General features: G+C 50.3%; 100 protein-coding genes, 1 tRNA gene and 1 other RNA gene (2 of these 102 cut by a window edge). 30 read left to right on the forward strand and 72 right to left on the reverse strand.

What is annotated here, in order from left to right:
- The 4 genes from KQJ23_RS01735 to KQJ23_RS01750 form a co-directional block, all read right to left on the reverse strand.
- Positions 1–568, reverse strand: partial view of a sensor domain-containing protein gene (locus KQJ23_RS01735; protein WP_249529418.1) — the 5' portion only. Its footprint begins 215 nt before the window's first position; the window shows 568 of its 783 coding nt (coding positions 1–568); its start codon is at positions 566–568; its stop codon lies beyond the left edge, outside the window.
- A gap of 179 nt (positions 569–747) precedes the next feature.
- Positions 748–2,196, reverse strand: a complete 1,449-nt coding sequence (locus KQJ23_RS01740; RefSeq protein WP_216477052.1) for an FAD-dependent oxidoreductase — start codon at positions 2,194–2,196, stop codon at positions 748–750.
- Between the two features lie 157 nt (positions 2,197–2,353).
- Positions 2,354–2,620: a DUF6809 family protein gene (locus KQJ23_RS01745; RefSeq protein ID WP_216476946.1), complete on the reverse strand. Its 267-nt coding sequence runs from the start codon at positions 2,618–2,620 to the stop codon at positions 2,354–2,356.
- Positions 2,621–2,905: 285 nt separating this feature from the next.
- Positions 2,906–3,379: a hypothetical protein gene (locus tag KQJ23_RS01750; RefSeq protein ID WP_216476947.1), complete on the reverse strand. Its 474-nt coding sequence runs from the start codon at positions 3,377–3,379 to the stop codon at positions 2,906–2,908.
- 102 nt (positions 3,380–3,481) lie between these two features.
- On the opposite strand from KQJ23_RS01750, the gene KQJ23_RS01755 reads away from it, so the two are divergent.
- Positions 3,482–4,348: a hypothetical protein gene (locus tag KQJ23_RS01755; RefSeq protein WP_249529419.1), complete on the forward strand. Its 867-nt coding sequence runs from the start codon at positions 3,482–3,484 to the stop codon at positions 4,346–4,348.
- A 212-nt stretch (positions 4,349–4,560) separates the two neighbouring features.
- On the opposite strand, the gene KQJ23_RS01760 is transcribed toward KQJ23_RS01755, so the two are convergent.
- From KQJ23_RS01760 to KQJ23_RS01780, 5 genes are all read right to left on the reverse strand, one after another.
- Positions 4,561–6,942: a restriction endonuclease-like protein gene (locus tag KQJ23_RS01760; protein WP_216476948.1), complete on the reverse strand. Its 2,382-nt coding sequence runs from the start codon at positions 6,940–6,942 to the stop codon at positions 4,561–4,563.
- Positions 6,914–9,055 carry an McrB family protein gene (locus KQJ23_RS01765; protein WP_216476949.1) on the reverse strand — a complete coding sequence of 714 codons (2,142 nt, stop codon included), beginning with the start codon at positions 9,053–9,055 and terminating at the stop codon, positions 6,914–6,916. Before KQJ23_RS01765 ends, KQJ23_RS01760 begins: the two co-directional genes overlap by 29 nt.
- A gap of 495 nt (positions 9,056–9,550) precedes the next feature.
- Positions 9,551–11,632 (reverse strand): pectate lyase family protein, encoded by a 2,082-nt coding sequence (locus tag KQJ23_RS01770; protein WP_216476950.1) that lies wholly within the window; start codon positions 11,630–11,632, stop codon positions 9,551–9,553.
- 387 nt (positions 11,633–12,019) lie between these two features.
- Positions 12,020–12,703 (reverse strand): hypothetical protein, encoded by a 684-nt coding sequence (locus tag KQJ23_RS01775; RefSeq protein WP_216476951.1) that lies wholly within the window; start codon positions 12,701–12,703, stop codon positions 12,020–12,022.
- A gap of 56 nt (positions 12,704–12,759) precedes the next feature.
- A complete protein-coding gene (locus tag KQJ23_RS01780) occupies positions 12,760–13,368 on the reverse strand; it encodes a GNAT family N-acetyltransferase (RefSeq protein ID WP_216476952.1) in 609 nt (202 codons plus the stop codon).
- A gap of 818 nt (positions 13,369–14,186) precedes the next feature.
- Between KQJ23_RS01780 and KQJ23_RS01785 the strand changes: the two genes are divergently transcribed.
- Positions 14,187–14,447: a hypothetical protein gene (locus KQJ23_RS01785; protein ID WP_216476953.1), complete on the forward strand. Its 261-nt coding sequence runs from the start codon at positions 14,187–14,189 to the stop codon at positions 14,445–14,447.
- Positions 14,448–14,450: 3 nt separating this feature from the next.
- Here the strand turns inward: KQJ23_RS01785 and KQJ23_RS01790 are convergent, their stop codons facing one another.
- Entirely contained in the window at positions 14,451–15,245 is a 795-nt protein-coding gene (locus tag KQJ23_RS01790; protein WP_216476954.1) for an SDR family NAD(P)-dependent oxidoreductase, read from the reverse strand.
- Positions 15,246–15,382: 137 nt separating this feature from the next.
- Positions 15,383–16,393, reverse strand: coding sequence for an AraC family transcriptional regulator (locus tag KQJ23_RS01795; RefSeq protein WP_216476955.1), 1,011 nt, complete (start codon positions 16,391–16,393; stop codon positions 15,383–15,385).
- 137 nt (positions 16,394–16,530) lie between these two features.
- On the opposite strand from KQJ23_RS01795, the gene KQJ23_RS01800 reads away from it, so the two are divergent.
- On the forward strand, positions 16,531–16,755 hold the full coding sequence (locus tag KQJ23_RS01800) for a hypothetical protein (RefSeq protein WP_216476956.1): 225 nt from the start codon (positions 16,531–16,533) through the stop codon (positions 16,753–16,755).
- Positions 16,756–16,915: 160 nt separating this feature from the next.
- Here the strand turns inward: KQJ23_RS01800 and ssrA are convergent.
- Positions 16,916–17,280, reverse strand: a transfer-messenger RNA (tmRNA) gene (gene ssrA, locus KQJ23_RS01805).
- A gap of 299 nt (positions 17,281–17,579) precedes the next feature.
- On the opposite strand from ssrA, the gene KQJ23_RS01810 reads away from it, so the two are divergent.
- Positions 17,580–18,623 carry a DUF2167 domain-containing protein gene (locus tag KQJ23_RS01810; RefSeq protein WP_216476957.1) on the forward strand — a complete coding sequence of 348 codons (1,044 nt, stop codon included), beginning with the start codon at positions 17,580–17,582 and terminating at the stop codon, positions 18,621–18,623.
- Between the two features lie 107 nt (positions 18,624–18,730).
- On the opposite strand, the gene smpB is transcribed toward KQJ23_RS01810, so the two are convergent.
- Both smpB and KQJ23_RS01820 read right to left on the reverse strand, forming a co-directional pair.
- Positions 18,731–19,216, reverse strand: coding sequence for an SsrA-binding protein SmpB (gene smpB / locus KQJ23_RS01815; protein ID WP_216476958.1), 486 nt, complete (start codon positions 19,214–19,216; stop codon positions 18,731–18,733).
- Between the two features lie 132 nt (positions 19,217–19,348).
- On the reverse strand, positions 19,349–20,206 hold the full coding sequence (locus KQJ23_RS01820; protein WP_249529420.1) for a MurR/RpiR family transcriptional regulator: 858 nt from the start codon (positions 20,204–20,206) through the stop codon (positions 19,349–19,351).
- Between the two features lie 183 nt (positions 20,207–20,389).
- On the opposite strand from KQJ23_RS01820, the gene KQJ23_RS01825 reads away from it, so the two are divergent.
- The 4 genes from KQJ23_RS01825 (at position 20,390) to KQJ23_RS01840 (ending at position 24,843) form a co-directional block, all read left to right on the forward strand.
- Positions 20,390–21,292 (forward strand): DUF8171 family membrane protein, encoded by a 903-nt coding sequence (locus tag KQJ23_RS01825; protein WP_249529421.1) that lies wholly within the window; start codon positions 20,390–20,392, stop codon positions 21,290–21,292.
- A 1-nt stretch (position 21,293) separates the two neighbouring features.
- Entirely contained in the window at positions 21,294–23,177 is a 1,884-nt protein-coding gene (locus KQJ23_RS01830) for an ABC transporter ATP-binding protein (RefSeq protein WP_216477056.1), read from the forward strand.
- Entirely contained in the window at positions 23,152–23,961 is an 810-nt protein-coding gene (locus KQJ23_RS01835; protein WP_216476959.1) for an energy-coupling factor transporter transmembrane component T family protein, read from the forward strand. The genes KQJ23_RS01830 and KQJ23_RS01835 overlap by 26 nt, the downstream gene beginning before the upstream one ends.
- Before the next feature lie 111 nt (positions 23,962–24,072).
- Complete coding sequence (locus KQJ23_RS01840; RefSeq protein WP_216477057.1) at positions 24,073–24,843, forward strand: PHP-associated domain-containing protein; 771 nt, start codon at positions 24,073–24,075, stop codon at positions 24,841–24,843.
- Positions 24,844–25,412: 569 nt separating this feature from the next.
- Here KQJ23_RS01840 and rnr read toward each other — a convergent pair.
- The 6 genes from rnr to KQJ23_RS01870 form a co-directional block, all read right to left on the reverse strand.
- Positions 25,413–28,064: a ribonuclease R gene (gene rnr, locus KQJ23_RS01845; RefSeq protein WP_216476960.1), complete on the reverse strand. Its 2,652-nt coding sequence runs from the start codon at positions 28,062–28,064 to the stop codon at positions 25,413–25,415.
- Between the two features lie 190 nt (positions 28,065–28,254).
- Positions 28,255–28,491 carry a preprotein translocase subunit SecG gene (gene secG / locus KQJ23_RS01850; protein WP_044480648.1) on the reverse strand — a complete coding sequence of 79 codons (237 nt, stop codon included), beginning with the start codon at positions 28,489–28,491 and terminating at the stop codon, positions 28,255–28,257.
- An 83-nt stretch (positions 28,492–28,574) separates the two neighbouring features.
- Positions 28,575–29,330 carry an amino acid ABC transporter ATP-binding protein gene (locus KQJ23_RS01855; protein WP_249529423.1) on the reverse strand — a complete coding sequence of 252 codons (756 nt, stop codon included), beginning with the start codon at positions 29,328–29,330 and terminating at the stop codon, positions 28,575–28,577.
- A gap of 30 nt (positions 29,331–29,360) precedes the next feature.
- Entirely contained in the window at positions 29,361–30,020 is a 660-nt protein-coding gene (locus KQJ23_RS01860; RefSeq protein ID WP_216476961.1) for an amino acid ABC transporter permease, read from the reverse strand.
- A 36-nt stretch (positions 30,021–30,056) separates the two neighbouring features.
- Positions 30,057–30,830 (reverse strand): amino acid ABC transporter substrate-binding protein, encoded by a 774-nt coding sequence (locus KQJ23_RS01865; RefSeq protein ID WP_216476962.1) that lies wholly within the window; start codon positions 30,828–30,830, stop codon positions 30,057–30,059.
- A 224-nt stretch (positions 30,831–31,054) separates the two neighbouring features.
- Positions 31,055–32,317, reverse strand: coding sequence for an MFS transporter (locus KQJ23_RS01870; protein WP_216476963.1), 1,263 nt, complete (start codon positions 32,315–32,317; stop codon positions 31,055–31,057).
- 282 nt (positions 32,318–32,599) lie between these two features.
- Here KQJ23_RS01870 and KQJ23_RS01875 point away from each other — a divergent pair, with 282 nt between their 5' ends.
- Positions 32,600–33,493 (forward strand): LysR family transcriptional regulator, encoded by an 894-nt coding sequence (locus KQJ23_RS01875; RefSeq protein ID WP_216476964.1) that lies wholly within the window; start codon positions 32,600–32,602, stop codon positions 33,491–33,493.
- A 515-nt stretch (positions 33,494–34,008) separates the two neighbouring features.
- On the opposite strand, the gene eno is transcribed toward KQJ23_RS01875, so the two are convergent.
- From eno to KQJ23_RS01930, 11 genes are all read right to left on the reverse strand, one after another.
- Positions 34,009–35,295 carry a phosphopyruvate hydratase gene (gene eno, locus KQJ23_RS01880; protein ID WP_216476965.1) on the reverse strand — a complete coding sequence of 429 codons (1,287 nt, stop codon included), beginning with the start codon at positions 35,293–35,295 and terminating at the stop codon, positions 34,009–34,011.
- 26 nt (positions 35,296–35,321) lie between these two features.
- Positions 35,322–36,869: a 2,3-bisphosphoglycerate-independent phosphoglycerate mutase gene (gene gpmI / locus KQJ23_RS01885; protein ID WP_216476966.1), complete on the reverse strand. Its 1,548-nt coding sequence runs from the start codon at positions 36,867–36,869 to the stop codon at positions 35,322–35,324.
- 1 nt (position 36,870) lies between these two features.
- The gene (tpiA, locus tag KQJ23_RS01890) at positions 36,871–37,623 is read right to left on the reverse strand and encodes a triose-phosphate isomerase (protein ID WP_216476967.1); all 753 of its coding nucleotides are present in this window, start codon (positions 37,621–37,623) and stop codon (positions 36,871–36,873) included.
- 46 nt (positions 37,624–37,669) lie between these two features.
- Complete coding sequence (locus tag KQJ23_RS01895; RefSeq protein WP_216476968.1) at positions 37,670–38,851, reverse strand: phosphoglycerate kinase; 1,182 nt, start codon at positions 38,849–38,851, stop codon at positions 37,670–37,672.
- 250 nt (positions 38,852–39,101) lie between these two features.
- Positions 39,102–40,112, reverse strand: coding sequence for a type I glyceraldehyde-3-phosphate dehydrogenase (gene gap / locus KQJ23_RS01900; protein WP_216476969.1), 1,011 nt, complete (start codon positions 40,110–40,112; stop codon positions 39,102–39,104).
- A gap of 99 nt (positions 40,113–40,211) precedes the next feature.
- Positions 40,212–41,243 carry a sugar-binding transcriptional regulator gene (locus KQJ23_RS01905; RefSeq protein ID WP_216476970.1) on the reverse strand — a complete coding sequence of 344 codons (1,032 nt, stop codon included), beginning with the start codon at positions 41,241–41,243 and terminating at the stop codon, positions 40,212–40,214.
- A 287-nt stretch (positions 41,244–41,530) separates the two neighbouring features.
- Positions 41,531–42,871: a glycoside hydrolase family 30 protein gene (locus tag KQJ23_RS01910; RefSeq protein WP_216476971.1), complete on the reverse strand. Its 1,341-nt coding sequence runs from the start codon at positions 42,869–42,871 to the stop codon at positions 41,531–41,533.
- Positions 42,872–43,189: 318 nt separating this feature from the next.
- The gene (locus KQJ23_RS01915; RefSeq protein WP_216476972.1) at positions 43,190–44,833 is read right to left on the reverse strand and encodes a type 2 periplasmic-binding domain-containing protein; all 1,644 of its coding nucleotides are present in this window, start codon (positions 44,831–44,833) and stop codon (positions 43,190–43,192) included.
- 80 nt (positions 44,834–44,913) lie between these two features.
- On the reverse strand, positions 44,914–45,801 hold the full coding sequence (locus KQJ23_RS01920) for a carbohydrate ABC transporter permease (RefSeq protein WP_216476973.1): 888 nt from the start codon (positions 45,799–45,801) through the stop codon (positions 44,914–44,916).
- Between the two features lie 17 nt (positions 45,802–45,818).
- Positions 45,819–46,772, reverse strand: a complete 954-nt coding sequence (locus KQJ23_RS01925; protein ID WP_216476974.1) for an ABC transporter permease — start codon at positions 46,770–46,772, stop codon at positions 45,819–45,821.
- A gap of 103 nt (positions 46,773–46,875) precedes the next feature.
- On the reverse strand, positions 46,876–47,886 hold the full coding sequence (locus KQJ23_RS01930; RefSeq protein WP_216476975.1) for a LacI family DNA-binding transcriptional regulator: 1,011 nt from the start codon (positions 47,884–47,886) through the stop codon (positions 46,876–46,878).
- A 605-nt stretch (positions 47,887–48,491) separates the two neighbouring features.
- On the opposite strand from KQJ23_RS01930, the gene KQJ23_RS01935 reads away from it, so the two are divergent.
- From KQJ23_RS01935 to ade, 3 genes are all read left to right on the forward strand, one after another.
- Positions 48,492–48,566, forward strand: a tRNA-Arg gene (locus KQJ23_RS01935).
- Positions 48,567–48,961: 395 nt separating this feature from the next.
- Complete coding sequence (gene clpP / locus KQJ23_RS01940) at positions 48,962–49,561, forward strand: ATP-dependent Clp endopeptidase proteolytic subunit ClpP (protein ID WP_346779326.1); 600 nt, start codon at positions 48,962–48,964, stop codon at positions 49,559–49,561.
- Between the two features lie 160 nt (positions 49,562–49,721).
- On the forward strand, positions 49,722–51,527 hold the full coding sequence (gene ade / locus KQJ23_RS01945) for an adenine deaminase (RefSeq protein WP_216476976.1): 1,806 nt from the start codon (positions 49,722–49,724) through the stop codon (positions 51,525–51,527).
- 147 nt (positions 51,528–51,674) lie between these two features.
- Here ade and KQJ23_RS23600 read toward each other — a convergent pair whose 3' ends face one another.
- The 12 genes from KQJ23_RS23600 to KQJ23_RS02005 form a co-directional block, all read right to left on the reverse strand.
- Positions 51,675–52,820: a PdaC/SigV domain-containing protein gene (locus KQJ23_RS23600; protein WP_249529424.1), complete on the reverse strand. Its 1,146-nt coding sequence runs from the start codon at positions 52,818–52,820 to the stop codon at positions 51,675–51,677.
- 147 nt (positions 52,821–52,967) lie between these two features.
- Entirely contained in the window at positions 52,968–54,014 is a 1,047-nt protein-coding gene (locus KQJ23_RS01955; protein WP_283571140.1) for an ABC transporter substrate-binding protein, read from the reverse strand.
- A 47-nt stretch (positions 54,015–54,061) separates the two neighbouring features.
- Positions 54,062–54,874, reverse strand: a complete 813-nt coding sequence (locus tag KQJ23_RS01960; protein WP_216476977.1) for an ABC transporter permease — start codon at positions 54,872–54,874, stop codon at positions 54,062–54,064.
- Positions 54,874–55,728 carry an ABC transporter permease gene (locus tag KQJ23_RS01965; protein ID WP_216476978.1) on the reverse strand — a complete coding sequence of 285 codons (855 nt, stop codon included), beginning with the start codon at positions 55,726–55,728 and terminating at the stop codon, positions 54,874–54,876. The genes KQJ23_RS01960 and KQJ23_RS01965 overlap by 1 nt, the downstream gene beginning before the upstream one ends.
- Positions 55,725–56,693, reverse strand: coding sequence for an ABC transporter ATP-binding protein (locus tag KQJ23_RS01970; protein WP_216476979.1), 969 nt, complete (start codon positions 56,691–56,693; stop codon positions 55,725–55,727). Before KQJ23_RS01970 ends, KQJ23_RS01965 begins: the two co-directional genes overlap by 4 nt.
- A gap of 245 nt (positions 56,694–56,938) precedes the next feature.
- Positions 56,939–57,700 carry an SIMPL domain-containing protein gene (locus tag KQJ23_RS01975; protein ID WP_216476980.1) on the reverse strand — a complete coding sequence of 254 codons (762 nt, stop codon included), beginning with the start codon at positions 57,698–57,700 and terminating at the stop codon, positions 56,939–56,941.
- 162 nt (positions 57,701–57,862) lie between these two features.
- Positions 57,863–58,132, reverse strand: coding sequence for an HPr family phosphocarrier protein (locus KQJ23_RS01980; protein WP_044480680.1), 270 nt, complete (start codon positions 58,130–58,132; stop codon positions 57,863–57,865).
- A 115-nt stretch (positions 58,133–58,247) separates the two neighbouring features.
- Complete coding sequence (whiA, locus tag KQJ23_RS01985) at positions 58,248–59,177, reverse strand: DNA-binding protein WhiA (RefSeq protein WP_044480681.1); 930 nt, start codon at positions 59,175–59,177, stop codon at positions 58,248–58,250.
- A gap of 5 nt (positions 59,178–59,182) precedes the next feature.
- Positions 59,183–60,127, reverse strand: a complete 945-nt coding sequence (locus KQJ23_RS01990; protein ID WP_216477062.1) for a gluconeogenesis factor YvcK family protein — start codon at positions 60,125–60,127, stop codon at positions 59,183–59,185.
- A gap of 76 nt (positions 60,128–60,203) precedes the next feature.
- Entirely contained in the window at positions 60,204–61,097 is an 894-nt protein-coding gene (gene rapZ, locus KQJ23_RS01995; RefSeq protein ID WP_212940417.1) for an RNase adapter RapZ, read from the reverse strand.
- Positions 61,098–61,238: 141 nt separating this feature from the next.
- Entirely contained in the window at positions 61,239–62,183 is a 945-nt protein-coding gene (locus KQJ23_RS02000) for an ROK family glucokinase (protein ID WP_216476981.1), read from the reverse strand.
- Positions 62,184–62,453: 270 nt separating this feature from the next.
- Positions 62,454–63,725, reverse strand: coding sequence for a DUF438 domain-containing protein (locus KQJ23_RS02005; RefSeq protein WP_216476982.1), 1,272 nt, complete (start codon positions 63,723–63,725; stop codon positions 62,454–62,456).
- Between the two features lie 243 nt (positions 63,726–63,968).
- Here KQJ23_RS02005 and KQJ23_RS02010 point away from each other — a divergent pair, with 243 nt between their 5' ends.
- On the forward strand, positions 63,969–64,649 hold the full coding sequence (locus KQJ23_RS02010; protein WP_216476983.1) for a response regulator transcription factor: 681 nt from the start codon (positions 63,969–63,971) through the stop codon (positions 64,647–64,649).
- Complete coding sequence (locus KQJ23_RS02015) at positions 64,646–66,091, forward strand: HAMP domain-containing sensor histidine kinase (protein WP_249529425.1); 1,446 nt, start codon at positions 64,646–64,648, stop codon at positions 66,089–66,091. The genes KQJ23_RS02010 and KQJ23_RS02015 overlap by 4 nt, the downstream gene beginning before the upstream one ends.
- A 173-nt stretch (positions 66,092–66,264) precedes the next feature.
- Here the strand turns inward: KQJ23_RS02015 and KQJ23_RS02020 are convergent, their stop codons facing one another.
- Positions 66,265–67,695, reverse strand: a complete 1,431-nt coding sequence (locus KQJ23_RS02020) for a helix-turn-helix domain-containing protein (RefSeq protein WP_216476984.1) — start codon at positions 67,693–67,695, stop codon at positions 66,265–66,267.
- A 167-nt stretch (positions 67,696–67,862) separates the two neighbouring features.
- Here KQJ23_RS02020 and KQJ23_RS02025 point away from each other — a divergent pair, with 167 nt between their 5' ends.
- Positions 67,863–68,207: a helix-turn-helix domain-containing protein gene (locus KQJ23_RS02025; RefSeq protein ID WP_216476985.1), complete on the forward strand. Its 345-nt coding sequence runs from the start codon at positions 67,863–67,865 to the stop codon at positions 68,205–68,207.
- Positions 68,208–68,246: 39 nt separating this feature from the next.
- On the opposite strand, the gene KQJ23_RS02030 is transcribed toward KQJ23_RS02025, so the two are convergent.
- Positions 68,247–68,579, reverse strand: a complete 333-nt coding sequence (locus KQJ23_RS02030) for a nucleotide pyrophosphohydrolase (protein WP_216476986.1) — start codon at positions 68,577–68,579, stop codon at positions 68,247–68,249.
- 32 nt (positions 68,580–68,611) lie between these two features.
- The gene (locus KQJ23_RS02035) at positions 68,612–68,980 is read right to left on the reverse strand and encodes a winged helix-turn-helix transcriptional regulator (protein WP_216476987.1); all 369 of its coding nucleotides are present in this window, start codon (positions 68,978–68,980) and stop codon (positions 68,612–68,614) included.
- 105 nt (positions 68,981–69,085) lie between these two features.
- Between KQJ23_RS02035 and KQJ23_RS02040 the strand changes: the two genes are divergently transcribed.
- Entirely contained in the window at positions 69,086–69,514 is a 429-nt protein-coding gene (locus KQJ23_RS02040; RefSeq protein ID WP_216476988.1) for a RidA family protein, read from the forward strand.
- A gap of 124 nt (positions 69,515–69,638) precedes the next feature.
- On the opposite strand, the gene KQJ23_RS02045 is transcribed toward KQJ23_RS02040, so the two are convergent.
- Positions 69,639–72,608 (reverse strand): Ig-like domain-containing protein, encoded by a 2,970-nt coding sequence (locus KQJ23_RS02045; RefSeq protein WP_249529451.1) that lies wholly within the window; start codon positions 72,606–72,608, stop codon positions 69,639–69,641.
- 366 nt (positions 72,609–72,974) lie between these two features.
- Between KQJ23_RS02045 and KQJ23_RS02050 the strand changes: the two genes are divergently transcribed.
- The 3 genes from KQJ23_RS02050 to KQJ23_RS02060 are packed head-to-tail and all read left to right on the forward strand — an operon-like array spanning position 72,975 to position 75,341.
- Complete coding sequence (locus tag KQJ23_RS02050; RefSeq protein ID WP_216476990.1) at positions 72,975–73,895, forward strand: ABC transporter ATP-binding protein; 921 nt, start codon at positions 72,975–72,977, stop codon at positions 73,893–73,895.
- The gene (locus tag KQJ23_RS02055; RefSeq protein WP_216476991.1) at positions 73,892–74,605 is read left to right on the forward strand and encodes an ABC transporter permease; all 714 of its coding nucleotides are present in this window, start codon (positions 73,892–73,894) and stop codon (positions 74,603–74,605) included. The genes KQJ23_RS02050 and KQJ23_RS02055 overlap by 4 nt, the downstream gene beginning before the upstream one ends.
- A 1-nt stretch (position 74,606) precedes the next feature.
- Positions 74,607–75,341, forward strand: coding sequence for an ABC transporter permease (locus KQJ23_RS02060; protein ID WP_216476992.1), 735 nt, complete (start codon positions 74,607–74,609; stop codon positions 75,339–75,341).
- Between the two features lie 248 nt (positions 75,342–75,589).
- On the opposite strand, the gene trxB is transcribed toward KQJ23_RS02060, so the two are convergent.
- Positions 75,590–76,543 carry a thioredoxin-disulfide reductase gene (trxB, locus tag KQJ23_RS02065; RefSeq protein ID WP_216477064.1) on the reverse strand — a complete coding sequence of 318 codons (954 nt, stop codon included), beginning with the start codon at positions 76,541–76,543 and terminating at the stop codon, positions 75,590–75,592.
- A 289-nt stretch (positions 76,544–76,832) separates the two neighbouring features.
- Here trxB and KQJ23_RS02070 point away from each other — a divergent pair, with 289 nt between their 5' ends.
- Genes KQJ23_RS02070 through KQJ23_RS02085 form a run of 4 tightly spaced genes read left to right on the forward strand, consistent with a single transcriptional unit; the run spans position 76,833 to position 80,283 of the window.
- A complete protein-coding gene (locus tag KQJ23_RS02070; protein ID WP_216476993.1) occupies positions 76,833–77,741 on the forward strand; it encodes an ABC transporter ATP-binding protein in 909 nt (302 codons plus the stop codon).
- A 1-nt stretch (position 77,742) separates the two neighbouring features.
- Positions 77,743–78,483 (forward strand): ABC transporter permease, encoded by a 741-nt coding sequence (locus KQJ23_RS02075; RefSeq protein ID WP_216476994.1) that lies wholly within the window; start codon positions 77,743–77,745, stop codon positions 78,481–78,483.
- A 7-nt stretch (positions 78,484–78,490) separates the two neighbouring features.
- The gene (locus KQJ23_RS02080) at positions 78,491–79,684 is read left to right on the forward strand and encodes a sensor histidine kinase (protein WP_216476995.1); all 1,194 of its coding nucleotides are present in this window, start codon (positions 78,491–78,493) and stop codon (positions 79,682–79,684) included.
- Entirely contained in the window at positions 79,681–80,283 is a 603-nt protein-coding gene (locus tag KQJ23_RS02085; protein WP_216476996.1) for a response regulator transcription factor, read from the forward strand. The genes KQJ23_RS02080 and KQJ23_RS02085 overlap by 4 nt, the downstream gene beginning before the upstream one ends.
- A 19-nt stretch (positions 80,284–80,302) precedes the next feature.
- Here KQJ23_RS02085 and KQJ23_RS02090 read toward each other — a convergent pair whose 3' ends face one another.
- On the reverse strand, positions 80,303–82,012 hold the full coding sequence (locus KQJ23_RS02090; RefSeq protein WP_216477065.1) for a tetratricopeptide repeat protein: 1,710 nt from the start codon (positions 82,010–82,012) through the stop codon (positions 80,303–80,305).
- A 490-nt stretch (positions 82,013–82,502) separates the two neighbouring features.
- The gene (locus KQJ23_RS02095) at positions 82,503–84,308 is read right to left on the reverse strand and encodes a flavocytochrome c (protein ID WP_216476997.1); all 1,806 of its coding nucleotides are present in this window, start codon (positions 84,306–84,308) and stop codon (positions 82,503–82,505) included.
- 216 nt (positions 84,309–84,524) lie between these two features.
- On the opposite strand from KQJ23_RS02095, the gene KQJ23_RS24055 reads away from it, so the two are divergent.
- Together KQJ23_RS24055 and KQJ23_RS02105 are read left to right on the forward strand one after the other, a co-directional pair.
- Positions 84,525–86,144, forward strand: coding sequence for a histidine kinase (locus KQJ23_RS24055; protein WP_216476998.1), 1,620 nt, complete (start codon positions 84,525–84,527; stop codon positions 86,142–86,144).
- Positions 86,122–86,931: a response regulator transcription factor gene (locus tag KQJ23_RS02105; RefSeq protein WP_216476999.1), complete on the forward strand. Its 810-nt coding sequence runs from the start codon at positions 86,122–86,124 to the stop codon at positions 86,929–86,931. The genes KQJ23_RS24055 and KQJ23_RS02105 overlap by 23 nt, the downstream gene beginning before the upstream one ends.
- Positions 86,932–87,055: 124 nt before the next feature.
- Here KQJ23_RS02105 and KQJ23_RS02110 read toward each other — a convergent pair whose 3' ends face one another.
- On the reverse strand, positions 87,056–89,395 hold the full coding sequence (locus KQJ23_RS02110) for a fibronectin type III domain-containing protein (protein ID WP_249529427.1): 2,340 nt from the start codon (positions 89,393–89,395) through the stop codon (positions 87,056–87,058).
- Positions 89,396–89,779: 384 nt separating this feature from the next.
- On the opposite strand from KQJ23_RS02110, the gene KQJ23_RS02115 reads away from it, so the two are divergent.
- Positions 89,780–90,214 (forward strand): MarR family winged helix-turn-helix transcriptional regulator, encoded by a 435-nt coding sequence (locus tag KQJ23_RS02115; RefSeq protein ID WP_216477000.1) that lies wholly within the window; start codon positions 89,780–89,782, stop codon positions 90,212–90,214.
- 19 nt (positions 90,215–90,233) lie between these two features.
- The gene (locus tag KQJ23_RS02120) at positions 90,234–90,626 is read left to right on the forward strand and encodes a zinc-ribbon domain-containing protein (RefSeq protein ID WP_216477001.1); all 393 of its coding nucleotides are present in this window, start codon (positions 90,234–90,236) and stop codon (positions 90,624–90,626) included.
- A gap of 189 nt (positions 90,627–90,815) precedes the next feature.
- On the opposite strand, the gene hisJ is transcribed toward KQJ23_RS02120, so the two are convergent.
- From hisJ to KQJ23_RS02170, 10 genes are all read right to left on the reverse strand, one after another.
- Positions 90,816–91,643 carry a histidinol-phosphatase HisJ gene (gene hisJ, locus KQJ23_RS02125; protein WP_216477067.1) on the reverse strand — a complete coding sequence of 276 codons (828 nt, stop codon included), beginning with the start codon at positions 91,641–91,643 and terminating at the stop codon, positions 90,816–90,818.
- Positions 91,644–91,656: 13 nt separating this feature from the next.
- Positions 91,657–92,352: a bifunctional phosphoribosyl-AMP cyclohydrolase/phosphoribosyl-ATP diphosphatase HisIE gene (gene hisIE, locus KQJ23_RS02130; protein ID WP_216477002.1), complete on the reverse strand. Its 696-nt coding sequence runs from the start codon at positions 92,350–92,352 to the stop codon at positions 91,657–91,659.
- Entirely contained in the window at positions 92,349–93,107 is a 759-nt protein-coding gene (gene hisF, locus KQJ23_RS02135) for an imidazole glycerol phosphate synthase subunit HisF (RefSeq protein ID WP_216477003.1), read from the reverse strand. The genes hisIE and hisF overlap by 4 nt, the downstream gene beginning before the upstream one ends.
- Positions 93,108–93,190: 83 nt before the next feature.
- On the reverse strand, positions 93,191–93,940 hold the full coding sequence (gene hisA, locus KQJ23_RS02140; protein ID WP_216477004.1) for a 1-(5-phosphoribosyl)-5-[(5-phosphoribosylamino)methylideneamino]imidazole-4-carboxamide isomerase: 750 nt from the start codon (positions 93,938–93,940) through the stop codon (positions 93,191–93,193).
- A gap of 388 nt (positions 93,941–94,328) precedes the next feature.
- Positions 94,329–94,949: an imidazole glycerol phosphate synthase subunit HisH gene (hisH, locus tag KQJ23_RS02145; RefSeq protein ID WP_216477005.1), complete on the reverse strand. Its 621-nt coding sequence runs from the start codon at positions 94,947–94,949 to the stop codon at positions 94,329–94,331.
- Between the two features lie 3 nt (positions 94,950–94,952).
- On the reverse strand, positions 94,953–95,573 hold the full coding sequence (gene hisB, locus KQJ23_RS02150; protein ID WP_216477006.1) for an imidazoleglycerol-phosphate dehydratase HisB: 621 nt from the start codon (positions 95,571–95,573) through the stop codon (positions 94,953–94,955).
- Positions 95,573–96,874, reverse strand: coding sequence for a histidinol dehydrogenase (gene hisD / locus KQJ23_RS02155; RefSeq protein WP_216477007.1), 1,302 nt, complete (start codon positions 96,872–96,874; stop codon positions 95,573–95,575). Before hisD ends, hisB begins: the two co-directional genes overlap by 1 nt.
- Positions 96,875–96,901: 27 nt before the next feature.
- The gene (gene hisG / locus KQJ23_RS02160; RefSeq protein WP_216477008.1) at positions 96,902–97,540 is read right to left on the reverse strand and encodes an ATP phosphoribosyltransferase; all 639 of its coding nucleotides are present in this window, start codon (positions 97,538–97,540) and stop codon (positions 96,902–96,904) included.
- The gene (locus KQJ23_RS02165) at positions 97,537–98,787 is read right to left on the reverse strand and encodes an ATP phosphoribosyltransferase regulatory subunit (protein ID WP_216477009.1); all 1,251 of its coding nucleotides are present in this window, start codon (positions 98,785–98,787) and stop codon (positions 97,537–97,539) included. The genes hisG and KQJ23_RS02165 overlap by 4 nt, the downstream gene beginning before the upstream one ends.
- A 119-nt stretch (positions 98,788–98,906) precedes the next feature.
- Entirely contained in the window at positions 98,907–100,112 is a 1,206-nt protein-coding gene (locus tag KQJ23_RS02170; protein WP_346779327.1) for an acyltransferase, read from the reverse strand.
- A 209-nt stretch (positions 100,113–100,321) separates the two neighbouring features.
- On the opposite strand from KQJ23_RS02170, the gene KQJ23_RS02175 reads away from it, so the two are divergent.
- The 3 genes from KQJ23_RS02175 to KQJ23_RS02185 are packed head-to-tail and all read left to right on the forward strand — an operon-like array spanning position 100,322 to position 101,951.
- Positions 100,322–100,849, forward strand: coding sequence for a sigma-70 family RNA polymerase sigma factor (locus KQJ23_RS02175; RefSeq protein WP_216477010.1), 528 nt, complete (start codon positions 100,322–100,324; stop codon positions 100,847–100,849).
- Complete coding sequence (locus tag KQJ23_RS02180; RefSeq protein WP_216477011.1) at positions 100,837–101,124, forward strand: hypothetical protein; 288 nt, start codon at positions 100,837–100,839, stop codon at positions 101,122–101,124. Before KQJ23_RS02175 ends, KQJ23_RS02180 begins: the two co-directional genes overlap by 13 nt.
- Positions 101,125–101,132: 8 nt before the next feature.
- Positions 101,133–101,951 carry a hypothetical protein gene (locus KQJ23_RS02185; RefSeq protein ID WP_216477012.1) on the forward strand — a complete coding sequence of 273 codons (819 nt, stop codon included), beginning with the start codon at positions 101,133–101,135 and terminating at the stop codon, positions 101,949–101,951.
- A gap of 499 nt (positions 101,952–102,450) precedes the next feature.
- On the opposite strand, the gene KQJ23_RS02190 is transcribed toward KQJ23_RS02185, so the two are convergent.
- The 11 genes from KQJ23_RS02190 to KQJ23_RS02240 form a co-directional block, all read right to left on the reverse strand.
- Complete coding sequence (locus KQJ23_RS02190) at positions 102,451–102,759, reverse strand: carboxymuconolactone decarboxylase family protein (RefSeq protein WP_216477069.1); 309 nt, start codon at positions 102,757–102,759, stop codon at positions 102,451–102,453.
- A 58-nt stretch (positions 102,760–102,817) separates the two neighbouring features.
- Complete coding sequence (locus KQJ23_RS02195) at positions 102,818–103,321, reverse strand: acyltransferase (protein ID WP_216477013.1); 504 nt, start codon at positions 103,319–103,321, stop codon at positions 102,818–102,820.
- On the reverse strand, positions 103,318–103,974 hold the full coding sequence (gene ppaX, locus KQJ23_RS02200; protein ID WP_216477014.1) for a pyrophosphatase PpaX: 657 nt from the start codon (positions 103,972–103,974) through the stop codon (positions 103,318–103,320). The genes KQJ23_RS02195 and ppaX overlap by 4 nt, the downstream gene beginning before the upstream one ends.
- Before the next feature lie 16 nt (positions 103,975–103,990).
- A complete protein-coding gene (gene lgt, locus KQJ23_RS02205) occupies positions 103,991–105,037 on the reverse strand; it encodes a prolipoprotein diacylglyceryl transferase (protein WP_216477015.1) in 1,047 nt (348 codons plus the stop codon).
- Positions 105,038–105,048: 11 nt separating this feature from the next.
- Positions 105,049–105,990, reverse strand: a complete 942-nt coding sequence (hprK, locus tag KQJ23_RS02210; protein ID WP_044480773.1) for an HPr(Ser) kinase/phosphatase — start codon at positions 105,988–105,990, stop codon at positions 105,049–105,051.
- A gap of 80 nt (positions 105,991–106,070) precedes the next feature.
- Positions 106,071–109,217, reverse strand: a complete 3,147-nt coding sequence (locus tag KQJ23_RS02215) for a GAP1-N2 domain-containing protein (protein WP_216477016.1) — start codon at positions 109,215–109,217, stop codon at positions 106,071–106,073.
- A complete protein-coding gene (locus KQJ23_RS02220; protein WP_216477017.1) occupies positions 109,214–110,476 on the reverse strand; it encodes a TRAFAC clade GTPase domain-containing protein in 1,263 nt (420 codons plus the stop codon). The genes KQJ23_RS02215 and KQJ23_RS02220 overlap by 4 nt, the downstream gene beginning before the upstream one ends.
- Before the next feature lie 26 nt (positions 110,477–110,502).
- Entirely contained in the window at positions 110,503–111,141 is a 639-nt protein-coding gene (locus KQJ23_RS02225) for a beta-mannanase (protein WP_216477018.1), read from the reverse strand.
- 22 nt (positions 111,142–111,163) lie between these two features.
- Entirely contained in the window at positions 111,164–112,447 is a 1,284-nt protein-coding gene (locus KQJ23_RS02230; protein ID WP_216477019.1) for a vWA domain-containing protein, read from the reverse strand.
- Between the two features lie 36 nt (positions 112,448–112,483).
- Entirely contained in the window at positions 112,484–114,862 is a 2,379-nt protein-coding gene (locus KQJ23_RS02235; protein ID WP_216477020.1) for a transcription initiation factor TFIID, read from the reverse strand.
- 3 nt (positions 114,863–114,865) lie between these two features.
- On the reverse strand, positions 114,866–115,343 hold the 3' portion of the coding sequence (locus tag KQJ23_RS02240; RefSeq protein WP_216477021.1) for a tubulin-like doman-containing protein. It continues 2,912 nt past the right edge of the window; the window shows 478 of its 3,390 coding nt (coding positions 2,913–3,390); its start codon lies beyond the right edge, outside the window; it ends in the stop codon at positions 114,866–114,868.

A 115,343-nucleotide genomic window follows, 5' to 3' on the forward strand; every position in this document is an offset into this window, starting at 1 on the left:
GATATTGCTGATTATAGGACCAATCGATGTGGAAATACTGAAACAGGTTATTTTCTAATATATCCACCTGTATTTCATTCATCAGGATGATATGCACTACAGGCAGAGCAATAAATCCGAGTCCCAGTGAAATGGCCGTGACCATTACAGCAAAGAAGACAATCCCCGTTACAAACCGGAGAAAGACGAGCATAAGATTTCTAAAGAATAGCTCACCGTCAAATCCCTTCACCATGCGCTGCAGCCAATTCTGCCCGGCTTCTGTCTGCGGCTGGCTTGGAGCCGAAGCAGGAGGCGTCGGCAACCCTAATATATGACGAATCAGGCTTTGCTCAAACTTCACAATCCCATTCAACATCTTAGCTACTCCAAAAAACAGCGGAATCCCGATAAATACCGGAGTCAAACCGATCGATAGGGCAAGCCCTGTGATCGCTATTGTCAAATATACAATCCCTAACGGAAGAGATAGCAATAAGTAGAGGATCGTCGCATATGTCTTAGGATTAAACAGCGCCCAATTCACCTTTCCCGCCCGTGCCATCGTATTCGTTTCTTCTGCCTTCAATTGCAAACACCCCTTTGGTCTTCATAAATCACGCACTAGGTTTTATAAACCTATTATATCTGCCTTTCTGGCGTGACATAACCGTCTTAAGGGGTGTCTGAGCCTAGACTTTAGGCTAGGGTTGCAGCCTTATCCATAGAGAAAACCATCCCGGAAAGGATGGTTTTCTTGGGCGTGCCCTACTTATTCACGACAATCTTGTAATCCTTCTCCAAATACTGATGAATCCGCTTGAAGTCGGCTTGGGTCAGCTCGTCCAGGCGTTTGCCCTGTTTCAGCTCCCGGCCCAGAATGATGCCGATCGTCTGGCCGGCCAGAGCCGTCGTCGGTACAATCCGGGCACTGCCATAGGCCTTGATAGATGCTCCGACATTCTTGCCTGCGACAAGGACATTGTCATACGACTTCAGCATGAAAGAACGCAGCGGAATTCCATAGCGGTCCGGCTTGCCGTAGCCGATGCCCTTCGTGACAGCCCGGGTGGCCTGCAGATCAACAGCATATCCGCCAATCGTAACGTTATCCCAGAACATCCGGCTAGACATCAGGTCTTGGTAATCCAGTACATACTTCGTCTCATAACGGTTGTAATCACGAATGTACAAGTATTCTGGAAGTTCTCCCAACTTCGCCTTTTCAAAGCCAGGAATGTTCTTCTGTAAAAATGCGAGGATATACGGCGCTTCCTTCTTCGCCTTGCTTACCGCATTCTCCACCGACTTCGGATCGGAAGGATCGACATCGTACACGAGCAGTGCGTTGATCACGACATCGCCGTCCTTTTGATATGTTGCATTGAGTCCCCGCAGCATAAACAGCTTATCCTGCGGCTTATAATTGTATGTAATGTTGCTGAACCCTGCGGCAAAGTTCCAGTCCACATAGGTGTTGGCACCGTACTTCTTACGGACATTGGTCAGCGGGTAATCCTCCAGCACCGCCTGATGCAGCTTGTTCCAATTGACATTTTTAAAATTCAACATATATGTAGCGGCCATATAATCGGGCTTCTGCCCGTCATATATACTCTCCATCCCGGGAATACGGCTCTCTCCAAGCTTGCCAGTCAGCGCATTAAAGTCTGTATTCTCCACCCAGTACTCCGCCTCAACCGTAAACCGGTTTCCGAGCCGGTTCTTGTATGTCAGAGATTTCAACGTCTTATCGCTGCCTTCTCCCTGAGTCTTCACAGACTCAATGACAATGCCGCTTTTCAGCGGAATGCCCTGGACCAGATTCTGATAAAATTTTTCAAATGAAGCCAGCTTGCGAACATTTCCTGCTTTATAATCGGCATACAGCGGCTTCAGCGTTCCTTGAACCAGGCTGTGTCCCTTATTGTCATTGGGCTCGTCCAGCACGATCATCTGACCCTGAATCAGCTCACCGCCCGGCTTGCTGCGAGGGTCAAGAATAAGAACATTCAGCCCCTGATCGCGGGCGGACTTGGCCAGAAGCACACCCTGAAGCTCACTGCCGATGACGACCACATCATAATGCAGGACCTCATCGCCGGAGGTTTTGGCCGAAGCCGCCTCCTTTGCCGCCAGAGAAATGCCAGGCACCTGCACAAACAGCGCCACAACCAGCAGCAATACCATGCACATTGAAATCTTTTTCATTCCCATCACTTTATGTCCCACTCCCTACGGATAATTGGTTCAACTATATTATCGGTGGAAAAGGGGGAATTTAGCAGGGAGGATTTGTATAAAAAAAGGTGATCACCCATGTATAGGGCAATCCCCGTGAATACCATTCGTGAATAGGTGGATGATTATTCCATCACTCAACGTACACTTCAACTACCATCCGTACCCCCAGCCGAAATCCCTGCGAAAAAGATGCCGCCAGTTCCATGCTCTGAAGCTTTTGATAAAGCTCAAACAGTTCCTCCAGTTCGCGAAACTCATCGACGGAGAGTTTTCCTTTCCACGAATCCATGGACTCGGACACTTGTCTGCTTAACTGGCGGTATTGCGGATCACGGGGGACATTGGCTTCATTAGGAATGAGTTCGCCGTAGTATAAAGATTCGAGGAAATTGGGCATGGGGAGACCTCCACACTTTTTCTTAAAAGTGTACCAAAAATAGAATTGCCATGTGGTACGTGAATGCGTGTAGCTTGTAGGTGAAGATAAAAAAGGCACCTGGTAGGTGCCTTGAAAATTGATTTTTATTCAATATCACCTGAATCCCCGACGCTGACTCTGCCAAATATGATTCTATGAAGGCTAAAATTCAGGAAAAGCCCAGGTTAGGACACTATATAAGAGATACATCTTCTCAATCTGGTTACCCCGTGGCTTGCGTGAATAATTATTAACGAGTAAGACTTACTGCAATAATAGTTCTAAAGCTGCGACTTTGTTCCATCCTTCAGGACCGACCTTACTCATTATTTCTTCTTTTGTCTGAGAACCCTCATAAGAATCATAGGAACTATTGTATTCAAATTGCTTTATATAGTTGTTCCCATCATCATCTGTTACGTACATATAATACTCTGATCTTAGGTTTTCTCCTCCGTAAAAATATTGGAGGACATAAATATGATCAATCTTATAAGTAGAAGGCATAGCAGTGGGCTCACTATCCTTTTTCCAGTCGAGAGCTTGTTTCATGGTTTGCGGATCACTTTCTACCTTTATTAGTTCCGGTTGTACTTTTGTAGAGCCATCTCTGTAAAGGAAGACATTAATACTAGTGAGATTTAAATTATAGGTCTCCTTTTCAACAGTAGATTTGTTGCAGGCCAATATAATTACACCTAGTAGCAAATAGATAACAATCGATTTCCATATTCTCATAAAATCCCTCCTATTTATTTTTTTAATAAAAAAGGATATTTTTGTATTTAATAGAATGTAAATAGAAATGAAATCCAATACTTATATGATTCTAACGGCACTATGATTGAATCTATCGACTCCTACAATGGTAAACAGGTATATGAGCGAGATGCTTCAAAAAGGCTAACTGCAATCAAGACATTTAACAATAATCATTTGGTTGAGGAAAAGAAAGTCGGGGTTACTGAATTTGAGAATCTGATGACATCTACTACTGATTCAAATCTTATTATTTCCCCTATGTCTACAACTGTTTATGAGGACACTATTATAAAAGGTATAGATATGAATCAACTTATTTCGGATTCTCAATTTACAAATACATCGACTATGACTTCAGATTCGATCCAGACATTCCTTGAATCTAAGGACTCGATACTGAAGGATACCGTACTTATCTACTATTTGGATACCTCTGGGAAACCTTATTTTAAAGGAGATACAATTAATGCAGCTTCCTCAATCGCAAGTAATGCAAAGTCCAATGGAGTAAATCCTAAAGTTGTGCTGGCTACCCTACAAAAGGAATCTTCTTTGGTTACAGCAAAACCAGGTACAGTAGCTTACTCTTCTCGCCGTTTCTACTTCGCGATGGGGTATGGCGCAACAGATAGCGGTGACGACTATACTAAAGGGGGATTTAACTTACAAATATCTGGTGGGACCGCTACATTAAAAAAGAGATACGATGAAGCTCCAGCTACTGGATATCCTAAAGTTTTTACAAATATCAATTTTGGGAAAACGGTAACTTCAAATGGAGTAACTTATAATAATTATGTATGGGTAAAAAATAAAGCGACATATTCATTATATAAGTATACTCCGCACACAATTGACACTTCTTTGCTACCTACAGTAGGAGGGGGTAATTATCTGTTTGTGAGTATTGCAAAAGGCTGGTGGGGCACAAACCTTTGGGATTAAAGGTCTGAATAGTACATTAAAAAGCAACTTTAGTTATTCATAATACTGAATATGAAATAATTAATAAAAAAACCAAGGAGTTAAGCTAATTATCCTAGCTCCTTGGTTTTCTAGGATATTTTTCTATACTCTATACAGCTTGTTACACAATACAGGCTAATCTCAGATAGAAGAATGATAATCCTGGAAATTTATATTGGCAATTTCGTCACTTAGTCCTCCACCTCAATCCCCAATACCGATTCTGCCAAATCCACATGTTCATGATCTAACTGCACTTTGACCTTACCGACTCTTCGAGCCTCACGCCATAATCTTAAGTCTTCTTCATTTTCCAGCTTCAGCTCCGCAATTTCACTGGCCCGATCAAACATATATTTGCTCGTATACAAGCAAGTGTAAATTCCTTGTCCTCCTAGAGCTATAGGCTTGTCTCGCTGCTCCCAACATTCAATCGCAAACTTAACATATAGCTCTTCTTCCGTCCCGGGGCGAGCGGGTCGTTCCGTGATCTCACTTCTCCGAACGACCTTCCAGTCCAGGACCCGTCCGTACCACTCAATACCTGTATTCCCTTGCCCCTTGAACTTCTTACGCGACTGACACATTGCGATGTATTCAATTTGGGTGAGAAGCTTATGATCAGCAATGTTTTTGAGTGGCATATGGTAGAAACGATGCGTTAATGCTAGATTCAATTGGGCTGGCTCTCTCAATGATCCGACAAGGACATTCTTACCCACAAACTTGTTGAAGTAATATTCCTTCGTCCCGCGTGGACGAGTGGAACGTTCGTAGGCCTTTTCTGGACTATCTTGAATCATTTCGTCAAGAATTTGTGCCATAAGATTTGTTGCGTTCGGTAGAAACGGAATTGCCCCAATGTTGACTAACTGAATGCTCTTATATAAAGGATGCTCCTTAAACTTCTCCTCATCAGAATATGGAAAAAGCACATAAGCCCCGAACATACTCCGTTCATACTCACCGTTACGTCTATCCTTGTACACAATCGCATCCCGATAACGGTGCATCGTGTTAATATCGTCTTCCTCCGGACCGGGTTGATTGTACTTCTTCCCATAAGGGGTCCCTTCATAGGCTGGATTCAGACGATATTTTGCATCAAAGACATATTTATACTCAATAGCAGCATCATTCTTTTTTAATGCTAGTACATTATCAGGCCTTTGTTTTAAAGTAGAATCACCATCCCCGGTAGGTAGGGAGTTGTAATACAGGGTAAATATCTCGCCATTACGCGGATTACGATAGACGATTTTTGCCTTTTTGCTTTGATTTAGCGTAACAAAAAGACCATTTCGATTCAGTTTGATAAAGTCTTGACTAATTAACTCATATTTTCGCTGCAATAATTCATGGATTTTCAAGAAACACCAATACTCGTATAGCTGTGCCATGTCCTTCATAGATAAGCGGAATAAGTCCCCTTGGATCGAAAGACCCTTCATGAGTAAGAGATAGATCCGGTATACTTCTCGATATCCCGGAGCCATTTGCAGTACGAGCGTCAAAGAAACCCGTTTCATATCCCCAACATCTAAAAAGTCTTGCTTCAATAGTCGTTGTAACTGCGTGTTCATCAGGTCAATTTTTTTGAGCAATAGGGGATCTGGATTTTTCTTTTTCACAACATACTTTCTGAGTTCATTTAACTTTGAAGAAATTCGTACTAATGCCCAGCGAACGAAGCGGTTCTCCGCTGTATCAAAGTCCATATATCGCTTAGCTTCAAGCACATGAGTAGGTAGCTGTTGTCCCTGAGCAAAAAGCTCCGGTCTTTTTCGCAAAAAAGCAATGTTCTCCTTCCCTACCCGCTTCGCTCTAGAGGCCTCTACCAGATGAGATTCACGGCGCATTTTGTAATGCGGCGCATTTTTGATGCGATCGATCCCCTGGGTAAGCTGCCCAAAAGCCTGCTGTAATATCGTAAAAAACTCCGTCAGACTCTGGTGCCGCGTTTCCCTTAACCCTGTGAGATGAAACGTCTTGCGAAGAAAGTCAAAAGACAGATTGTATATCTGATCATTAACCTCCCGCAAAATCACTTCGTAATCACGCTTGTAATCCATTTTGGAAGGGAATACTTCGAGCTGCAGCCTGAAGATGACCTCGCCATGCAGGCGAAATTCTAGCTCCGACAGACCGACATCATTTCCAAAGTTAAGCACACCCGACAAGATTCTCCCCTTCTTACCCAAGGCTTTTATTGCCTGCCGTAGGTGTGCATTTTCATGAAAAAAGACAATGGGGAGTTCTGACTCTTTTTCCACAACAAGTTCATAAGGCTGCGTTTCGAAAAACAAAGGCCCTGCCGGATCGCCAGGCTTCCAAGCTTGGAGGCCTGATGTCTGATGAGAAAACACTTGTATTGATTGTATCTCCAATTTCGAAAAGGGAGCTTCCACATGAAAATGGGCATCAGACCATACGCCCCCCTCCTGACGATGAAGCTGTAAAGTCTCAACGGTGGGATGAAACGGTTTCCCTTTGATATAGAGATCAAACAGATTAGTCTCTATTCGTAGCAGCTCAATCGGGGCATTATGATAACCAGTAAGAGGTGAACCCATCTTCCTCAAGCCTCCGTAACATAGAAGCGATTTTTCTTGCACTTAGCGGATACTTAGCCTCACTTATCATTCGATTGAGCTTAGTTCCCTCGAATAAAGAGCCTAAATCCTCCAAATAGTCATTTTCAGCAAATGTTGCAACCACGCACTCCTTCAACAATTTTAAAAGAACTTTTTTGATTGATACACTGCTACCTTGGATTCGCGGCAGTATTTTTTGGAGTAATTGACGATCAAACGCTTCTTCCTCAGAACACAAGCTAAATCTCTGATTATAGAGCATATAAAAACATACCGCATCCCGAATTCGGAACCCTACATGAGCATGAATCTCCTCTAGAATATTATTAATTTGTACTAGGGAATGGGTTGTCTTCGTGATTAGGGCTTTGGTATCCGCATTGAATGCATCCACAAGCTGAAGATAGTCACTTCTAAGGAACTGATTCGGAGTAGGTGCTGAGCTAAGCTCCATTCCTGGCTCCTCATCGGGAAACTGAGCTAAATAGATATCATTGAACTCTATCGTATTTGCACGGTCGAGCACCTTTTTACTAAACGGATGAGTCGTCTCATCCATATTGACCGTTCCGATCAAATATACATTCTCAGGAATTGACAGATTGCCATATGTCCGTTGATCTTCACCCTGCATAAGGGAATCTTCTTGAATGACCGGGTCAGTTACAATACTCTCGTCTTCCCACTTCTGGGTCTCGAGAATGCTGAGGATATCGCTGAAATAATGCTCCACTCTAGCTAAATTCATCTCATCAAGGCAGATGAAATAAGGTCTACTCCGGTTTCTTGATGCCTTCAATAGCACTTTAGTCACCTGGCCCGGGCGGAATTTCCCTGACAAATCACTGTAGCCTATTAGATCCGATGGATCGCTCCAATCCGGTCGGACAGGAATTAGCGTAAATTGACCATTATCCGTAGTAGCACCCACAGCCTCAGCAAAGAGTTTGATCAGCTTTGTTTTCCCCGTTCCCGAAACGCCTGCTAGGATAACAAAGGGTCTGGTTTTTAGGGAGAGGTAGAAGTTTTCGATAAGGTGCGGTGGATAATAAAAACCCATGTTATTAATATAGGCTTTGATCCCATTTATAACTTCCACTACCTCTTCATCATCAATCAAGGACAGCACGTTTTCTACCTCTTCCATATCATAATCTCCCTTAAACTCCGTAAATTCTGGCCAATCTACTTGAGGAGATTGACTTTGAATTATTTTCAATCCTTGAATGGAGAACCGAAATAAATAACCCTGCTTAACCCCACCAGCAGAATGAATAGGTCCTTGATGAATGTTTAACTTTAAAATTTCCTGAGAAAAGCTACTCAAGGGAATGATAGGTTCAATCGCAAAGTACTCAGTACGAATAAGCCTACCTTGTTCCTCCCAACTCGAACTTACCATCGAGCTAGGCTTTGGAGCATTGACAGGGTCCTCGATTGCTTTGCTTACAAAACGCAATGATCCATTAGCATAATGTAAAATGATATCTCCTTTTTTCACTTCATCCATTGTATCCCAATGGTATTGAGAGCGCCCACCTTTTCCAGACAAAGGTGCCCATAGTATTCCGTCTTCTTTTTCTACATTAATGGTCGAACCTTGATTGACCCACCAGATGTTAGGGGCTTTAGAACCCACGAAGGGAATCAGTTTCATTTCATATTTATATGGTTCACCTGTTGAGTAAAATTCAATATATTCGGCCCACTCATCCGGAATGCTTACTTGCTTTTTATTCCCTGGATCTGTTGGTTTCCGTTCCATTATGTATTTATAACTAGAATCAAATACAGATACTAATAACTCCTTTAATTCATTTGAATGATATCTTAGCTGTAATGTCTCCCGGCCAGCACTTAACTGATCAACATTTCTTAATGAAGCGGTATATTCCTTACCTTCATACAAAAGTGTGATTTGCTTGCCACTACCTTTAGTGATTTCCTCCCCACCGTTTGCTCGAAAAAAATACTCCTTAAAATCATTTGGTATTGTCGATCCATATTCAAAAATAGAATAATCCACTTTTTTTCTGCCGATTATATTTGGAATCGAATCATCATGTGTCCAGCTTCTTACTTGAGTAATCATGTTGACCCTCGTTTCTTCTGATTTGATATTATTTTATTTCAACAAATCATCTTTGAATCCTCTTAAAATCTGATATGTGTTGCACTTCTATGAACTACACCTTATATTCACCACGTGACAAAAGTCTTTGTAACAAGTTCAAAATACAAGGAAGCCTCGATAAGCTTTTTGCTGTATTGCTGCAGTAGATATAGCTTGTCAAAAAATAAACTCACTTTGGCGAGAAAATTATGATATACGGGCAATAAGAGGAATAGCGCAAGTTCACTTTTTGATACTTCATAAGGAAGCAAGGGGACTCGGCCCCCTCTTCGGAGTCACCCACACAAAATAACCCCTCTCACATAAAAATGGGTATGATGACAGCTTAATCATCATACCCACCGCATTTCAATATCTGTATATTATATCTAGTACAAGCTCGAACTTTTTCTATCAATAATTCGTTTTACCCCCAGCCCATTCAGTTCAACACTCCATTCCCCCTCTTCCAACCTACTCCAACACCATATAATAAAGATTAGTAACATCGGCCTTCATAATACTATGCGCTCCGGCAGCAAGCGGTACGCTCACGATCCCGCCAGTCATAGCATAATTCGTTCCATCAATCTTAATTTTTGTTCCGTCGGGCGAGTTAAATACCATGGTTAACGTCGCAGCTTTCGTGGTGGTAAAGTTTATGCTGGTTGAGCTCTCGATTTTCAAGCATTGGGTGAGCGTCAATCCGTTGTATGTGACGGTTCCCTTGGTTGTTGACAGGTTCCCCGCGATCGTGAAGAAGTTGCTGTTCAAGCCGGAGGCGGTAAAATTATGAACTTGCTCACCAGGCGTTGGATTAGTTCCTGGATCTGTTCCTGGGTCCGTACCAGGGTCTGTACCCGGATCAGAAGTTGAATTCCCCCCAACGGATACAAGCTGTGTTTTGTAGCTAGTTATTTGAGCCATTAGTGCCGTATTGAGCGCATAGGATGTGTCGTCAACGGAATCATTGAATGTCCATGTAAAGTCTCCGTTGTTCAGGCGTCCGGCCTCAGCGGTAACGATTTGTTCCACACTGCTTACGTTATCAATGTCGGAGCTGCTCACTCCGGTATCAACCCTTGTATCGAAGTTATTATAAGCCGTTCCGCCCTTCAATGCTTTGTAGGAGTTTGGCACGGTTTCACTTCTCGAGGAAGCCAGGTACGCATCGAAGGAGGTTGCATTAGCCGAAGCGGTTCCAGCATTGGAGTTGGCATAGATCAGACTGTCCGCATTCACAATAGTGTTGTTATAAGCCTTGATTACGCCCCCGTTTTCGCCCGAGAATGTTCCTGCTCCTAAAGCATCCGTACCTTGCAAGGAGCTGAGCATCGGATATCTGGCATGTCTAAAATAATTGGATTCCACAAAGGCCGAAGCTCCAGTGGTAACCCCGACACCGTACTTAGAGACTCCGTCATAGAAGTTATTATATATATGAACGGATGCCACTCTGATGCGCGGATGACGGGAATCCGAATGATCAAACCAGTTATGATGGAAGGTAACGAAGAATTCCTCTGTTTCACTCAAACCGACCAGGGATGCTTTTCCCGAATCCCAGTAGTGATTATATGAGATTGTAATGTAGGTCGAGCCCTTTTTCAGGTCCGTAGAGCCATCTCCCTTGGCTTGGTCCGCATCTCCGCCTGCGGCTCCATAGAACAGATCATTGTTATGAACCCACACATTGACGTTGCCCGTATCCATCGAGATCCCATCGTCAGGGAACAGCATGAAGCCCAGGTTTCTCACTTCTACATTCCCAACATAGCGGAGAAGGAGTCCCCACCCGTAAGCGTAGGCGTCGTCTCCGATCCCTTCCAGCGTGATATTCATTTCTGAATAATTATTTTTGCCTTTGACTTGAAGGTAGCCGCTGCTGTTCAGTTGTCCGCTCATGTCGTCACCCGTAACTTTTCCAATAAACCGGATAGCAAGCGGGGTTGTATCATACCCTTTTTGTCTCAGGTTCAAAATCTCCCCGATACCAACGCCCGTCTGCACACGGCCAGAGCTATTGGTCTTCACATCAAGGGTTACGGTTCGTGCGGTCTTGGAGGTTACATAAATCACTTGAGCACCATTCTTAAGTGTCCCGTTATCGTTGTAAGCCCCTGAGCCTGTCCCGTATGGCGAGTCCGAGGAGAAGGCAAAGCCCGACCGATCATATGCCTTTACAGATAGATTGCCGGAAACGGCATTTACCGATGAACCGTTCGCCAGTCTGGCCTCCACCTTCATCACATAATTTCCGGCCACAAGGCCTACGGCATCCGCTCTCCAATAGGAAGGGTATTGCCGGATCAACTCATTATCTAGTTGCTGATAACTGGAGTCGGATGCGCCTGCGGGCTTAACATATACATTGTATCCTTCCGCATTGCTTACAGGGGACCATTTTACATATGCCGTTTCATTCCAGCCTCCTCCGTCGATGATTGACACCCCGGCAGCGCGGGCGGTTGTATTCCCCCATCCTCCTGCCAGTAAAGATAGGATCAGAGAAAACATCAAGACCATGCCGGTTACCCTAGCAATACTGTTCTTCATTTGATTTCCTCCTCTTATAATGGTAACTAGCCAAATTGTAAACGCTTGCAATAAATTCGAGCTCTCTACCTCCTCCTCTCACGGATGGATTTCGTGGTTCAACTGTCCGGACAGCTAAACCGGAATTTAAAGTACCTCTCCCGTCGGGCCCTTAATGAACAGAAACTCCTCTTAAAGCAGGAGATTGGATTGACATGATTAAAAACTACATTTTTTGGAATTTTTTCACCCCAAGCATATCAGCCTTGAGGCAGTTCCGAAATAATCATTTTTCCATATCTGGTTTATTCTGAGTTAATGATTATTTATCAGGGAGATGATACACGCAGGCTTGCCCGGACGCAAACAAAAAAGCGAACCAGTTAAGGCCGCTTTTCTGCTGCTATATTATGAGGATGAGAGGTCGTATTCTTCAAGCTTCTTCATTACACTATCAACCCAGACTTGATCATTCCATAACTCCGGATGTTCCAGTTTTCTTACAGCAGGGTGGCCTGTTACCGTCGTATCAACGCCATCTTTATTTCCAAAATACAAATCACTGATCTTCAATGACTTTTGGTCAGCCTGAACTAATAGTTGGCAGCTCATTCCGGAGCCCTGGTTTGAAAAAGCTAAATTTAGACGATAAAGGTTGTTGCCCAGCTTTTCGATCTCCGCTTGCTGAAACTCATTATTCAAGCCAAAAATCACGCCAATGCCACCCTTTAACTCCTGCCGTTGCTCTAATTCCAGCATCTTATTCGTGAAGTGGAGCAGATTCTCATTAGCGATGTAGTTGTCAAAGGATACCGTCTCCTGTTCGGCTACAGCTCCGGTATACAGATCTACGAAGGCTTTTCCAAAGCTCTCTATGGATTCGTAATCAGCTTCACTAATCTGTTCTCCCTGAATGGAAAACTGTTGATTAGCCAAGCCCTCTAAGGAATTCGTGTCTGTTGCAGGCTCCGGCGTTTCAACGGATATTTCTTTATTGGATGGAGTTTCTTGGGTTGAAGGATTACTCTCCTGGGTGCATCCCAAAAGGAATACAAGCATTAATACCGCCATACTTATTGCAAACCTTCTCATCAGCCATCCTCCTTAAATGAATTCCACGTGACCTTCTCAGATACAAGTTGATGCTTCTATAGCCTTTTTCCCAAAAAACTGATTGCTGGTTTGCCATCTTTATACGTAGTATGAAGCAGATCAAGAGCATGCTTTTTGTAAAATGAGATCCCCTGTGTATTACCAGCTGCAGTACCTAAATGATATCCCTGCACACGGCGCTTTCGAAGATTTTCCTCATAGGCTGACAAAAGCATCCCCCCATAGCCTGACCGCTGATACGCTGGAAGGATATTAATATGCAAATGCGCCGGGTAGCTGGCCAGATCAATCCCCGTGTCCTGGACTCCCGTAAAGGATAAAAGCCTCCGGTTCTCCTCAAGGTATTCAAAGCCTTGTACTTCGAGCTCATTGAACCTATCCATTATCTGTGGAAAATAAGTCATTTCAAATTCGTGCTCGTAGACCATAGTATCTGTTACACAAACAATGTATCCCACTACCTTGCCCGTGTCAGGGTGCTCAAGAACATAACCGTTTTGCGGCTCCGTAACAAGAAATTGTCGTATCCATCGCAGTGCAAGCAATTCATGATCCGCGACAGGCGACTCCCAGTGGCAAGCCATAATTACCTCTGCAATATCGTGCTCATCCGTTTGTCTGCTCTCTCTTAATATCATCTGCATAATATAATCTCAGTTCTCCTTTATGTATCCCATCATATTCACAGCCTCAATTGGGCCCTTTCGGTGTAGGTACAATTTCATTCTAGTACAACTTCCATAATAAGTTAACCCCACACTAGACTCTACAGATGTAATGAGAAGGATGATTTCCACCCCAGCAGTACCCATTCAAACCATCGTTATAATTTATACGTTTACTAGGATACTCTCGAATGTCGGTAAAAACCCTGTCAGTTAAGTACGAAAGAAGTTAGTAACCAAAAAGGCCTGCCAATTATACGGAGGCGCTTTTTTGCTATATGAATAAAGGAAACAAAGAGTCCAGAACGAATATTAAGACATCACCCGAAAGGAGAGATTACCATTTATCTATACACAAGAAACCGAATTTATGATAACTATCCCCTATTTGCTATATTTTTATTTACCTTTGGTATTTGCGTCGCTATTGATAGACTCATAAAAGAATTTCGAAAGTCTGAAGAAATTCGTGTTCACTATATAATTGGGTACACTTTTTTTACTATAGGCGGTGTATATTACGTCTTACAAAAGATCAACGATTATTGGGTGCAGTAACATGCACACGTACATAGATGCGGAAAGAAGCTCTAGAGTACTAATTGCAACGGGCTGTTAATTAATTCCTGGGCGAGTCGCTTATTCGATCTATTCTAGAAAGCAAGAAGAACTTCTCCCCTCCGCCGGTAAGGAAGATTAGCCATGGATTTGATGTCACCCAGACAACAGCCTTCAAACCATGGTTGAAGGCTGCAGACCCATTTATAATGATACTATCGAATGAATGGAGGGATCCCATGCGAAAACTTTCTCTTCAAGATGTTGAAGACAAGAGAAGCAAACGTAATTCTGATGTGAGTCTCGCTGTTGCAAAATTTCGAGAGAAGACGATTGAGGAGGGATGGTCCTTATCTCGTAATCGCCCAAGATCTGTAGACGAAATAAAGGCTTTAAATTATATAGCCAGGATTACTATTCTAAAAGGCATCCAGTTAGGCGCCATCGCTTACGATAAAGAAAAGAGGGTGCTTCGGATTGAGAAATATGCGAAAGGCTAAACCTCAAAAAATGGTTGGCACCATTCCCCCGTCCATGCGGATTGGAGAACCTTTGAGTGCGGAGGCATAAGGGCTGCATACAAAAGTAGCAAGCCTGCCTATTTCACTTGGCCGGATGAACCGCTGAATTTCGGATTGAGGCAGGTTTGCGGCCATAAATGCTTTCTCTTTTTGCGCAAAAGTCATCTGCTCATCAGCATACACGCCCTCAATGATCTGTTGAACATTTTCGGAGAGCGTGGGTCCCGGCATGATCGTGTTCACGGTGACTTCCGTTCCTTTGGTTAAATGGGACAAGCTTCTTGATAATGATAAGAGCATGGATTTGGTCATGGCGTACTGAGGCATTTGTCCTGAAGGCATAACGGCTTCTTCACTCGCAATAAAGAGAATACGGCCGAAGTCATGCTTCAACATGCCGGGCAAATAAAATTTGGTTAAGGTGTTTGCGGCAAGAACATTGGTTTGAAAGTATTTATTCCATACTTCATCATCAACGTCCTCATAGGACATGATTTCATAGATGCCCATATTGTTGATCAGAATATCAATACTTGGGTATTTCTCGAATAGAGCTTCCCTTTGGCCCATGTCCACGAGATCAGCTGCAGCATTCAGAAGGGTGGTATCCGGAAAAGCGGATTTTATTTCATTTATAACTCGTTCTACCTCTTCGTTATTTCGTCCGTTGATTAGTACATTGACCCCTTCTTTGGCAAGTTCAATAGCAATGGCTTTCCCTATGCCTTTCGTTGATCCTGTAACTAACGCTGTTTTGCCGTTCAATCCCATATCCATCCTGCATTTCTCCTATACAAGTCATTTTCAAAGCAGTCAAATGCTTCGGATAGGGATTATAATACCTTGCCTGCATCTATAGGTAACTAGCACAATACGCCAAAGTTCTTGTTGAACACGCCAAAATAGAATCGCTGTCATTTTAATCCTAAATGTTCCGTACGCCATTGCGTAGGCGTATCTCCCTCCCACTGGCGAAAAGCGCGGTAGAATGAGTTCTGGTCTTCATATCCTATAAGAAAAGCTACCTCTTGAATATCAAGCGACGGGTCTGCCAAATACGCTCGTGCCTGCTCATGTCTGACTTCCGATAACAGATGCTTGAAGCTCGTGTTCTCGTCTGTAAGCCTGCGCTGCAAGGTGCGGTCGCTCATTCCGAGCTCCTTGGCAATGTTCTGAATATCAGGTCGACCTCCCATAAGGCTGCACTTCATGATCCATTTTACCTTCTCAGTGGTTGAGCGGGTGTGCTGCTGTTCATGAAGAGATTGGTCCAGGGACGGGGTCAGGAGCTCCAGCAACTCTTCATTGTACGAGACAAAGGAGCGGTCGAGATCGCTTCGATACAGCGTCAATCGGTTACAACCGGCCCCTATCTTGATCGGGCCGCCGAAGTAAGCTTCCAGTGCCTGTACATCACCCATGGAATCCGAGAATTCAACGAGCTTCGCCTTCAAATGTTGACCCGTGCCCCGCCGTCCCAGCTCCAGCAAGAAGGCTAACGTGATCCCCATCAGCAAAGGCGGACCGGATTGCCCGGAATTCATCCACTCCAGTTCGATGGTACAATCCTCGCCATCCTCGATAATGCGTAGGCTTTCCGGGGGACACAGTTGTTTGTAACGGGCCATTCGCTTTAGAGCATCGCGGTAGTCGCGAGCATGATAAGTCGCTAAGACGGGAGGCGGGTACTTTGCCGTCTTAAAGGCAGTCGCAAGCTTAATAATTCCCTTGGCGGTGTCGCCAATCAGTTCGGAATAAGCCTGCCAGATTGCACAATATTGAGCGTCAGTGACAATGGGCTCCGTAATGATCGTCAGCGGCAATTGTGCTGTGCGGGCCACGTCTTGGGCTGCGATCCCAATTTGGCGCAATCCATCCCAAATTCCCAGCGGCATTTTCACGCGGTCAGAGGGTTGAGACTTCATACATACGGGCCTCCTTTATAAAATACAAATTGAGTTTATTATGAGGCAAATAATTAACAACGACAACACAAGCTTCTACGGGGTGCTAAATCACTTTATCCATTCACGGTTACTACCTAATTGAAGGAGATTTCCACATGCAAGAACCATTAAATATCATACCTGAACAATGGAAAAAAATGAGGATTCTTACGCTCGGCGGTCTACTTATAGGAGCAAGATTGGCCGATTGTGTGATTGCCATGAAAACATTTGATTTAAATCAAATCGCTAGTGGGTCAACGATATTTAGTGCCGGTCTGACCATCCTAATCGTTATGGATAACTCGAAAATGAAACACAACTTAAATTGGAAAGAATAGAAACTAAGCTGTACGCTATTCATCAATCTTAACAAATCACGAACTCACAGTATCCTTGAAATCAAAGAGCTGATGCAGCAACCCCATTCGGAGAACTAATATCTCATACTTTGTTTTAGGTATAAAGCAAAACCCGCTCAGTGAGCGGGTTTTCGTACAAGTATGGAGGCGAGGGGAGTCGAACCCCTGTCCGAAGGCAACGCCACATAGGCTTCTACGGGTGTAGTGACAGATTTGATGTCACCCTAGAGACTCCCTGTCACAAGATTCTCTTTGGGTCAGCCTGATTGTCTTCTTCCGACGACCCCAGGCGGAGACCAATCGGCGTATCCCACTATAGGTTAGCCCCTACATCCGGCACATGGGCGATGCAGGAGAGGAGCACGCTCACAGGTTATTAAGCTGCGAAAGCGTAGTTTGTTTGTTGTTTGCCATTTAATAGGCTTTAGCGTTGATAAAGCGGCCGCGTCCCCACTACCCGCTACCCATGCTCGATCTACCCCCGTCGAATCCAAAAACGCCCCCGTAATAAAAGGTGGTTCCCGGTTAACGGTTAAGCCAAGCATGAATGCTGTGTTCTTTCCTTAACCTTCATTAGTATACCACATATGACGCGGAATTTGCCTGGTGAATCACTGGCAGCCGTGCCAAGCGGTAGAAATAATTGTAGCAAGGCGCGAGCTGAAAAGCAAATTCACCCCTATAAAAAGCCGAGTAAATCTTAAAAATTGTATAAATATTCCTTCATTCTGCTGTTTATTCATGGTAAGATCATAGCATTCCATTTTCCTATTGGAATAATACGTTAATAATGGGGGTAAATTATGAATTCCAGCACCAAGAAGCATAAGCTGCCGAGGCTTTTGCTATCCTGCGTAATCCTGCTCAGCTTGTTCGCGATGCCTTTCGCCGCGGCGGCTGAAGCTGTAGAACCTGAATTGAACTGGATTGAGGGATCCGGTCAGACGGTTCGGTTATCCAATATTGCCGAGCTGACCCTGCCGGAAAATTATTTTTTCCTTGATGAGGACGATACGATCGCGTTCATCGAAGGCTTTCAGGATCTTCCTTCGTACAGGGAAATCGGATACGTAGAGCCTGCGTATGAGGATACGATGTGGAGCGTGTACTTCGAATATGAGGAGACCGGTCATATCGAAGATGAGGAGAAATCCGACATCGATGCCAAGGCTCTGCTCAAGAGCTATAAAGACGGGCAAGAAGCAGCAAATGAGGAACTGCCGGAATACAATCATCTCTTCGTGGATGGATGGTTCCAGGAGCCGGCCTATGACGACTCGCTTCGCAGCCTGACTTGGGCCCTGCTTTTGCACGATATTGATGGAGAGCCGCTGATCAACTACAATGTGCGTGTCCTTACCCGTGTCGGATACATATCCGCTATTCTTGTCTCTGACCCGGAAAACCTGGCCGCGGACCGCAGCATGTTTGAGAGCGAAATCCTCCCTAATCTAACGGTAACCTCCGGCAATACCTATGCTGATTTTGATCCTTCCAAGGATAAGAAATCTTCCTTAGGTCTGACGGGGCTCATTCTAGGCGGAGCAGGTGCTGCTGTAGCCAAGAAAACAGGGCTCATCGCACTGATCACCCTGATCGTCAAGAAGTTCTGGTTCCTGATTCTTGCGCCCTTCCTCTGGTTCGGGAAGCTGTTCAAGAAGAAGAACAAGGACACAGGGCCGGTACAAGACACCTTGCCTGCCGATAACTCAGGTTCCAGCCTGGATATGGCTCCGAATGTGCAGAACTATCAGCAGCCATCAGCCGGGCAGCCGGATCAGAATCGCTTCCGCTCCAAATTTGAAGCGGAGAACGATCCAAACAACAAGCCGCCTACCTCCATGTAACGGCTGCTGCCTGCAATACTTCATTATTTCAACACACTATAGCTTGATAGCTTGAAAATAATAAAACCGGGGGCCGCTTCATGGACTCCCGGTTTTGTTGTATAGAATTATCTGGCCACCTTCTGCTTCTCCCGCAATACGCGCTGGATATCACGCTGAGCATCGCGCTTTGCGGCGGCATCGCGCTTGTCGTACTGCTTTTTCCCCTTGCCGAGGCCAAGTAGCAGCTTTGCATAGCCGTTACGGATGTAAATCTTGAGCGGCACAATAGAATAGCCGTCCTGCTTGGACAAGCCCAGCAGCTTACTGATCTGTGCTTTATGCATCAGCAGCTTGCGTGTCCGGGTCGGATCGGTCGGATTGTGACGGTTCCCCTGCTCGAACGGACTGATATGCATATTGTGTATGTGAATCTCGCCATTACGAATCGTAGCAAAGGCATCGCCGATATTCACCCGGGCGTTACGGATCGATTTGATCTCCGTCCCCGTCAGCACCATGCCCGCTTCATAGGTATCCTCGATAAAGTAGTCATGGGAAGCCTTCTTATTCTGGGCCAGCACCTTGCCGTTGCCATCATTTTTCTTCGCCATGTCATCCTCCTTCTCCCGAGTGCCCCGAGCCTCGAAACCTTAGTCCTTCCAGACCTTAATTGTATCAACTAGGCTAAGCAAAAGCAAGAATTCGCTCCATCTGCAAGCTCTGCAAGTTATGCCTGCATCCGCTTAAGCCTTCCCCCGCGGCAGCTTATCCGCATACCGCTTGCGCAGCTCACCCAGCGCCTCCAGCCTGGAGATCACTTGCTCCCGGTTCAGCAGCCCGATGCTCAGAATCAGCTGCTCGATCAGCAGGAGCGGCGTAACCATCGAATGGAACTCCCCCATCTCTCCCCGGCTGACATAGAAGGCCGCAGCCACCTTTGCTCCGTACCGGAACTCCTCCCGATCCGTAATCATCACCGCCGCACAGCCTGCCCGCCCGATACAATCCAGTACCACTTCTGTTTCAGGCAGCAGCCGGGTAAAATGAAATAGCACCACGACATCCTCCTCCTGCACCTGGGCAAGCGACTCCAGCACCTCATGCCCGCTGGCTGCCATCATCCGCACCGACAATCCGAAGCGGGACAGCCGATAGGTCAGCAGCTCGCCCAAGGCCACCGCCGGCCCCGGCGCATACACATAGACCCGCCGCGCTCCCGCCATCAGCGAAGCGGCGCGCTGAAGCTCCTCCGGCTCGGTCTGCTCCGCCGTCTCCCTTAAATGCACCATCGCCTGCTCCAGCATCTTCATCGGCAGACTCGCCTTATCAAGCCGGGAGATCGTCGCCTCCATTTTCAGCGCTGGTGTCGTATCCAATGCCGTCCTCAGCTTCTGCCTGAATTCCTTGCCGTTCTCATAGCCCGCAGCCCGCCAGAACCGCGACACCGTCGCAATACTGATGCCCAGCCGGTCGGCAATCTCCTGCTCCGTCATGAACAGCACCTCGTCCGGATGGCGCTCGATGAAACTAACGATTTTCAAATGTCCCGAAGAGAATCCCTTTCGATCCTTAAACATTCCCTTCACCCGCTCCTGCAGCATTTACAGCCCCACTCCCTTCATCCGATCCATTGGCCCCATTCTAGCACCCTACTGTTATGTAAATTATATTACATCATTTTCACCATGTAAAAATTATTACACACCCATGACAAAAACAACCTTTTCTGTTAACACTCCGCCCTTACACTGGAACCAATTCCACCTGAAGGAGGCGTTCCAGTTATGAATTCAGTCATGAACCGCAAGTCGGTCTACACCTTAACCTCATCCCAAAAAATGATGATCTTCGTTCTCTCCATGTCCCTCTACGGACTGTCCAACATGTTCACCGAGCTGATCCCTTCCCTGCAATTGGGACCGATCGAGCTGTCCGTCGAGTACTTCGCCTTCATCCCGCTCACCCTGTGCATGCTGTTCCATCCCTTCTATGCCGCCATCGGCGCCGCACTCGGCGAAGTTATCTTCGGCGAGCTCATGCTCGGACAATTCGGCGGGCTCGGCGAGGTCGAGAAATTCCTGACCTTCTCCTTTGCGATGTACGTCGCGGGCCGGCTGGTCCGCAATCCCCAGAATCGCGCACAGGTCGGCATCGCTGCCATCACCGGCGTTATCATCCACCAGCTGTGCAGCACCCTCGTTGACATCGGCAAGGTCTGGATCGGTGTCGAGGAATTCGAAGCCGTGCCCGGCCTGGCCGAGAGTGTCGTGATCGTCGAAGGCGTGAGCTTCCTGAACGATGTTCTGTTCTCGGGAATCCTGTTTGCCCTGCTTCCTACCCTGTATCTGGTACCCCGTCTCTATGGAAAAATAGAACCCCTGCTCGGCATCAAGCCCCGGAAAAAAGATACCCAGTACGAGGCGGCAGGCATCATCTCCCCCAAGCTGGTCCTGACCGGAATCCTGCTTGCCCTACTTGCCTTCGGCGCCGAATCCTTGTCCGAGACGGACTGGAACATCGCCGAATGGGACAGCGGCTGGGCTGATCAGGCCGGCAACACCGCGATCTGGCTGAGCCTTGGCATTGCCGCCGTCATCGCCGTGATCGTCCTCCTGCTCATGCGTTCCCGCAAGACGCGGCAAGGGAACACCGACACCGGAGCCGGCGGAGGCGTGCCTCATGCCTAATATGCCTGCTCCCTTGCCGCAGGAGCCTGACAACCAAGACCAGCTGCTCATACAGATCTCCGATGTCTTCTTCACCTATCCCGGCTCAGAGCACCCGGTGCTGAACGGAGCCAGCCTAGCCCTGGAGCCCGGCAGCTTCACCGCGATCATCGGCGGCAACGGCAGCGGCAAGTCCACCCTGTGCAAGCTATTCAACGGACTCATCCCGCATTACTATTCGGGCGATTTTGAAGGCGAAGTCCGCATAGCCGGTCTGTCCGCCCAGGACAGCACCGTCGCCGAGCTCTCGCGCAAAGTCGGCTATGTCTACCAGGACTTCGAGAATCAACTCGTCCGGCCAACCGTGCTGGATGAGGCCTGCTTCGCGCCGCTGAACTACGGGCTGCCCGATTACCGGGCACGGGCTACCCGGGCCTTGGAGCTATGCGGCCTCACCCCGCTGGCGACCCGCTTCATCTGGGAGCTGAGCGGCGGGCAAAAGCATCTGCTCGCCCTCGCCGGCGCCCTGTCGCTGGAGCCGGACATTCTCATCGTTGATGAACCCGTATCCCAGCTCGATCCCCAGCATGCCCGCCAGGTCTATGAAGTGCTGCGTCGGCTGCACCGCATCTATGGCAAGACCATTATCGTGATCGAGCACCATGCCGAGTTCATTGCCGATTACTGCCACGATGTCTGCTTGATCGAGCAAGGACGCGTGGTGTGGCAGCTTCCCGTTCACGAGGCCTTGAATCGGCTGGAAGACTTGCACCGTCTGGGCATCCAGCCGCCGGAGGTCACGCAGACCGCCGCCGCGCTTGCCGTTCTGCAACACGCTGCCCTGCATGGAGGCGAACAGAACCAGCAAGATACGGTTGACTCGCTGCAAGGCGGCCAACTCAACCAGCAGGACGCGACGACCTATCCGATTACGACCGAGGAAGCGCAGCTGTACTTTGAGCATATGCTCTCAGCTCCAATTGAACTTTTCGGGCAGCACAAGCAACCGGAGCCACCGCCACAGGCAGCACTTCCAGCCGCTGAATCTCGCACCGTGATCTCGCTCAAGCAGGCGGCGCTAACCTACCGGACGATCCACAAGACCGATCACCCCGTCCTGCGCGGCGTCAGTCTGGATATCGCCGAAGGCGAGCGGATTGCGCTCGTCGGCAATAACGGAGCGGGCAAATCCTCCCTGCTGCGCCTGATCGCCGGCATCGCCAAGCCGACCACTGGGACGGTCAGCATCCTCGGGCAGGATACCCGCAGCGTCTCGCTGGAGCAGCTGTCCCGGGATGTTGCCTTCGTGTTCCAGAATCCCGAGGACATGTTCATCGAGGACAGCGTCTATAAAGAAATTGCCCACTGCCTGAACAAACGCGGCTACCAAGGCGCGGAGTCCACCATCGAACGCATGCTCCGCGCCTTCCGTCTGGATGAGCTGCGCGAGCGCGACGCGCGGCTCCTCAGCGGCGGGCAGCAGCGCCGCGTTTCCTTGGCGATTGGCGCCGCGACTACCCCAGCCGTGATGCTGCTGGACGAACCGACCGCCAATCTTGACCTTGCCACGCGCGAGGAGCTGATCAGCACGCTCCAGGAACTGGAGCAGCATGTGCGCACCGTGCTCATCGCTACCCATGACATGCAGCTGGTGAGCCGCTGGGCTACGCGCGTCATCGTGCTGCATGAGGGCTGTGTTGCCGCCGATGGGACGGCGTCCGAGGTGTTCGCCGACACCGCGCTGATCCAGCGTGCCGGGCTTGCGTTAACGCAGACGATGGAGCTTTCCGCCAGCCTAAACCTGTGGCCCCATTGCTCCGATCCTGCTGAGCTGGCTGCCCGCATTCATCGCATTCTTTTAGCAAAGGAGTCCCTGCCCCATGGAGCTCGTCCGCAACTGGTTTAGCAAATTTTCCTTAGACCGTATTCAGCTTGAGCTGATGAACACCGCCTATGGGAGCGGCCATGCCTCTCTGTCCCGGCTTGATCCCCGCGGGCTGCTGATCTGGTATTTATTTTTCGCTATCGTGCCGTGGTTTGTAAACAGCCTGACTGTTCTCGCCGGCATGTGCCTGTTCATGATCGTGACCACCATACTGTCCCGCGTCACCCCCTTCATCATTCTGGTGCTCTGTCTGGGGTTAATCGGCCAGGTCGGATGGCTGTTTATCATCTCGCTGTTCTTTGGCGGTGACATCTCCTCCGCCCTTCCGCTGCTCAAGCTCACATTGAAGCTGTCTGTCGTATCGCTGGCCAGCATCACCGTCTTCTCCGGCTTAGATCCCGAGAAGATCAGCGACGGCCTGCTTGCACTCGGCATTCCGGCCGCCTTTTCATTCAGCCTGTCTTACGGCTACCGGATCCTGCCCGTACTGTTCGAGGAATTCCGCAATGTCCTGCTGTCCTACCGACTGCGCGGCAAAGCACCTTCACGCCCCGGACTGCTTCACTGGCGAATCGGCGTCTACTATTTGAAGCTGCTGGTCTATGCATTCTTCCCTCTCATGCTTGCGACGGCCAAACGCTCCCGCACCACCGTGGAAGCACTGGAAACGCGCGGCTTCTCCTACGGACTTAACCATCCGGACGCCAAGAAGCTCAAGCTGTCCCATCTGCGCTTTCAAATGCGGGACGTCCTATTTCTGACCGGCTCCGCCGCTTACCTGGCCCTGCTGTTCTGGATCGGATAAATTCTTGGATAAGCGAGCGACACACTGCACGAACCTGCACCATTTGCACGAATCCTGCACTTTTTGCACCTCTGCACCATTTTGCAACCCTACAACGAAGGAGTGTTACCGATGCGAATCGATTTGCATACCCATGCCAAGCTGTCCAAAGCTACTATATTCTCCCGGGATTATTACACCGAGATGCTGGCGGAGGCCGCCGGGAACGGCCTGGATGCCGTGGCGCTCACCGAGCATTTCAACACCTGCCGCTTCCATGAAGTCTATGAGAACCTTGACCGCATGTACCCCTACAACGGTGAATACTACGAGGCCGGCGCTCTAAAAATCTTCCCGGGCATGGAGGTGGATATCCGCGAGAAAGGCCACATCCTGCTGATTGGACGCAAGGCTGATATTCTAGAGCTTCACCAGGCCCTGACCCCTTATATGCAAAAAAATAACTTCATCCCGTTCAAGCAACTGCTCACCCTGTCCGAGGGCTATCCTTTGCTCAAAATCGGTGCGCATCCCTTCCGCGAGTCAACACCGCTGCACCATCTGGACCCGGGGGACCTGCGCCGCCTAGATGCCTTTGACCTGAACGCCAAAGACATGTACGAGTACGGCAACGAGTTCAACCGGACACGCGTGGAGCGCTTTGCCGCTGAGCTCGGCAAGCCAGTCACGGCGGGCAGCGATACCCATCAATGCCTGCAGTACGGCAGCATCTACAATGAACTGGATCAGCCCTGCCACAGCATTGCTGAGCTAAAGCAAGCCATCCTCAGCGGCGCCTACAAAATCGCCGTAGCCGATAGCTTGCCTCTCCAGGTGAAGGCCTCCGTCATGCTAAAGAAGCTGCTCAAACGCCTTCACGTACTGGAAGCCCTGCCGGAGTAACCGAGCAACGAAATGAACAACGAAATGAATAACTAAATAGCGGAGTTAGCCCATCCTTCTCCCACAACAAAAAAAGGCACAGTCTCTACTTCCGGAGCTGTGCCCTTTGTACGTTGTCCCAAAGGCGTGTCAAACTATGATTTTATACGATTTATCGTACAAGAAACTTCGAAAACTGGTAGAACGAGCTAATTTGTACGAAAAAACATACAATCGCCTCGTTAATCCCTCAGATACACCAATCTTTATACGAAAAATCGTACAACTGCCCCGATATTATTACCGAATGCATAATTCTTGTACGAAATTCCGTATAAAACTCCGCCTCACTAGCTTCAATCTAGCCTTAGCTCTCATGAGTTCCGCTTCATTACACCTTATACGCCACGCCCCGTTCCTTACTGCTTATATCTTACTGCTTGTCCCTACTCCTTACCTTGCCACCTGCATGTTACTGCTTATGTGTTACTGCTTAAATTTTACCGTTCATACTTTACTACTTGCACCTTACGCCCTGCGCCTTACAGCTCATATCTTACGTCATACCCTAGGGGCATTAAATCAGGCTCTTACTTTTTCTTCTTGCGGACAAAGGCAGCTGTAGCGTTCCCGCTCCTGCTCTTGCCTTTGCCGCCGCCCTTCTTCTTGCGGGGCTTGTCTCCACTCTCGCTGGATGCGGGCGCACCTCCGATAAAAATCCCGCTCTCCGACGTCTTCTTCTTCCGCCGACGCTCACCCGAGCCTGAACCGGCCCCGTCGCGCTCACCGCCACCGGAGCGGTAGCCTCCGCTATCGCGGCTCAGCGAAGCCGGCCCGGCCGCGTATCCGCCCTTGCCGGAGCCAAACCCGAAGCTCACCGCCGGCGCAGCACCGCCGCTGCCGGACGACTCGCTTCGGCGGGCGCTGCGGCCTGTCCCGCTGGCGCCAGCTCCGCTCTTCCCGCCGCGGCCCTTCTTGCCGCCTTTGCCGCCGCGTTCACGCTCCCGCTCGCGGGTGCGTCCGCCGCCGGCACCGCCTTCGCCGCGCTTCCAGGCCGGCGCGCCGCTTCCGCGCCCGTCGCCGCTGCCCTCGTCGCGGCGCCGCGGCTTCATGTCGACCAACTCGAAATCAATCGTATGGTCGTCCATGTTCACCCGGGCAACGCGGATCTTCACCTCGTCGCCAATCCGGAAGATCCGCGACGACCGCTCGCCGATCAGGGCCATATGCTGCTCATGGAAGTGGTAGTAATCGTCTGTCAGCCCGCTCAGACGAATCAATCCCTCCACCGTGTTCTCCAGCTCAATGAACATCCCGAAGCTTGTCACGCTGCTGATAATGCCCGGGAACTCTGCCCCGACCTTATCCAGCATGTATTCCGCCTTCTTGAGCTGTTCCGTATCGCGCTCCGCCTCCACGGCGACCCGCTCCCGCTCGGAGGACTGCTGGGCGATGTCCTGCATCCGGCTGGCCAGATACTCCAGCCGTCCCTCAGGCAGTCCGTCTCCAGCTTCAATGACCTCGCGGATCACGCGGTGAATGACCAGATCCGGGTAACGCCGGATCGGGGAGGTAAAGTGCGTGTAGAACTCCGCCGCCAGCCCGAAGTGGCCGGTGCTCTCGGCATCGTACTTGGCTTGTCTCATCGAACGGAGCATCATCGTGCTGATTACGGTCTGCTCCTTCGTGCCCTGAATATCCTCCAGCAGCGACTGAAGCGCCCGCGGATGCACCTTGTTGCCTTTGCCCTTCACCGTGTAGCCGAAGTTGGCGACAAAAGCCATAAAGTTCATCAGCTTCTCTTGATCCGGGTCCTCGTGAATTCGGTATATAAACGGCACCTTCAGCCAGTGGAAATGCTCCGCCACCGTCTCATTGGCCGCCAGCATGAACTCCTCGATAATTTGTTCTGCAATCGAACGCTCCCGTTTGATAATATCAATCGGCTTGCCTTCCTCGTCTACGATCACCTTGGACTCCTGGAAGTCAAAGTCCACCGCACCGCGCTTCATCCGCTTGCCGCGCAACCGAAGCGCGACCTCGCGCATTAGCTTAAAGGTATCTACTAACTCACTGTACCGCTCTGTCACTTCGGGATCTTCATCCTCCAGGATTTTGCGGACATTCGTATACGTCATCCGTTCCTTGGTCCGAATCACACTGGTGAAAATATCATGCTTCACCACCTTCATCTGCTCATCAAATTCCATCTCGCAGGACAGGGTGAACCGGTCCACCTTCGGATTAAGCGAGCAAATGCCGTTCGACAGCCGGTGCGGCAGCATCGGGATAACCCGGTCTACCAGATAGACACTGCAGCCCCGATTGTAAGCCTCCTGGTCCAGCCGTGAATTTTCCGTTACATAATAGCCGACATCGGCAATATGGACACCAAGCTGGACATTCCCGTTGGGCAGCAGCTCTACATGCACCGCATCGTCCAGATCCTTCGCATCCTCACCGTCAATGGTCACAATCACCTTGTCCCGCAAATCTCGCCGTCCCGACGAGACAATCTCGGCCTCGTCGATGCGCTCGGGCGCAACCTGCGCCTCAGCCATGACGTCCTCAGGGAACGCCTCCGGCAGTTGATGCTTGCGGATGATCGAGAGAATATCGACCCCCGGATCATCCTTATGGCCGAGGATCTCGATCACTCGACCCTCTGCCGCCGACCGGCCCTCCGGGTAGTTGACGATATGGGCGACGACCTTCTCGCCGTCAACCGCGCCGCCGAACCCTTCCTGCGGCACAAAAATATCCCGGTTAATCCGTTTATCATCCGGAATTACGAAGCCATACGTCTCATGATGCTGGAATACCCCGACGATCTGCGTAACCGCCCGGTTCACGATCCGCACCACTTCGCCCTCCAGCTTGCCGCCGCCGCTGCTTCGCGTGCTGACACGCACCAGCACCGTATCTCCGTTCATGGCGCTTAACAGGTCATTCGCATGAATGTACACATCCGGATGCTCCCGGTCCTCCGGAATCAGGAACGCGAACCCTTTGGCATGCGCCTGCAGCCGGCCTTTGACCAGATCCATCCGCTCAGGCACACCGTACCGGTTCGTGCGGGTCAGAATGATTTTTCCGTCTTGTTCCAATGCATTAAGTAATTTTAGGAAGTCCTTGAATTCTGCCGCCGTCTGGATTTGAAAATGCTCCTCCAGCTCCTGATATGTCATCGGCTTGTACGCCGTCTCCCGCATAAATGCGAGCAATTCCGTCTCTTTAATCATTCCATCACCTCGGCCGGCCTCTCTGCCGGCAATCAAATTATTTCCATGATTTACCCTTCATGTATATACCCTAGTATACACGAAATCAACCCATAGCATCCCTATTCCGGCACAAGCCCATCAAATGCAAAAAAGTCCCGCTCCCCAAGGAACGAGACTTCCATTCGTTATATCAAATGATGAATTGCCATTACAGACCCTGTACAATCGCAACGACGATTGCCAGAATGAAGAATCCGACAGCCAGTCCAACGGTTACCCGTTCCAGGACCAGTTCCATGCCGCGTGCTTTCGACTTGCCGAAAAGATGCTCAGCACCGCCGGAGATGGCACCGGAAAGACCCGCGCTCTTCCCCTTTTGCAGCAGAACCACCGCAATCAGACCGATAGAGAAAATAATGAGCAGTACTTCCAAAAAGATATCCATTCAATCCACCTCCTAAGTGAGAACACTTCACACATTACAAAAACAGCAATTTTATTTTATCACAACGAAAAGTGAATAACAAGCTATTCCTCCAGCTTCTCACGCTGCAAAAACATCCGAGTCCGTTCACGCTGCGGATTTCCGAAGAGCTGCTCCGGCGTCCCGGCCTCAGCGATCTCTCCCTTATCCATAAAGAAGACCCGATCGGCCACCTCGCGGGCAAAGCCCATCTCATGCGTAACGATGATCATGGTCATATTCTCCTGGGCAAGCTGCTTAATCACCCTCAGTACCTCGCCGGTCAGCTCGGGATCGAGCGCTGATGTCGGTTCGTCGAAGAGCAGAATATCCGGCTGCATCATCAGGGCGCGGGCAATCGCCACACGCTGCTTCTGTCCGCCCGACAGATTGGCAGGATACACGTCCGCTTTATCCAGCAGCCCCACCTTATCCAGCAGTTCCATGCTCCGTTTGCGGATTCCTGCGGCGGTGTCCTTTTTCAGCGTCTTCGGTGCCAGCTCCAGGTTCGCCCGTACGGTCAAGTGCGGAAACAGGTTAAAGTGCTGGAACACCATCCCCATCCGGTCGGTAAGCGTGCGAATGTCCTTCCCGGAAGCATAGCGGCCTTCCTCAACCAAGCCCTGTCCCAGAATGCGAATCGTCCCGCCTGTAACTTCCTCCAAATGAATCAGGCTCCGGAGCATCGTACTCTTGCCTGATCCGGAAGGGCCAATCACAGCAACTACCTCGCCCGCCTGAATGTCAAAGGAGACCTCCTTCAACACCTCCAGCGCGTCGAATGATTTTTTCAATTGTTTCACTTCAATAATATGGGTCATGTCCAGACAGTCCTTTTATGAGGGTGGGCTTCACTTGAATGAATAACGCTTTTCCAGCGCCTTGAAAGCAATCGTCAGAACCAGCGTCATCAGCAGATACACAATCGCCGCCAGAAAGAACGGAATAAGCCGCATATCCCGATTCACCGCCGTCTGGGCAAAATAAAGCAGCTCAGGCACAGCGACCGCATACAGCAATGCCGTATCCTTAACCAGAGTGATCGCCTCGTTCGCCGTGGTCGGCAGCACCACCCGGATCATTTGCGGCACAATCACCTTCGTCATCGTCTGCCACTTGCTAAGCCCAAGTACCTGCGCCGCCTCTTGCTGTCCCTTGTCGATCGAGAGCAGCCCGCCCCGGAAAATCTCTGCGAAATAGGCCGCATAGTTCAGCACAAAGGCAATAGCCGCTGATATAAAACGATCAAAGACCAGGTACTCCCCGATAACCGGGAGGAGCGGCAGGCCGAAGCAGAAGAACAGCACTTGCAGCAACAGCGGCGTACCGCGCATCACGTACACATACGTATGGGCCAGCCAGGCCAGCGGCTTCACCCGGCTGCGCATCAGCAGCGTCACGCCGAAGCCGAGCGGCACCGACAGCACGATCACGGCCAGAAACATCAAGACCGTAGTCTGCGCCCCCTTCAGCATCGGCGGCAATACAGTAAAAATATAATCCCAGCTCATGGACAATCCCCTCTATTCTATCGGCCGTGCTCCAAACTATTTCAGCACTTTATCCTCGCCAAACCATTTCGTCGAAATCTCGGCTGCCGTTCCGTCCGCGTTCATCTCGTCCAGCGCCTTTTGCAGCTCGTCCAATAGAGCTTCATTGCCCTTCTTCACGCCTATACCGTATTGCTCAGGAGCAAGCGACTCGTCCAGCAGCTTGAAGGTTCCTTCTTCCTTGGACATATAATAACGCGCAACAACCTCGTCGATGATCACCGCATCCAGCCGCTTCGTTTTCAAATCGGTCAGTGCCAGAACGTTGTCCTTGAATTCGGAGGTGTTCACCTTCTCATGCAGCGGGCTTGCCGCCAGGGCATCCGCCGCAGACGATAGGGCCTGAAGTCCGATCTCCTTGCCCTCCAGCTCTGCCAAGGTTGTAATTGGAGATTCCGCCAAAGTGATGGCCACCTGACTATTCTCCAAATATGGCTTGGTGAACAGAACCTTTTCCTTTCGCTCATCCGTAATCGTATACCCGTTCCAGATCAGATCAATCCGTCCGCTATTCAACTCGGACTCCTTGGAAGACCAGTCGATCGGCTGGAAGGTAACTTGCTTTCCCATTTTTTCCGCAGCTGCCCGGGCATAATCAATGTCAAAGCCTACAATATTGTTCTTCTCGTCACGGAAGCCCATCGGAGCAAATTTATCATCAATACCGATTACAATTGCATCTCCGTTTTTATTCGCTGAACCGGAGCATCCCGCCAGCGCTACCATAACCAAGCCAAGCAACAGCAATCCCAATCCTAGTCTCTTTCTCATCCTAACCCCTCCATCTTCAATTCCAGCAGAAACGCTTTAGTTCGTTACCACGTTATCAGAGTTTATATCATATCACAGACTGGAGGAAGAGTCGATAGATTGCTAGATAAGCCGGGCCGATTTGAGCGTACGTTGTGAGCAACGTGTGAAGTGTTCCTTCAGATAAAAAAACTACGCCGCCAGCGGTTAGTTAATGCCTAACCACAGGGGCGCAGTTCCAGAATTTAACGTGCATGGAAGGAGGTTTTCTTCGAGATGACGGGCCGCGCTTCTCTTGACGCCGCACCTGTCCTGCTCGGTACACGCGCTCGTACATCATGGGCAGAGACAGCGATGCCAGCCGCCGCTATAAGCAGGAAGCCAAGGTAAACGATCAGGCCGTTCCAACCAAAATGACTGAGGAAGAAGCCGCCTGACATCCCGATCAGGCTGGAGCCGCCATAATAGAACAGCAGATAGATGGAAGAAGCTTGTGCCTTGATATTTTTCGAGGCAAGGATCCCCACCCAACCGCTAGCTACCGAATGTCCGGCGAAGAAGCCGAAGGCCACCAGAGCAACGCCGGCAATTTTGACCCATAGTCCACCGACCATCGTCAGAATCATGCCCGTGAGCAGCACTCCCATCGCCAGAGCAATGACGCTTCTCCGGGAATAGCGGTCGGTCAGCTTGCCGAACAGAATCGAGCTGGCGGTTCCGGCCAGGTTGACCACGAATAGGAAGCCAAATATGGTCTGGCTGAGGTTATAAGGAGCTTCCAACAATAGATAGCCGATGTAGTCGAGAATCGAAATATATACGCCCATCAGCAGGAAGCCGGTTAGATAGATACGCAGCAAATCCCGGTTCAGGAACGCTTGCTTCATGCTCGACAGCCACTGTGCGGCAGATTCCCGTTTGCGGGTGAAATTGCCCGACTCCGGAAGATTCCGCCAGAACCATAGGCTGAGCACCAAGTTGACTACTCCCAGCAGAATTAGGGCCGTCTTCCAGTTGGTCAAATCCGTCAGCGCTCCGACTACAACCCGTCCGATCAAACCGCCGAGTGAGGTCCCGGCTACATATACTCCGACCACCTTGCCAATGGATTCCGGCGAGAATTCCTCATTCAGGTAAGCCATCGCAATTGAAGGAAAGCCGGCAATACTGATGCCTTGCAGCAAACGCAATACAAGGAAGATGTAGTAGTTGTCTACAAAGGCCGAAGCGATTGCAAAGCCGGATGACAGCAGCAGCGACAGACTCATCATGCCCTTTCTCCCCCACAGGTTGGACAATCGGGAGACGAACAACAACGCAATTGCCAGCGCCATTGTCGTAATCGATATGGAGGCACTCGCAAGCGCTGGAGATATGCCGTACTCCTCCGTGAACAGGCTGATCAGCGGCTGAGGACTATACATCGTGGCAAAGGTCACGACACTCCCCAATAGCATGCCAATCGCTGCCCGATGATGCTGCTTGCTGCCTATTTGTATGTAACTCATGGTTGAAAGACTCCTTCGTAGGTTTCTCTTCTCGTTCTCCTGCTTGTTCTATGTCTCTGTCTTGTCTTTGTCTTGTCTTTGTCTTGTTACTATCTCTGTCTCTCTAGCTCCCTATCTTTCTATGACTCTTAAATCCTTCTTTCACTTATAGCGTGATGCTCATCGCAACTATTTTCACAAATCCAACATCCTCAAGTTTAAATCGGATATAATAATATCGTCCAATGAATAATTTACATTGTTTTCATAACCTTAATGTAATGAGAGGAAGAAGGGATATCAATGGAGTGGCAGCAGCTTGAATACTTCCAGACTACCGCTCAATTAGAACATATTACTCGGGCCGCAGAAGCCCTCTCCATCTCGCAGCCAGCCCTGAGCCGTTCCATTGCAAGACTGGAGCAGGAGCTGGGCGTGTCTCTATTTGAACGCAACGGACGGGCTATCGTGTTAAACCGCTACGGCAAAATGTTCTTGTTACGAGTGAACCGGATCATGAAGGAATATCAAGAAGGCATGCGGGAGATTGCAGAGCTTACCAGCCCGCAGTACGGAGAAGTGTCGCTGGGGTTTCTGCATACGCTGGGGCCTCAGCTTGTGCCTGAACTGATCCGCCAGTTCCGGGCCGAATATCCGCATATCCAGTTCCAGCTTCATCAGAGTAACACCCAGACCCTGCTGGACCGGATGATGAACGGAGATATCGACCTCTGTCTGACCTCCCTGCGTGAGCGGGATACCCCGCAGCAGATTCGCTGGGCATACCTGCGGAGCGAAGAATTGTTCGTGGCGGTTCCTGTGGGACATCAATTGGCTGAGCGAGGCGCGGTGCGTCTTGACGAGGTTGGTAATGAACCGATCGTTTCCTTTAAAATGGGCTACGGCTTGCGCAAAATCACGGATGAATTGTTCCAGCAAGCCGGGATTCAGCCCAAAGTGACCTTTGAAGGCGAGGAGGTCCATACCATTGCCGGGCTGGTCGCCTCCGGGCTTGGCGTTGCCGTCATCCCTGATTTCCAGGGGATCGACCGCTCGCAAGTATCGCTTCTTCCAGTGGAATGGCCGCTCTGCCGCCGCAACATCGGCATGGCGTGGACAGAGGGGCATTATCTCTCCCCTGCCGCTGAGCAGTTCCGGCAGTTTATCGTCCGGCATTTCGACACGATCAGCCTCTAAGATGAAATGATAGGTTGCTTCACCATTCGAGAAGTGAGTATGGACTTCAGGAATATCGGATCCCTCTTTGGGCGCAACCGATTCTCTCTGATCAGCCCTCTGCTGCTCGCTGGGATATTTTAGACTCGCAAACTACATCTTGGGCTTGCCAGTGGACGTCTTGAACTTGCCAACAAACATCAGGGACTTGCTAACGGACATTTTCGGCGCTTAGGATGCTCAAACAGCTCTGGTTCACTCAATTCTACTCTCTTAGGAGCCAAAATGTCCGTTACAATTCTGGCTCCCTCAAAGGTGAACCGTAAGGAGACGTAATGTCCGTTATCCGCTAGACCAAGTACTTTCTCCCAAAGTAAATGTACCGGATTGGGCTGCTTGCATTGCTCTAGGGTTACGGCTTGTATTGCATTGCTACTCACATTGCTTACCACTCCCATCACGCCCAATTCCATCCAAATAACAAAAAGAGACCTGATCACGGTTACCCGGAGCAGGTCTCTTTATTATCGAATCGATTAACGCTTCAAGTTGTAGAACGACTTCAAGCCGTTGTATTGAGCCAGTTCGCCCAGTTGATCCTCGATGCGGAGCAATTGGTTGTACTTCGCAATACGGTCTGTACGGGAAGGAGCACCGGTCTTGATTTGACCTGCGTTCGTCGCAACTGCGATGTCAGCGATGGTGCTGTCTTCGGATTCGCCGGAACGGTGGGAGATAACCGCAGTGTAGCCTGCACGCTTAGCCATTTCGATGGCGTCGAAGGTTTCAGTCAACGTACCGATTTGGTTAACCTTGATCAGGATCGAGTTACCGATACCGTCGTTGATGCCTTTTTCAAGACGCTCAGTGTTGGTTACGAACAGGTCGTCACCAACCAATTGGATCTTGTTGCCCAGCTTCTCGGTAAGGAGTTTCCAACCTTCCCAGTCGTCTTCGGAGCAGCCGTCTTCGATGGTGATGATTGGGTACTTGTCAACCCAAGAGGACAACAGATCAACGAATTCAGCAGGCGTGAAGGATTTGCCTTCGCCTTCCAGATGGTATTTACCGTCTTTGAAAAATTCGGTGGAAGCTACGTCCATACCCAGGAATACGTCAACGCCTGGCTTGTAGCCTGCTTTTTCAATAGCTTCCATGATGGAAGACAATGCATCTTCGTTGGAAGTGAAGTTAGGAGCAAAGCCGCCTTCGTCGCCTACAGCTGTGTTCAGGCCTTTTGCCTTCAGAACAGACTTCAGGTTGTGGAAGATTTCAGCGCCTACGCGAAGAGCTTCCTTAAATGTAGGAGCACCTACAGGCAGAACCATGAATTCTTGTACGTCAACGTTGTTGTCAGCGTGTGCGCCGCCGTTAACGATGTTCATCATTGGAACTGGAAGTTGTTTTGCGTTGAATCCGCCAAGGTATACATACAATGGCAGGTCAAGAGCGTCAGCAGCAGCACGGGCAACAGCCATCGATACAGCCAGGATCGCGTTAGCGCCGAGCTTGCCTTTGTTATGTGTTCCGTCCAAAGCGATCATCAGCTTATCGATGCCCAGTTGATCCAGAGCGTCCATGCCGATGACTTCCGGAGCGATGATTTCATTTACGTTCTCAACAGCCTTCAGAACGCCTTTGCCCAGGTAACGGGATTTGTCGTCGTCGCGAAGCTCTACAGCTTCGTGTGCGCCAGTGGAAGCGCCCGAAGGTACGATCGCACGGCCAAGTGCGCCGGACTCAAGATAAACTTCAACTTCTACAGTAGGGTTACCGCGGGAGTCAAGGACTTCGCGTGCGTATACGTCAGAAATAATAGTCATTGTATATTCTCCTTTGTTGTTTGAAATTAGGATTTGCGGCTAGCGATCATGGACTGCCCTGTCATCTCGGCAGGCTGCGGCAGACCCATCAGGTCAAGCAGCGTTGGAGCCACGTCAGCCAGAATACCGCTCTCACGCAGAATTACATTCTCGTCAGTTAAGATAAATGGAACCGGGTTGGTGGTATGCGCGGTAAACGGACGGCCTTGCTCATCGAATACCATATCCGCATTTCCGTGGTCGGCGATGATGATAGCAACGCCACCCTTTGCTTTCACGGCATCCACAACCTTGCCTACGCATTCATCTGTTACTTCAACCGCCTTCTTGGTTGGCTCCAGCATGCCGGAGTGCCCTACCATATCCGGGTTCGCAAAGTTCAGGATGATCGCGTCGTGCTTATCAGCCTCGATTTCCTTCACGCAAGCCTCAGCTACTTCATAGGCGCTCATCTCAGGCTTCAGGTCATAGGTTGCAACCTTCGGCGAGTTGATCAGGATACGAGTCTCGCCTGGAAGCTCAACATCGCGTCCGCCGCTGAAGAAGAAGGTAACGTGCGGATATTTCTCGGTCTCGGCAATACGCAGCTGCTTCTTGCCCTGTTGGACAAGCACTTCACCAAAGGTGTTATCCAGGTTCTTCGGCGCATAAGCTACAAATCCATCCACGGTCTCTGCGAACAGCGTCAGGCAGACGAAATGCAGATTTTGCGGGAAGCCCGGTCCACGGTCAAAGCCTTGGAAATCCTTATTGGTGAAGACATTGGACAATTGAATCGCACGGTCAGGACGGAAGTTCAGGAAGATCACGGAATCTTCCGATTCTACCAGACCGATTGGTTGATCATGTCCGTCCACGATAACCGTCGGCATCACGAATTCGTCAAACACCGACTTCTCGTACGACTCGGTTACAGCCGTAATCGGATCGGTATATTTCGGACCTTCGCCATACACCATCGCACGGTAAGACTTCTCTACACGTTCCCACCGCTTGTCGCGGTCCATCGCATAGTAGCGGCCTTGCACGGTGGCGATCTTGCCTACGCCGACCTCTTCAATCTTCTTGATCAGGCGTTCAATGTAGCCCTTTGCACTGTCCGGAGCCACGTCGCGTCCATCCAGGAAAGCATGGATATACACATCATGCATATCCTCCTTCTTGGCCAGATCGAGCATCGCGAACATATGGTCAATATGGCTGTGCACGCCGCCATCGGACAACAGTCCGTACAGGTGCAGCTTCTTGCCCTTCGCTTTGGCGCTGCGCACAGCAGCTACCAATGTCTCGTTCTGGAAGAACTCGCCGTCACGGATCGACTTGGAGATCCGGGTCAAGTCCTGATACACGATACGGCCTGCGCCGATGTTCAGGTGACCAACCTCCGAGTTGCCCATTTGGCCTTCCGGCAAGCCTACAGCTTCGCCGCAAGCAGTCAGTGTCGTATTCGGATACTCTTTCAGGTAACGGTCATAGTTCGGCTTGTTAGCCTGCGCAACCGCGTTGCCTTCCACGGTATTCCGAAGTCCGAAGCCGTCCATGATGATCAATGCTACTGGTTTTGGAGCGCTCATCTTACTTTGCCCCCTCAACCAATTGAATATAGGATGCCGGTTGCAGACTCGCGCCGCCCACAAGAGCGCCGTCGATATCGCTTTGGCCCATATATTCCTTCACATTCTCCGGCTTCACGCTGCCGCCGTATTGGATGCGAATCTTTGCAGCTACGTCCGCGCCGTACAAGCCTTCTACCAGACTGCGGATGTAAGAGATGACCTCGTTAGCATCCTCGGAAGTCGAGGATTTGCCCGTGCCGATCGCCCAGATTGGCTCATAAGCGATAACAACCTCTGCTGCTTGCTCAGCGGACAGGCCCTTCAGAGCCGCTTCGGTTTGAACCTTGACGACTTCCTTCGTTTGTCCGCCTTCACGCTCCTCCAGCTTCTCGCCTACGCAAGGGATTGGAGTCAGGCCATGCTTGAATGCGGCATGAACCTTTTTATTAACAATCTCGTCTGTCTCTGCAAAATAAGCCCGGCGCTCGGAATGCCCGATAATGACATAATCTACGCCCAGCTCCTTCAGCATTCCCCCGCTGATTTCGCCGGTGAATGCACCTTCATCTTCAAAATGCAGGTTCTGCGCGCCGATCTTGATCGACGTGCCTTTGGCAAGCTCTACCAAAGCCGGAAGGTTGGTGAATGGAGCGCAAATCACGCTCTCTACGCCGTCAACCTCCGCTTTACCTTTAATAGCCTCGAAGAAGGTCTTTGCTTCGGAAACGGTCTTGAACATCTTCCAGTTCCCGGCAATGATCGGTGTTCTCATGCAGCTCACTCCTTCTTATTAAGTCCAATACCTAGGTCACCTAGTCTTACTTATCGTTCAGAGCAACAACGCCTGGAAGCGCCTTGCCTTCCATGAATTCCAGGGAAGCGCCGCCGCCAGTGGAGATATGGTCCATTTTCGAAGCCAGATTGAACTTCTCAGCTGCCGCTGCGGAGTCGCCGCCGCCAATGATGGTGTAACCTGATGTCGCAGCGCAAGCTTCAGCAACTTCTTTGGTACCATTTGCGAAAGTGTCGATCTCAAATACGCCCATCGGTCCGTTCCAAACCACAAGCTTGGAATCCTTGATGATCTCGGCATATTTCGCGCGAGTCTTAGGTCCGATGTCGAGACCTTCCCAGTCTGCAGGAATGCTGTCGATTTCAACGGCTTTATGGTTGGCATCTGCGCTGAAATCGTCAGCGACGATGCAGTCTACTGGCAATACGAAGTTCTTGCCGAGCTTCTTCGCCTTCTCAATGAAGCCAAGCGCAACATCCAGCTTGCTGTCATCCAGCAGGGATTTGCCGATTTCATGGCCTTGTGCCTTGAAGAAGGTGTAAGCCAATCCGCCGCCGATCAGCACATTGTCTGCGATGTTAAGCAGGTTGTCGATCACGTCGATCTTGTCTTTTACCTTGGAGCCGCCAATAATCGCTGTGAATGGACGTTCTGGGTTCGACAACGCCTTGCTCAGAACAGACAGTTCCTTCTCCATCAACAGACCGGATACAGCCGGCAAATGATGAGCAATGCCTTCTGTCGAAGCATGCGCACGGTGAGCAGCACCAAAGGCATCGTTCACGAACAGATCTGCGAGTTCAGCAAATTGCTTAGCCAGCTCAGGATCGTTCTTTTCTTCGCCAGGATAGAAGCGAACATTCTCAAGAACAAGGACGTCTCCGTTGTTCATCGCGTTCACTTGCGCTTTAACTGCTTCGCCTACAGCTTCGTCAGCCTTAGCTACTTCTTTGCCGAGCAATTCGCCAAGACGCTTTGCAGGCAGGGTAAGACGCATATCTTCGTTCACTTGTCCCTTTGGACGGCCCAAGTGGCTCGCCAGAATAACCTTCGCGCCGTTTTCGATCAAATATTTAACCGTTGGCAGCGTCTCGCGAATCCGGGTATCGTCCGTGATTTGGCCATCTTGCATCGGCACGTTGAAATCGACGCGGACAAATACGCGTTTACCGTTTACTTCCACGTCACGTACACTTTTCTTGTTCATCTTCACGTTCCTCCTAAGCCATCTAATTTCTCTCGTAAGGATACAGCTTGAAGCTTCTATTTATTATTTATCTATAAAAAAACGGTGTGTGTGAATGCCATTACTAGAGACGATTTGAAAATCGTCTTTTGATCACGAGGTACTCTAAATATTACTGCGTAAAACAGAGATGCTATTTAAAAAACATGAACCAAAGAGGAGTCCTCTACACAGGGTTCTCCTCTTTGGCGTTTATCTTTGGTGCCGGGTCTTACTTAACTTTCTTTGCGAAGTATTCCAAAGTACGAACCAATTGAGCTGTGTAGGACATTTCGTTGTCATACCAAGCTACAGTCTTAACCAGTTGCTTGTCGCCAACAGTCAATACTTTAGTTTGCGTAGCGTCAAACAGGGAACCGAAAGTCATACCCTTGATGTCGGACGATACGATTTCGTCTTCTGTGTAGCCATAAGTTTCTGGATCGGAAGCAGCCTTCATTGCTGCGTTAACTTCTTCAGCAGTTACTTTCTTTTCAAGAACAGTTACCAGCTCAGTCAGGGAACCAGTTGCAACTGGTACGCGTTGAGCCGCGCCGTCCAATTTGCCTTGCAATTCAGGAATAACCAGGCCGATTGCCTTAGCAGCTCCTGTAGTGTTAGGGATGATGTTCTCAGCTGCTGCGCGCGCACGACGGAAGTCGCCTTTTGCGTGAGGAGCGTCAAGGGTGTTTTGGTCGCCTGTGTAAGCGTGGATCGTAGTCATCAAGCCTTCAATGATACCGAACTTGTCTTGAAGCGTCTTAGCCATAGGAGCCAAGCAGTTAGTTGTGCAAGAAGCACCGGAAATAACCGTTTCCGAACCGTCAAGGATTTCATGGTTAACGTTGTAAACAACAGTCTTCATGTCGCCTGTAGCAGGAGCGGAGATAACAACCTTTTTCGCTCCGCCTTTCAAGTGAAGCTCAGCTTTTTCCTTCGTTGTGAAGAAGCCTGTGCACTCCAGAACGATGTCAACGCCAAGCTCGCCCCAAGGAAGCTCTTCAGGGTTGCGGTTCGCAAGAACCTTAACTTCTTTGCCGTTCACCTTGAAGAAGCCGTCATGAACTTCAACTTCACCGTCGAACTTGCCTTGTGTTGTATCATATTTCAACAAATGAGCCAACATTTTAGCATCTGTCAGGTCATTGATTGCTACTACTTCGATGCCTTCCACATTTTGAATGCGGCGGAAAGCCAAACGACCGATACGTCCAAAACCGTTAATACCAACTTTTACACTCATGAATAGATCCTCCCAATGTTCTTTTTTTATTAGTCAAGACAGGCTGTTAACCCGCCATGAATAAACGTTTCTAAATCTAAGATGTTGTCTAAATAGTAATTAATCCAGCAGTTTTACAATTTCTTCGGCGGCGGCCTCATCGATGACGAGAATATCCTCCTGACCGAATTGAAGCACCGCATGGATGGCTCTGGCTTTACTCTTGCCGCCCGCAATCCCGATCACGGTCTCCGTCCGCATAATATCCTCCAGCCGGAGGCCCAGGGTCAGCATCTTGTGAACAACAACGCCCTCACCATTAAAATAATAGCCGAATGATTCCGCAAGCGCACCTTCGTCCTGCAATTCCTTGACCGTGCCTCCATCCAGCTTGCGCCGGCGTGCCATCTCCATCGCGTCTCCGATACCGTGAATGATGATTCTCGCTTCCCGGATCATCTCTACGATATCATGGATGTTCGGGTCATGGACAAGCGATTCATACGCTTCCTTGCCTAGCAAATCAGGCACATGCAGCAATCGATAGCCCGCACCTACTCGCTTCGCCATTCCGGAAGCAATCGTATTCGCCTGAATCTCCAGGCTCTCTCCCAATCCGCCGCGTGCCGGTACGAACCAGCATTGCTTCAATGAGAGATTGGCCGGTGGGCTAAGCTGCTCCGCCACTTCGGCAATCGTAGATCCGCCTGTTACCGCGACGACATCTTGAGGGTTCATGGTTGCAAGCAGTGCCTTGGCGCCGGCTCTGCCGAGCTCCTTCTTGGCTAATAGCGAAGCCTCGCTATCGCCTGGCACTATAATGACCTTGCGAAGGCCAAAGGCATCCCTGATTCTCTCCTCCAGATTGGATAGTCCGAAGATATCCTTCACGATCGGCTCCAGGTCGTCCAGCAGTTTTCTGCCCGAATCACTGATTCTCATGCCCACATTCTCGATTTCAATCAGGCCCTGAGCCTTCAGAAGATCCGTCTCGGCCCTAAGCACACGTTCTGTCATGTTCAATGATACCGCGAGCGTTCTGCGGCCGATCACATCCGATAACAGGATCTGGTGAAGAATGGTATACCTTTTCTTGAGAATCTCCATGAGATCAGGAAGAAGCTGCTTCTGCACTTCCAAAATAGTTCGCATGCTTTCCACTCCTGCAAGCTTCGACTTTCTCTCTCCTTCTCCTTGGTCTTAAAATGTCCCGGGTTAACTTTTTAAGTCCCACTGATATTTTAACCAATTTCTATCTCGGTTGCAAGCCTGTCGACCGTATAATTTACCTTCGTCTGCCCGCTTATGCATGTAGAAGCAGTAACCGCCCTGTCCCAAAAAATAAACAGCGCTCCCTCTGGCTAAAAATCAGACGTCTACCCGTCTATTCTCACCAAAAGGAGCGCATTCATGCTATATAGGCGACAACACTAAATTTTTTAACGAATTAATACAGATAAGGCACTCTTGGATTCCAGGCGGAAGCTGGCTTGCTTCTCCCCTTGCAACTGCAATGTAATATGACTTGCGCCCTCTCCATCATTAAACAGAACCACCCCGATCGAATCATCCGTATTCCGGAATGCCACCGAGCGTACCTCGGGCTGATCCGCTTCTGCGGAGATCCGAACAGCTCGCGGAGCTGCGACCTTGCTGAAATGAGCCAAGGCATAATAATCGAGCGTATATTCCAGACCGCGGGTCTCCTGATTGACGGTCACGATCCCCCGGCAGGTGCTCTTTCCGAATCCGGGCACAGTCGGTCCATTCTTCTCATCAAGCGCCATATTCCAGAGTACCAGGGATTGGCTATGATTACGGAGAATTTCGATGCCCGTCCGCATCACGTTGGAGAAGGCCGGCTCGAAGGCAGGAATCCATTCCCCGCCGGAGCCCTCGGTGAAGTGGACCTCCTTGCCGGGATAAGCCTCCTTCACTTGGCTTTGCGCGGCAGGCGGCCCGCCATACCAATGCCAGGCTACGCCGTCCACAGCATCCCCGGCTTCATCCAGAACAAGCAGCGGGTAATCCGGGCGGTCCCAGTTATGATCATAGGTCAGAATTTTGGTCTGGATCCCGTGCTTCACAAAGGCCGGCTTCAGGTGCTCCCTAATAAATTCAACCTGAACCTCCGGAAGCATCAGCATGCTCGGATAATGTGTCGGCATATATAAAGGCTCGTTCTGCGGTGTGACGGCATAGATCAGCAGACCATGCTCGGCATAGGCCTTGATATACTTGGCGAAATACTCGGCATAAGCCGCGTAGTATTCCGGCTTCAGTTCGCCTGCCAGCATGGAGCCGGTCGTCTTCATCCATCCCGGCGCGCTCCACGGCGAGCCGAACAGCTTAATCTCAGGATTCAGGCGCAGCGCTTCCTGTACCAGCGGAATGACATCGGCTTCATCATGAGCGATGGAGAACTGCTTGAGCTCCGGATCGGTCTCACCTTCCGGAAGATCATTATAGCTGTAAATGAACCGGGCATAGTCAGAGGCCCCCATCGGGTTGCGAAGAACGGACAGGCCGATGCCTTCCTCCCGGTCGAACAGCTTCTTCATGAGATCCATTCGGATCTCCTCAGGAAGCACCTGATGAATCAGGTAGGCTGCCGAATCGGTAAACGAAGCGCCGAAGCCATCCATGGTCTGATAGCTTACGGACTCATCCAGTGTGACAGTAACCATAGGGTCGTTATCGGCAGGCTTGAGCTGCTCTGCGGTCTTTTGGACGAATAGTGAGTCCTCTCCAGAGGAGTAATAGAGTGTGAGATCTCGCATGATGGTCCCTCCAATTTTGAAAGTTGGAATAAAGATGATGCGTGGCAAAGGGCAGCCGTATGAAATGAAGCTTACGATCGCTGTTGTTCGCGGATTTCTCTGATTGAACTAAGCCCCCATTGGGTTGAAATCCGCTCACAAAGGCGAACACTCCGTTTCTACAGCTTCATTTCATACTCTTGCCTACCTACGCAGCTTCTGATTACAACTTCTTTAGTAATGAAGGGACCATCCCGGAGATCGGGGGATCGGCCGGAAAAGCCCCTTCGTAGATAGATTAGTTAGTTAAAGACTAAAGATAGATCGTGCAGGACTGGATTATTTAATGCCCAGCTTTTCTTTGTTTGCTTGCATTTTTTCGGTACGGATCTTCACAATGGCATCCCATCCGTTTTCGTCAAGGAACTTCTTGTAAGCATCGAGAGTCTTATCGAACTCCGCTTCGCTCTTGGAGCGGATCAGGCTGACCATCGCAGTGTTCCAAGTGGTGTTAATTGCCGTCAAGGAGCGAGCTTCTGCTGTACCTTGATCCGGGTTTGTATTCTCCAGAATGAAGTGAGGAACCAGCTTGCCCTTACCCCATTCTTGCATTTGCTTGATCGATTCTGGGAAAGCATCAGAGCTCAGCGTCTTATGGCTGTCATGACCGAAGAACATGAACTCGCCCATGCGATATTCCTTCTTGAATTGGTCTGCGTTGTTCAATTGCAGTTCTTTTACTTCCGGTGTGAATTGAACTGTACCGTCCGCATTCTTGGTGTAAGTCTCGCCTTCGATGCCGTAGTTCATCAGCATTTGGCCTTCATCACTCAGCAGGTACGTGAAGACTTGAATTGCTTTTGCAGGGTCTGTGCAGTTTTTCGTAATGAAGCTGATCATCCAGCCGGTAATCCCGGACTGGTTCAGCATTGGCGCATTGCCGACAGTGCTTTGCGGACCGTCAATTGCCATATAAGCTTTATCTGGATTTGCGGTCATAAAGATTTGCAGGTTACCGCCTTGTTGCGGCGTTCCGTCCAGCAGCATTGTAGCGTATTTGCCGGCTTTTACTTTTTCCTCGAAAGCAGGACCGTCGTCAGCGAAGCTATCGTCACTGATGCCGCCCTCCCGGTAGGATTCATTCAGCGTTTTCAACCAAGCCAAGTAGTCTTCATCCAGGTTACGGTTATAGAACTCTCCATTCTCGGTCTCGAGCGGAACACCCAGGAAGTCCTGGAACACATCGCCCAGAGAGCCTGTGCCTTCACCAATCGAGTTAAAGCCGAACGGAATCAGTTCCGGGAATTTACTCTTGATCTGCTGCATTACATTCTTGAATTCCTCCGGCGTGCCGATGGTTGGCTGACCGAGTGCTTCATAGACATCCTTGCGGATGACGAAAGCGGTCTTCGCAGGAATGGAACCGTTATCATAATCAGCCTGTGTATTGGAATAGTTCGGATAGCCATACGTATTGCCATCATCGAGCTTGAACCAGTTCAGCGTATCCGCTGCAGCTACTTTATTGAAATAAGGGTCGTACTTCTCGGCAAGCTCATTCAGCGGAAGCGCCCAGGTGGAGGCTTTCTGTACAACGGCCGAGTTCGAATCGAAAGTGGTGATCAAATCCGGCATGTCATTGCCGGCGAAGAACGTGTTCAGCTTGGTATCGTCACCTGTAATGAACTTGATGTTGATATTCAAATCCTCTTTAATCTTTTTCGTCACAACATCATTGCCAAAATCGGTATTCCACCAGTCCGCATTCACGTACCAAGTGAGCTCTGTCATCTCTTCCTTGGTATCCAGCTGCCATGCAGGAGTGTTAGCATCCGGCGTGTAGCGGTTCTCAAGCGATACTTCCTCCTTAGCCTTTGAGCCGCCCCCGGAGCCGCCGCAGCCTGTAACTACAAGCGCAGCAGCCAGCAAGGTAGCGCACAGTGTCATGGACTTTTTCCCGAAGCCTTTGTTCAACTTAAACATTCCGAAACCCTCCTTATTGTTAAAAACACTTTTCTTGCGGTTCAACCCGGTATTCTCCCTGTCTGTCTCTATGTCCAAAACTACTCTTTCACCGCCCCCAGCATCATGCCTGAGATAAAGTATCTTTGCAGTATTGGATAAATCACAACAATCGGTAAAGTAGTGATTACAATTGTTGCGAGTTGAACCCCTTTGGTAGTAGTCTCGATGACGACTGATCCGCCGATATTTTGCATCGATTGGGTCTGGGATTGAACGATAATCTCATACAGCTTCATCTGCAGCGGATACAGCCACTGGTCAGTAATGTAGAGCTTGGTGGTCATGAAGTCATTCCACTGGTTCACCCCGTTGAACAGGGCGATCGTTGCCATCGCAGGCATGGACAAAGGAATGAAGATTCTCAGGAAAATCTTCCAGTCGCCCGCACCATCAATTTTGGCTGACTCCTCCAGGGAGTCCGGTACATTGCGGAAGAAGTTCATCAGAATCACGACATCATAGTAGCTGAACAGGGCCGGAATGATGTACACCCAGAATGTGTTAAGCAGCCCCAGGGATTTGATGAGCAAATAAGTCGGAATCATCCCGCCGGAGAAGAACATCGTGATAACGCCCATCGTGACATAAAGCTTGCGGCCCCGCACATTGCTCTTGCTCAAGCCGTAGCCGATCATGGCACAGAAGAATACGTGGGTCAGTACCCCGATAACCGTCTTCAGGACGGAAATAATAAAGGATTGCCAGATGGTCTCATCCCGGAATACCGCTTGATAGTTCTCGAGCGAGAATTCTTTGGGCCAGAAGACGAAGCCCCCCTCCGCCAGTGACCGTCCGGAGCTAAAGGAAGATACAATAACATTCCACAACGGAATGATAATAATCATGGTGAACAAAAGCAGTATAGTAATGTTTATAGTGTCAAAGATTCTACTATCGAGATCCTGCTTGACCCTCTTTGCTTGCATGGCTGCTGCCTCCTTCTCTACAGGACGGATTGATTATCATTAAGCTTGCTTGTTACCTTGTTGGCTACGACCAACAGGATCACGGATACGATGGAGACGCCCAGACCAACGGCAGTGGCATACGAGAAGTCACCTTGCGTCATCCCCATTCGGTACACATAAGAGTTAATTACTTCGGCCTTCGCCCGGTTCTGAGAGTTCATCAATACGAGTGTCTGGTCCAGGTTGGAGCCGAGCAATCCGCTTACGGTCAGGATCAGGTTCAAGCTGATAATCATCTTCATGTTCGGAAGGGTAATGTTCCAGATTTGTCTCAGACGGCTTGCACCGTCAATTTTTGCTGCTTCATAATAAGTAGGGTCGATCTTGGCCATGATGGCCAGATACAGAATCGTTCCCCATCCGGCTTCTTTCCAGATATCCGATAGAACGGCAATCCACCAATATTTTCCCGGATCGAGCAAAATATTCTGCGCCTGAGAGATGATCCCGAGATCAAGCAGCAACTGGTTGAACAGCCCTGTCGTCGAGAACCAGGTAATCAGCATCCCGCCCAGGACGATCCAGGACAGAAAGTGCGGCAGATAAGAGATCGTCTGCACGATCTTTTTGAACCGGCCCATGCTTAACTCATAGATCATGATCGCCAGAATAATGGGAATGACGAATCCGATCGCCAGCTTCAGGAAGCTGATCCCCAGCGTATTGACGACCGAGTCCCAGAAGTATTTATCCGTTGCAATAATCCGGAAGTTCTCCAGTCCTACCCAAGGAGCGGTATCAATGGTGTCAATGACCGTGTAGCTCTTAAAAGCGATCGTCAACCCATAGATAGGCACGTAGCAGAAAATAACCATGAAAATAATGCCGGGCCAGATCATCGATTGAATTTCCCACTGGCGTCCGAAATCAATCAGGAACTCTTTCATCCTTTGTCCTACCGGCTTTTTCAATACTGCTGACTTAGCCATGCTGTCTTCCTCCTTCGGATTTTCTAACGTCATTGAATAAAAACGTTTTTATATTTAGCATGAAAATCCCCCTCTATTTATATTCCAAAAAGGCCTTACAGCCTTACTGATTGGTCAGCCTCACATGGCTTGAGCCGCGCACGATCAACTCCCCGCCCAGCTTCTGAACCATCCCTTGCTCCTGCTTGAGGATCATGTTGACCAGATGATTCACGGCGAGAATGCCCTGTCTTGCAATCTGATTTCTTACCGTAGTCAGCGGCGGCGTGAAATACTGGGCAATATCAATATCGTCAAAGCCCATCACGCTTATATCCCTTGGAACCTCATAACCATGCGTTCGCAGCGCCTTGATACACCCGATCGCACTCAAATCGTTGCCCGCCAGAAAGGCGTCGGGCTTCTTCCCCGGAAACTTATGCAAATAACCCTTTACAGCATTATAGGTACCTTCTTCTTCAAAATAACCTTGTAATATCATCTCTTCATCCGCCGGAAGCTGATGCTCCCGCAATGCCGCCAGATAGCCTTCCTTCCGCTGCACGCTGTCATACATCGTATCCACGCCGGAAATATAGGCAATCCTTTTGTGCCCCAGACTAATCAGGTACTTCGTAGCCTCATAACCCGAAGCATAGGAATTGAAGATCACGGTTCCCATCGTTTCCTTCTGGATCACCCGGTCCAGAAACACCGCTTTCACTTTATCTTTCTCCATCATAGCTATATCATTCTCGTCAATCCGCGATTCTTCATAAATGATCACGCCATCGACGCGTCTGCCAAGAATATTACTGATAATCGTATGTTTGTCTGCCGTGACCATCACGTTCAGACCATAGCCGAGCCGTTCGCATTCCCGTGCCATAGACTCAACCAGAATGTAGAAGTAAGGACCGGATACGCTTGTCGTGAAAAAGCCAATCATGCTCGTCTTCTTCGACTTCAAGAGCTTCCCGTTCAGATTAGGCACATAGTTGAGCTGCTTGGCAATCTTCAGCACATGAGACTTCGTCTCCGGATTCAAGACATCGACATCATTCAATGCATTCGATACCGTGGAAATGGAAACGCCCGCCGCCTTCGCTACATCCTTAATCGTAACTTTCCCCATACTAAGCACTACACCTCTCATAAATAAAAACGTTTTTATATTCATAAAGTATCATAGAAGCGCTTTCAGTACAACACTTTTTTATAAATTTTTGTTCTCCCCTTATCCTGCAAGGGATCCGGGCGATTAGTGTCGCCGTTTCTTGCAAGAGTGCAGCAGTGTGAGTACACCAACAGTAAAAAAGCCGACCAATGATTCTGCGCATGGGGGCAACGTGTGAAGTGTGCTGTAGAAGCGTCAGCGTTCGCCTTTGTGAGCGGATTTCTCCTTTGGTAGAACTTAGTCCAATCATAGAAATCCGTGAACAACAGCGATCGTAGGCATACTTCACACGTTGCCCCCTCTAACTCGCCCTTCAATGTTTTAACTATATTCCGCTATTGCACATTTTCCTGCAAGCGTGCAACAACACTCGCTATTCCAGCAAATTCTGCAAGATGCGATTAAGCACGCATGTGTACATTTGCACCAAGCGCGGCTCCCAGCGCGCAGTGTTTCGCAGCATGATTGCAGAACAACAACAGACTCGGGAATTTAGCTTGCAATTTATTAGTGGATGGCATATAATCATTTCTGCACGTTAAAAAAGCTGCCATTCAAAACATGCGCCCGTGGTCCAATGGATATGACGTAGGCCTCCGGAGCCTGAGATCGAGGTTCGATTCCTCGCGGGCGCGCCATTTTATCTTTTAAAATGCATATTGCTTTTCTGGTTGCACGCCCGTTTGGGCTTTTTTGTTACCTAGAGTTTGACTATCTTTGACTTTCTGTTTGAAATTGATTATGATGAGGTTAATATTTCTCGATTCCGTCAATTCTTATAGAGTTGGGGAACATTTGCACACTGTCGAGTCAACCGTATGAATTATCCTTACGATCGCTGTTGTTCATGAATTTCTCTGATTGAATTAGATTTATGTTGTAGAAATCCGTTCATAAAGGCGAACACTTCGTTTCTTCAGGACATTTCATGCTATTGCCTTACCCTTGTGCCAAAGATCGAACCCTTATAAAGTTGGCAGACTCGAGAAGCATGGAGTTATAAACTATTGGATAAAACAGGGAGGTTTTTTCGGTGAGCTATATACCTATGGTCGTTGAACAAAGTAACCGGGGCGAACGCGCTTATGACATCTATTCCAGACTGCTGAAAGACCGGATCATTTTCCTCGGTTCGCAGGTAAATGATGTTGTGGCCAACGCGATTATCGCACAGATGCTGTTTCTGGATGCGGAAGACCCTGGAAAGGATATCCATCTGTACATCAATAGCCCTGGCGGTTCCATTACGGCTGGGATGGCCATTTTTGATACGATGCAATTCATTAAGTCCGATGTGTCCACCATCTGCGTAGGACTCGCGGCTTCTATGGGCGCTTTCTTGCTGAATGCAGGCGCACCAGGCAAGCGTTACGCGCTGCCGAACAGCGAGATTATGATTCACCAGCCGCTCGGCGGAGCAGAAGGCCAGGCAACGGATATTGAGATTCGTGCCCGCCGGATTCTCAAGATGCGCGACAAGCTGAACAAGATCCTCGCCGAACGGACCGGACAACCGCTTGATCGGATCGAGAAGGACACCGACCGCGACTATTTCATGAGTGCTGCTGAAGCGAAGGACTACGGCCTGATCGATCGTGTTATCGAGAAGACACCGACGCCAGACAATAAGTAATTTTTATAAATCAACTATAGGACTGCTGTTCCCGGATTGTTTTTGATCTGGGGGCGCAGTCTTTTTGCTTGCATTTCAGGGCAATCAGTGAAAAAATAATGAAAATATATGAAGCGTTCCGAAATATTCTGAATACTGAAAATTCAAGGAGTGAAGCAAGATGTGTGCAAGCCGAAGAAAGAAGCTTCCTGAAGTCAGCCGGGTGCTGGCAGAGGTGGCTACCGGCAGTAGAAAAGCAGATTTGATTATCCTGGACGGCACGCTGGTCAATGTGTATACGGGCAAGCTGCAGCCCCATACAGATGTGGCAATTGCGGCGGGCCGCATTGCCTATATCGGCTCAGCCGCTCATCTGGCCGGTCCTGATACCGTTCTCGTCCATGCAAAGGGCAGATACATCGTTCCAGGTCTGCTGGATGGACATATGCACGTAGAGAGCACCATGCTGTCTGTAACGGAATTCGCCAAGGCGGCCTTGGCGAAAGGAACGACCGGGGTATTTATGGACCCGCACGAGATTGCCAATGTCTTCGGCTCAGAGGGCGTCCGCTGGATGCACGACGAAGGCCAGCAACTGCCGCTGAAGGTCTATACCACCTTTCCGTCTTGTGTTCCTTCCACCGATGATTTGGAGGATGCCGGGGCCTGCTTGCATGTCTCCGACATTGAGGATGGCATGACCTGGGAAGGCGTGGCCGGATTGGGCGAAGTGATGAATTTCCCGGGCGTCGTGCACGGTGATCCAAAAATGGCCGGAGAGATTACTGCTACGATCAACGCCGGCAAGACGGTAACCGGACATTTTCCTAGCGAATCGGATTCCGAGCTGCAAGCATATATCGCCTCCGGAGTGTCATCCTGCCATGAGACAGTAACCCGGGAACAAGGTCTGCGCAAGCTGGAGCTGGGCATGTATCTGATGGTGCGGGAAGGCTCCGCCTGGCATGATGTCAAGGAAGTGATCAAGGTCGTTACAGAGGACGGGGCGGATTCTGCCCAGGTTCTGCTGATCACGGACGATGTATACCCGCAGACCTTGATTGAGAAAGGCCATATGAATCATGTCGTACGCCGGGCCATCGAAGAAGGCGTAGATCCTGTCAAGGCGATTCAGATGGGCTCGATCAATACGGCCCGTTATTTCCGGGTCGACGGTGATGTCGGGGGCATCGCCCCCGGCAAATGCGCCGATGTGCTGCTGATCGGCGATCTGGGCCGGGTGGAGCCGTCCACGGTCATTGCGGACGGCGAGATCGTGTGGGAAGACGGCAAGCTTCGCGCCGACTTCCCGGTGTACGAATACCCGGCGCATGCGCGGGATTCGGTACGCCTCGCCCGGCCGCTGGTACCGGGCGACTTCGCGGTGCCGAGCACGCTTGGCGCTGCCAGCGGCGGCACCGAGGTCCGCGTCATTCGCGCGATTGAAAATAGCGCGCGGACAGGACGCGGAACCGCCCGCCTCGAGGTGGCGGGCGGATACATCCAGCCGAGCGTGGAGCAGGATGTGCTCACGCTCGCGTGCATTGACCGCCACCATGGGAGCGGTCAAATCTCGTTGGCCTTCGCGCAGGGCTTCGGCCTTAAGCGCGGTGCCGTGGCGTCGACGGTCGCCCACGACAGCCACAACCTCCTCGTGATGGGTGCCAGCCACGAGGATATGGCCTTCGCTGCCAATGAGCTGGCGAAGCTCGGAGGCGGCATGATCGCCGTGCTCGACGGCCAGGTGCTGGCGGCAGTGCCGATGGCCATTGCCGGCCTGATGTCCGATCAGCCGCTCCATACCGTCGCCCGGCAGGTTCAGGAGCTGGAGCAGGCCTGGAAGACGCTTGGCTGCACTTTGAACGCGCCGTTTATGACCTTCTCCCTGATTGCCCTGCCGGTCATTCCCGAGCTGCGGATCACCAACCGCGGGCTCGCCGATGTCGATCAGTTCCGTCTCGTTCCCTTGGAGCTGGGGACAGAGTAATCCATATAGAATTCCATAGAGTAGCCCATAAAGAAGCCTCCCGCTGTATCGACGATCTCCTCAAGGAGACGCTGATGCCATGCGAGAGGCTTCTGCGGTTTTATTTAACCTGATATAAGTTGAACTAAGGAGTTACGCGTACAATGACTAATTCGACTTATATAACTCCGGGAACGGGAAATAAAATTCCGGGAACCCGAAGGCATAAGGCAGGTAGTCATAGAGCTGGAAGAAGATGACCACTCCGTTATTTTTCATATAGTAATCCGGGTTGCTGCCGATCGTCTTGAAGCCGCCAAAGTAGCCCTCAGTCTGCTTCAACTGCTTCGCAATCGATGGGTCGACGATTTTCCGGAAATCAGGATTCTTCCGCAGCACCTCATCCAGCGTCAGCAGCTTGCCGTCACTCAGGCGGAAGGTCAAGCCTTCCCGCACGCTGATCCCGTGCGCCCCTCCCGTATAAGCATAGGTCTGCTCCAGAATACTCAGCAATCCTCCCCGGTTAAAGGTCACCGTATAGTTCCCCAGATACTCGTAAGGGCTGCCGTTCGGGGACGGCTGATTCTCCTTGGTTTCCTTAAGCGCCCGCTCTACAAATGACTTAGCTCGTTCCTGCAGCAGCGCATTGATCGAAGCCTCAGCCGTCTTATTGCGCAAACCGCTGATTTGAGGATACTCTACCTTGATCGAGGCTTCCGGAATGACCCTTTCCAACCGCTGGGTAGTGATCTTGACATCGTTCAGCTTATGCGGAACCAGGTTCAGCGCAGCTTTGGCTTGATTCCAATTCGAAGTTACCCCCAGGTGGTCGACTACCACATTCACCGATACGTATGGCTTGCCGTCGATCACCTTCCATTCATAAGGCAGAAGCTGTTTGCTGCCGTTCACCACCGCCTCGGCACCATTCTCTCCCGGTTTAAGCTCCACCACTACATAGCGGCGGGTCAACGTGTACACACCCGTGGCCGGATCATGCTTCACGGGAATTTTCAGACTCTTCTGAATAAATTCCAATGGAACCAGTACATCCTCTTCTCCCTGCCGGCCTTGCCAGCGTACAGCCTTATCCTTGACGGTTAGCTTGACGGCTTGCCCCGGATTGAGCTTGGGGGTCTGCTCCGTCTGGGCCGGGGCCTGGGTCAGCATAACCGTATTCGATTCATATCCCGCAAGCTCTGATCCTGTCGCAGCCGCAGTCTGAAGGTTATCCGCAGCTGCCGCGAATGCGCCTGTATTCAGCACGCTCGCCGCCAGCAACAGCGCACCTGTGAAGACTATCCATTTCTTCATGATCCTGATCACCTCTTCTTGGAGTTACCCCAATTATTTCCCCGAGAGGAACAAATCATGCTCATGATCTGGAAAAATAAAAAGGGATATGCCTCTCCCAAGCAGGGAGGTGCATATCACCTTATGAAACGTATAACACGGAGGGGTTTACCGTCCGCTCTTCAACTCCGTCCAGAACCGGTCGTAAAGCTGCAGCTTGTCCCCAACATCGCCAAGCCATTCCGTGCGGGACAATTCATCCTCCGACAGATTGATCATCTTGTCATTGTTGTATTCCTCACTATGGAACTCATGTGCCTTGGTGTTCGGGTCACTGTAACCGATCGATTCATAGTTCTTGGCGCTGTTCTCGGGATCCAGCATGAAATTAATGAACTTCTCAGCCAGCTCCTGATTTTTAGCACCCTTCGGAATCGCATAGTTATCAGACCAGATCGTTCCGCCTTCCTTAGGTACAACGAATGCAACATCCGGGTTGTCCTTCGCAATATAAGAAGCGTCGCCGGACCAAACCGTCCCGATCCAGCCTTCTTCCTGAATCATCTTTTGCTTGATGTTGTCTGTATCGAATGCCAGCACACTCGGAAGCAGGGCCTTCAGATCGTCAACCGCTGAAGTAATCTCGGATTCATCTGTAGAACTGTTGGAGTTTCCTGCCTTTTTGAGCGCCATTCCGATCACTTCCCGGTTGTCGTCCAGCAGCAATACTTTACCTTCATATTCCGGATTCCAGAGGTCTTCCCAGCTGTCGATCTCAGCCTTCACATACTTGGTGTTGTAGGCAATTCCCGTCACACCGGAAGTATAGACGATGGAATACTGGTTCCCCGGATCATAAGAAGGATCCTTATACGAATCAGATACATATTCAAAATTCGGAATGTTGTCTTTGTTGAGCGGTGCCAGCAAGTCCTGCTTGATCATCGTTGCCACCATATAATCTGAAGGTTGAATCAGGTCATAGCCGCTGCCGCCGGCTTTAATCTTCGCCAGCAGGTCCTCGTTGTTCGCAAATACATCATAGTTGATTCTTACGTCGAATTCCTGTTCAAATGCCGCCAGCACATCAGCGTCAAAATTGTCCGCCCAGCTGTAAATATTCAGTGTTTCCTTTGAAGAACCGCCGCAGCCCGACAATACGGACAGCGCCAGTCCGGCAGCCAGCACAATGCCGGCCCATTTCATTTTTTTCAATTTAGGATCTCCTCTCTTTCCGCAAAATCATTTAAGTTAGCGTGCCCCTAGAACGGAAGCACCGATTGTTTTTTCTGGCCTTTGCCTCTATTTAACACAAATTGAGCCAAGAAAATCAAGGTAACACTCACGAGAATCAATAGGGTACACAAGGCGTTAATTTCCGGGGAAATACCCCGTTTGACTTGTCCGTAAATGTAAATCGGCAGTGTCGTGGAGCTCGGTCCGCTGACAAAGAAGCTGACCATGAAATCATCCAGGGACATGGTGAAAGCGATCAAAGCCCCGGAAATGATCCCTGGCGTAATCTGCGGCAGCGTCACATGCCGGAAGGTTTGCCAAGCGTTCGCCCCCAGATCCTGCGCTGCTTCCTCTAACTGCCCGCCCATACCCGCAAGGCGCGTCGAGACAATCACATAGACATACGAGATACAGAATGTAATATGCGCGATAATGATCGTCAGCTTCCCAAGCGGAATATGGAACTGCGTGAACAGCACCAACAGGGACAAGCCCATAATGATATCCGGAATAATAATCGGCAAATACAGCAGTCCGCCCATACCGGCCTTGGTCTTGCGTCCTACACTACGGATAGACAATGCAGCCAGCGTTCCCAATAAGGTCGATACTACCGTAGCAGCTATCGCTACCGTTAAAGTATTGCCCAGTGCCTCCATCACCCGCCGGTTGTTGAACAGGGAAACGTACCAATCCAGCGTAAATCCGCTCCAATCGGCAGCCAGACGCGAGCTGTTGAAGGAATAGGCAATGATAAAGCCGATCGGCACATAGATGAAGATCATCACCAGCAGGGAGTGAATTCCCAGCAGCGGATGGTTTTTTCGCTTCGTATGCATCAGCGTCCCTCCTTTGCAGCGAGATGCTTGGATGTCATTGCCCTGTTGAACAGGGCAATCAGCACCAGCGAAGTAATCACAAAGATGACGGAGAGCGCCGCACCGAACGGCCAGTTGCGTGCACCTAAGAACTGGCTCTGAATGATGTTACTGATCATCGCCGACTTGGCTCCGCCAAGAATATCGGTGACCACGAACATGCCGCTGGTCGACACATAGACAAGCACGGAGCCTGTCATGATGCCCGATTTGGTCTGCGGCAAGGTGATATGCCAGAACGATTTCCATCTGGTCGCACCTAGGTCATCTGCCGCCTCCAGCAGCCGCTTATCCATTTGCTCTAGCGCTACGTAGATCGGGAGCACCATAAATGGAATGAAGGTATACACCATGCCCAGCAATACGGCTCCCTTGGTATATAGCAGCTGCAGAGGCTCATGGATCCACCCGAATTGAATCAACAGATTGTTCACCACGCCCTGCGTCCGCAAGAGCAGCACCCAGGCATAGGTCCGGATCAGAAAATTGATCCAGAACGGAATCGTGATTAACGCAAGCCCCCATGTCTGCATACGCGGCCCGGCATTGGCAATGTAATAGGCCAGCGGGTAGCTGAACAGCAAACACAGAACCGTCGTTACCACAGATAATACGATGGTATCCCAGTAAATACCCAGGTACAGCGAATCAAAAAAGGTCGCATAGCTGCTGGCCTGGAATGTAAATACGACATTACCCATTTCATCGCGGCCCATAAAGGAGATCACGACAACAATCAGCATCGGAACAACGAGAAACAAGCTCAGCCAGAACAGGACCGGCAGCAGCCCCAGGCTAGATCTCCACCGTCTCATGGTCCGATTACCACCTCATTCTCGGTCTTCCAATTCACGCCTACCTTCTCACCGATCGTCCATGGGCGCTCATCCGAGATATCCAGGACAACGGATACGGTCATCGGCTCATCTTCCAATTGTACGACCAGTTTATGAATGCTGCCCAGATAGAGCACATCCATCACTTCACCGACGCGCTTGCAGCCCTCCGGGTTCCGCTCGACCGATAGCTTCTCGGGACGCACGGCAAACAGCCGCCCATCCAGCGAGAAAATGTTATTCTCTCCCACAAATGTAGCGGAAAAAAGGGTTTTTGGCGTGGCATAAATCTCGCGCGGCGTGCCGATTTGCTCGACTTTTCCACTATTCATAATGACAATCCGGTCGGATAGCATCATCGCTTCCTCTTGATCGTGGGTCACATAGACGAACGTGATCCCGAGACTCCGTTGCAGATGCTTGAGCTCGGATTGCAGGTTTTTGCGAAGCTGCAGATCAAGCGCACCAAGAGGCTCGTCCAAGAGCAGCACCTTCGGCTTGTTGGCAATGGCGCGGGCAATGGCAACCCGCTGCTGCTGTCCGCCGGATAGCTGGTGCGGATAACGCTTCACCAGTGCGGTAAGCTGGGTCATAGTCACGGCTTCATCAATACGCTTACGCTGCTCCTTGGGGGGCAGCTTCTTCATCTTCAGGCCAAATGCAATATTATCTTCAACAGTCATATGGGGAAACAAGGCATAGTGCTGAAATACCAGGTTCAAGTCCCGGCGATTGGGCGGCAGGCTTGTCAGATCGGTACCATCCAGCAGAATCTGTCCGCTGGTCGGCTGCTCGAATCCGGCAATCATGCGCAAAATCGTCGTCTTGCCGCAGCCGCTCGGGCCCAGCAAGGTTAGGAATTCCCCTTCCTTAATGGTGAGCGAAAGCGGATGCACAACGACTTGTCCCGCAAATTGCTTTTCAACGCCGGACAATTCAATCATCGTAGCATCAACTCCTTCTATAGGGTGTCTTTAAGAAAAAAAAGCCATATCCATTGGTATGGCTTTTCAGGTCGATCGATTCATTTTTTTGCATATTCACTATACCTTGTTTTGGCGGAGGATACAATACCCTTTCATTGAATCCTGTTCTGGCCGCCTTTATAGGAAGAAACCTCCACACAACAACACCCGGAAACAGCGAATCCAATCTCGCCGTTCCCGGGTGTGTCTAAAACATCACGCTGTTATTTCAGTTCATAAGTAACACTGACGGTCGCCTTCAACGTCACTTCACCGGCTTCAAGCGAGGTAGAGCCAGCGGTATCGGCAGCAGCTTTGCTCATCAGCATTTCATTTTGCATATATACCGGAGTCTCTCCCCCGCCGGACAAGGTTACATTAACAACTACGCCCAGCGAGCGGCCTGCCGACTTGGCAATGGCAGAAGCCTTGAGCTTGGCGTTGCTCATAGCCTTGTCAATCACTTGCTCCTGATACTGATCGGTGTTCTCTGTGCTGAAGCGCACATCCGAAATCCGGTTTGCTCCGGCTTCCGAAACAGCATCCAGCAGTTGTCCAACCTTGGTCAGATCGCGGTAAGTGACGTTCAATGAATGATAAGCGGTATAACCCTTCACTTGCTGGCCTTCCTTTTCAGAATAGGCGTAGTTCGGCTGTACATAGAATTGTCCGGTTTGAAGATCCTTGGTATCTACCTTCCAGGTATCCTTCAACACGCTTTGGATTTTCGCCATTTTGGCGCTGTTGGTACTTTGTGCTTCCTTCGCAGTAGCGGCTTCCGTCTCGACGCCAATCGTCAGAGTGACGATATCCGGCTTGACGGACAGCTCTCCTGATCCCGTAACATTCACGACATTGCGCAGCACATCACTCTCTGCAGCCTTGGCCGGCTGTGCCGGACCCGCTGTATTGGTCAGAAAAGCCGCTCCAGTCAACAATGTACCAGCGATTGCAAATGCACTAACAGACTTGACCCATTTATTCATCTCAATGACCTCCATTTTGTTTCATAATATTGGTGATTTTATCTTCTAAACGCAGAAAAGAGATTGATAGTTGCAGATAAACAAAAAAAATGAGAATGAATCGCAAATTCGATCCATTCCCATTCTCGTCCCTTTGCCCGGATCATAACCGTCTAAAGGATATTATTGATTCTCAAGCTCTTCCTTGCTGACAAGATTGATTAAAGCGCTTGCGGCCTGCTCGGCATCCGCACCCTCTGCGCTTATGTAAATCTCGGTGCCCGTGCTGATCGCAAGGCTCATAATTCCCATGATACTTTTGGCATTTACTTTTTTATCATCCTTCTCAACAAAAATCTCAGAAGAATATTTGTTGGCTTCCTGAACAAAAAGCGCTGCCGGCCGGGCATGAAGCCCCGTCTTAAGACGAACGGTTACCGGGTTTCTTACCATCTATCCTTACCCCCTAATACTTGATCCACCACGTGTCCACCATTTGTGAACATTTATAATTAAATCCATTATATCATACACCGACATTGACACACTAGCAAAACCGAAAACAACTTTAACTGCCCCGGATTTTTTCTGCCAGCTCGTCGATTTTTCGCAGTCGATGATTGACACCGGACTTGCTTACCGGGTTTTTTAACATCTCTCCGACTTCCTTCAGGTTCATATCCGGATGTGCCAGACGAATCTCAGCTACCTCACGCAGCTTGTCGGGCAGATTTTCCAGACCCATTTCCTTCTGCAGCAGCTTGATATTATCGATCTGCCGGACGGCTGCTCCAATCGTCTTGTTCAGGTTGGCGGTCTCGCAGTTGACGATGCGGTTGACCGAATTGCGCATATCCCGCATAATTCGTACATCCTCAAACTTGAACAGGGCTTGGTGCGCTCCGATGATGTTCAGCAGCTCGATAATCTTTTCGCCTTCCTTAATGTAAAAAATAAAGCCCTTCTTCCGCTCGATGCAACGCGCATTCAGATGAAATTCATTGGCCAGGGTCACCAGGGCTTGGCAATGCTCTTCGTACATCGACGAAATTTCCAGATGGTATGAGGAACCCTCCGGGTTGTTGACTGAGCCGCCGGCAAGGAAGGCTCCCCGCAGATAAGCGCGCTTGCAGCAATTTTTCCGGGTAAGCTCTTCATGAATCCCCGGCGTAAAGACAAAGCCTTCGGAGACAATGTGCAGCTCTTTTAGGATTTCCTGAACACGGGCAGGTATTCTCACGATGTAGACATTATTTTTCTTGAGCCTCATTTTCTTACGCACCAAGAGCTCGGTATGCACCTGAAAATGCTTCTTCAGAAGAGAATAGATCCGCCTTGCTATCGCAGCGTTCTCCGTAGAGATATCGAGCACGACCTTCTTGTTGGTCAGCTGTACCGACCCGTTCATCCGGATCAGCGCGGAGAGCTCCGCTTGTTCACAGCAAGCGTCCGCTTCGATCATGGTCAGTTCTTTTTTGGTTTGCGCCGCAAACGACAACGGATTCACCTCTTTCTGCTAATCCAGTCTTGCACCAGCTGATAAATGTGTTGACTCAGCTTGTCAGCGTCATGCCGCAGATAACGGCGGAACAGGACCAACGTATCGGCGATCATCTTGTAGCCCCGGCCGGTCACGACATCCCAATCCACCTGAACGGGCTTGGCGCCCTTCTCAGCGTAGAAATCTTGGACCTGAGCCGGAATTTCTCCGTCATTCACAATGACATAATCAAACAAATGATGCCCTACATGCTTGTAAATAGCCTCTAAGTGATCGCTTACCGTATAATCATCGGTCTCCCCGGGCTGGGTCATAACGTTGCAGACAAATATTTTAATGGCATTTTCATTCTCCAGAACCGCTTCGGCCAGCTTGGGCACAAGCAGATTTGGAATAATGCTGGTATAAAGGCTTCCCGGACCGATCAGTATGGCATCCGCTTCACGGATCGCCTCGACGGCTTCAGGAAGCGGCTCCACTTCTTCCGGTTCAATGAAGATCCTGCTGATCTTGCCGCCTGCTTCAGGAATCTTCGATTCCCCCGTCACGATCGAGCCATCCTCCATTTCCGCATTCAAGACCACGGCCTGACCCGCTGCCGGCAGAACCCGCCCGCGAACAGCGAACACCCGGCTCAGTTCCCGGACCGCTGTCACGAAATCTCCGGAGATATCCGTGATCGCGGCAAGGATCAGGTTGCCAAGACTGTGGCCGGCCAAGCCGGAGCCATTCGAAAAGCGGTAGCTGAGCATATCCGATAACAGCGGTTCCACATCGGCCAATGCCGTCAATACGTTGCGGATGTCTCCCGGCGGCGGCATTTGCAGCTCGCTGCGGAGAATACCGGAGCTCCCCCCGTCATCGGCGACGGTAACAATAGCCGTAATGTCGAGCGGCTTCTCCTTTAACCCCCGCAGCATGACTGACAAGCCGGTTCCCCCGCCCATCACGACAATCCGCGGCACTCTCTCGTTCTTGATCCGATGGATCACCCAAACTCACCTCTGTCTTTCTGAGCAGCAACTAATTCCGGTCCCGGCCCTCATCCCGATGGCTGACGCGAACGGATTCGGTCTCGCTCGCTCCAAGCATACGGCCCAGATATTCGGCGATGGCGACGGAACGATGCTTGCCGCCGGTACAGCCGATTCCGATAATGACTTGGCTCTTGCCCTCTTTATAATACTGGGGCAGCAAGAAATGAAGCATATCTAGCAGCTTGGTCAGAAACTCCTGGGTTTCCGGCCACTTCATAACATAATCATATACATCACTGTCTTGTCCCGTGTGTGGACGAAGCTGGTCAATATAATGAGGGTTCGGAAGGAATCTGACATCGAATACCAGATCCGCATCGATCGGTATTCCGTATTTGAAGCCAAAGGAAGTAATATTCACAGACAGGTTATTGCTCTCTAAGTGGGAAAAGCGGGAAATGATCTTCTCTTTCAGCTGGGCCGGCTTCATGTTGCTCGTATCGATGACCTGACTTGCCGACATTTTTAGCTCATCCAGCATTTTACGCTCCAGCTTGATCCCGTCCAGCGGCATCCCGTCAGGAGCAAGGGGGTGGCGACGGCGGCTCTCCTTGTAACGCTGCACCAGGACAGCATCCGTCGCATCCAGGAACAGAATATCACTCTTGATCGTGAAATGATCCTTGATATAATTCAGCGATTCCGACAGCGCAGTGAAAAACTCCCGGCCCCGCAAGTCGATGACCAGCGCTACCTTGGCAATTCTACCCTTCGACTGTTCAATGAGCTCGGCGAATTTGGGGATCAGCACCGGCGGCAGATTATCGACGCAGAAAAAGCCGAGATCCTCCAGACTTTTTACGGCAACCGATTTGCCTGCCCCGGACATCCCCGTAATAATGATCAGATTCGCGACAGATGTTTCCTCTTTTTCAGGCATTCTGCTCCCTCCTTAAAATAAGTCAGACATAATTGTACGTGTTGGGGGCAACGTATGCACTACATCAAACTTCATACTTATGCCCTGACCACGAACTTTGTTTTGCATGACTTAAGTTTATCGGTAGAATCCCGTCACAATTTACAGGAACAAGCCGGCTGCGCCAACCATACCCGCATCATTGCCCAAAGTAGCAGGCACGATTCGAAGGCCTTTTTGAACGGGCTCTGGTGTCAGCTTGGCAAATACGCTGCGGATCTCGTCAAACAGAATATCTCCCGCATAGGAAACACCGCCGCCGATGATGAACAGCTCCGGATTAAGAATGACAGCTGTAGCCGCCATCGATTTACCGAGATAGAATGCCGCACGGTTAACGATTCGAATCGCCGCTTCATCGCCCGATTTTGCTGCATCAAATACATCCTTCGCCATAATGTTCTCCACTTGGGCAAGGGAAGTACGTTCGCCGCGGGCTACTGCGTCCTTGGCCATCTTGATAATACCGGTTGCCGAAGAGACTGTCTCCAGGCAGCCCATCTTCCCGCAGCCGCACTGAATCGCTTCCAGGTCCGGAACAACAGATACATGTCCCAGCTCGCCGGCCATTCCAGAGAAGCCTTGATAAATTTTTCCATTAATAATAATGCCGCCGCCAACGCCGGTTCCGAGCGTATAGCATACGCAGTTCTCGACACCCTTGCCTGCACCGCCCCAAGCTTCGCCCAAGGCCGCCACATTAGCATCATTGTCGATCATAACCGGCTTGCCAAGGCGTTCCTCGAGAATCTCGCGAATATGCAGATCCTTGAGTCCTACATTGGGCGCAAGAATAATAATGCCTTCCTTTACATTGGTGAAGCCGGCTACTCCGGCACCTACTCCAGCAACCTGATCCCATTCAAACGGAGATTGCTCGACTACGAGCCGGACATATTTCTCAATATTGCCTACCACGGTATCCGGACCCTTCTCCTTTTCCGTTGGTCCTTCATACGTATGAAGCAATTGTCCTTCCTCACTGCAGATGCCGACCTTGATCGCTGTTCCGCCAAGATCCACGCCAATGTAAATTTTTTCAGACATTTCACAAGCCACCTTTTATCGAAATTAATTAAAATCAATCTATTCCATACTCCTACGTACCCACTATAAGCGAACCCTTACATTCGGTCAAGAGAAGCAGAGTGCGTCTGGAAATGCAGGAAAGTCAAGGGATTACACGTAGTATGACATGCATCACAGCCTCTTAAAAAAACACCCGCAGAGACCGCTCGATAACCATGAGCAGTTCCCGCGGGAGCCGTACAATTTCCTTATGAGCGGTATTTCAAAAAGTCATCTTTTGATCACTCATTATGACATGATCCGTTTTTGCCCTTCCAGCGCACGAATCGGAGCAATATTTTGAGTGAATTCCAGGGTGCCCATGTAAGTCCCGTCCTCTGCTCTTATAGCGAAGTAGCGGATATAGACGAACTTGTCTTTGAATGGGATCCAGAAATCCTCAACATCTTTCTTCCCGGATTTAAAATCAGCCAGCAGTTGCTCAACAATGTGCACGCTTTGCGGAGGATGGCAGTTCTGCACGGTCCGGCCGATAACCGCCTTTGTCCGCGCGAAGATCCGTTCCTTGCCGTGGGAGAAATAACGGACAACATCATTCTCATCGATGAACGTCAGATCGACCGGCAGATGGTTCATGATGCCCTCCAATTGAGCCACCGACACCGTACCTGTCTCGAAGCGTACAAAGCCTTGCGGTGTTGCTTGCTCTTCCTCTCCTTCATCTGTCTCCGCTAAGGCCTCGGCAGGCAGCGGAACACGATCCGGAATCCATTCCTTGTCGGGAGCCGTCAGACAGAAGCCGATCTGCTCACTCTCCTGGGCAATTTTCAACCACTCATCCTCGGTCAGCTTCTCCAGCGCCATCGGGAGCAAAATATTTTCTTCCTTAAATATCATCTCGTTCACTTCTTGAATGACCCGCTCCAGATCCATGCAGAGCGTCTCTTGATCACCTTGTCCTGGAACCAGCTTGGCCTTGACCTCTTTGATCATCAGGCGGATGCCGTCATCCACGCCCCACATGACCTTGGTCGGACCGAAAATTCCGTACTTCTCCAAATAAGGGAACAACAGATTCTCCTTCCGGCTGTAGTGCTTATCAAGATCAAGCAGCAAGCTCAGATCCTCCAGCAGCTTATACCGGATCTCATCTGTATCCTCCTTGCGGAGCTTATCCAGGTGAAGACGAATTTTGAAGTTGGTCAGCTTCTCAATTTCTCTATTCTCCAGCTTGAAGGTATGCACCGGATGTCCGGGCTGCTCCTCAGGCTTCACGGAACGGGAAGCATGAATGTCTTCGATCGAACCTTTGAAAATAGCGGTATGCACGGAACAAAGCCGCTGCACCTCACTAACCGGAATTCCCTCTTCTTCCATTAAAGCTTGCTCCAGAGCGGAGATTTCCGATACGGTTACATCACCGACAGCTTCTTCAAAGCGTGCCTTTACTTCCTCTACACTCTTCCCTTGATGCAGTTCCTTAATAATCTCCTTGAGCATTTCTTGTCTGCGCGTCTGCTCCCGAGCCTGATGCTCGCGATTATTGATAAATTCGCTCATGCCTGTTCCTCCTTCAACTATTTACTCTATAATGTCGTAGTCGTTATTCCATCTTCGGATAAGTCGCTGAGAATGGTTCTCATGCTTAGAACGTATCATAGGCCGACAAGAGATTTTGTGACTGGAATCACAAAACAAAACCTGGATTGTTTGACGGTTTTTCGTCCTGGACTTTGGGCGGTTTTCTTTTTCCTTGGAATTTGCAACAATAGGGTTCGAAAGGAATGATTGATCGTGAATAAGATGCAAACGCAAGTACTATATATTGAAGATGATCGCGAGATTGGGGAATGGGTCAGTGCAGACCTTAAAGACCGCGGGTACCGCGTCACCTGGCTAACCAGCGGCGAACAGGCGGTCGAGGAAGCAAAGGACTGCCGTCTGGCGATCCTTGATGTGATGTTGCCCGGACTGGACGGGTTCACGGTGGGACAGCGTCTGAAGAAGCAATACCCTAACCTCCCCATCCTGATGCTCTCTGCCCGGACTTCTATTGATGATAAGCTCCAGGGACTGGAATTCGCTGATGATTATCTGACCAAACCCTTTCACCCGGACGAGCTGGCTGCCAGGCTGGAGGTTCTGCTCCGCCGGGGCGGCACGGTTGCGCTCGAGAATGAGCCGTTGCGGCTGGGTCATCTGCTGGTCTTTGAACGGGAAAACCGGATTGTTGTTGAACCTACTGGAGAGGAAATTGTGCTGACCGGCAAGCAATTCTACATTTTTCAGTTCCTGCTTCGCCATCTCGGTCAAATCCTGACCAAGGAGCAAATCTACGAGGCAGTCTGGGGTGAGCCGTATTTGGATGGGGACAAGACACTGATGGTTCACATCCGCCACCTCCGCGAGAAGCTGGAGATCAACCCGGCAGAACCTTCTATTATTGAAACGATCCGCGGCATCGGATACCGGGTGAAGTCATGAGGAAGAAACAAATGACCGGCTATAAACAAGTATCTCCCGGATTCAGAAAAGGCCCTCGCTTTCGAAACTCGCTGCTCTCCCGATTTGTGCTTATTGTCGTCATTGCCATGGTATTGCTCCCGATTGTGCTGCCCCTAACCTTTGTAGCCTCCCTGGCCATCAGCAGTCTGCTGTTCCATTCGACCCCGAAGGAATCAGCCGAAACAAAGCTGCCCAATTACGGCTCCGGGATTAAGATTGAACGAATGTGGCATGAGGAAGCACTGGCACTGCACGGAAAGTCCTCTTCGGATAAGGACCAGGTACTCCAAAGGGTTCATGATAAATACCCCGAAGCCACTTTGTTCTGGGTCGACTCGGACGGCAAGACTCAATTGAAGCTGCCGGAAACCTCTGAGGTGCCTGATTACTGGTCCACGGAAAAAGTAGTTGCTTATATGAAGCAAGCCTATGACTCTGATCCATTTACGACGGTTGCCATTATCGGAGGCGGCGAGCAGCCGACGGATGAAGGGTTTATGGTATTGGAATTACCGCGAAAATATATGAACCATACCCCGTCATCCAACAATAATGACGGCCAGTTCTATGGCATGTATTTCTTCATGGTGATTTTCGCGCTCTTCCTGCTTCTCGCCTACTGGTTCTTCCGGGATATTCAGAAGCGGCTGCGCTGGCTGGAGTTCGGGATGACGGTCACCGGGAAGGACGGCCTGCCTACACGGATTATCGAGGGGCGGCCGGACGAGATTGGAAGGCTGGAGCAGGCGTTCAATCATATGGTAGACGTGCTGCATGACAGCCGCCGGAAGGAGCGGGAGGAAGAAACGCTGCGGAAAAACCTGATCAGCAACCTGTCGCATGATCTGAGAACGCCGCTAACCGTCCTGGGCGGACAGTTATATTCCTTCCGCAAGGAGCCCTTGTCTCCTGCGGGAAAAGAAATGCTTGAACTGATGGAAGGGAAGATTAATGATCTCAGCGGCTTGATCGACCATTTGCTCTCCTATAACCTGCTTACCAGCGGAAGATATTCCATGAAGCCCGAGGAACTGGATGTGCTGCGCATTGTGCGGTTGAGTGCGGCGGCCTGGTATCCGCTATGGGAAAAGGCGGGTATGGAAATCCATATTGAACTGCCGGAGGAGCCGCTCATCTGGCGCATCGATGAGCAAGGCTTCCGAAGAGTGCTCGACAACTTGTTCCAAAACACGATCCGGCATGCCCGATCCGGCGGCTACATCGGTATTTCAGTCCTCCATAGCGAAGAGGGTAAGGCTGCGCTCGCGATTACCGATCATGGGCCCGGTATGAGCGCGGAGTCTCCCGCGAAGGGGGCAGGGCTCGGCCTCCAAGTCGTGGATCTGCTGCTCCGGGAAATGGGATTGGTGCGTGAAGCGGTATCCGCCAATGGGACCCGGGTGATTATTTCACAAAAATAATAGCAATTCCTCACTTGCTCATGTCCTGTGTATCTATCCCCGAGAACCGAAATCACCCTCCTGATATTCAGAAGGGTGATTTTGATGTTCTGTTCACCTAAAACTTTCTTGAAATAAGAAGTTTCCGAACTCAGCCGCCCAATCCATGAATCAACGGTTTAATGATGCCCGAATCAGCCAGCAGTCCAACAGCTACTGCCAAGCTGAACGCGCTCATCAACAAGAAGCTTCGTTTCTTCATCCTTTTTCACCCCACATAACAAATTTTTGTACTGCTCGCGTCGACTTTCAGTTGCCTCTTGCCTATATTGTTCAAATAGTCGAACACACTGGATCAACATGGACTCATGGTTATAATGCATGGCCCATTCCAAGCCCTCCAGCAAATACCGAAACCCCGTTTCATACCGCTGGGCTCTCAAATGATAAAGCGACAGCTCAGAAATATACCGAATATAATGATTCGCAGCAATTTGCGCATTATAGCTTCCCAGAAGAGAGCTCCGTTCCTCAAACAACAGATTCCCTCCGTGGGGTTCAAGTAAATGATCCACATTTAAGCCAAACCGATTAGCTGCCTGCAAAATGCGATACATGGCCGGGATTCTCTCCTCCGCATGATGCTCGACATATTCTGCATAATTCGCTAATACCTCAACCTCTCCGGACATTAAGCGGTACAAACAGGCATTGCCTTCCCCCCACTGTTGGAACTGGTGCACTACTTGCTGCTCTGCTTCGCTTAACCCCTCAACTCCCAAGAGCTCCGCCTGGCTATATAAGTTCACGTACTGTAAAGCCCTATCATACTCCTGGTAAGCATCACATACATTAGCCATCAATAAGTAGGCATAAAGCAGATAAAACAACAGTTCTCTGGATGGCCTATCCTCCACCGCCTCCTCACGCTTGCGCTTCAGACGATGACGATACTGTATTAAAGACTTGTGCTCTAACGTCTCAGCTAAAGACTGAACCCGATCCCAACGATGCAGCGACGCATATAAATCAGCCAAATCCTTAACAGCATCCAACTGATTTGACTCGTCCATACGATCTACATATTCCTCAAACCAGGCTGCGGCAAGCAAATTACTCTCCTGATTATTGCTGAGCTCAATTGTAAATAGCCGATACCGGCACAGCGCCAATCGTTCAGAGTGCTGATACTTCTCGCATTGTGCAACGCACAAATATAACACAGCGGCAGCCTCCCTCTTCCCCTCATTCCAGAGCAATTCTGCCATATCAAATAAGAGAGGAATATAGGTCAAATGATCAGCCAACGCATGAACAACGCGCTCAAGGCAATTCAGCTTGTCCAGCTCGGCGCAACGATGGATAAACGGTCCCATCCGTCTCCAGTCCGGAGGCGAGTTGAGCAGACAGCCTTGCAGGTAGGCCTCATAAAGCGAACCTTCTGCTAAACCCATCCCCCTCGTCAAACGATCTAAATTGTGCATGGAAATCCGGCGTTGTTCACTTAACATTGCGCTAAGAGTCCCCGCATTAATTCCGCAAATATCAGAGAACTGCTTCAAAGTCATCCCTGTCACGCTCAGATAATCCTTTAGCTGCTGACTAACCGTAGTATCAGGTTCCATGGAAGCACCTCCTTGATATATGCAAAACCGGCAACACTTAATTTCCATATTTCCCTGCTTTCTCCTCTATTATACTATATATAAGTAGTATTTTGTATATAAAAAACTATATTCGGTGCCCTGCATATTGTTTTCCAAGTCACCTAAGCTTATATTGAGGTGATGAAATGACAGCATTGCGCAATTTTCTAGGAAATCGAATCCGGGCTATACGAAATGCTAAGGGCCTCACGCAACAAAATTTAGCGGATTTATCCGGCCTGGACTATAGATATATCGGAGCTCTTGAACGGGGAGAACGGAACTTTTCCATTGATACTTTGGAGAAAGTGCTGGCAGCCTTGCAAGTGACCCTTCGTGAAGTGGCTTATTTCAATAATGAGCAGATCCGAGAAGATTCGCCTCGTTGGGAAGCTATCGATCATTTTGTTGTAAGCACAGAGGGATTAACCAAGGAACAGATTGAGACTTTGCGGCGGGTAAATCAAGAGGTGTTGAAGGCATTTAAATAGCCCTTCCCGTTGTGGGAAGGGCTATTTTGGTTAAATCTGCTACAACTCCGTATACTTAGTCATTGTCCCAAAGGACTTGTCCACCGGATATTTGGCAGCGTTCTTCTTCATCTTGTCCCGAATGATGTCTTCGAAGTTCAGATCTAAGGCTTCGGCCAGAAAAAAGGCATAAATCAGCACATCAGCCAGTTCATCCGCCAACTCTTGTCCTTTCGCAGCCACCGTCTCTTCCGAAGACTTCCATTGAAAATTCTCCAGCAGTTCCGAGGCCTCCAGACTTAGCGAAATCGCCAAATCCTTTGGATTATGAAACTGCCCCCAATTCCGGTCCTCCCGGAAGGCCAGCAATTGCTTTCTCAGTTCCTCGTTCATAATCGGCGATCCCCTTCTACTATATCTTCTGCTCAATCTTCTTCTATACCGACTACTTTAACTGTGTTCTGATTCTTAATCCCCCAGTCACATAGCAGTTCCAGCACGGGCAGCAGCGTCTGCGCTTTATCCGTCAGCCTATACTCTACTTTGGGCGGCACTTGCGGATACTCTCTACGTTCAACCATCCCGTCTGCCTCCAGCTCCTTAAGCTGGGAGCTTAGGGTTTTATATGTAACGGACCCTAGTTGTCTCTTCATTTCATTGAAGCGAACCGGCTGCTTCTCAGCCAGAAGGTACAAAATGACCATCTTCCACTTTCCACCAATTACGGACATCGTATAGCCAAACGGGGTATCCTGAATCCGCGTCCCTTTGCCGTTTAAATCGGATATGCCCATATCTCACACTATCCTTTCAGGTAGTACCTATCTTCAAAGTGCGTACTATTCCTTTCTTTATGCCCAGTTTATACTAGCCATAATTTGAAGTAAAGGAGAGTTCACATGAATACAATCAGGACCTATAACCATAATCTCTGGGATCACGGCATCTCACAAGGATACAGTGTTAACGGTACCCTTTATATCTCAGGACAGTTTTCTCACAACGCCGCAGGCGAGTTCGTAGGAGCTGGCGATATCAAGCTCCAGACCGAACAGACGCTGAGCAATCTGGACCGTGTGCTGACAGAATTCGGCATTACCAAGGCGAATCTTGCTTATGTAGAGATCTACCTGACCAACGCTCAGGAGCACGGAGAGCCCGCCATTGAGCTATTCAAGGAATATGTAGGAGATCATCGGCCTGCCGGCAGCCTAATAGGCGTAACCTATCTGGCCTTCCCCGAGCAGTGGGTCGAGATCAGGGCCGTGGCGCTTGTAAATGAGGATGGGGAAGAGGGGAAACAAGCATTGGTTGGCCGGTTTCTCTAATTGGACTAAGTTCTAGCAAGGGCTACGTCATCGGAATACGCAAGGTACTGTATAGTGCAAATACAAATATGCCTAAGCTGCGATTACCTTCTTGCGCAGCTTAGGCATATTAAGTTTGCAGCTGTTACTCAACGTTGTTGTTTTGATCCAATATATTCATTAACACCGTTACCGCCTCTGCTCTGGTCGTTGGTGCATACGGCAAGAATTGATTGTTATCATTGCCGCTTATAATGCCAAGCTGCCTTAACGAAGCCACGGCATGCTGAGCCCAGATAGGAATGTCGCTGCCATCTGCAAATGAACTTTCATGGATGCCTTCCCCGGACACGTCAAGCGCACGAGCAATCATTACGGCCATTTCTACTCGGGTGACGCCTGCATTCGGGCGGAACGTGCCATCCTCATAGCCATTGATCCATCCGGCTTGAGCAGCCTGTGCAACTGCTGTCCTTGCCCAATCGCCAATGATCGCAGCATCTGTAAAGTTGAGTTCTGTCCCCTCTGCTTCAGACTTCACAGCATTCAACAGCATAACTGCAAATTGTGACCGTGTGACCGTTTCTCTTGGTCGGAATGTGCCATCCGGGAATCCAGTGATTATGCCGCTGTTCAATGCTCTCTCCACATTGGCTTGAGCCCAGTGCCCGGACATGTCCTTGAAGACCTTATTCTCTGGCAGTTCTGCATAGTTCTCTGCACCAGGCGTTTCAGCACCCTCATCCGCGACGAGTACGGCGTATTTTGCCCATTTGTTCATATCAATAGAAATTTGATTCCCATTGATAGCACTAGGTTTCACTTCAACCCAGTTTGTCCTTACTTCGTCATAATAGAACACACCTACTGTTTGATCACTCTCTGCCTTTACAGGATCAAAGGCTAGCGATAATTTTGCCGGTTTTATTAAGGTAGGTGAGTTGTTTGCCCGCAGTTCAAACACTTGACTTGCAAGCATCTCATTATGAGTAAGCAATAATTCCGTATTCCGGACTTTCTCAACCGTAATTTTCAATTCTTGTGTTGCTGCTCCTTGTGGAATAGACAATTTTATTTCGTTATCAAGGCTAACCGTGCCAGCTGTATTGACAGGAAGAGTCAATTGTCCATTTGTCGAAGAAAGCTCTCTGACAGGTGCAGGCTGAGATGCTCCGCCTCCACTTTCATTTCCAGAATAAACTGGCATAGTCGATACAGCATAAGGATTGGATATCGTATTCCCTGTTCCTGCATTGCCATTAACATCTGATACACCTGTGTTATCGAGTGTAATGACATTAGTAGTAACCGAAATGTTGGAATGAGGCGTAAGTGTTGCTGTCCATGTCACTCCCCCATCTTTGGAGATAAGCCCCGTTAGAGTGCCGTTCTCTACTGTCAAGTCTGCATTCGCAAGCCCCGTCACGGGTTTAGAAAATGTAATGGTAACCAATGCAGTCTCACCAATTGCCAGTGTTGATTTCGATACTACAATGCTTGCCGTCAGGGGCTCTGATTCGATCACATAATTGTTGGATATCGCCGTCCCCGCACCTGCATTACCAGCGGCATTTGTCACACCAGATACATCTAGCTTAATCACATTCGTCGAATCTCTGCTATTAGCAACTGGCGTCAGTATCGCTGTCCAAGTAATACCTCCATCCACTGAGCTTACAGTGCTCAAGGTGCCATTTTCCACAGTCAAATCACTATTTGTAAAACCTGTTACTGCCTCAGAGAAGAAGAACGTGACGAGTGATGTCTCACCCGCTTTTAACGAAGAGGCAGCTACTATTATTGTTGCTGTTGGGCGTGTGGTATCCACGACATAACTGTTGGATGTCGTTACACCTGTTCCGGCATTGCCAGCGAGATCCGTCACACCGGTAATTTCGAGTGTAATCACATTCGTCAGCCCATTGATGTTAGCCACCGGCGTCAGCGTGGCTGTCCAAGTAACACCTCCATCTGATGAGCCTACAGTGCTCAAGGTTCCATTTTCCACGATCAGATCGCCATTCGTAAAACTGGTAACCGCTTCGGAGAAGGTAATCGTGACAAGAGACGTCTCACCCGCTTTTAATGAAGGGTCAGCTACTACGATTGTCGCTGTCGGGCGAACGGTATCCACGGCATAATTATTGGATGCGGCCGTACCTGCCCCTGCAGTACCAGCGACATTTAGCACACCAGATAAATCTAGCGTAATCACATTCGAGATGTCAGTCACGTTCGCATCCGGGGTGACAATGAGATTCCACTCGATATTATTCTGTGTTGATAGAGAGCTTAGGGCTGCATTCTTTGCCCAAAAATCTGTAAGCGTCAGACCCGTTATCGGTTCATTAAATGTAACTGTTACAGTGGAAGACATTCCAATTGAAAGTGCGGTATCCTGAACCACAATCGTCGCTGTTGGCCGTGCGATGTCTACAGAATAATTGTTGGATATTGTTATCCCCGTTCCAGCATTACCAGCAAAATTAACCACACCGGTATTGTCGAGTGTAATCACATTCGTCGAATCACTGATATCAGCCGCTGGCGTCAGCGTGGCTGTCCACGTAATACCTCCATCTGATGAGCTTAAAGCGCTCAATGTGCCATTTTCCACGGTCAGATCAGCATTCGTAAAGCCCACTATCGCCTCAGAGAAGGTAATCGTGACGAGCGATGTCTCACCTGCTTTTAAGGAAGGGTCGGATACTACAATCGTCGCTGTTGGGCGCAAGGTGTCCACGGCATAATTGTTGGATGTGACCGTACCTGTCCCTTCAATACCATTGGCATCTTGCACACCAGTTAAATCGAGTGTAATCACATTCGTCGAATCGCTGATATTAGCCGCCGGCGTCAGCGTGGCTGTCCACGTAATGCCTCCATCTGATGAGCTTACAGCGCTCAATGTGCCATTTTCCACGGTCAGATCAGCATCCGTAAAGCCCACTATCGCCTCAGAGAAGGTAATCGTGACAAGCGACGTCTCACCCGCTTTTAAGGAAGGGTCGGATACTACAATCGTCGCTGTTGGAGCTGCTGAGTACACGCTAGTAGCAGGCGCCAGGTTCAGCATTCCGATTATTACTGATAATATGAGAGTAGCTAGAATCATTTTTTTCACACGATACATATAATTCTCCCTTTTCCCCAAAATTGAAAGCCTGATTACGTTTATTTAATCACGCATTTGACGCTAAGTCGACAAATAATTATACAGTTTTCATATAAAAATTAATTGCATTTCATATGCAAGTGTGCATGATTGAAAGCATTGATTTTTAGGGATTGGAACAGTTGAGAAGCTAATAAGGGAGTGGATAATCGATGGTGTCCCGTTGTACCACCACAGAAGTATTTCTGCGATTGTTGCCTAAATGAGTAAGTAAATAGCTGGAAAAGTAATTTAACCAAAATTTAAACTTGGCCGCAGCTTCACTTTAAACTTCCCTCGGTATGATCAATACCGAGGTGATTTTACGTGAATGAATGGATTATTGAAACAAAGGGTTTAACGAAAAAATACCGCGGCCGCAGCGCGGTAGATCAACTGGATCTGAATATTGCAAAAGGCGATATCTACGGCTTCCTTGGTCCGAACGGGGCCGGGAAGACAACAACCATCCGCATGCTGCTTGGCCTGATTCAGCCGACGGCAGGCAGCATCTCGATCTTTGGTCAGGAGCTTAACAAGCATAAGCTGGATATTCTGCGCCGAATCGGGTCTCTGGTTGAGTATCCTTCCTACTACGGACATCTGAGCGCTGTGGATAATCTTGAAGCCATCCGCCGCATTCTCAGCGTGCCCAAGTCCAGGATCGACGAGGTGCTGGAGATCGTCTCACTGACCAGCGAATCACGGCGCCCGGTCAAGGGCTTCTCGCTGGGGATGAAGCAGCGGCTGGGCATCGCAGCGGCTTTGCTTGCAAACCCCGAACTGCTCATTCTGGACGAGCCGACCAACGGCCTGGATCCGTCCGGCATCCATGAAATCCGCGAGCTGATCAAGAGCATGCCTGCCCAATACGGCATTACCGTGCTGGTCTCCAGCCACTTGCTTAGCGAAGTGGAACTAATGGCGGGACGTGTAGGCATTATCCGCGAAGGACGGATGGTGTTCCAGGACACGATTCGGAATCTGAAAGAGCAGGCTTCGTCTGAGATATCCCTGGTGGTCTCCGATCCCGAGGCGGCGCTGTGGCTGGCTCGAGATACTGGACTGGGCGTGGCCGGAACCGTAAAAGAAGGGACTCTCGTGTTCCCGGGTATGACGGATAAGAACGTCCCTTCGCTGGTTAAACGGCTCGTTGAGAACGGCCATGACATTTACCGCGTCGAGGAGCACCGGAAATCGCTGGAGGATATCTTCATGCAAGTCATCGGGGACGGTGACCGGCTATGATGCTCCGTGCTTTATCCGCAGATTTTCTCAAAATTCGCAAAAAGGGCATTTGGCTGCTTGTCTTCATCGCCCCGATCGGGCTTGTTGCCATGCAGGCGCTTAACTTTGGCCTCCGGCTGGATTATTTAATGAAGCAGTATGCGGACGACTTATGGGGCGCATTGATCGAGAATGTCTCCTTCTTCATACCGATCGCGCTCTATCTCGGCGTAACGCTTGTCAGCTCGCTGGTAGCGGGGGTTGAGCATCAGATGAGCTCCTGGAAGCAGCTGCTGGCCTTGCCGATTTCACGGATTTCGGTATTTAGCGCCAAGTTCACGCTGTGCTTTCTGCTCCTCTGTGTCTCCTGCCTGCTGCTGCCTATCGGGACGGCACTGCTTGGCTTGCTGCTTGGCTTCGGAACTGAGTTGCCTTATCTGGATCTGCTGCGGATGGGCTTCGCTTCATTCATGGCCGTGCTGCCGATGCTGGCTTTGCAGCTGTGGCTGTCGCTCACCTTCCGCAATCAGTCGCTGCCGGTGACATTGGGTGTGGGTGCCGCGGTCATCTCGCCGTTCGCGCTTCAACTGCCGGAGTGGTTCCCGCTCAATTGGCCGGTTTATGCCTTTAACGGCCCTCATGCCTGGTGGTTTATCGGCGCAGGAATCTTCTGCGGTCTTGTCATTATGATCATGGGGATGCTGCATTTTAACCGAAAGGATGTGGATTAAAATGGGAGGTCTGCTTCGCGTATTGTCCGCCGAACGGCTGAAAATGTCTAAGTCCTGGATTTGGTTGATCCTGCTGGCCAGTCCAGTTCTTTCCCTTCCGATCGGTGTCCTTACACAGATCCCCGAGGGCGGGGATCCCTGGACCTATATTCTCGGCTCCATGGTCGTGCTTCATGCGCTTCTGTTCCTGCCTATACTTTCCGGGTTGCTTCCCGCCTTTCTATGCCGATATGAGCATACCGGCGGAGGATGGAAGCAATTGCTGGTGCTGCCAGTATCGCGCACGGCAGTCTATTTGGGCAAGCTGGTCACTTCCGCCCTGCTGCTCGCCTTCTGCCAGATCATGTTTCTTGGCGCAGTCCTCTTGGCCGGCTGGATTCAGCACGTCACCGTTCCCGTCTCGTGGGGATTGCTAGCAACCAACCTGCTTGGCGGCTGGGTGGCCTGCTTGCCTCTGGCTGCCCTGCAGCTTGGCGTGTCGCTTAGCTGGGCCAGCTTCGCCGCCCCGCTTGCAGTGAATGTGTCATTGACCATTCCCAACATGCTGATCATTAACTCGGCCAAGATTGGGCCGTTCTACCCCTGGGCCCAGCCCGTGCTGGCGATGATGCCCTATCAGCAGCGCGACTTCGGCGCCTTCAACCTGCCGATCGAGAGCTTGATGATCACCGTGGTCGGCAGCTTCGTGATTTTCTTTGCTGCTGGGTTGATTTATTTTCGGCGGAAAGAAATATAAGTATAGTATGCGGCTGGATGCTTACTGTATGGAAAGATTTCGCTGAAAAACCTGTTCACTAACGGACATTTTCAGCTCTTATGTGAGTCAACTAACTTATATCTACTCATTTCTCCCTTATTAGCTCCCAAAATGTCCGTTAGACAGATTATTGCAACGGAGGAGCACCGGATTGTAAATCAAAGGCCGGTGCCCTCCAGTTAGGAATGGCTCCGGCCCTTGCTAAGACTGATCATCAGATCGAGTATTTAATTAAGCGTTTCGCTCCAGTCGTGTGTCATGCTGCCTTCGAGATATTTCTCGCAGTCCATTGCTGCCATGCAGCCGCTGCCTGCTGCGGTAATGGCTTGGCGGTAGCGCCTATCCTGCACGTCCCCGCAAGCGAACACCCCCTGCACGTTCGTCTTCGTCGTTCCCGGCTGAACCACGATATAACCATGGCTGTCTATTTCGATCGCACCCCCGAGAAACGCCGTGTTCGGCGTATGACCGATCGCCACGAATACGCCATCCGCCTCTAGCAGCTCCTCTTGACCACTAACATTGTTCAATACTCTCAGACCTTTGACCCGTCCCAGATCATCCATTTCGACGGCCACCGGCGTCCGATTCAGCGCCCACGCAACTTTTTCATTGCTGCGAGCCCGGTCCTGCATAATCTTGGAGGCCCGCAGCTCCTCCCGACGGTGCACAATGGTCACCTGTGTAGCGAAGCGCGTAAGGAAGCTGGCTTCCTCCATGGCGGAATCCCCGCCTCCGACGACAATGAGCTTTTTTCCCCGAAAAAAGAACCCGTCGCATGTCGCGCACGTGCTAACTCCTCTCCCTACATTCTCTTGCTCGCCCGGAATCCCTAGGTATCTGGCTGACGCGCCTGTCGACAGAATCACCGTCTCCGTCTGCAGCGTGTCTCCTCCTTCGAGTGTGACGACCCGAGGCTGCCTCGCAAAATCCACTTCGGTCACCCAGCCGCTCCGGAACTCCGCACCAAAGCGCTCGGCCTGCTTGCGTATATGGTCCATCAACTCCGGCCCCTGAATCCCTTCGGGAAAGCCCGGAAAGTTCTCCACCTCTGTCGTCGTGGTCAACTGCCCGCCCGGCTGAATTCCCTCAATAACAAGCGGTGCAAGCCCCGCTCTGGCCAAGTAAATGGCCGCCGTCAGCCCTGCAGGACCGGTTCCGATCACAATGGACTTATATATCGACATCACGCTACCTCCTTGATTGATGACAGAAATGCATCGTCTTGATAACGACTCATTTTCCATCCTGTTCTACTATCTAAGTTTTACCCAACATAACGCCCGTTTACCCGCCGCCCTCTCGCTCACCCATTCCCAATTTGCTCAAAAATGATAATCTGACTCTCACATGACATTTGTCATCTTGAAATCATGACACTCCCTACTAACGAGCTTCCGCCAGATTCGATATGCTGAGATCAACACTCCCGCAAGGGAAAATCCGGTAACCACAGAAGGGATGATCCTGATGGATTCCATTATAGAACTGAAGCAGGTAAGCAAAACGTTCAAGGACAAAAAGGCGGTAGACCGGATCTCTTTCCGCATTGCCAAAGGCTCTATCGTTGCTATTCTTGGCCCCAACGGCGCCGGAAAGACTACGGCTCTCTCGATGATTCTCGGCCTGCTTGAGCCAACAGAAGGAGAAATTCGCGTATTCGGCAAGCCGCCGAAGGAGCACTCCGTTCGCCACCACATCGGTGCCATGCTCCAGGAGGTAAGCTTGATGGACCGGCTTAAAGTACGCGAGGTGCTGGAGCTCATACGATGCTACTATCCGAACCCAATGGACATGGATGCTTTGATCGCTATGACCGGGCTGCACGGGAAAGACTTAAACCGCTACACGGAGAAGCTGTCCGGCGGGCAAAAGCGTAATCTCGGCTTCGCTCTCGCGATGGCCGGCAATCCCGACCTGCTCTTCTTCGACGAGCCGACCGTGGGTCTGGATATCGGTGCACGGCGCCGCTTCTGGGATCAGATTCGGGAATTCGCCAAGCAAGGCAAGACCATTCTGTTCACCACCCATTATCTGCAAGAGGCGGATGATGCGGCGGACAGGATCCTTCTTTTTCACCAGGGCGCATTGGTTGCAGACGGAACGCCGGAGGAGATTAAATCGGTAATCGTCAAACGTTCGGTCTCGTTCCTCCCGATGGAGGATGGATCAGAATTTCGCCGCAAGCTGGCAAGCAATCCTGTCCTATCCAATTTCAGCGAGCAGGACGGCCGTATCGTAATCCACACCGATCATACGGACCAGGTGCTGGAACAGATTTTTGCCGAGAAGCTCGGCGTTCGTGAAATTGCCGTGGACCAGGGACGTCTGGACGAGGCCTTCGAGCAATTGACATCCATCCAAGAGGAGGCGGTTTAACATGGCGACCAAAATGCTGATCAAGCAATGTAAAATCGAGCTGCTGCGAGTGATTCGGAACCCTTACTATGTATTCTGGTCTTTGCTGATGCCGGTCATTTTCTACTTTATTTTCACCCGAATCATCGATACAGGCGGAGACATGAAGGAATGGGGCGCCCACTACCTGATGTCCATGACGACCTTTAGCGTAATGGGTTCCTCCATTATGACGCTGGGCATTCGGCTGGTGCAGGAGCGCACAGAAGGCTGGACCCGGTTCATGCAGGTGACGCCGCTGCCCGGATGGATGTATTCTTTCGGCAAAATGTTCGGTCAGACCGTCATGCATCTGATCTCGATCGGGTTTATTTTTGGAGCATGCGTATTGATTAACGGGGTTTCCCTTCCTCCGCTAACCTGGGTGTACAGCGCCCTCTGGATTCTGGTCGGCTCGGTACCGTTTCTCGCCATCGGAACACTGATCGGCAACATGAAACGAGTGGATACGGCGAGCGGGGTCAGCAATGCGATTTATTTGATTATGGCCCTTCTGGGCGGCATGTGGATGCCAATCGAGACATTTCCATCGGTGATGCAGCAGATCGGCAAATGGCTGCCTTCCTATAACTACGGCAATGGAGCCTGGGATATCGTCAACGGCCATGCGCCGGACCTGCGGCATTTCTTGATTTTACTGGGCTACCTCCTCCTGTTTATGGTACTATCCACGTATATCCGCAAAAAACAGGAAGTAGTGTGATTACGGAATGGAGCAAGCAAGCACGCGTGACGGCCGTTTTCGGCTGTTTCCGCAAAAGTATGGCTATTTCCCCTACCTATGGCTGGTCTATATCGCGCTGCCCATTATTAACCTCCAACAGGAGACCGGGCTGAGGCTGGCCTTGGGGTATGTGTTTATCGCCCTGTTCGTTATAACCTATCGCCAGCTCTATAATGTGACGGGGACCGCCTTCACCTGGTGGCTGATTGTACAAATGGCCCTAATTCTCGTGATGTGCTTGGCATATAGCCCGTTCAATCTTTATATGGGCTTTTTCACAGCCAATTTTATCGGCTGGTATAGCGATCATCGGAAGTTTAGAGTTTTTATCACCGCATTTACCGCCATGGAGCTTGGCCTGATCGCGCTGATTATCCCTAAAATGGAGCCTTTGGAACTGATCTTCACGCTCCCCTTTCTGATTCTGATGCTGGCCTCTCCCTTCGGAATCCGGTCCATGGTGCGCAAGCAGCAATTGGAGCAGGAGCTGGATATGGCGCAGCAGCAGATCAAGGAGCTCATCACCCGGGAGGAGCGGATGCGGATTGCCCGCGACCTGCATGACACGCTGGGGCATACGTTGTCCCTGATCACTTTGAAGAGTCAACTCGTGGAGAAGCTTATCGCAAAAGATCCGCTGCGCGCGCAAGCCGAGGCCAAGGAAATACAACAAACATCCAGAGCTGCCCTGCGGCAGGTACGGGAGCTTGTGTCCGATATGCGCGCTTCGAGTATTGCGGAGGGCATCGCCGAGGCACGCGAGATGCTGCGGGCAGCCGGGATTGGCTTAACCGTCGAAGGAGATCCGGAACAGATCGACGTCTCGCCGCTATCGCAAAACATTCTCAGCCTCTGCATCAAAGAAGCGATCACCAATCTGGTCAAGCACAGTCAAGCCAGTCATTGCCGAATCAGCATCGCCAACTCTGAGTCCTGGCTTCAGATCGAGATTGAAGATAACGGTATCGGATTACCGCCAAGCGGTACGGGATCATGCGCGGACGACCCTGAAGCCGGAACGGGGACAAGCGCCGGCAACGGGCTGAAGGGAATGGCGGAGCGGCTTTCGCTGATTGAAAGCTCTCTGCGGTTCTCCAGGCCCGAGCATGGAAAAGGAACCCGCTTGACCGTACAAGTCCCGTTTGTCATTAAAGACCGGAAGGAGGAAGGAGCCGAATGATATCCATTGTTATTGCCGAAGATCAACGGCTTCTACGGGGAGCACTTGCTTCGCTTCTGGACCTTGAAGAAGATTTGGAAGTTGTGGGACAGGCGGCGGACGGAGAAGAAGCCTTGGCTCTCATCGAGCGGCTCAAGCCGGATGTATGTCTGATGGATATTGAAATGCCTGTGCTCAGCGGATTGGATGTAGCCGAGAAGCTTAAGGCGCGGAGTGAACTCTGCAAGATCATCATACTGACGACCTTTGCCAGACCGGGGTACTTTGAGCGGGCCGCCCGCTTAGGTGTTAACGGCTATCTGCTTAAGGACGAATCCAGCGATCGCCTGGCCGATGCCATCCGCCGGGTCATGGCGGGACATATCGAAGTCGCCCCCGAACTAGTCTTTGGCAGTCTGCGGGAAGAGAATCCCCTCACTCCAAGAGAGCAGGAGATTCTGAAGCTCGCGGCAGCAGGCAATCGCGCTGGAGAGATCGCCAAGCAGCTGCATTTGTCCAGCGGAACGGTGCGCAATTACATTTCGGAAATTCTGGGCAAGCTGGACGCCAAAAGCCGGATCGAAGCGATCCGGCGGGCAGAGGACAAGGGCTGGATGTGACAGCTCTTGTCTTTTTATTTTATTGGACGAACGGAAAGGTCGGCTTCAATCGTTTCTTGACCGCACATACCTCATCAATCCGTTCTACATAACGCCGTATCAGCGATGCGGTAATATCATAGCGTTCGGCCAGCACTTTATAGGTTAGCGGAAGATTGTGAAGCTTCGCGACCAAATATTCCAGCGCAGCCGCCCAGCCTTCAAGATGCTTGATCTCCGGCACATCCGGGTACATGGAGTCCAGGAATTCTATCCATAGGGCCTTCAAATCCTGCAATTGCTCTGTATTATAATCTTCTTTCGTTTGCAGGGACACCAGATCGAGCACCGCCTGCCATTCGACCTTCCAGACCGGCAGCCTGTGAGCTTCACCTTGTAATGCACCGGCCAGCTCACGTTCTCCCTTGGAGGCCGCACATTCCTGCTCGGCACTCCAGTTGCGAAGCACAAATTGGGCGGTCTCTTTCAGCTGAGGATCCTCGTCAGGATTCTGCAAGAAAGCCCGCAGCTCCAATTCCGCCTCATGATCGGCAATATGCCGAAAGGCTTCAATCACTTGCAGCTTTACTTTATCCTCACCATGCCGCAGCGCCCAGAAGCAGGACGCCCGAACGAGCGGATTCGCAAGCAAGTCTTCTGTAAGCCCCTCCTCCGAGCCTTCCCAATGCCTCATTTGCTCCTCGAAGGGTAATTGATACTGGTAACTGATCACGGGTATAGAGGCTCTGCTTGTCCCCTTCTCTTCTTCGGCACGGCCCAGTTCTTCCTGATATATCGACATCCACTCCAGGTAATAAGCAGCAACCTTGGAGGCCGGATCAAGGCTCTTCGCTTGCCGCCACAGCTTCTCCGCAGCCTGGAATCTTCCCGTATAGAAGGCAGCGGTAGCTGCATAGTGGTACAAAGACGGCTCAGGAACGATATCATCCTCCCGGAGCAAACGGAGGAAGTGATTGTAGGCTGCTTCATGGTCTCCGAGAATCCCCATCGTCGTAGCCAGCTTAAACACATGCTCCTGGTGAAAGGGAACGATTTTCCCCAAACGCACCGAAAGTGCATCCATTGCTTCTTGGTCACCTACATGTTGACTGAAAATCGCCAGATTGCAGAGCGCATGCAAATTTCCCGGCTCCTGCTGCAGCACCTCTTCCACCATATCCAGCGCTTTTTGAAACCGGCCCAGGTAGTAATAACCCAGCGCCAGATTATTACGGGCGGAATGAAAGTCCGGCTGCTTCTCCACGATCTCCTCCAGCAGCTTGACGGCTTGAACAAACTTGCCTTCCTCCAGCCACAAACGCGCGCGGTCATGCTCGACCACGCCTTCCATGGCTTTAATACTCGTTACCTTCATCGGACGCTCCAATTCGAATTGAAGCAAGTCCATCATCTCTTCCGCTTCCTCCAGAAACTGGCCGCTGGCATCCCTCTCCAGATATGTGACCAGTGCCTGCTCCGCCGCTTCAAACATATTCATATTCGCATAATTATTAGCCATATAAAAATAGCATTCTGTCATGTTCGGATCGATCTCATCCAGGACGGTGGAAAGGGCCGCATTCGAAGCCTCAAAGTCCCCCATCTCGGACAAAATCCCAGCCAGATTGCAATGATTTACCGGGTTCTGCGGCTCATACTCCGCCGCTTTGCGAAAATACTTTAATGCCTTATCATAGTGGCGACGGTCCAGTGAAGAGACTGCCCGTTCAAAGAAAAAGCCCGCATCCATCTCAAGCGGAAGCACTTTCCCCTCCTGCTGATCCGGTTCGCTATATTCTTTCAAACAAGGCACCTCCTATCTACCATCAAGTCTATTCTATATAAGTCTAAACTTATGAGATGTACGTAATGGGGCAACGTGTGATGTGTTCTTTCGATCGCTGTTGTTCACGGATTTCTCTGATTAAACTAAGCCATGATGAGTAGAAATCCGATCGCAAAGGCGAACGCTAACGCTTCTACAGTACACATCACACTTATGCCCTTTATACGTAACAATCAATAATCAAACTTATGATAGTATGCCTAAGCAACTTAAAGAAGCTCTCAGCTCTACCTTACAGTATACCATAGCGGTAGCTGTCGTCCTATGTAAAATACAGGTGTAATTGAAGTGGTAAAAAAGAAAAGAGACTTTCTCGCAGAGGAGAAAATCTCTTTGTAGATTCCTATTTGATGTTGTGCAGATTACATTTTCTATCACAGCTTGTACGGCTGAATTAATTCTCGGCTACCACCTGTTGTCCTGCGATACGGCCAAATGTAAAGATATCTGCAATTGCATTCCCGCCGAGACGGTTCGTACCGTGAATCACACCCGTGACCTCGCCTGCTGCATACAGACCCGGAATCACATTGCCTTCATCATTTATTACATGCGTCTTCCCGTCAATTACAAGCCCGCCCATCGTATGATGGACAGAAGGTACGGCCTTCTGGATATAGTAAGGTCCTGTCTCTAGCGAGACTAGTCCGCCGCGATGGTGGAAATCAAGATCATCGCCTGTGCTTGCATATCGATTTACCTTTTTTACGGTAGCTTTCAGCGTATCTATATCCACATTAAAGAATTTCGCTGCTTCTTCGAGGGTATCTGCCTTGTACAATAGGCCTTGCTTAACCAGCATATCATATTCATCCTGATGGGCTTCGATAGTCTTGCCTATATCTGCAATCGTCTGATTCCAGAGCTGGTAGGTGTAGCCGCCTGTCTGAGCAAGAATGGCTTTCGAGATCACATCCCGGCGCTCCAGCTCCTCGACAAAGCGCTCTCCCTCTTGATTAATCAGAATAGCACCGTCAAACCGGGAGTCCGCCACAAGAGAAATGACTCCTGTCTCGGGGTTACATACCGGATAAGTCTGGATATATTCCATATTGGCGAGCTTAGCGCCCAAAGCCTCGGCCATGACAATCCCATCGCCCGTCGTTCCCGGTGTATCCGTGGACATGTACTTTTCGTCCATTTCGGGATTATACTTCTTACGCATCTCTATATTAGATCCAAAACCGCCTGTAGCCACTATTACTCCCATTTGGGCGTGAAAAATAATTTTATTGCCGCTGCCGTCAGTAGCCTCTACTCCGGTCACTCTGCCTTCATCATTTGTAATCAATGCGTCTGCCTTCATACTCGTCTTGATGGTAACGCCCTGCTCTTCCGTCTTGGTCTTCAGCTTTGTAATCAGTTCTGCTCCTGTATGACCGACAGGAATCAAGGCACGCTTTCTGGAGTGGCCGCCAAATTGGAACAAGTGATCCGGCAGGAATTCCACCTTGATCTCATCACGCAGCCATTCGGCAGATTCCAGTGCATGATCAGCCAATATTCGGACCATTTCGGGCGTACCCAGATGATCTCCGCCCTTAAGAGTATCCTCATAGTATAAGTCTGCCGAGTCATCCGTAATTCCAAGCTTTTGCTGCACCCAGTTGTTAGGCGCGTTCATCTCTCCTCCCGATATGAGCGTATTTCCTCCTACGGTTGGCATTTTTTCCAATAGAACAACTTGAGCTCCGGCCTGATTGGCTTCAATAGCCGCACTGAAGCCAGCTCCGCCCGCGCCGATGACCACAACATCATACGTCTGCTCGGCTGCCTCCCTGCTCTGGGCGTTGTTAGCTACGGCGCCGGCAGCAGCAAGGGTCAGTCCAGACTTGGCAATAGCATCCCTGATCGCATCCAAATAGCCATTGCTCGTTACAGTAGAGCCGCTAATAGCATCAACCTCCGGGCTGTTCGCTGCAATAACCACGTCCTTCAACTGTGTGTAAACCGGCTCTGCCAGCACTTCATTCTCCTTGTTCTCTACTACTTCAATATCGGTAATTTGATTGTCCGTGAAGGTGACCTTGACCTTAATATCCCCGTGCTTACCTTGACCCACACCTTCAACGACTTTGGTTCCGGCATTTTCGCTGTTGTTAGCGCTTGGTGTCTCCTTTCCTCCACAAGCGGCTGCCATAAGCACCAGACACATAGCCAATAGCATGGCCAGTATTCTTTTTGCGTAAATTCGTTGCATCGTTTCGTTCTCCCCTTCAGTTTGATTCTCATGGCCGGAAGCCCTCTTTGTTACCAGGCTCCTAGACACAAACAGCTTTTCATGTGAAAATGTGCACAAGAGCTATTATAAGGCAGGTGCAGTCACAAGTATTTGCACGATTCAGATGTTTTTTATCTTTTTCGGGCTATATTCCGGACAAGCCGCCATTTGAAATACAAGGAGCTGATAAGCACGGTGAACTCTATACAGAAAAAGCTCTTATTGTATGCGGGCAGTTGCTTTACGCTGCTGTTTCTTGCCCTGCTGGTTACGATTTATATGGAGATGAATCATACGGTAATTCCCTTGAACAAAAGCTTGACCCAGCAAGTGCTGGACGCCCGCAGCGACCAAATCAATTATTGGTTTAATCAAAGAATTGGCGAAATTAATACGCTGGCTGCTCTAGCCTCTGACCATCAGTGGTCCAGGGAGCAGCTTCTGCAAGAAACGCGCAGGCTGGAGAGACGAAAGCAGGAAGAATATGAATCGATTCGCGTCGTGGATATTCATGCCTTCTCCTGGGGAATAGAGGACAAACCCTTCTCGATTTTAAATCGTCCCTACTATCAGCACCTTATCGAATCCAGAGCCGACTATGTAGTCAGTCATCCGATTGTGTCCAAAGCAAACGGCGTAGAAATTGTTGTTATTCTCTATCGAATTCAACCCTTGAAGAATGAAGAAGCGGCCTACATTGCCGCTGGCGTATCGCTAGAGAAAATGAAGGAAATTGCAGAGGATATTTCCCTGTACGACCAGCTTGGCAAGCTGATTGTAGGTGGAAGCGACGAGCCGGAGCAGCAGGCGACGACCTGCAACCATAGCGAGGAATGCAATGGAATCAGTGTGTTCGAAGCCCCGATTGATAGTGTAAAGGGATGGAAAATCGTACTCGAGGTGCCGGATTCCGAGCTGTCTCTGGCTGTCGTTAGAACTCAGCGAACGGCTCTGATCGTAGGCTGTCTGCTTGGCCTGATATTCATTTTATTGCTAATGATGCTGCTTACGTCTATTATTCGTCCCATTCAAGCACTCCGTCAGGTGATGAAGAACGTGCAGCAGGGCAATCAGCATATACGCGCAGATGAATCACGAAGAGATGAAATTGGCGACCTGGCCCATAGCTTCAATGAAATGCTTGTACAACTTTATCGTTCCGAGCAAGAAAAGCAAGAAATTGAGCTCAAGCTGGTGCATGAACAAATCAAGCCGCATTTTTTGTACAACACCCTGGATACGATCCAATGGATGGCCGGAGAATACGGAGCTGATAATATCGTTGAGATGGTAGAGGCGCTCAGCACATACTTCAGACTGAGCCTTGGTCATGGAGAGACGTATATCTCGCTGGAGCAGGAACTGTACCATGTTGAAAGCTACTTGCAAATTCAATGTGTGCGGTATGAGGAAATTCTCGATTATGAGCTGAGTTATGAAGAAGAGATTTCACAATTCCAGGTCATTCGGTTCATGCTTCAGCCGCTAGTTGAGAATGCCATCTATCATGGCATTAAGCCGCTGGAAGGCCGACGATGCACGATCTCAATCCAGGCCTGCTCCACGGGAGATCAGCTTGTAATTTATGTGAGAAATAACGGGCTGCCGATCCCGTCAGATAAGCTGGCCAAAATAAACCAAACGCTGGCAGAGGACAGACAAGATACCACTGTAACCGGATTTGGCCTATACAGCGTAAATCATCGAATCAGAATGCTATATGGGGAAGGGTATGGGCTGGTGATAAGCAGCAACGAGGAGATGACCACAATGACGATTCGCCTGCCAAAAAATGATAGAAGAGAGAGTGAGTAAAATGTGGAAAATCATGCTTGTAGATGACGAAACCATTATTCGCCGCGGGTTGAGGGAGTTCATTGAAAGCAGTCACTCCCCCTTCACTGTCGTTGCAGAAGCCAAAAATGCAGGGGAAGCTTTGCAGCAATTGGAGCAGTTGCCTGCTCATGTCTGCTTCATTGATATTAATATGCCGAATATGAACGGACTCGATCTAATCAGCTTATTGCACAAGCGGTTCCCTTCGATGGTGGTGGTCATTATCAGCGGATATGACAATTTTGAATATGCGCGACAAGCCGTGCAGCTGCAGGCCTTTGACTATGTCCTGAAGCCAGTCCCCAAGAGTGATCTGGAACAGCTTCTATATCGCCTGGATACTCATCTGCAGCAGAAATTTCCGGATCAGTCCCATACAAAAACATCACAGGATAAGCCCCTTCCCCACTGCAATATCTCCGGCGGTGACAGCACACTCTTGATCCACAAAGTAACGGAATATATCAACGATCATTATCAGGATCCCGAGCTAACCATCACTAGAGTAGCCGACTTATTTCATATGAATCCAACCTACCTCAGCAAGCGGATGAAGCAGGAGACCGGGCTCTCCTTTCTGGATTATGTAACCAGGCTAAGAATAGCCAAGGCCAAAGAGGTATTGGACGATGCAGCCTCCAATATTAAAATAAACAGCCTCGCCACCAAGGTAGGTTATAAGAGCCAATACTATTTTAGCCGAGTGTTCAAAAATAAGGTCGGGCTGTCTCCGTTGGAGTATAAAAATAGGGGAATAGATGCATAAGGGCTACATTTTCACGGTATGAATTGACAAGAAAGCCCCGAATGCTAGGCTGAGTGTCAGCATTCGGGACTTTTTGAAAATTTCACTATATTTTTATTTCCGTAATCACTGTTATCGGTTCAAATTAATGCGCTTCCGGGTCATAATCCGGAATTTCCGGAGTGCTAGTTCCGGTATTATACGAGTTAACCTCGAAAGTCAGAATCTTGTCATAGAAAACATAGTCTTTCCGGGCTACAAATGGTCCCTTGTTGTTATCGTGCTTATCGAAAGCAAACATTACATTACCGGACCCATTTGCCCGTCCTTCATACCAGTTAATAAAGGCGTTCACTTCTGCCATCGACAGGTCATACTCTCTATCAATGCCATTGATCAAGATAATACGAAGCAACGCTTTTTCTCCTGTCTGACCTTCACCTGGATTTGGCGGATTCACAACATCGCTGCCTTTTGGAGTCGCAGATGCCTCATTTGAATTTTGGCCTTCACCAACTGCATTGACTGCCGACACGACGTAATAATAAGTAGTGCCATTAACAACATTTGTATCCGTGTAACTATATGTTCCGCTTGTAACTGTACCGATCGTCGTATACGTACCTCCAGGTATCGTTGAACGCTTTACATGGAACTCTGTAACTGAGCTATCGGAGTTGCTCCAATTCAATACAACTTGCTTATTTCCTGCAGTTGCCGTTAAGTTCAATGGCTTCTCGGGAAGGACTTCTCCACCTTTTCCGAAAACGTTCCATTCGTATACTCTTGAATTTGCTCCAGTGTATTTCAGTGCCACAACCGAAACCGCCTCAACTGGGGCTGGTAGTAACTGAACTTGGTCGCTTTTTGTTATAGCATACTGCTCTAATAAGTTGTTATTGCTATCGTAGAATTCAACTACTACATTATTGGTAAACTTAGCAACAACTGACGTAATCTCTACAGGACTTGTAAAAGTATACCACATGAAGTCCCCATTGGTTAGCAATGTATTTGTACTTGTATTATTATCTGTTACTTCTCGTGACGTACTAGTTGCTGTTGTTATCGTCTTACCCACTTGAAGTGTCTTCCAATCCAGCAATCCACCTGTGAACATTGTTGCATCTGGTCTGATGCTCTTCTCTCCAGAGTTGATGCTTTCTCCTGCTTGATTTACTGCAGAGACTACATAGTAATAAGTAGTTCCGTTTACTACAGAGACATCTGTATAGGTCAAGCCTTTAACAGTAGCGAGCAAATTATAAGGCCCGCCTGGAGATGTTGCACGTTTTACATTGTATGATTCTGCTCCTGTACGTGCCCATTCTATTTTCGCTACTTGATCTCCACCTTGAATCCAATTGATGGTAGTTGGTAAAGGAGCTGTTGTTGGGTTCGTAAATACATTCCATTCGTATACCCTCGAATTTGCCCCTGTGTATTTCAGTGCAACTGTTGAAACCCCTTGTACCACTGTTGGAAGCATTTGTGTTCCATCATTATTTAATAATTCATATCGCTGTAACAGGTTATTATTGCTATCGTAAAATTCAACTGCCACCGTGTTGGTGAATTTTGCGGCTATTGCTGAAATATCCATTGGTGATGCAAAAGTATACCATATGAAGTCTCCATTGGTTAGCAATGTATTTGTACTTGTATTATTATCTGTTACTTCTCGTGACGTACTAGTTGCTGTTGTTATCGTCTTACCCACTTGAAGTGTCTTCCAATCCAATAATCCACCTGTATAATTACTTATGTCTGGCTTGATGCTCTTCTCTCCAGAGTTGATGCTTTCTCCTGCTTGATTTACTGCAGAGACTACATAGTAATATGTGGTTCCATTTACTACAGATATATCTGTATAGGCTAAATCTTTAATGGTAGCGAGCAAATTATAAGGCCCGCCTGGAGATGTTGCACGTTTTACATTGTATGATTCTGCTCCTGTACGTGCCCATTCTATTTTCGCTACTTGATCTCCACCTTGAATCCAATTAATTGTAGTTGGATTGGGAGCTGTTAATGGCGCTGAGAATACATTCCATTCAAATACCCTTGTACCGCCAGAAATATTTTTTAGTGCAACAATCGAAACTCCTTGTACTTTTGAAGGGAGTAATTGAACCCCATCATTATTTAAAAATTCATATCTTTGTAATAAAGTATAGTTATCATCATAAAATTCCACTGCCAGAACATTATTGAATTTTCCAGCCACTGCTGAAATCTCCACCGGAGAAGCAAAGGTATACCATCCAACATTTCCACTTTGGAGATTAAAATAAGTGGCTATATCTCCATCGGTTATCTGAGTAGCTGCACTAGTAGACTGTCCAACGGTACTACCGATTTGAATTTGTTCCCCATCTAGCAACCCCCCATCGAATTGAGAAGCTGCCTGTGCAGATAGCACATTAAAAAACAGTGAGCTAAAAATAATAGAAAAAGTCAGCAAAATACGATTAAACTGTTTCAAATTTTACCCTCTCCTAGTATGTATTTGGAAATCACAAACAGCAATATATCACCCTAATTAGTGTTTGTACATGAAATTAATTCTTTTTTAGTAAAATAATGATATTAATCATAGAATGCTCATAAATTAAAGGTCATTTAAGAAATTAAACGGAGATTTTCACTTTATGAGAAGTCTAAATCTCAATAAAAGACGCCTTCCGCCTCAATCCCATTGGTGAAAAGCGTCTTTTATTTACTCAAATGAGTCTATCCCCAGCCTGCACTATAGTTCAACATTGTCATGATACTCGGGACTGAGTTTACGTCAAATTGACTCGCCAGAAGAAACTAAACTATAATAATCGCTAATAGTGTTAGCGATTTACTTGAAGGAGGTCGAACAATGAATTTTGAGGCTACTGCCAACGAAATTCTTCAAGTCATGGAAGCCTTGTCTCGCAACTCTCCGCTCAAACAGATCGGCGAGCTGTCCAAAGGGGAAGTTTTTCTGCTGGGTTATTTGCATTCCTACCGCGGGACTGCCAGATCAAACGTGCTTAGTGAAGCTTTGGGAACCAGTACAGCCCGGATTGCGGCAGCCGTGAAGAGCATGGAACGCAAGGGATGGGTATATCGGGAAGGGGATCAGGAAGATCTTCGGAAGACGATTGTACATCTGACTCCGGAAGGGGAAGCGCATGTATTAGAATATCGGCGGCATGTACGCAATGCCTTGAAGGATTTGCTTGAAGAGCTTGGCGAACAGGATACCGGGGAGTATCTGCGGATTGCTTGCAGGATGAATGAAATAGTTGCCAAAATGCACTCTAATTCGTAATTAAAAGGAGCTCGGAGACATGAAAGAACGAATCCGTCGATGGATGTTGGGCCGTTACGGGGTAGACCAGTTTGGGCAATTCTTAAATATTACTGCTTTAATTATGCTCTTGCTGGGAAGCTTCCTCTCCCGTTTGCTGGGAACCTTCGGCTTTGTACTGATCCTCTATCAGACTTTCCGAATATTCAGCCGCAATATCGGAAAACGCAGCCAGGAAAATCTGGCCTATATCTCACTGCAACGAAAGATCACCGGAAGGCTTAAATCAGCCGCACAGCAGGTAAAGCAGTCGAGAACTCACCGGTTCTACAACTGCCCTTCCTGCAAACAGAAGGTGCGGGTCCCGAAGGGGAAGGGGAAAATTATGATTACCTGTCCGAAATGCAGAGCCCAATTCGAGAGAAAGAGCTAGCCCCTGTTTGGATATATCATGATTAATCCTAAGCAGTTGAGTGAGAGTCATAAAGGACGGTATCAGGCGGTGTATTGCGGGATGTTCCGGTATTACAAAGCACTTGATGGCGTTCATAAACAAAACCTGCAGCCCCTTCTTCAACGAAGGAGCTGCAGGGGAATTTTCCTGATTCATCTATCTAAGTCTCTACTTTAACTCCAGCGGCACCATCGTCCGCCTACGCTCTTCAAACGTGGCTAACTCGCGTACACCCAGCTCATACAGCAGCGCTCGGGCCTGTTCCAGATGCTCGCCCAGCTTGAGCGGGTCATGCGCATCCGAGCCAACGGTGAGCGGGATGCCCAGTTCCACCGCAGCGGACAAAATCCGCCGGCTCGGGAACATTTCCGCCACCGGCTTGGACAAGCCCGAAGCATTCAGCTCCATTGCTACGCCAGCTTCTTTAACAGCCTTCAGCGTATGCAATTCCAGATCGGCCGTCTCGGCCTCAAGCGCTGCAGCCGGGCGGTGACCGAAACGCTTGATCACGTCAAGATGACCCATGATGTCATAGAAGCCGGTTTGAGCCGCTTTGGCGACGGCATCATAGTACCGCTCATAGACGGCGAACACGTCCTGGCCTTCCCAGTGATGTACCTGCCGGAAGTCCGACACATCCCATTCACCGAGAAAATGAACGGAACCGATGACATAATCCCATGGATAGGCCTTGACGATCTCTTCAATCTGCCGCTCCCAGCCTTCGATGTAATCGCCCTCCAGCCCAACCCGGAGGTCGATCTGCCCGCGATATTTCTCCTTAAGCTGAAAAGCCTCCTCCACATAGCGGGGAAGCTCGTCCAGCGGCATCGCCATCTCGGGATAATAGGCAGCCGGGTCCACATGAAGCAGCGGCATATGGTCAGACAGTCCAAGCTGGGACAAGCCCAGCTCGATTCCCCGCTTCACGTATTCCTCCAGCTCGCCTACCGCATGACCGCAGCGGGCATGGTGCGTATGATAATCAATCAGCATATTTGCCACCGCCTTAATCGCGCCGCGGCCGTTCATGCCGCCGTTCCAGCTCTGCCATAATGTCATCCAGCGGCAAGTCCCGCTCGCGCAGCAGCACCAGCAGGTGATAGATCAGATCGCTGACCTCCAGCCGCAGCTCGTCGTTATCTCCATTTTTCGCAGCAATGATTGATTCGGCGGCCTCTTCACCCACTTTTTTCAGAATCTTATCGATGCCCTTCTCAAATAAATAGGTCGTATACGCGCCTTCGGGGCGTTCTTTATAACGCTCGCCAATCAACTGCTCCAGCTCCGCCAATACCTCAAAACGCCCGTGCGCAAGCACCGCCGAACCTTCCAGCTCTGCCGCTGTCCGATAGAAGCAACTATCCTCGCCTGTATGGCAGGCAGGCCCGTTCCGATCCACCAGAACCAGCAAAGTATCTCCATCACAGTCGTAACTCAAAGACCGAATCTGTTGCGTATTTCCGGAGGTTGCCCCCTTGTTCCACAGCTCGCTGCGCGAACGGCTCCAGAACCAAGTCTGCCCGCTCTCAAGAGACTTACCGAGCGACGCCTTATTCATATAAGCCAGCATCAGCACCTCACGGCTCTGCGCATCCTGAACAATCGCAGGAACCAGTCCTTGATCATCCCAGCGAATCTGCTGCACAAGCTCTTCCAGCGGCTGGGACAGCCGCAATGCTTGATTTTGTCCGTCTGTTGTCATCGCACTTCCACTCCTCTTGCTCTTAGATCCCGCTTCAAATCCGGAACCGCGATTTCTTTATAGTGAAAAATCGTCGCCGCCAGTGCCGCATCTGCCGCACCTTTCGTGAACACTTCGTAGAAATCATCCGGCTTCCCTGCTCCGCCCGAGGCAATCACAGGAATGCCTGCCGCTGCGCTAACTGCCTTCGTGAGCGGCAAGTCAAACCCATCCTTCGTGCCATCGGCATCCATACTGGTCAGCAAAATTTCCCCCGCGCCCCGTGCCTCAGCTTCTTTAATCCATTCCAAGGCTTTGATGCCGGTTGCCTTTCGTCCGCCGTGCGTGTACACTTCCCACTCGCCCCAGGCCGGATTGAACTTCGCATCCACAGCAACAACGATACATTGAGAGCCAAAGCGGCGCGCCCCGTCCGAGATCAGCTCCGGGTTCAGCACAGCTGCCGTATTAATACCGATCTTATCCGCCCCGGCCCGAAGAATGCGCTTCATGTCCTCCACTTGAGAAATGCCTCCGCCTACTGTGAAAGGAATCGCGATCTCTCCCGCCGTCTGGCGAACGACCTCGATCATCGTTGCCCGGCCCTCATTGGAAGCCGAGATATCGAGAAATACAATTTCGTCCGCCCCTTCACGATCATACAAGGCCGCCAATTCTACCGGGTCCCCTGCATCGCGAAGATTCACAAAATTCACGCCTTTGACAACCCGGCCATCCTTCACATCCAGGCAGGGAATAATCCGCTTTGCCAGCATCGTGCCTTCACCCACTTTCTATCATTTGCAGCCCGGTCTAGCCAACTTTAACCACAATTCCCCGGCTGGATTCAAAATCTAGTCTATTCTGCTGATTTTACCGTCGATATCGCCTGAATCGCTTGCGCCAAATCAATACTGCCCGTATACAGCGCCTTACCCACAATCGCTCCGCCGATCCCCTGCGTGGCATAAGCTGCCAGTTTCAACAGATCATCCTGTACCGTCACGCCGCCGGAGGCAATCACTGTCCGTCCGGAAGCCTGAGCCAATGAGCGGATCGCCTCGACGTTTGGTCCCTGCATCATTCCATCACGGGAAATATCGGTGAAAATAAACGTCTCCGCACCTTTCGCCGCCAGCTCCTTGGCCAACATCTCCGCCTGCACCTTCGAGGTTTCCAGCCAGCCGCGTGTAGCTACAAAGCCATCCCTCGCATCGATGCCTATAGCCACCTTGTCGCCGTATGTACCGAGCACCGCTTCCGTAAATGCACGGTCCTCAATCGCGGCCGTGCCAAGAATGACCCGGCTTACACCAAGACCGAGCAGACGCTCCACATCCGCTAACGTGCGCAGCCCTCCGCCAACTTGCACCGGCACCTGTACGCTGCGGGCAATCTCGCCGATCAGTTCGTCGTTTACGGGATGCCCGGCCTTTGCCCCGTCCAGATCGACCAGATGAATATAGCTGCCGCCCTGAGCTTCCCAGGAACGGGCGACCTCCGCCGGATTCTCGTTATAAACCGTCTCCCGGGCATAATCCCCTTGCACCAGACGCACACATTTGCCGCCGCGGATATCGATGGCCGGATAAATTGTAAAAGCTGACATACAGGCTCCTCCTCTATACTCTTCATACCTAAATACGAAAACCAACAGGCCTGCATGAAGCCCTCTTACAGCCTGAATCGTTAGGTGTAAAAACTACAGTTATCAATCAATCATTTTTGAAAATCGGGAGAATAGCTGTACGCAGTACAACTATCCACTCGCTTAAAGGTCTCACATTAGAAAAACAGCAGATATAAGTGTACTTTGTGCAATTAAACTCTCCCGTCTTTAAACTTATGAAGAGAATAAATGTACTTTATACAACAAGCCGCATCAACATCAAGACGAGCCTGGTGACATTCAGTTCAGTGTAAGCTAACTCATAGAGTGCCATTAGAGCGGCCCCGCCCTCGGCATTACGGTCTTAGGGCATCAGGGCCTTACGGCCTTACCCCCGGACAGCCAGCTCCAGAAAATTCCGCAGGAGCGCCATGCCCAGCTCTCCGCTCTTTTCCGGATGGAACTGCATGCCGTACACATTATTGTGACCAACAATCGCCGTTACCGGATGTCCGTAATCCGTAACCGCCAGCAAATCACCAGGACGCCCGGTCAGTACATGATAGGAATGAACAAAATACACATGGCCCTCCGTCAGCCCCTTCAGAATAGGATGATTCTGCTGCAGGAACTCCAGCCGATTCCAGCCCATATGCGGAACCTTAAGACCGCTGTCTCCTGCGAAGCGTTCAACTCTCCCCGGCAACAGGCCAAGGCCCTCATGTCTGCCATGCTCCTCACTGCTGTCAAACAGCAGTTGCATCCCGAGGCAAATGCCGAGCAGGGGCAAGCCTTTCCCAGCCGCCTGCGTAACCACGGCATCGAGCTTCGTCTCCCGCAAATGCGACATCGCATCGCCAAATGCCCCCACACCGGGCAGCAGCACCCCGTCCGAAGACAGGATCGTCTCTGCATCCCCCGTAACAATCGCCTCGTAACCCAGCCGCTCTACAGCCTTGCTGACGCTATGCAGATTGCCCATTCCATAGTCGACAATTGCAATCGCCACCGGCTATAGCACTCCTTTCGTCGAAGGCACACCGCTCACGCGCGGATCCATGCTGGTCGCCTCATCCAGCGCCCGGCCAAGCGCCTTGAACACCGCTTCAATCATATGGTGCGTGTTCTGCCCGTAGTGCACGATCACATGCAGCGTAATCCGCGCCTCCAGCGCTAATTTCCACAAGAATTCCTGCACCAGTTGAACATCAAAGCTGCCAACCCGGTCTGACGGATACGCTGCGCGATACTCAAAATGCGGCCGATTACTGATATCAATCACCACTTGGGCCAACGCTTCATCCATCGGAATAAACACACTGGAGTAACGCTTAATCCCGCGCTTATCCCCCAGCGCCTCGCGCAGACATTGTCCGAGGCAAATCCCGATATCCTCCACTGTGTGGTGGTCGTCAATCTCAATATCGCCATGGGCATCCACAGACAGATTAAACTGTCCATGCTTGGTGAACAGATCCAGCATATGGTTCAAAAAGGGCACATCCGTTACGAGCTCTGCCTGACCTGTCCCGTCAATGCCCAGCGCCAGCTTAATATCCGTCTCGTTCGTCTTGCGGCTGATCTCGGCACGGCGCTCACGCACCACGTCCCCAGCCCCTGTAATTTCTGACATCATTCTGCTTCCCCCGCCTTTCCCTCTTTGCGCAGCCGGATCTCAATCGCCCGGGCATGGCCTTCCAGCCCTTCCCGACGTGCCAGCTCCATAATTGTCACTCCATTGCTCAGCAATGCTTCCTTGCTATAGTAAATCAGACTCGATTTTTTGATAAAATCGTCCACATCCACCGGCGACGAGAACCTTGCCGTGCCGTTCGTAGGGATAATATGGTTCGGTCCGGCAAAATAATCCCCCACAGGCTCCGAGCTGTAAGGCCCGAGGAAAATCGCCCCGGCATTCTCGATGAGGCCGAGATACGCCATCGGCTCCTCCACGATCAGCTCGAAATGCTCCGGTGCCAGCCGGTTGATCACGTCGATGCCTTCCACGACGGAATCAACCAGAATAATGGCGCCGTAATCCTGCACCGAGGCCTCGGCAATCCCGCGGCGCGGCAGCTCGCCCAGCTGCCGCTGCACCTCTGCCCGGCAGGCCTCGGCGAAGGCAGGCGACGGCGTCACCAGGATCGCCGACGCCATCTCATCGTGCTCCGCCTGGGACAGCAGATCGGCGGCCACGTAGGCCGGATCTGCACTGTCGTCCGCGAGCACGGCAATCTCGCTGGGGCCGGCGATACTGTCGATATCGACGACCCCGTACACCTCGCGCTTGGCCAACGCGACGTAGATGTTCCCCGGTCCGCAGATCTTATCGACCGGGGCCAAGCTCTCCGTGCCATAAGCTAGCGCCGCTATGGCCTGAGCCCCGCCGACCCGGTAAATTTCGCTGACGCCGGCCTCAGCCGCCGCCACCAGAATATACGGGTCGATGCCTGCCTTGCCGCCCGTCGCCGGCGGCGTCACCATCACGATCTCCGGCACCCCGGCCACCTGCGCCGGAATGACGTTCATCAGCACCGATGACGGATAAGCTGCCTTGCCGCCGGGGACATACACACCGACCCGTTTCAGCGGACGGATGATCTGTCCAAGCAAGCTCCCGTCAGGCTGCAAATCCATCCAGGAGTTGCGCCTTTGCCGGGAATGGAATGACCGTATATTGGCCGCCGCCGCCGCGATAGCCTCTACAAAGGAAGGCTCTACCTGCTGGTAAGCTGCCGCCAGCTCTTCCTCCGTCACCCGCAATTGTCCTGCCGTAAGACGTACCCGATCGAACTGCTCTGTATAGTTCAGCAGGGCTGCATCCCCTTGCTGTTTCACTTGCGCTACGATTTCCCTAACGGCCTCATTCTGCTCGGGAGAGCCGTATTCAACTTCCCGCCGCAGATCGAAATCCTCCGCCTTGACGATCTTCATCGTCATCATCCCCCTCATGCCCGCCGTTTAGATCCCTGTCTTTACCGGAATGACCTTGCTGAGCGCATCACATACGCTCTGAATTTCGGCATTCTTCATCCGATAGCTGACCCGGTTTGCCACCAGGCGGCTCGTAATGTCCAGAATGGTCTCCCGTTCCATCAACCCGTTCTCCCTCAAGGTCTGGCCTGTCTCCACCAGATCGACGATCCGGTCGGCAAGCCCGATTAGCGGAGCCAGCTCGATGGAGCCGTTCAGCTTGATCACCTCGACCTGCTGGCCTTGCTCCCGAAAATACTGCGATGCCAGATTCGGATATTTGGTTGCTACCCGTTGATGAATGCCTGGCGTCCAATCCGGCAGGGCGATGACCGACATCCGGCAGCGGGCGATACCAAGATCCAGCAGCTCGTAGACGTCCCGGCTTTCCTCCAGCAATACGTCCTTGCCTACAATTCCGATATCGGCAACACCGTATTCCACATAGGTCGGCACATCCACCGGCTTGGCGAGAATGAACTCCATCCCGATCTCCGGCAATTCAATCACCAGCTTGCGCGATTCATCCACATCCGGTCTCACCGGAATGCCTGCCTCACGGAACAGTTGCGAAGCCTTTTTATAAATACGGCCCTTCGGCATCGCGACTTTAATGGTCTGTGTCAAGGCTGATCCGCTCCCTTCCGCTCTGCAAAAGTAAGGACCTCTCCATAAGGGGTACCGAGAGGACCAACCACAGCAGCCGATTTCCCGCTCTCGGATCCGACTTGCGCCTTCTCCCCATTCCGTACAGCAGTCTCACCGTCCATATGACGGAGAATGACGCTTTGTCCTTGACTCCGAAGACGTGCTGCCTCGGCGAAAGCCTCCTTGCGCCTGCTCTGATCATATTGCAGCAGCACGGGAAGCACTCGCTCCTGCTTGATCCCGTTCACACCGTCCAGAATCCGGTTCGTCTTGAGTGCGAATCCGGTCGCCGGAGCCGGCCGCCCGAACTGCTGCAGCAGATTGTCATATCGGCCCCCGCTGCAGACGGGGAAGCCAAGCTCAGCCGCATATCCTTCGAAGGTCATTCCTGTATAGTAAGAGAAGTCTCCGATCATCGTCAGATCGATCATGACATGCTCAGCAGCACCATAATCCTCCAGAGCATCCCACACTGCGCATAGATGCTCAGCGGCATGCTTGGCTTCAGGATTGCCGCTTAATTCTATCGCCTGCGAGCAAATTTCTTTGTCGCCGCGCAGGCGCAGAATGCCCTCCAGCTCTTCCTTTTGCAGCTCAGAGACTGTAAGTCCCGTAAGCATCTCGCGATACCCGACGAAGTCCCGCTGCAGCAGCACCTCCTTCAAGCCTGCCCGGGTGTCTTCCTGCCCTTCTCCCGGAATAGCCTCCTCAAGAAGTCCATTCAGGAAGCCGACATGGCCGAGTGCAATCTTGAAGGACTGAACTCCTGCCGCCTTCAGCGATTCGATCGCCAGCGCGACCACCTCTGCATCCGCCTCCGCCGAATCATCACCGACCAGCTCCACTCCCGTCTGGAAGAATTCCGCCTCTCTTCCTGCCTCTTCTTCCATGGCCCGAAATACATTGGCATGATAGGACAGCCGGAGCGGCAGCGGCTCTTCCTTCAATAAGGAAGCGACCACCCGAGCAATCGGAGCGGTCAGATCCGAGCGAAGCACCATCGTCGTCCCCCGGTTATTGAGCAGCTTGAATAGCTTCTGATCAGACGTCGAGCTGGCTACGCCGACCGTTTCGTAATACTCCATCGTCGGAGTCATAATCTGTCTGTATCCCCAGGCCCCCATGCAATCCAGCACACTACGCTCAATCGCCCGCAGCTTCTCTGCGGCGTGCGGCAAATAGTCGCGGACACCGGCCGGTTTTTCGAATCCCTTTGGTTTCGGCAAAGCTCTCACCTCTTTAATACATTAAAGTGCTACCATGCTACCAAAATAAAGAATATGCCATATCTTATCATACTCCAAATCAAATCGTCAACGAACGGTTTTTCATCCTTCCCATGCATTCAATAGCTTGCAGATGCCTGGTCCTCCACAGAAGTAAGCGGCTTGGTCTTCTGCATTGAGGCCGGAACATTCCCCAGAATAACGGAGGCATACGGCAATCTTTTGAAGCAGAATTGGGTGAATACCCAGGACAGGGCCAAGGCAAGGAATGCCCCGCCAAGAATGTACAAGAAGTAAGCCAGTCCAATCCCCTCTCCAATCAGGCGATACCGAAGGTGCCGATAGACCAGCAGAACAGCAGGATGGAACAAATAAATAGCAAACGACAGCTCCCCAAAGCGGGTAAGCCAGCGAAGCCACCTAGCGGATGCATGGCGATAGACCACAAAGGCGGCATGAAGCAATACAAGCGCAGAAAGCAGGAGGTGAATATTCCAGACCAGTTCAAAGGTATATGTACTTGCTATATAAATTCGCTGCCGCATCATGTAGTAGAGTTGTACATCGACCATCGACAGAATGAGCCATCCTCCCCACAGGGAAGCTGTTGCTATCTTTTGACGATTAGTAGACTCACTCCATCCTTTGCTAAGCCAATCCTTAATGTAATCAAAATAGACTGCGGCAGCCGCCCCAAGCAAATAGAATGAAAAATAGGAGGGTGCGAAGCTGCCCTTATTGACTAATTGCAAATCATACTTGTTCCAGATGAAGAACGCCCATTGAAGCCCGAGTCCGATCGGAATAATCCAGGCCACCGCTGCTTTGCTTCGGCCCATTTTCTGAATCAACCATAGCAGCAGCGGAAACAGAAGGTAAAACTGAATACTGATGAAGACAAAGTACAGGTGGGTATATGCCGACCCGGTCAGCAGTTGAATACCAAGCTTGCCGAGAATCTCCGTAACCGAAAGTTTGAACAGCTCCTTAGTGTACCAGGAGACCACAAAAAAGTAGCAACAGGAGACCAGTACATAAGGAAGAATGATGTATAAAAGCCGTTTTTTATAGAAGCGTCGGATTCGCTCTACCGTATAGGACTTACTGTAATAATTATAGAAGAGCACGAAGCTGCTAAGAAAGATAAAGGAGCTTGTCCCGACCCGGAAAAAGATGTTCATCCAGTTATAAAAATAATGGATCGGAGAGGATAGAGCCTGCTCAGCTGCTGCAAATGAAGAGGCATGCACCTGAATGACGCAAAAAATCGCAAACGCCCGGAATAAATCCAGTTGAGGAAGCCGTTCTTTCATTTTCGATACCACATCATCCACTCCCAGCCGGTAATTTCTAATAAGTTACCCAATCAAGCTGAAATCAAGCTGAATGAAGCCGAAAACCCAGATATAATTCATCATAACTGCAACTGGAAAATTTTAAAACCATTTGTGTCACTTGGAAGTCTTAACTATAGAGATCAAGATTACTGGCCGGTAATCCCATGCTACTGAATGACGAGGAAAGGAACCCTGAAATGGATGAAAATGAATGGGCTGCACATGCACGTCATGGTGATGAGCTAGCCTTCAATCAATTAGTATCTTTGCATAAAAGGAAGCTTTACGGTATTGCATACAGCTATCTGCGTAATGAGGCTGATGCTTTGGATGTGCTGCAGGATAGCGTATGCAAGGCCTGGTTGAAGAAAGCTACCCTCAGAGATCATGATGCCTTCCTGCCTTGGATTACCCGCATCCTGATAAACGGTTGTATCGATGATCTGAAGCGAAAGCAGAGGGTACTACCTAAATCCGAAGCTGGGTATGAAGGAACGCATGAGATGATGACCATTTACAGAATGGATCTTGAAATAGCTCTTACCCATCTTAAGCCCAAATACCGGCATGTACTGATTTTGAAGTACTATCATGACATGACATTGTCGGACATCGCCAAAATTATGGATCGGCCTGAGGGTACGGTTAAGACCTGGCTACACCAGGCGCTTAAGCAGGTAAAAAAACAAATCAATAAAGGGGGAGCCATACTATGGAGCATCTAGAGAACTTCCGGTTTCACGAAATTAAGCAGGAAATTGAAGCTGCGAGCGGAGAAGTGGCTGAGGATAGACTCAATCAGGCCATCGCGAAGGGACTTCATCGTGCCAAAAGAGCCCGTATCAAGAGACAAATCGGTTTTCAAGTCGGGATCATGGCCGGGCTTCTCACCCTGTCTGTATTTTTGCTAAGTTATTGGGGACAGGACATGGAAGGCTGGGGGAACTCCACTTCAACATCTGCTGTTCAAGGGAAAAATACAAGACCGTTCAGCATCTAACTTACAGCTTGTCCTTTGACACATCACCTCCCGGGCTAATTGTCTTTTCCGGAAAGATGTCGTCTGACCGTTCTTATGAAGATGACAGCCCATTTGAAATTTCTATCGAGTGGAATCCGGATATTTATAAAGATATGCAGCGCACGATTGCACTGAATCAAACGGGAGTTATTGAAGGGCATTCATTTACTCTGAATAATCTCGTATTGACCCCCATCGCCACAACGCTGTCTGTCCATACAGAACCACAAGCTAGTACAGGAATTGAGGGCTTTATCAATAGCAAGCTGATTTTGGATCGTAAACAGGAGGGGCAGTTTAGACAGGCTATCTATCCAAGAAACTCCGAGTACAGGTATATAGAAGCCGGTGATAACTTAAGCTTGTCGCGGCTAATCTTCGATAACATTTACTATCGTGACATCACGGAGATCACTTTCCAAGCATCAGGCATTACGCTAAATTCGCGTCAACCGTTTGAAATTATCATGGACACTGTGGAGAAGCAAATAAAGTCCGCTCCACCCAACTTTACGCTACTCAGCTTGAAAGAAAACAATGCTCAGGAGGTAGAACTTCAGCTTCGTTACAGTCCTTCTCAGCCCGATAATCCTGATCTTGAACACTTATCCTTTGATTTTAACCGCAGTTTCCTGGACCAGGAAGGGAACCAGCATCGCTTCCTTAGTGGAGACTATTTAAATAGGGTAGCCATTCTCAAATTCGATGCATTGTCTTATCCACAACTCTTGACCTTCACAGGTAAACAGATCACCAAGAAACAAATAAAGCATTCTGTTCAATGGGATTTCCCTTTTGTTGAATAGTAAGCACAGACTTCATAAAGAACAGTTTTTCGGAATGATGCTTGATACTTGACTCACCTTATCAGACTACTCTTTGGGTGCAACCGATTCTCTGATTAACCATCTGCCTCCCGCTGTCGGATATTTTAAACTCCTAACGGACATTCTAGACTCTTAGCGGACTTGTTCTCATGATTCGAAGGGTTAAACGGACATTTCGGGCGCTTAGGACGCTCAAGCGACTCTGGTTCACTCCATTCTACTCTCTTAGCAGCCAAAATGTCCGTTACAATTCTGGCTCATCCAAAGGCGGACCGTAAGAAGACATAATGTCCGTTGGACCAAGCGCACACTCCCTTCAGACCAAACACACAAAGAAACCGTCTCCTTTTGGTTTAGGGTTGGGTGGTACCTCCATTTTCCAAAGAGCGGTTTCTTTTTTTGACGAAATGGAAGAGGGTTCCCCTCAGTTCATCATATGATCACTTTTGGGAACCCTCCTGTCTTTTACCCCTCTATTCTATTCATCGAACGCCTTCAAAGCTGCGGGCAGGACCTCGATCACGGTATTGCCCACGGCAGGCAGTCCAATAAGCACGGTGCTGATAATTTCATCTCTTGTTACGCCTAGCTCCTTCGCATGCTTCACGTGGAATGGAATTCCCCCATGCATTCTCAAAGCGGACAGCACGGCAATATAAGCCAGTTCCTCTGTCTTGGGGTCAAGCTTGCTAGCTTGTCCAAGCCTCGCCACCGTGTCCATCCAAATTTGCTGCTGCTCGGGGGCTTCCCGGATAAACGTCTGGAACGCATTGCTGACATTTGCCATCTCACTCACGCGAACCCATCTCCTCAAATGGAATAACCTACCCTATCCATTTCCACACTCAGGGCTTAATTCCTTCCGGTGTCTTTCGCTGCAACTCCTGCAGCGGATTGCCGCCGACGAAGGTACCGGGAGCTACATCCTTATGTACTACGGAACCGGCAGCAACGACTGCGCCGTCTCCGATGGTGACTCCGGGCAGGATTGTGGTATTGGCACCGATCAGCACCTCGTCTCCAATGACGACCTCACCGAGCCGATATTCGCGAATCATGTATTCATGAGCGAGAATCGTGGTGTTGTAGCCGATCACCGAGTTACGCCCTACGGTAATTTTCTCCGGAAAGAAGACGTCGACCATCACCATCAGGCCGAATGCCGTATGCTCTCCGACCCGCATCCCAAGAATATGGCGATAAATCCAATTCTTTATGGAGAGAACCGGACAGTACCGACTAATCTGGATAAAGATAAAGTTCTTTACACCCTTCCATGGGCTGACCGTCCGATAAAGCTGCCATAATGCATTCGGCCCTTCAACGGGATAGCGGGTAACCTTTCTCACCGCAGCTTCGACTCCCATCCCAACAAACTGTATAAATCGGTCATATCCTGCAGGATCACATCCGGCTCATACTTCCTTAGCTCTTCCTCACCCTTCAGCGACCAAGCCACCCCGGCGGCCAGTACACCTGCAGCCTTGGCCGACTTGATATCCGCAGGGCTGTCCCCTACCATCACCGTACACGCCGGATCGGTCCCAAGTTGTTCTATCGCTGTTAGTACCGGCTCCGGGTGAGGCTTGGGATGCTCCACATCCTGTACCGTTACGATGACGTCCATATATTGCTTCAACTTGAACATCTCTAGTGCACGGAGTGTCGTCGGCCGGATTTTGGTAGTAACCACGCCGAGCCGGATACCTTCAGCATGCAAGGTCGAGATGACCTCATGAACGCGAGGGAACTCGGCAACCATACTGTCGTGATGGGCATAATTGAATTCCCGATAATCTGCGACTAGATCTTCAACCTCCTGCCGGCCCGAAAAGGTTTGCAGCTGATGCTCGAGCGTCATTCCCATATAAGGAATAATCTGTTCTCTGGCATAGGGCTGTCCGGGAAAATTCTTCCCCATCACATGGATGAAGCTGCTGATAATCAGCTCATTCGTATCGATAATCGTACCGTCCAGGTCAAACAATACCGTGTTAATCATGCAGCAAAATACTCCTTTACGCCTTCGGTCCGTGCTCCCCTTGATGATCCTCCGATGGATGGTTCTCAGCAACGGCACTTTCATTGACTACGGGCTGTTCAGCCTGCCCAGGATCTGCCGTGACGGGCAAGGCTTCCGCCTCCTGCAGCTTGGTTGAGACAATGGGATCCAAGTATCTTGGAAGATCAACCACTGTTTTTCTCCTGTATATAATAATACCAACCGCTACGATTACAATGACAATCGCCAGCATTTGAGAGATCCGGACATTGCCGTAGGACGGTGCCAAATAGCCCTGTTCAAATCCAAACCAGGTCATCGGTGCCCACATGCCATTGATTAGCGAAGCCAACCAATCGGCACCCTGGAAGCCCAGGCTATCCGTTCTAAGCGCTTCGATAAAGAACCGCCCGATGGAATACCAGATGAAGTAAGACATGAACAGCTCACCAGCTCGCAAAAACTTCTGTCTGCGAAGTACAAGCAATATGAGAATGCCAACTACATTCCACAGGGACTCATAGAGGAAAGTCGGATGATGAAAGACTCCCTGAACATTCATCTGATTCACAATAAAATCAGGCAGATGCAAATTGCCTCTCAGAAAGTTCTCCGTCGTCGGTCCGCCGTAGGCCTCCTGGTTCACAAAGTTCCCCCAGCGTCCGATGATTTGTCCAATCAGCAGGGATGGCGCGCAGATATCCGCAATGCGCCAGAAGTTATAGCCTTTCTTCCGCACATAGATCACCGCGGCAATAATCGCACCGATCAATGCGCCATAGATGGCGATCCCGCCATTCCAAATCTTGAAGATGTCAATCAGATTGTTCTTGTAGTCATCCCACATGAAGGCGACATAGTAAATCCGCGCCCCTACAATCGCAGAAGGGACACCGATCAGGAGCAGGTCCATAAAGAAATCCTGCGAGATGTTAAACCGTTTCCCTTCCCAGATCGCTAGCAGCAGGCCCATCAATGCGGCACTACCCAGGATCAGTCCATACCAATGAATATCCAGGCTGCCGATTGAAAAAGCGATGGGATTAATCAACAATGTGTTCATCCTTCACTCTCCTAATCCAAATCGTCAATATCTTCCGCAATCGTCTCCGTCAGCTTCGTTGTAAATTGAAGGGCTGCATTATACCCCATCCGCTTCAGGCGGAAGTTCATGGCTGCAACCTCAATAATAACCGCCAGGTTTCGGCCCGGACGAACCGGAATCGTCACCAAAGGAACATCGGTATCAATGATGCGTGTGGTCTCTTCGTCAAGACCGAGACGGTCATACTGCTTCTCTTGCTGCCAGGCTTCAAGTCTGACTACCAGGGTAATCCGTTTGTTATTGCGGATCGCGCCGGCACCGAAGAGCGTCATCACATTAATGATACCCACGCCGCGAATTTCTAGCAGGTGGCGGATCAGTTCCGGTGCAGAACCATGAAGCTGGTTGTCCGAGGTTTGACGAATCTCCACCGCATCATCCGCGATCAGGCGGTGTCCACGCTTAACCAACTCCAACGCGGTTTCACTCTTCCCGATCCCGCTGCTGCCGGTAATCAGCATTCCCACGCCATACACATCCACCAACACACCATGAATCGTGGCGGTAGGCGCCAGCTTCCGTTCCAGAAAGCTGGTGATACGGCTCGACAGAATCGTCGTTGCCATACTGCTGCGAAGTACAGGAATCTGCTTATTCGAGCTGATCTCGATGAGCTCCTGTGGTACTTCCCAGGATCTTGTGACGATAATGCATGGAGTCTCTTCACTGCTGCATAACCGCTCCATGCGATCCTTCCGTTCTTCGATCGGAAGCATTTCATAGAAAGCCAGCTCAGTCTTTCCTAGAATCTGGACGCGCTCTGGCGGGTGATATTCAAAATAACCGGCCATTTCAAGGCCCGGGCGATACAGATCATCCACGGTAATCGAACGCTTCAGTCCTTGCTCTCCGGACACGACTTCCAGCCCGAACTGATTGACAAGCTCAGATACTTTCACCTTTTTAGGCATGGTGTTCTTCCTTTCCGAGGCATTCCTACTCAAATTCAATACCATTAATGTACTCATCGTATCGGAATTTTCTCTGTAAATCAATCATTACCGGAATCCGAAGCCCGTTCGGCGTCACCGGAAGACTCTGCATTTCCCGCCTCACCTGCAGGGGTTGAATCCGATGATCCTGTCTCCGGGGATGTCCACGCCATTACCTTGTAGATTACTCCGTTCACTTGAATTACACTGCCCTCAGGCACTGCTTGATCGAGCACAACAGTAACCCGTCCTGCATACTGATCCGGACTTGTCTTGGTCACCTTCGGCAGGCCGGCATTGTTGTCCGCTCCACCAGAAACCGCGGTCCCTTCAGATTCGGATTTCCCAGCCTCAACCGCTTCGCCAGTGTCCTCTCCAGCAGTATCTGCTTTGTCTTGATCTGCAGCTTGGCCATCAGGTTGATCCGCAGCATCTGTATTGTCTTGATTTACTACTCCATCACCGGTTCCGTTTCCGTCCTCAACATGATCCGCAGCTCCATCTGTTGCCGGAGCATCTGAGGTACCGGAGGTATCCTGGGTATCCCCGGCGTCTGAACCCACTTGCTTCGGAAGCGCACATCCGCTTTCATAGTTCTGTATCGGCACCGCTTGCGGATCCAAGCCTGGCGCTGTAATCGTCAACTCGGTCGGTGTGAATTCCGCGCACTGGGTCAGATCATCAAACGGGAAAATCAAACGCGTCTGTTCTTTCTCACCCTCAGAAACGATCAGCCTCTGGGCATAGACGATCAGTTTTTCTTCAGTATTCCCTTCGTCCGCCACTACCGGAGGAGTCTCCGGAACCGGATCAGCCTTTCCGATTACGCCGGTCTGTTTCAGAACCAGCCAACTCGCCGCCACAACCAAAATCAGCAGCACCATCATCGTAGAACCCATCAAGACCGCCTTCCGATTCCCGGAAAAAAATCGGCTTACCGGCGAGGACAGCTCCAGTTTTGCCTTGTTGAGTACGGTGCCTAATGCAGGGCCGGCCTTGGTGAAATATTCGCGGCGGTTTTCCCGGCTCTTGAACGCATTTTTATCATGACGCTTGAAATAAGCCAGGATTGCCGCAGCATATGCAGGAACCAGACCGCGCGGACGAGTAAAAATCGGATCGCCCTGCGACCACAGCAAGAACTTGTAAATCATATCCTTATCCGCAGCATCTCTTCGCAAATAATCCAGCAATGCGCCGTACTCTACGAATCCGGCATCAGACTCCCGGAAGAAAGCAAGCGCAATTCGCGGAAATTCAGCCGTTTCGATCTCGCCCTGCAGCCATTTCCGGGCTGTTTGCTGAACCCGGTCCGTCTCCATCGGTCCGAGTCCGGCAAAGATTTCGGCTTCCGGCTTCGATTCGGTGAACAACCGGTAGAGCGCATGAAGCATGACGGCATGACTGCTGAGTCTGGAATCCCTCAGTTCTTTGGCCAGACGGCTTAAGTCATGTTGTCTCAGAAATTCGGCGCCTACCACCTGTTCCTTCGTAAGCCTGTCCAGATCTAACTCGCTAAGCAGCAAGCGAAGTACCGAGGAAGTTAGCAGCTCGGTCATACCGGAGTTTTGGAAGATCCGCTCACTCTCCGGGACTCCGGCATCCCACTTGCCTATCTCCTTCATCACGATATCCGTAGCTCGCAGAAGCTGGTTCGCACTACGAAGCTTGTCCATCAGCCGGGTCCGGCTCAATTCCTGGAAGGAATCATTTAGCAGCACGGACGGAAACTTCTTTCCCCAGGTCTGAATCAGATTCAAGAGAGATTTCAGATCGGTTGCCCGCTGAAATTTAGCACGAATATAAGGATCGAACAAAACCGTCATCAGCCGCTCACTATTCAATACGTTCCTGAAAAAGGCGGCCTCCAGCCCGGTATGTCCTTCAATCAGTGCATAGAAGGCATCCGCCTCCGCTTGCCGCTCCTGTGTCATAGCGTTGTACAGCGCAAGGATATAATAGGAGACAATCTTGTCCTCCTGTCCCGCTCCAGGCAAGCCGAAATAATCCCGGAAGCATTCAGCTACAGCGGCAGGCGGGATATGTCCCAGCTTGTTAAGATCAAATTCCCGGTCAAAACGGGAAAGGAAGAGATCATTCAGCCTCATCCGGGCATCCAGCCCGCCAGGCGGCTTCAAATATTCCAGCAAGCCCCTAAGAACCGTAACCTTGTTCTCTTCGTAGAGAGACTCTTCACCTTGCTCGATCCGATAATATACAGCCAACTCATGATAACTCGATAAGGCCGACTTCCGTTCGCCTTCCATGCCGGAAAGCATCCCATCCGCAAATTCAAAAAATTCCTGAAGCTGCTCCTTCTGCTCCAAATGGCTCCATACGAAGTCCAAATAAGGCTGACGGGACCAATCCGCATCAATCTGCCCAAATCGACCGGCCGCCAGATCAAAAATAAAGTCTTTCTCGATACTCCGGTCATGCGGGCGCAAGCTGCCCTTCTCCACAAATTGCACATGAATAAACTTTCGGCTCTGCGGCTCCTTCACATAGGACAGGAATCCAAGCCGTCTGCGATGTTCATAGGGTAGGCAGGAAAATATAATTTGCATTAATGAGAGGGAGGCTCTTGAGATAGCTTCAATGGGAACATCCAGCGAGATATAAACCTTCTTGCGTCCTTCGCCGGAAGCGGTCATGATTGCAAACAGCAATTGCTTGAATAGCTGTTCATCAAACCCCAGGCGCTCCAAAGCTTCCTTAGCGGAAGTATGAGATCCAAGCGCAGACTCCGATGTCCCTCTTGTCGGCACATCTTCCAGCTCTGCCAGCTCCATGCCGATCTCCGGATCATAGCTATCTGTAAATGAAGCTGCAAGCCAAGCCTTAAAATTCTCAGTAATTTCCCCGGAACGGCCCGAAGGAATAATGTAGTTATGAGTTAAAAAGGCACTTCTCAGCCCCGTGAAATCCACCGGCTGATAGATGCTCCGGCCGAGTACCGTCTCGCCGTTCTCCGAATGAAACAAATGGACGGACTCGGGATACAGCGCTCTATCCTTCTCACTACGGGATACAAGCTCTGCCGGCGCATCATACATACAAAAGGGGTGGAGCACTTTTTTAATAAACGCGACATCCAGCCCGGGCGATTTGGCTACCGTATCGAAGCCTTCCGTGGAACGAAAGACGCCCTTCCGTTCCCGGGTATACATCTGTTGCTGGATGCTTCCTGGAGAGTTCGGCTTCAATTCGCTTCTCTCCCCTCAATGTATTTCAGTTGATACAATAACCAGATAAAGGGCTCATCCACCCGGATCGGGCTGACAACGCCCTGAAGCTTCTGGTCGATGGGGTTGCTGCCAAGCGCGGAGACGGCAAAATACGCCGTGTTCTTGAAGTAAACATCCATCGTTCCCTTGAAGGGCCGATCCACCTTTTCAATGAAGCGCCGGATTTCACCGTCGATATTCTCAAATTCGGTAATATTGAACGTCTTCCGGTGCACCACATTGTTGAAGACGTTACTGTTCGACTTAATGTATTCTCCGTCCTCATCACTGAGCGCACGAAGCATATCGCTCTTCGTCAAGACGACGGCCGTAGGAATATCGGTCTTCCCCTTATCCTCGTAAGCGATGAAATCCCCGAACATGGTCAGAACGACATCGCGCGGCTCATCGTACTGGGATACCCATTCTCCCGGCTCGGTGCCAAGATTGATCCGGATTCGTTCCCGGATGGAACGGATTTGCAGCGGGTCGACCATGAATAAAATACCGGAGGAATTCTTAATATGCTGCCCCTGCAGACCAAGATAGTCCTGATCCACCATGCCCTCACCGGCTACATCGAAGAACACCAGTGTCAGCGGCGGTTTACTCTCGTCCTTGAAGACGAATTGGAAAATAAACGGCTCTTGCATCCTCTCCTTCTGGGTAGAAGCAAGCAGATCGCCCCGCTCAAATAAAGGCTCCTCATACATGCTGCGGAACTTTCGGCTAATCTCCGCATTTAGCGGCATACATGCCGCCTCGAAATGATCCGCGGTCGTATTTTGCAGCGTATGGATCAACGAGGTCATATAGACCGATTTCCCTACCTGGGAAGCTCCAATAATAGAAATGATATTGCTCGGCACTTTGCCTGCCGTGACCGGCAGCTCGTTGTGGCAATGCGGGCACAGTCTGCGCCGGGTCACAATGCCATAGCGGTCGTTCAGTCCGATCAGGACATGATCCGAGTAAATATGATGCTCTTCCGGCACCTGTCTCGGGTGGATAATCGCCTCCAGATCATAGACCGTATCCAATCCGAAGCGCTCCCGGTATTTATTCAGTTGCTCATCTTCACCCAGCGCGTAATCCTCATCGTCCTCCCGATGATGGGCTGCACGGAATACGACAGCCTCGGGTGAAAATTTGCTGAAGCAAAATGGACAGACAATATCGTAAAATAACGGACGCGGAGCATCCTGCGTTTTTTTCTTAAAAAGTTCAAAAAGGCCCATGGTCCATTCCTCCTTCAGGCTTGCAACTACTGTGCAATAAGCTCATAAAATTGCCCGTACTTGCGGCCATCCGTAAAGAACAGCCGGACATAATCGTTCTTGCCCACCTCAATGACAGGCAGGATGTTTTTTCCCGGGACAAAGTCGTGCAGGAAGTGGTACACCGTGCCATCCTCCTTATTCGCAGGATAGCCGCCCTGCTTCTTCACATAGCAGAGCACATCCTTCGCAACCGCCGCCTCGGCCATCACTTGGATCTGAATACTCTTGTACTTGCGGAACAAGTTGTTCTTCTGGGAGATCGTATAGAAAATGCGGGCCCGGCCGGCATTTACAGTCAACCGGTTCCTTCCATCCTGTTGAAGGACAAGCTCCAGTTCATCCTCCTCCATCAGACCGGCATAGACGGTGTACTGCACCTGTCCGATCTCTTCGAGACGATCCCGATAGCCGCCGGAGGCCTTGTATTCCTCGCGCGTATACAGCTTCAGGTCTTCTTCGTCAGGGATCCTGTCGGCGGCGCTATCAGAGACCGGACCCTTGTGAATGTATACAGCCTGAACCCCTTCGGGCCAGCGCCAGCGCAGGCATACCCGGTCCTCATCCAAGCTGTGGGTCATATCCCGGATGGCCGGGGTGGATGATGTAGCGTCAATAACCCGCATATTCCTCTCTCCTCCTTGGGTTCTAGAATCCCCGGTTCTGGTTCTCGCCCTGACGTCTGCCGACCGCATTTCCTGCGGATCTCACACCGCCGAATCTGCTGCGGCGTTCCGATATTCGGGGCTGGTTATCCTTGACTGGCACCACGAGCGTGAACAGGGCAATGACGGCGGCCAGGATCAGGCAAGCCAACAGGCGAATGATCCCATCCGGGAAGTCAGCTCCGGATAGTCCGAACTCCAGAAGCAGTCCGGCCAGGATGCCTCCTGTGGCACCGCCGATGCTGAAGCTCTTGGCAAGATGGCGGTTATCAAACAGGATCCCTAAGCCCAGTCCAAGCGCAGCACCGAGCAGGATCACGAACACAATGCGAAGAATCATATAATAGCTGCTATTCTGTGTAACCCCGGTCCGTTCGGTAACCAGCGTCCGCTCTCCGATGTTGTCATAGATTTTCTGGAAGGCAAAGGATAGTTGATCTGCCTCGCTCACATCCTGATATTGTCCGCCTGTAGCGGCTGCAATCTCTTTCAAGAGATCGGAGCCCTCCGGATTGTCCAAGCCGAGTCCAATCGTGTTGACCGCCACTCCGCTGCTTTGATATTCACGAAGCACACCGGAAGGGTCCACCTCGCTGAATCCGTCGGACAGCAGAATGACAAGCGTTCCGCGCCGGGAGGTGCTTCGTCCCTGAATCTGCTCCATCGCCTCGTTTAGAGCGAGATTAAAGTTCGTCCCGCCCTGCATCGGCTCCATCTCATCCAGTCGGGTGTATACCTCATTTTTAACTTCCTGATTCTTCAATCTTACAAAAGGCTGCAGCAGCTGCACTCTGTCATCGAAGACGACAATCGCCGCTTCCTTGTCCTGATTCATCTTTTCGATCAGCATTTTGGTTGCTTCATATCGGTCGCCATTCGGGTCATTGAGATCCATGCTGCCTGAATCGTCAATCACGAACACAATGTTCTTAACCTGCTTCGCCCCGTTCAGGTTCAATTCATAGACAAACTCCAGGAGCGTCCCCAGCGCAAAGAGCAGCACCAGCGTCGCAGGCACCAGCAGCTTCCATGAAGCACCGACATATCTCTGGCGCCAGGACGAGCCGTTCAGGCGAGGCTTGACCATCTCTGCGATCAGGCATGACAATCCGACACATAGTGCAAGAATGCCAAAGTATAGCCCTATCAGGACGATGCCCGGCATCTCTCCGGATAGCTGATACAGCAGCACTTCGCCGATCCCAAAGCCGATGGCCCCTCCGATCAGACTGAACAGCAGCAGGAGCAAATTGATTTTTCTCGTCATCTTGTTTGCTTCCTTTCCAAATGAAATAAGGAGCTGTTAACGAAGCTCAGGCAGTCTGGCCGGATCCAACCCATGGAGTTCATAACCATTCGCAACGTAGCTCTCGTAATACACCTTGCCGTTCCGGTAGTACATCAGATCCTCCAAATGGAATCCGCCCATCAGATTCAGCTTCACAACCCCGCTGCTCCGCTTCTCATGCACCCCGCCCAGCTTATAAATTCTTGAAGACTCATCCACGCTGAATACATAGCGGACAAATTCGCTCTCCATATCACCGAAGACGTACTTCTCCTCGTAGCGATGCTCCTGCGTATAATCATACAGGCGCAATTGAATAGCCGCTCGGTCCTCCAAGGTTCGATACAATTTCTTGAATAGGTCATCCTTCGACAGAACTTCCTTGTTGTTGTATTCAATCGTGACGTTCGAGCGCTGCAGCAGTTCCTCCTCGAAGGAGAGCTTAAAATAAGGGGAGGTCAGGATATGCTCCCGGCATACCTTTATCAGCTTCGATAAAAAGCCCTCGGTTCCTTGCTCCAGCAGTTCCCTTTGGTTCCCAAGCAGCCGATCCTCGAAAAAGGCTCCCGATCCCCGTTTTGCCTTCAACTCATCCGTGACACGCTTGGTCACCAGCTCGTAATACTCCATGATGTTCTGGCCGATGTAATCATCAGCCCAAGTTACGCTTTCCTGGGCAGATGCTCTCAACTGCTGCTCCAGCTTCTCGAACTGATGTATTTTCGCCTCGCAGCGTTTATGGAATGCTTCAATCTCCGCCTCGTATCTGGAGATCAGCTTCATCTTGATTTCCAGCATCAATAGATCGCGCTTTCGATAATAAATGCTTCGGAATAGCTCGGAGATGAAGCTTCGCACATTACGCTTATCCATGAACGGCACCTTCTTGAAAGAAAGCTGCTCCACTCTTCCCTCATAGGCCTGTTCCAGCTCGAAACGCGCCAGCTCCAGCTCACGCTGGGTCTCCCGATACAGATTCTGCACGTAAGGAAGCATTCCGCCCTCTTCTTTGCGTTCTCCGGTCCAATGATACAGCTGGAATAGGCCAATCATCGGCATTGCCGACGTGCGGCTACGCAGCTCGTTCTCCAGCTTAGCCGCTACATCCATCTGCTCTAGTCCGCGCCGCGCCGGGTCCTCATAATTACTCCGGAAGAAGGCTCGGCAGCCTTCCCCATACAGGGCCTGTTCGGCTTCGCGAAGCGACATTTGGCGAAGGGAGGCATAGCTTACCTCATGCGTCATGAGCGCATGCATCTCGGAAATCGCCTCGACATCGGGCACTAGCCGTGCAGCCTGCTCCTCGAAGCCTGCCGGATGCACGCCGAACATGCTCAGCTTCTCCTGCTCGCCGACCTCCGGTTCCGCCGCCATATCTGCCTTGACCTGACGGAGGAAGTGATACAGCACCACCAGTGCAATCGACTGGTTCGGCCTCTTCACCTTAGCCATCCCCGCCGAGACATATCCTTGACGGCCCGATTCCGTCATTACATTATTTTTGAACGAAGTGTTATTGTAGCTGCCGCTCCCGGGGCCAAAGACTTGCTCCTTGTATTTTCTGTTCTTAAGCAGACTGATATGGCTGATCATCTCATAGCTGCCCTGTAGCTCGTCTGCAGACAACAAGCCCCGCTCATTGCGATCGGATAACACATAGACCAGATCAAAGAGCGGCGAGGCCTGATGCGTCACCGGAATGGAGATCCCGTCCTCTGTAACGTGCAGGGGGGCCGAGAAGCTGTAGTCAGGCTGCTGCATATAATCAAGCTCGCGTAAAAAGGCTACGCCCGCTGAGCTGCCATAGCCGAAAGCCTCCACCTGTTCCCGCTCGCTAATCAGTGCATACAGGTCCATCTGGACAGACTTGAAAGACTGGCCCAGGATCGACTTCGCCAACAGGGAAAGCTCCTGTACAAACACATTAAGCGGGTCATCGACCCGCGTAATGACAGAGAGATGGATCCGGTCGAACGAAGCATATAACCGTCCGTACTCCGCAATATGGCTGCTGACCTGACGGAGCGTCCGGTTCAGCTCGAACCAGCCTTGCCCGCTGTCATACAGCTTCCGGTACAGCTCGGCGCGAGCCTTCTTGGGGTCGTTGCCGCCTCCCTCGGTTCCTGCAAGAACATGGTGCTTAACCGCAGGGGACTCCTCTGCTTGCACAGAGGCTCCTCCTGCGGTCGTCACCCACAAATACATGACACCGCGGCTGTTATCCCACTTGCGGTCATGAATTTCTTTCATCGCCCCGATGGCCTCGCCTGCCTTGTCTCCAATAAACAAGTACAGGGCAGGATAATGGATACTGCTCTGGTCATCGCCCTGTCCGGCCAGCCGCTCCTCGGCGCGGTCATAATCAGGTGCAAATTGCTCCAACTGCTGCTTCATGTCTTATTTCAACCTTTTCCGGATATCATTCAGTTGAGTTGCAATCTCTTTGTAGAATTGATACATATCCTGGCCGTTGGCCAGCTCGACCTTCTCATATTCCAGCGCATCCCGCGCTTCAAGGAAGTTCACGGTCAATTCATCCAGCTTGGACAGCAGCGGTGTGATATCCTCGGAGGAAGTCATTTCATTCGCACGGCGCGAGGATTTCCGCAAGAGTGCGCTCCGGCTCTTATCATCCAGTCCCCGGAAGTGAACAAACACCTCATACTCGGCATAATTGCGCGTCTTCATCAGATTCGCGAACGGCTCCCAGGCCTCTTCCTCGGCATCGCGGTCATAGACATACAGAGCACCCTTCTTCACGATGGTACTGGTGTACATCGCTTCAAGGAATTGCTCCAGCAGCTTCTCCTCATCCCGGAATTGTCCGAGCAGGCTCTCCAGCTTCGCAGCCATCTCCTGAATGGCCGTGTATTTC

The sequence above is a fragment of the Paenibacillus brevis genome (assembly GCF_018919145.1).
GTDB classification, from domain to species: Bacteria; Bacillota; Bacilli; order Paenibacillales; family Paenibacillaceae; genus Fontibacillus; species Fontibacillus brevis.

What these genes read in the sequence shown, in the direction of transcription:
- KQJ23_RS01740 (WP_216477052.1), bottom strand. Translation starts at nt 2,196, where the DNA reads ATGGGAATGAAAAAGATTTCAATGTGCATGGTATTGCTGCTGGTTGTG.
- KQJ23_RS01745 (WP_216476946.1), bottom strand. Translation starts at nt 2,620, where the DNA reads ATGCCCAATTTCCTCGAATCTTTATACTACGGCGAACTCATTCCTAAT.
- KQJ23_RS01750 (WP_216476947.1), bottom strand. Translation starts at nt 3,379, where the DNA reads ATGAGAATATGGAAATCGATTGTTATCTATTTGCTACTAGGTGTAATT.
- KQJ23_RS01755 (WP_249529419.1), top strand. Translation starts at nt 3,482, where the DNA reads ATGATTGAATCTATCGACTCCTACAATGGTAAACAGGTATATGAGCGA.
- KQJ23_RS01760 (WP_216476948.1), bottom strand. Translation starts at nt 6,942, where the DNA reads ATGGGTTCACCTCTTACTGGTTATCATAATGCCCCGATTGAGCTGCTA.
- KQJ23_RS01765 (WP_216476949.1), bottom strand. Translation starts at nt 9,055, where the DNA reads ATGATTACTCAAGTAAGAAGCTGGACACATGATGATTCGATTCCAAAT.
- KQJ23_RS01770 (WP_216476950.1), bottom strand. Translation starts at nt 11,632, where the DNA reads ATGAAGAACAGTATTGCTAGGGTAACCGGCATGGTCTTGATGTTTTCT.
- KQJ23_RS01775 (WP_216476951.1), bottom strand. Translation starts at nt 12,703, where the DNA reads ATGAGAAGGTTTGCAATAAGTATGGCGGTATTAATGCTTGTATTCCTT.
- KQJ23_RS01780 (WP_216476952.1), bottom strand. Translation starts at nt 13,368, where the DNA reads ATGCAGATGATATTAAGAGAGAGCAGACAAACGGATGAGCACGATATT.
- KQJ23_RS01785 (WP_216476953.1), top strand. Translation starts at nt 14,187, where the DNA reads ATGCGAAAACTTTCTCTTCAAGATGTTGAAGACAAGAGAAGCAAACGT.
- KQJ23_RS01790 (WP_216476954.1), bottom strand. Translation starts at nt 15,245, where the DNA reads ATGGATATGGGATTGAACGGCAAAACAGCGTTAGTTACAGGATCAACG.
- KQJ23_RS01795 (WP_216476955.1), bottom strand. Translation starts at nt 16,393, where the DNA reads ATGAAGTCTCAACCCTCTGACCGCGTGAAAATGCCGCTGGGAATTTGG.
- KQJ23_RS01800 (WP_216476956.1), top strand. Translation starts at nt 16,531, where the DNA reads ATGCAAGAACCATTAAATATCATACCTGAACAATGGAAAAAAATGAGG.
- KQJ23_RS01810 (WP_216476957.1), top strand. Translation starts at nt 17,580, where the DNA reads ATGAATTCCAGCACCAAGAAGCATAAGCTGCCGAGGCTTTTGCTATCC.
- smpB (WP_216476958.1), bottom strand. Translation starts at nt 19,216, where the DNA reads ATGGCGAAGAAAAATGATGGCAACGGCAAGGTGCTGGCCCAGAATAAG.
- KQJ23_RS01820 (WP_249529420.1), bottom strand. Translation starts at nt 20,206, where the DNA reads ATGCTGCAGGAGCGGGTGAAGGGAATGTTTAAGGATCGAAAGGGATTC.
- KQJ23_RS01825 (WP_249529421.1), top strand. Translation starts at nt 20,390, where the DNA reads ATGAATTCAGTCATGAACCGCAAGTCGGTCTACACCTTAACCTCATCC.
- KQJ23_RS01830 (WP_216477056.1), top strand. Translation starts at nt 21,294, where the DNA reads ATGCCTGCTCCCTTGCCGCAGGAGCCTGACAACCAAGACCAGCTGCTC.
- KQJ23_RS01835 (WP_216476959.1), top strand. Translation starts at nt 23,152, where the DNA reads ATGGAGCTCGTCCGCAACTGGTTTAGCAAATTTTCCTTAGACCGTATT.
- KQJ23_RS01840 (WP_216477057.1), top strand. Translation starts at nt 24,073, where the DNA reads ATGCGAATCGATTTGCATACCCATGCCAAGCTGTCCAAAGCTACTATA.
- rnr (WP_216476960.1), bottom strand. Translation starts at nt 28,064, where the DNA reads ATGATTAAAGAGACGGAATTGCTCGCATTTATGCGGGAGACGGCGTAC.
- secG (WP_044480648.1), bottom strand. Translation starts at nt 28,491, where the DNA reads ATGGATATCTTTTTGGAAGTACTGCTCATTATTTTCTCTATCGGTCTG.
- KQJ23_RS01855 (WP_249529423.1), bottom strand. Translation starts at nt 29,330, where the DNA reads ATGACCCATATTATTGAAGTGAAACAATTGAAAAAATCATTCGACGCG.
- KQJ23_RS01860 (WP_216476961.1), bottom strand. Translation starts at nt 30,020, where the DNA reads ATGAGCTGGGATTATATTTTTACTGTATTGCCGCCGATGCTGAAGGGG.
- KQJ23_RS01865 (WP_216476962.1), bottom strand. Translation starts at nt 30,830, where the DNA reads ATGAGAAAGAGACTAGGATTGGGATTGCTGTTGCTTGGCTTGGTTATG.
- KQJ23_RS01870 (WP_216476963.1), bottom strand. Translation starts at nt 32,317, where the DNA reads ATGAGTTACATACAAATAGGCAGCAAGCAGCATCATCGGGCAGCGATT.
- KQJ23_RS01875 (WP_216476964.1), top strand. Translation starts at nt 32,600, where the DNA reads ATGGAGTGGCAGCAGCTTGAATACTTCCAGACTACCGCTCAATTAGAA.
- eno (WP_216476965.1), bottom strand. Translation starts at nt 35,295, where the DNA reads ATGACTATTATTTCTGACGTATACGCACGCGAAGTCCTTGACTCCCGC.
- gpmI (WP_216476966.1), bottom strand. Translation starts at nt 36,869, where the DNA reads ATGAGCGCTCCAAAACCAGTAGCATTGATCATCATGGACGGCTTCGGA.
- tpiA (WP_216476967.1), bottom strand. Translation starts at nt 37,623, where the DNA reads ATGAGAACACCGATCATTGCCGGGAACTGGAAGATGTTCAAGACCGTT.
- KQJ23_RS01895 (WP_216476968.1), bottom strand. Translation starts at nt 38,851, where the DNA reads ATGAACAAGAAAAGTGTACGTGACGTGGAAGTAAACGGTAAACGCGTA.
- gap (WP_216476969.1), bottom strand. Translation starts at nt 40,112, where the DNA reads ATGAGTGTAAAAGTTGGTATTAACGGTTTTGGACGTATCGGTCGTTTG.
- KQJ23_RS01905 (WP_216476970.1), bottom strand. Translation starts at nt 41,243, where the DNA reads ATGCGAACTATTTTGGAAGTGCAGAAGCAGCTTCTTCCTGATCTCATG.
- KQJ23_RS01910 (WP_216476971.1), bottom strand. Translation starts at nt 42,871, where the DNA reads ATGCGAGATCTCACACTCTATTACTCCTCTGGAGAGGACTCACTATTC.
- KQJ23_RS01915 (WP_216476972.1), bottom strand. Translation starts at nt 44,833, where the DNA reads ATGTTTAAGTTGAACAAAGGCTTCGGGAAAAAGTCCATGACACTGTGC.
- KQJ23_RS01920 (WP_216476973.1), bottom strand. Translation starts at nt 45,801, where the DNA reads ATGCAAGCAAAGAGGGTCAAGCAGGATCTCGATAGTAGAATCTTTGAC.
- KQJ23_RS01925 (WP_216476974.1), bottom strand. Translation starts at nt 46,772, where the DNA reads ATGGCTAAGTCAGCAGTATTGAAAAAGCCGGTAGGACAAAGGATGAAA.
- KQJ23_RS01930 (WP_216476975.1), bottom strand. Translation starts at nt 47,886, where the DNA reads ATGGGGAAAGTTACGATTAAGGATGTAGCGAAGGCGGCGGGCGTTTCC.
- ade (WP_216476976.1), top strand. Translation starts at nt 49,722, where the DNA reads ATGTGTGCAAGCCGAAGAAAGAAGCTTCCTGAAGTCAGCCGGGTGCTG.
- KQJ23_RS23600 (WP_249529424.1), bottom strand. Translation starts at nt 52,820, where the DNA reads ATGAAGAAATGGATAGTCTTCACAGGTGCGCTGTTGCTGGCGGCGAGC.
- KQJ23_RS01960 (WP_216476977.1), bottom strand. Translation starts at nt 54,874, where the DNA reads ATGCATACGAAGCGAAAAAACCATCCGCTGCTGGGAATTCACTCCCTG.
- KQJ23_RS01965 (WP_216476978.1), bottom strand. Translation starts at nt 55,728, where the DNA reads ATGAGACGGTGGAGATCTAGCCTGGGGCTGCTGCCGGTCCTGTTCTGG.
- KQJ23_RS01970 (WP_216476979.1), bottom strand. Translation starts at nt 56,693, where the DNA reads ATGATTGAATTGTCCGGCGTTGAAAAGCAATTTGCGGGACAAGTCGTT.
- KQJ23_RS01975 (WP_216476980.1), bottom strand. Translation starts at nt 57,700, where the DNA reads ATGAATAAATGGGTCAAGTCTGTTAGTGCATTTGCAATCGCTGGTACA.
- KQJ23_RS01980 (WP_044480680.1), bottom strand. Translation starts at nt 58,132, where the DNA reads ATGGTAAGAAACCCGGTAACCGTTCGTCTTAAGACGGGGCTTCATGCC.
- KQJ23_RS01990 (WP_216477062.1), bottom strand. Translation starts at nt 60,127, where the DNA reads ATGGGCGGGGGAACCGGCTTGTCAGTCATGCTGCGGGGGTTAAAGGAG.
- rapZ (WP_212940417.1), bottom strand. Translation starts at nt 61,097, where the DNA reads ATGCCTGAAAAAGAGGAAACATCTGTCGCGAATCTGATCATTATTACG.
- KQJ23_RS02000 (WP_216476981.1), bottom strand. Translation starts at nt 62,183, where the DNA reads ATGTCTGAAAAAATTTACATTGGCGTGGATCTTGGCGGAACAGCGATC.
- KQJ23_RS02005 (WP_216476982.1), bottom strand. Translation starts at nt 63,725, where the DNA reads ATGAGCGAATTTATCAATAATCGCGAGCATCAGGCTCGGGAGCAGACG.
- KQJ23_RS02010 (WP_216476983.1), top strand. Translation starts at nt 63,969, where the DNA reads ATGCAAACGCAAGTACTATATATTGAAGATGATCGCGAGATTGGGGAA.
- KQJ23_RS02015 (WP_249529425.1), top strand. Translation starts at nt 64,646, where the DNA reads ATGAGGAAGAAACAAATGACCGGCTATAAACAAGTATCTCCCGGATTC.
- KQJ23_RS02020 (WP_216476984.1), bottom strand. Translation starts at nt 67,695, where the DNA reads ATGGAACCTGATACTACGGTTAGTCAGCAGCTAAAGGATTATCTGAGC.
- KQJ23_RS02025 (WP_216476985.1), top strand. Translation starts at nt 67,863, where the DNA reads ATGACAGCATTGCGCAATTTTCTAGGAAATCGAATCCGGGCTATACGA.
- KQJ23_RS02030 (WP_216476986.1), bottom strand. Translation starts at nt 68,579, where the DNA reads ATGAACGAGGAACTGAGAAAGCAATTGCTGGCCTTCCGGGAGGACCGG.
- KQJ23_RS02035 (WP_216476987.1), bottom strand. Translation starts at nt 68,980, where the DNA reads ATGGGCATATCCGATTTAAACGGCAAAGGGACGCGGATTCAGGATACC.
- KQJ23_RS02040 (WP_216476988.1), top strand. Translation starts at nt 69,086, where the DNA reads ATGAATACAATCAGGACCTATAACCATAATCTCTGGGATCACGGCATC.
- KQJ23_RS02045 (WP_249529451.1), bottom strand. Translation starts at nt 72,608, where the DNA reads ATGATTCTAGCTACTCTCATATTATCAGTAATAATCGGAATGCTGAAC.
- KQJ23_RS02055 (WP_216476991.1), top strand. Translation starts at nt 73,892, where the DNA reads ATGATGCTCCGTGCTTTATCCGCAGATTTTCTCAAAATTCGCAAAAAG.
- KQJ23_RS02060 (WP_216476992.1), top strand. Translation starts at nt 74,607, where the DNA reads ATGGGAGGTCTGCTTCGCGTATTGTCCGCCGAACGGCTGAAAATGTCT.
- KQJ23_RS02070 (WP_216476993.1), top strand. Translation starts at nt 76,833, where the DNA reads ATGGATTCCATTATAGAACTGAAGCAGGTAAGCAAAACGTTCAAGGAC.
- KQJ23_RS02075 (WP_216476994.1), top strand. Translation starts at nt 77,743, where the DNA reads ATGGCGACCAAAATGCTGATCAAGCAATGTAAAATCGAGCTGCTGCGA.
- KQJ23_RS02080 (WP_216476995.1), top strand. Translation starts at nt 78,491, where the DNA reads ATGGAGCAAGCAAGCACGCGTGACGGCCGTTTTCGGCTGTTTCCGCAA.
- KQJ23_RS02085 (WP_216476996.1), top strand. Translation starts at nt 79,681, where the DNA reads ATGATATCCATTGTTATTGCCGAAGATCAACGGCTTCTACGGGGAGCA.
- KQJ23_RS02090 (WP_216477065.1), bottom strand. Translation starts at nt 82,012, where the DNA reads ATGGATGCGGGCTTTTTCTTTGAACGGGCAGTCTCTTCACTGGACCGT.
- KQJ23_RS02095 (WP_216476997.1), bottom strand. Translation starts at nt 84,308, where the DNA reads ATGCAACGAATTTACGCAAAAAGAATACTGGCCATGCTATTGGCTATG.
- KQJ23_RS02105 (WP_216476999.1), top strand. Translation starts at nt 86,122, where the DNA reads ATGATAGAAGAGAGAGTGAGTAAAATGTGGAAAATCATGCTTGTAGAT.
- KQJ23_RS02115 (WP_216477000.1), top strand. Translation starts at nt 89,780, where the DNA reads ATGAATTTTGAGGCTACTGCCAACGAAATTCTTCAAGTCATGGAAGCC.
- KQJ23_RS02120 (WP_216477001.1), top strand. Translation starts at nt 90,234, where the DNA reads ATGAAAGAACGAATCCGTCGATGGATGTTGGGCCGTTACGGGGTAGAC.
- hisJ (WP_216477067.1), bottom strand. Translation starts at nt 91,643, where the DNA reads ATGCTGATTGATTATCATACGCACCATGCCCGCTGCGGTCATGCGGTA.
- hisIE (WP_216477002.1), bottom strand. Translation starts at nt 92,352, where the DNA reads ATGACAACAGACGGACAAAATCAAGCATTGCGGCTGTCCCAGCCGCTG.
- hisF (WP_216477003.1), bottom strand. Translation starts at nt 93,107, where the DNA reads ATGCTGGCAAAGCGGATTATTCCCTGCCTGGATGTGAAGGATGGCCGG.
- hisA (WP_216477004.1), bottom strand. Translation starts at nt 93,940, where the DNA reads ATGTCAGCTTTTACAATTTATCCGGCCATCGATATCCGCGGCGGCAAA.
- hisB (WP_216477006.1), bottom strand. Translation starts at nt 95,573, where the DNA reads ATGTCAGAAATTACAGGGGCTGGGGACGTGGTGCGTGAGCGCCGTGCC.
- hisD (WP_216477007.1), bottom strand. Translation starts at nt 96,874, where the DNA reads ATGAAGATCGTCAAGGCGGAGGATTTCGATCTGCGGCGGGAAGTTGAA.
- KQJ23_RS02175 (WP_216477010.1), top strand. Translation starts at nt 100,322, where the DNA reads ATGGATGAAAATGAATGGGCTGCACATGCACGTCATGGTGATGAGCTA.
- KQJ23_RS02180 (WP_216477011.1), top strand. Translation starts at nt 100,837, where the DNA reads ATGGAGCATCTAGAGAACTTCCGGTTTCACGAAATTAAGCAGGAAATT.
- KQJ23_RS02190 (WP_216477069.1), bottom strand. Translation starts at nt 102,759, where the DNA reads ATGGCAAATGTCAGCAATGCGTTCCAGACGTTTATCCGGGAAGCCCCC.
- ppaX (WP_216477014.1), bottom strand. Translation starts at nt 103,974, where the DNA reads ATGATTAACACGGTATTGTTTGACCTGGACGGTACGATTATCGATACG.
- lgt (WP_216477015.1), bottom strand. Translation starts at nt 105,037, where the DNA reads ATGAACACATTGTTGATTAATCCCATCGCTTTTTCAATCGGCAGCCTG.
- hprK (WP_044480773.1), bottom strand. Translation starts at nt 105,990, where the DNA reads ATGCCTAAAAAGGTGAAAGTATCTGAGCTTGTCAATCAGTTCGGGCTG.
- KQJ23_RS02220 (WP_216477017.1), bottom strand. Translation starts at nt 110,476, where the DNA reads ATGGGCCTTTTTGAACTTTTTAAGAAAAAAACGCAGGATGCTCCGCGT.
- KQJ23_RS02225 (WP_216477018.1), bottom strand. Translation starts at nt 111,141, where the DNA reads ATGCGGGTTATTGACGCTACATCATCCACCCCGGCCATCCGGGATATG.
- KQJ23_RS02230 (WP_216477019.1), bottom strand. Translation starts at nt 112,447, where the DNA reads ATGACGAGAAAAATCAATTTGCTCCTGCTGCTGTTCAGTCTGATCGGA.
- KQJ23_RS02235 (WP_216477020.1), bottom strand. Translation starts at nt 114,862, where the DNA reads ATGAAGCAGCAGTTGGAGCAATTTGCACCTGATTATGACCGCGCCGAG.